Genomic DNA, 115,343 nt, shown 5'->3' with positions numbered 1-115,343 from the left:
GCCCGAGCTCAGGAAAGCCCTGTTGCAGGTACCTGGGGTGAGCAATGCCACCGTAAGTGGTTACCTGCCGGTAGAAGGTACCCGCCGCGATCAGAACGGATTCTGGAATGAAGGTAAACGGGAACTGGAAAGTGAGCTGCCTACACAAATATGGATAGTAGACCAGGACTATGTGAAAACCCTGGGCATAAAAATAATAGCGGGGCGCAATTTCTCTGCTACCATGCCTACCGACTCCCAGGCCGTGGTGATTAACCAGGAGATGGCTAAAAAACTGTCGCTTAAAGATCCCATCGGGAAACGCGTATCGAATGCCTGGACCACCTATACGATTATTGGCATGGTAGAAAACTTCCATTTTGAGTCCATGAAACAATCCATTGGGCCACTTTGCCTGAGACTGGGCAACAGCCCCGATATCGTGGCCGTGAAAACCCATACCGCCGACTTTCCCAAATTGATTACTGCCATCACCGGCGTCTGGAAAGAATTTGCGCCGCATCAGCCTATCCGTTATACCTTCCTGGATGAAAACTTTGCCAGGATGTATGCAGATGTACAACGTACCGGCAGTATCATTACCACCTTTTCCATACTGGCGGTTATAGTGGCTTGCCTTGGATTACTGGGACTATCGGCCTTTACAGCAGAGCAACGTACCAAAGAAATAGGTATACGCAAAATATTGGGCGCCAGCGTACAAAACGTGGTGATATTGTTATCAAAAGATTTCCTGAAACTGGTGCTGATCGCCATTATCCTGGCTATTCCGCTGGTATGGTATGGCATGCATCGCTGGCTGGAAAATTTTGCCTACCAAACCGATATCAATTGGTCTTTGTTCGTAATAGCAGGCCTGATCGCGCTATTCATCGCGCTTTTCACCGTTTCGTTCCAGTCCGTCAAAGCTGCTTTGATGAACCCTGTGAAAGCGCTCAAAACAGAATAATACGTATAGCCGGGGTAGTTATCCCGGCAAATTGAGTAAGTCAGGCCATACCCGCCATCCACTCAATAATACGGGCCCCGATCCGGTGGCGCAACCACTGCACCTTATCCGCCTCCAGGTCTGCCAGGAGATTATCGTGATCGATGTTGAAATCGGCGAAGATATCGTCCAGGAACTCCTGCCGGATATCACTCACCCGCTGCGTATTGGTGAAATCGAGGCGACCGGTTTTTGAAATGGCGCTGTTCAGCCTGTTTTCCGTGATATAGGCGGCCATTTCTGTTACCAGGAAGGACAGCTCTTCCGACCGGGAGCTGACGCCGGGAATAAAGGACCATTTCTCTGCTTCGTGAAACTTCTTTTCTTCGTCGAACTCGGGATTCTTGAGCTTAATGATAGGACGAATGCCCGGCTCCATGATATCACTATGGCGCAAAGGCTTGATCACCACACCCTCCATCAGGTTGGTACTTAGCTCCGGCAACTGCAATTGCCGGGGAATGGTGGAGTCGATCCGGGTATTGAAGTTGAGTACTTCGTTTATTTTACCGGAGAATAATACCCTGGCGTGAAAGATGCCAAAGCGCTCAAAATAGGCCAGGGCCACCTCATAATCGAGGTAGGTTTTCAGGCCCGTTCCGGCTGTTTCCAGCGCAATATCGAAGGCGCAGAAACGTATCGCAGGACTATAATACACACCGGTTTGGATGGCCTGTACATTCGGATCAGGCGCCACCTCCGGGTGAGGATATTTGCCCCCAAACAATTCACCATACAGAATATATCGGCCGGCCGGCCTATCCTGCTTCAGCTGCTCAAACAGGGCCAGTACCCGGTCTTCCATTTCAGCGGCAACGGCCTGGAAACTGAAAAAATCGTCTGTCCATTTCAGGTAATCTTTTCTTTTGGCATATAGTAGCTGGTGGTTCTCATACACAAAGCTGAAATTAGCGCCATGTATTTTTTCCGTGACTACCCACTTTAATTTATTCAGATCCTGTTGCGCTTTCTCTGATAGGTGAAGGCCTTTCAGGTTTTTGGGCATTTTCTCGTACTCAGCATTTGGGTTCATATTGGTTACTCACATCTGGCTGACAGGCAATATAAAGCTTTCGGGAAAATTTCAATCGCATATTTCTCAAATCACTTCAACGGCTGTACGTACAGTAATGTAGTCTTAATGGCAGTTGCTGATAGCAAAATAATGTTGCATTTTTTGAATTTATTAGTGTATCTTCCAGTATATCAGGCTCCTGCCTTTGCATTTTCTGATCTAGTCTGGATTATTTCTTTTCTTCCTCAGTCCCGCTTTTCCAGCTGCCTTATTTTTCACTTCACAACTTTTGTAATATGGACATTCGCGATAATAATTCATTTATCAAACTAACAAACAATTATTCATTCATCAGTTGTACGGGGTAGAAAAGCTGTACTGTATTACCATATAGCCGCCAGGCTTATATAACAACTCTCAATTTAAAGTGAATACGAATATGTTTCAATCTGTTATTACCGGATCGGGCGCCTATATACCGACTGAAATAAAAAGAAATAATGATTTCCTGGATCAGCAGTTCTATGCCGACAATAAGCCTTTAACACAACCAGCCCAACAAATCATTAAAAAGTTTCAACAGATAACCGGGATTGAAGAACGCCGGTACGTTGTACCCAATATCAACACATCAGATATTGGCTTTCTCGCTGCAGAAGCTGCCATATTGGATGCCGGCATAAACCCGGAAGAAATAGACCAAATCATCGTGGCACATAACTTTGGGGATGTCCAGGAAAATGGCAGACAATCAGTCATGGTACCGGCTATTGCCTGTAACATTAAACAAAAACTGGGTATCTTAAATCCTAACTGCATTGCCTATGACCTTATCTTCGGCTGCCCCGGCTGGCTCCAGGGAGTTATCCAGATGGACGGTCTTTTCAAGGCTGGCATGGCAAAAAAGGCGTTGGTAATTGGCGCTGAAACCCTCTCCCGGGTTATCGATAAATACGACCGGGACAGCATGATTTTCAGTGATGGCGCCGGCGCCATCATCATGGAATCAATAGAAATGCCGGAAAAACAGCAAGGAATCCTTTCCTCCTGTGCCCAGACTTATTCTTATTCGGAAGCAGATTATATCAATATGGGCATATCATTCAGCCCTGTTCCGGATCCCGAAAAGATGTATATCAAAATGCTTGGCAGGAAAGTGTATGAATTTGCATTGCTGCATGTTCCACAGGCCATGAAACTATGCCTGGACAAGAGTGGCATGGCTATCACAGATGTAAAGAAAATCTTCATTCACCAGGCTAATGAAAAAATGGATGAAGCCATTATTGAACGTTTTTATGCTTTATACGGTATCAGCACGTACCCGGAAGATGTACTGCCTATGTGTATTCAATGGCTGGGAAACAGTTCAGTAGCCACTATTCCCACGCTATATGACCTGGTGCTTAAACATCAGATACCGGAACATGCGCTGGAACCGGGCGACCTGATTATGTTTGCTTCTGTGGGTGCGGGGATGAATATTAACGCGGTGTGTTACCGGTATTAACATTCCTACTCAACAAAATAAAAACCGGGACCACTTCACAATGGTCCCGGTTTTTTTATTCCCCAGGGAGGCATTGCTAAAATCTCGCTGCCACGCCTGCGTAAAAACTCCTTCCATCGGAAGGGATAATACCAGGGCCTGGATATTCATCAGTACGACGGGTAAAATAGGCCTTGTTGGCGAGGTTATTAACACCGGCTTTTAATGTATACCGACTGATTTTATAGGTGGCACTTATATCCATAACGGTATAGGCAGGAATATAGCCTGCAATGGGATCTTCACTGAATTTTGCATTGGTGGCATCCCCATAGGCATCCCCTACATTATTCAGCTGGAAGGTAGCGGAGAAATGAGGGTCGCTGTAAATGAGCCCAACACGATTGATATATTTGGCAGCGGCCTCCACACGATTGTTCTTAAACTCGCCTGATGTATATTTTGCATCTGTATAACCGAAAGCGTCAAAAATGCTGATACCCTTCCTGGAAGCAGGATGCAGCCATTTCAATATATTCAGTTCTACATAGCTTTCCACCCCCTTATGTACGCTGTTGGCTACATTAGTGCGGAGTGTATAGGGATTTCCCCGTTCATCGTTGAGTAGCACCGTGCCAATCCTGTTGTTATAGGCGAGATAAAACAAACCGATATCGAAGTTCAGGAAATTTTTCACGGTGCCCCGGTATCCCAGGTCAGCATTGAATCCGGACGCATCTTTCATATGCGGATCTATCTTCGATGTAATACCTATTGGTGTGAGCTGCGAATAATCTACCGGGCGGTAGGCCTGGCTGATATTTGCATATACATTGGTGTAGCTGCTGGTTTTATACTCAACCCCCAGACCGAACAGCGGGAAACTGCGCGATTTGCTATCGTTTGTAAAAACCTTTTCACCATCGGTGATATAGCCTTTGGCCGTGTTTTTCAGGTACTCCAGCCGGAAGCCGGGCGTAACAGATAACTTTTTCCCGATCCGGAAAATATTTTCAATGAATGGCGCCACATTGGTGGTGGTAAAGTCCAGTGCATATTCATATTCGCCATTCACATGCAGATCGAAATCACTGGCGGTAGTACCTTCACCGCCACCCTGTCTTTTAAACCATGCGTAGCTGTAACGCATACCTCCGGCCAGTGTATTATTCATTCCTCCCAACTGGTAGTGATGTAACAGGCGCACTTCCGTGGTGGTGTTATGCATTACTTCGTTTTGTACTTCCCGGGGAATGTATTGTCCCGTTGCCGGGTCTATGGTATCCAGCACCCCAGGGCCGCCATCTTCATTTCTCCATACCAGCGCCCTGCTGCTGAACAGGTAGGTAGTTTTTACATGTAGTGCTGTGGCCGGAGAGATGTCGTAGTTAAGATACCCCGTGATCACATTCCAGGGGCTTTTCAGCCAGTTACGCGCACGGAAGGAAGAACGCGGATCAGCATGAAACATACTGTCGTTAAGCCCTCCGGGCATTTTAATACGATTGCGCAACAGTGAATATTCCACTCCCACATTCAGCTTATCGGAAGCATTATATTGCAATCTGCCATAGCCGGTAAACTGCTGCTGATGGCTATTAGGGCGATAACCATCCAATGTGCGGTATTGCAGGAAGCTATAGTAGCTCCATTTTTTGATGGTGCCTGAAAAAGCGTGAAAGGAGTTAAACAGCCCAAAGCTGCCTGCCGTTTGTGATGTGTAGTATTCAAATGGCTTATCGGCTGGAGGGGTATGTAAAACATAATTTACCAGTCCCCCGAACTGTGATCCAAACTGAAGCGACGCAGCGCCTCTTACCATTTCTACACGGCTCACGGCTTCCATGGGCGGCAGATAATATGCTTCGTTATAGCCGTAAATATCTGAGGAGATGTTATAGCCATTTTGCCGGGTGTTCATCTCAATGCTTTGGGTAGGATTGAGTCCACGCGTAGCAATACCATTGGCGGTAAAGCCGCCGGTTTCCGTTTCAGTGATATTCAATCCGGGTATACGTCCCAATATCTGGCGGGTATTGTTAATGGCTTTATTGGCATCCAGGCTGTCCACTTCTATCACCTCATTCTTTTTGCCGGCATAAATAACTCCGTCACTTTCTTCCGGCAGGTGGCCGGTTCCCCGTACCGTGCGAATACCTTTTACCCTGATATCTTTCAGGTAATAAATCCTGGTTGAATCTGTATGCCGCTGTGCGGAGACCAGCACCGGCAATAAAATAAAGGGAAGCCCCGACAATAATTTGCGCATAAATATCTGATGTAATACAAAGGTCGATCAGCTATCAGCGGGCAAATGATCAAATCGGGAAATTGATTTGCGCAATCAGGAAAATTATCAAGCAACATTAAAACCAGCTTAAAATTTGCTTAAAAATAAGGACAAAACAGGTCTATTTACCTATTCTCCATCCACTGCAAAAACTGCGTGATCTTCTCCTTCCCTATCACCAATGGCTCCGGCGTAACAACATTGAGCTGCAAGGCCAGTTTTCGTGCCGAGTAATGTTCCACCTCTTTGATGGCATCGAAATTCACCAGGTACTGGCGATTGAGCCGGTAAAACTGCCGGGGCGACAATTGCGACTGCAGCTGCTCCATGGTTTGTGAAATAATGTATTTCTGGTCCTGGAAGGTGACGATATACGGCGCATCGTATTTGATGTAGATGTAGGCGATGTTGTCGGTACGCACGGTGATGTACCGGTTATTATGAAAGACCAGGAAACTGGTTTTGCCTTCATTTTTGTCGAGCCGTTTAATCAGCTCCTGCCAATCGGGCTGGGCAGATTTTTGCTGGAAGAAGTTCCGGAAGTTATCTGTTTTTTCGAAGGCAGCCTCCAGGTCGGCCACTGCGTATGGTTTCAACAGGTAGTCGACCCCATTTGATTTGATGGCATCCATGGAATATTCTCCGAAGGCGGTACAGAATACTACCGGGGAAGATATTTTTACCTGTTTAAATATTTCAAAGCAGAGGCCATCGGCCAGCTGCACGTCCATAAATACCAGGTCGGGCGGCTCGTGGGCCGACAAATAAGCCACGGCGCTTTCCACGCTGTGCAACATAGTTTCCACGGTGGCAGCAGGCCTTACTTTGGCGATCATGCCGGCCAGCGACTTAGCGGCTTTTATCTCATCTTCTATTATGACTATCCTCATGGATGATGGGTAATTTTACTTCAAATAGGTCTGTACCAGGGGTGATAATAATATTCTTATTGAGCAGGTGCTGATACCGTTCATTGATATTATCCAACCCAATCCCGGTAGATGCTTCTTTCGTGATCTTTGGCTGCACATTATTCGTCACCACAATATACTCGCCTTCTGAATAAATGCTGATCTGCAGCGGCTTGTCCGGCGCTACAATATTATGCTTAATACAGTTTTCCATCAACAGCTGCAGCGTAAACGGCGGTATCATGGACTGCTGGTGCTGCTCGGTGACTTGTATATCTACTTCAATGCCTTCTTCAAAGCGGGCCTTCAGCAAAAAGAGATAGGCCTGCACAATCTTCATTTCTTCTGAAAACCTGATGAGATCCAACTGCCTGTTTTCCAGCGTAAACCGGTAAAAATCGGATAGCTTGAGGATGAAGTCCACGCTGTTTTCATCCTGGTTTTCTACCATGTATTTCAGCGTATTTAAAGTATTAAAGAGAAAATGTGGGTTTACCTGTTGCCGTAACAGCTCAAATTGTGCCGCGAGGTTATCCATCCTGGTACGTTCCAGCTCAATGCTCACCCGCTGGTTCTGGTAGGTTTGGTACAGGAGATGGATAAACATATAGAAGGTGAGATTGATGAGCACCCCTCTCACTTCAAACATGAGCATCACCGGGCCAAAGTTCAGGTGTGTTAAGATCAGCTGTTGTACATAAGACAACAGAAACATCACCACAATACCTACCACCAGGTTTTTCACGAGGGGATACATAGAAAATCCCCGGTTGATTTCCTGGGAAGTATATACCGGCAGCGTGAAGATATTATAATACCAGACAAATACGGAGAATATAAAGGTGATCGCCGAGTTCGCGATGGTTTCATAAACGTTGAAGGTATGCTGGATCAGGCTGGGCAATGATACAATGACTCCCAGGAACAGGGAACTAAACCATATGACCCGGCCGGAAATGTTGAATGTATTTTTTTGCTTCATAACGCCTCAAAGATATACGGATTTAGGGGGTGTAGGACAAAAAAGGATGGCCAACCCGGCATTTTTGGTCCTGACGACGGCATTCCCCAGGTTTAACAGGACCTGCCACCGCGCCTGGCGTGACTGACCGTAAAACAAGGATGTTTTTCCAGGTGCGTTTTTGTCCGGTACAACCGCTTAATTGCCGGGTATAGGGTATTGTGTTTCCCCGGGGAGCCTGATTGCTGTCTCTTTGTGATGTAATACTTCGACACATGAAAACATCCAGGCTTCTTAAAATTGCGCTGCTTACTACGGGCGCACTGAGCATAGCGGTAGCAGCTATTTCCTTTACCACGCAGGTAGTGGAAAATCCGCCGGTAACCGGCGAAATCAATGCACCTGAAGAAGTGAAACAGCTGTTCAGACATGCGTGTTATGATTGTCATTCTAACCACACCCAGCTGGCCTGGTATGATAAACTACCTGTAGTGTCGGGTCTTGTCAGGAAAGATGTGATAGCTGCCCGGGAGCACCTCAACTTCTCAGAATGGGACCGGCTGAGTCCTGCCCAGCAGCAATCGGCCCTATGGGAAGCCTATAATATGATCAATTCGGGTACCATGCCGCTTCCCTCCTATGCCGCCCTGCACAGCAATGCCAAGGTAACGCCGGCGGAGCTTTCCGGGCTCCGTAATTACCTTAATACCAAACGGGTAAAAGTGGTACCGGATAGCGTAAAAACAGCCCAGGCGCGGCAACAATGGGAAAAAGCGACGCCTGTCCAACTCCCCGTATCGGTAAATGGTATCCGCCATATGCCTGAATTCCGCCAGTGGCAGGTGATGAGCACCACCTCCCGCTTTGATAATACCACGATGCGGGTCATGTTTGCCAATCCGGTTGCCATGCAGGCTATTAAAGAGAAAAAGATCAATCCATGGCCTGATGGAGCGGTGATTGTGAAAGTAGTATGGGAAAAATCCATAGACGTCAACGGCAATATTCATCCGGGTAAATTTCTGAACATACAGTATATGGTGAGAGATGCAAAACGCTACCAGGACACCGATGGCTGGGGATATGCCAAATTTGAAACACCCGCTTTAAAACCTTATGGCGCCACGCCCATGACTTTCCGGGAATGCAGCTCTTGCCATCGTGCTGCCAACAAAACAGGCGGCATCTTCGATCTTTCCACTTTAAACTAATTCGTATATGCGTTACTTATATTTTATTCTCCTCGCTGCCGCTTTGATGAGCTGTTCCCAGGCGAAACAACACATACCCGCTATCAGACCTTATGCATTCAACGACAGCGGCTACCAGGTGATTACCACCGTTATCAATGAAAAGGCCAATTCGGTAGCCATGCTGTATGGCAATAAAGCCGCCATGCACTTACCATCCACTGGCGCCATATACAAACTGGTTACCTACCGCGAACAGGATAATCAATCCTGGTATGGCAGCTACATCAACGGGGAACTGTTAAGCGTGGAAACAGTAGATATGACGCCTGTTACCAACGGACAACCACCCGCTTACCAGTTCAGGCCGTACAACGGCGCCACTGCCGCCAGCGACGCCGCTGCCAGAACCGCCTTCATACAATCCTTACAACCAGCCTGGTATCCTTGTGATCCACAATAATTCACTACTAAAATATTCATCTCATGAAATCACTGATCATCACTGCCATCTTTTCGCTTAGCAGCCTGCTGGGCGCCTGCACCAATGTACTGGGCAACAACAACGGACCGTTGGTAACTAACACCGATAGCACCAAAGGATTTGCCGTAGTAGAGCTGTTTACTTCCGAAGGCTGCTCCAGCTGTCCGCCTGCCGATGAACTGCTGGCCAGGCTGGAACAGGAAAGCAACGGCCAGCCATTATACCTGCTAGCCTTCCACGTAGACTACTGGGATCACCAGGGCTGGCGCGACTCCTACAGTCAACATGCCTTTTCTGAAAGGCAGCAACAATATGCTTCCTGGCTGGGACTGTCCACCGTGTATACGCCACAAATGGTGATCAACGGCAGTCGTGAAATGATAGGCTCCGATGTAACTGCCGTAAAGCGGGCAGTCAACACCGCGCTGGATCAACCCGCAGGCGCCAGCCTGACATTGCAGGCGCGTTCCGCAGCGCGCCAACTGGAAGTAAACTGGCAGTTATCATCTCCCCGGAAAAATACCCACCTGCTGCTGGCACTGGTACAAAAAAACGGGCAAAGCCAGGTGAGGGCCGGCGAAAATGCCGGCAGAAAATTATCACATGTACAAATTGTACAACAGCTCACGACGGTGAATACTAAGGAAAGCAATCACGCCACACTCCCGCTTCCTGCCGGGTTTAACAACGCTGACTGGGAACTGATTGGCTTTGTGCAAAACGATACAAACGGGAAAATTATCGCGGCCACCAAAGCAGACCTTCACTAATTGCCGAAACACCAGGAATATTTACCAACGCTATTATCGAAGCAGCCGGCCTGGCTGATTAATCCACTAATAAAACAGCACAAAAAATGAAAAAAATGTCTTTACAGCGTATCCAGGAAAGTTTACGATTCACCGCTTTCCTCCTGCTATGTCTTCCTGCGCTAGCTACCATGGCAGCTTCCGATGGCAACGATCCACATACAAAGGATATCAGGAATATTGTTTTAGTACATGGTGCCTTCGCAGATGGTTCCGGTTACAAAGCATTATTCAACATTCTCACTGCCAAAGGGTATCATGTAACAGTGGTGCAAAATCCGCTTACGTCATTGAAAGATGATGTGGCCGCTACCCAGAATATCCTCGACAAACAAGACGGCCCCTGTGTGCTGGTAGGACATTCCTGGGGCGGTACCGTAATCACCGAAGCAGGCACACATCCCAAGGTAGCAGCCCTGGTATATATTGCCGCCTTTCAGCCCGACAAAGGTGAAAACACCGCGCAGCTGGCCGGTTCAGGACCTGCCACAGAACCTTCAGGCATCCTTCCTCCCGACGACAAAGGCGTGATTTATTTTGATGCAGCACAGTTTCACAACGGCTTTTCAGCAGACCTGCCCATCGAAACCTCCAACTTCATGGCTGCCTCACAGGTACCTATTTTTGCAGCATGCTTTGGCGCTCCCGTATCGCAGGTAGCCTGGAAAAATAAGCCCAGCTATGGGATTGTAGCAACCGATGATCATGCCCTGCACCCAGATATACAACGCCGCATGTATAAAAGAGCGGGCGATCATATTACCGAAATCAAAGGCAGTCACGTCGTTTTTATCTCCCAACCAGAAGCGGTGGCCAATGTTATCATCGCCGCTGCACATACACAACAATAACTTCACAAAAAAACATTTTATATGCAAACAATCAACACGCAAGCAAGAACATTGTACACCGGCAAAACACATACTACCGGCGGCCGCGAAGGAAAGGCTATCAGCACCGATGGGCAACTGGATATTTCATTGGGAGCACCTGGCAGCGGCAAAGGTACCAACCCCGAACAGCTGTTTGCTGCCGGATGGTCGGCCTGCTTTATTGGCGCTATGGGATTGGCCGCTCATGCGTTGAAAATTAAACTGCCGGAACAAACCGCCGTTAATGCGGAAATAGACCTGGTGCTGAACGACGGACAATACAGCTTACAGGCACGGTTATACGTAGCGCTACCCGGATTGGAAGCATCGCTGGCACAGCAGCTGATTGATAGCGCGCATGCCAATTGCCCTTACTCCAAGGCCACGCGAAATAATATACCGGTGAGCATTTCATTGGTGTAAACGATATAAATATGATAAAAGCCTCCCCCGGGCGGGGAGGCTTTTATCATATTTATATCATCAATCAATTTTTACCGGGCGCTTGTCGTTGTCAATGGCCACGAAGGTAAATTCTCCTGTGATGGCCTTCTCCCGCACTGTTGAGTACATTTGCTCGATAAACACCTCTACTCTTACTTTGAGGCTGGTATTACCAACAAACGATACGATACCTACCAACTCGATAATGGTACCTGCGGGAATAGGTTTGGTAAAGTCGATACGATCGCTGCTCACCGTCACCATTTTCTGGCGGCTGTAGCGGGTGGCGGTGATAAAGGCTACTTCGTCCATCAGGGCCATGGCAGTACCGCCAAACAACGTATCATAGTGATTGATACTATCGGGGAATACGGCTTTAAATATCCGGGTAACAGATTGATCTATCTTGTCCTGGTTCATGTTATTATTTTTTTATAAGAATAATTCCACAGGCTGCCTATCCGCGGGTAGCCAGGATGGAGTGTTTGCATGCTGCATCTTTTAATTTGATAAAAAATCAGTTAAAAGCTCTTTGATACATCAGCAATGCTGCAAGAAAAAAGTAGTGTGAGTGATACGCATAATGATTCATTCCGGCCCCTGCGGGGGCGGGCTAAAGCGTATATCAGTTCAACAGCTGCTTCATTCCACGAAAGCATTGTCAATTGCATAAAGGCAGGTCTCCTGGCTTGTAACATTTTTACCGTCCTTCCCATCTCTATTCAACAGAGACAGTGGACAACAAGGGTAAAAATTTTCTGGTTACTTACAGTTGCGGGACAGCTTGCGATTTACACGCAATTCCCTATTAATCCCACGTGATGTGGGAACCTTTGCTGCTTGATAAAAGGTGAAGAAAGAACTTAAGGGCGCAAATTAGGATATTTTGAAGGATTTAAAAATAACGCTGATCGAAATGGCAGGGTGGCCCCATTTTCCCCCGTTTGTAATTATTTCATACGCGCCGTTCAAAAAAAATTTGTGCAAGTGAATACTTGCATATAAATTTGCAAGCAAATACTTGCATATCATGGAAGCACGCAGAGATGTTTTTCAGGCCATTGCCGATCCAACACGACGGGCCATCATCGGGATGATAGCCCGGCAACCCGTCAACGTCAACACCATTGCGGAGCAATTTGACGTGAGCCGCCAGGCTATTTCCCTGCATCTTAAAGTCCTCTCTGAATGCGGACTGCTACATATAAAACAATCGGGCAGGGAACGCTTCTGCGAAGCCAAACTGGAAAGGCTCAATGAAGTACATGAATGGGTAGCCCAATACCATAAACTATGGACAGGCAGGATGAAAGCCCTGAAAGACTTTATTGAACAGGATGAAATACCGGCACCTTCGAAAAAAAACAAACGTACCACCTCTAAAAAATAGTATCATGGAAAATCGCGTCAACAATAACGAAGTATTCATCGAAGAAACGTTCAATGCCAGTGCTGAAAAAGTTTTCAGCGCATGGACAGATCCTGATAAATTAATGAAATGGTATGCCCCGGAAGGCTGTACTATCTTCTTCAAAAAACTGGATATAGCACCGGGTGGGCAATTTCATTCCTGCATCAGGAACCCGCAATACGGCGACTGCTGGGCCATTGGTGAATACAAGGAGATCCTGCCCCATACAAAAATTGTATTTACGCTAGTCAATGCAGATGAAAACGGTCAGCCTATCAACCCCGTAGACGTCGGTATGGACGCCGACTGGCCCGGCGCTACGCTGGTAACCGTCACCTTTACTACGGAAGATGGGAAAACTAAATTGCAACTGCATCAAACTGTTTCCCAGGAACTGGCAAAGAAAACCGGCGCCTATCCCAGCTGGCTGCAAATGCTGGATAAAATGCGGACATTACTTCATCAAAACTAATGACATCAGATGAAAACATTCACTATATACATCGCTGCGGCATGGCTGCTGCTGTCGTCGTTCAACAATATCCGACAGGTAAGCACTACCCCGCCATCAACGAAAGATAGCCTTCCCAACAAATATGGTTATGCGGATGTGAACGGGATTAAAATGTATTATGAAATTTATGGAGAAGGAAAGCCGCTGGTACTGCTCCATGGCGGCGGTTCTACCATTCAAACTACCTTCGGAAGGGTAATTCCCCTGCTGGCGCAGCACCGGCAACTCATTGCCGTGGAACTACAGGCACATGGCAGAACCAGCGACCGGGCAAAAGACCTCACCTTTGAACAGGATGCCGACGATGTAGCTGCGCTGCTGCAACAGCTGCATATCAATAAAGCCGACTTCTTTGGATTCAGCAATGGTGGCACCACCACCCTGCAAGTAGCCATCCGCCACCCGGAAATCGTCGATAAAATGGTGCTGGGTTCTGCGTTGTACAAACGCAATGGCATGCCTCCAGGGTTCTGGGATTTCATGAAACAGGCACAGCTGAGTAATATGCCCGCCGAACTTAAAACCGCTTATTTGCAAGTGGCGCCTAATGCTGCCGGGTTGCAGAACATGCACGACAAAGATGTAAAAAGAGTGCTCAACTTCAGGGATATACCAGATGAACAACTCAAGGCTATTCTTGCCCCCGCGCTGATTATCGTTGCCGACCAGGATGCTATACAGCCCGAGCATGCGATAGCCATGCACCGGCTACTGTCTCATTCCGCACTCGCCATTATACCAGGCGTACACGGGGAATATATTGAAGAAATAACGACCCTGAAATCCGGCTCCCATGAAGCCGATTACGTGATTCCCATGGTTGAACGATTCCTGGACAAAGAAACAGCGAAGCAATAATATTTACAAAAAAGTGCGCCTGTACAACCGTACAGACGCACTCACCCCCTATTAAACAATTTATTTTTCTGCGGAATTCCGTTGTAAGGATTTCAGCAACTTGTTGTATGTAGAGAAATCTCTCTCCGGCTGATTCTCCAACCAGCCATAGGTAAGCCCCTGTATCCTCCCCTGGTAGAAATCTGCATCTTCCGGATACATATTCAGTCCTTCATAATATTTTGCCAGGAACCATTCGTAATTAGCACGGTCTTTCCTGCTGGCAAACCCTTCACCTTCCTGGTAGCCGTAGTTATACTCCCGTTCAAACGTTGTCAGCACCGGTGCGGTCTGAGGAGGGTTAGGCGGAGGAAGCGTCTGGGCGCTTACAGCTAAAGTACCGAATACGCCTATTAACAGCATCGCAGCTATTTTAGTAACTGCATTCCATTTGCTGCACAGCTTTTCTTCTCGTGTTTTACTTTCCATAAAATAGTGTTTTAAGGAATAAATTTAGCACTCCTTACTATGAGGGAATAGTACAAAAACGACAATCCGATTGACCATCTATTCAAACCGCAACAGCTTCCTCAACTGGTAAAAGAATCGTTCTATCAGCCGCAGATCCTGCGTCACAACGTCTGCATTGCCTTTTAATCAGTGCAAGATCAGAATTTGGAAATCGCTTTATAAAAACTAAATAGCTCGAAGCCATCTGCATTGATCTTCCGGGCTTTCTCAAATTTAAGAATGGGCCCTGCCGGCTGTGGGCGGCTTTTATCGAGGAAGTACAGCGATAAGGGTAATCCTTTTTTATCTTTGAGGTTACTGGTAAATTTCTTCTTCATATATGCTATTTTTATGGAGCGCCTGGGCTAATTTCTTCTCCAGGAAATAATTACAGGGATAAGACACCATGCCGAACTGACCTGCGGGGTTGATCTCCAGGAAGTAGTAGTTCCCGTGCATATCTACCATCAGGTCGATAGAACCGGTACGGAAACCTAATGATTGCATCAGTTGGTGCAACTGCTGTTCCAGCTCCGCCGGCAATTGATACGGCACTGTTCTGTTGGGGCGTTGCGTATCATAATCACGGAAATCATCTTTTGTACGTTTATTGTTTTGGGAGAAGATGGCCATAGAATAACAGGTTCCTTCCAGGTACACGGTACGGATTTCAAATTTCTTATTAATTTTTTCCTGTACCAGGGAGGGAAAAAATTGCTCAGGTACTGCCTGTAGGTTAGCAGGACTGATCGTTTTTGTCAGCATCTTATATTGCCCACCACTGGCATCTTCCAGGAAAATGCATTCACTCAGCGGCTTTACAATCAGTTCGGGGTAGGTATCCAACCATTGAACGATCATTGCTTTAGTAGTAACTACTTCTGTGAAAGGCGTTTTAATCCCGTATTTACAGGCCAGGGCCAGCACGTGCAATTTATTGAGGTTATCTTCTGAGATGGGGTCATTCAACCATTTCTGCCGGTCGATGGTATGAAACAGGTAAGCGTACAGCCCGTTAAATTCATCTACCAGGAAGCGTTTGATGGTGTATTGCGTTTGGAAGTCGGGTTGTTTGAAACTATATTTCACCGGAAAGCTGTTGATCTTTCTCCGGTACTAGACCGCTGCTATGCTGGCGTTGTCCGGCAAATCGGCCAGGCTTTGAAAATGGAAAAAATCCTCTCCATTCACCCGCAGATAAGGTATCTGCAAATGGTTCATCCACTGGCAAACAGCGTCTGTAGCCCCTTCCAGGTGCGACTGACTTAATATGAGGATCTGTTGTGACATAAAAATATGGTGTTGAGGAGTAAGAACTGCCGGCATCACCGGCAGTCCTGTAATTTCCGTTCCTTATAATAACGGAAGAAGGAATTTGCTATTTATCACGTTTGTGATCGCACAGATAAACGTCTGGTCCTGAATAGTGGGTAGGTGAGTGAACAGTGGTTCCGCCAGATTCACCGCTATCTTCCAGTGATTCTTCCATTAAAGCCAATCTACCACCTTTGATGGTTTCCAGGGATTCTACTTTCTTAGCATTCAGTTTCTGTAACTTGTCCATTTTTTTAAATTTTAATGGGTGTACGGTTTTGGGTTACAATTTGGGGTGATTACTTCTTGGGATCCTGGCGGGTATCGGTTACATAATGCTGACCGTTCCAGGAAGGACAATTTTCTGTGGTTCTTTCACCACCATCGTCGAGAAATTGTTCCAATTACATTAATCTACCGCCTTTAACTGTTTCGGGGGAGCTTACCTTTTTGGTAGCGAGTTTTTCTAACTTTTTCATGTGATTAAATTATTATTATCTGTCGTAAAAGTAGGCAGGTGCTATGACTCTGTGGAGGTTAACACATATTTGGCTGAGGGTAAATCTATATTTGGGATGCTTTGGGGAATATTTGCAATGTGGGGGTTAACAAACTTGTATAAAGTACTATATACCAATTAGCTATCGCCTCCACCAAACCATATATGGATAGGATCCCCGATTACCTATGGCGTAGAAAATGGTGTAGGATCTCTTTATGGTCTTGATAAGGCGGTTTGCACCTCGAACTCTTCCATCAACCCATAATCATACAAATCAAACTCATTGCCCGGCGGCTGTACTTTGATATTGTACCATTTGCCAGGGTCCACTAACCCTGGCGCTGGGTTATTGTAAAAGGGTCCTAACAGGTTTTTAAGGCTGCCAATTACGGTGATTTCCACTTTATTATCCCCGGTTTTCACGAAGGGGCTTATTTCCAGGCGATTGGGTTCGGCTATAATAGTACCGGCCAACCGGCCATTTACTTTTACCGCTGCCACGGTGCCTTTCCATTGTCCCAGCGCAATGGCGTAGGATGCGCCCCGTGTAGCCGTAAACGTTTTAGTGTAAGTTACCCCCTGCCCATATAACGGCAAGCCCTGGCTACGCCAGGAGCCGAGTTGCAGTGGCTGCGACGCCACGATGTTCCAGCCTTGCGCGGCAGCTTCCAGGTTAAAATCTCCCAAAATATATACCGGCTCAATCTCCGCATATACCCGCATTGGTGATACTGTTACGGCTAACTCATTATCCCCGGCTTTTACATACCGGCCAATCGGGTACACGCCAAAAGAGCGATCCAGCCACCACTGCCCGGGTTCCTGCCGGATAGTAATGCCGTTAATTTTCACCTGCTGCCAAAGCTCCGGATGTTCTATCACGGCCCTGAAGTCCTGGGGATCCACGCCCGCCTGCATCTTAAAATGATAGGTAGCCGTATAGCCGGTACCGGTAGAAAACGTATCACGCCGTACAATTGCATCCCTGTATTGGGTACGGTTGTTCCAGGGATTGCCTACCCCATCTGTAAAACCGAAGTATTTAAACGCCGTATTGGAGGCCATTCCTACATGCAGGTGGTTATAACTGGAGTCTGGCCGATGTAATTGCAGGTCACAAAAGTCTATGGTGAGCGTATTGCTGGCAGGCCGGATCACCGTGGTGGACGAAGCCGTTATCGTAGTCCATTGCGCAGGCGTTATTTCTTTCTTATAACCGGGTAGTTTTTTATCCGCCACAAACAGCATCATGCTTCCGGCAGGTGGGATGTTGAAGGAAATACCCACCCCGTTAGGCTGCGGCGTATAGTCGTACTGGTGAATACTCCCTGTATACAGGTCCAGCGCCAGCACATCATTGCCGGGCATATTAATTTTGCCGGCAGCGGCATCCGTCATGCTGGCATTGGTTAACAACAGCAATTCGCCATCGGCCAGCCGGCGACGCTGATGATAAATGTTGCCACCAATTGTGTCACCGCGTAGTGCAGCGATGCTAAAACCGTTGTTGTGTAATTGGTTCAGTAAAGCAGACCGGCTCACCTCATTCACCGTTTGGTGGATAGCATTCAGTTCCTTGTTTGGCGCCCCGTCTATTAATTGTACCTGCTCAAAATACGCCACCTTGCCACCGGCAGCGATATATTTTTGCAGCAAGCGAAACGTAGCACCGTCCATATTCTCCATCCCCGGTGGGATGACTACATATTGGTACGCCCGCTTACCAATTACAAAGCGTTTTCCTGCCACACTTCCCTGATCTTTGATGATGTTTTCTGAACCCAGGTCGTATTCCAGGTGCGCCCGCTGCATCATGGTCACAAAATCATTAAAGGCTTTCGTGATATCGAAGAAACGCTTATTTTCTCCGTTCCTGGCATAGTACATCCAGGCGGAAGTGGTAGGCTCCAGTACCAAGATATCGTTGTACTGCTGTCCTTTAGATAGCAGGTAAGACAAGCGCGTATAATAGTGATTCATGGAACGGTAGTATGGCCACCAGGGCTCATGGTAAGAGAAACTCGGCGGATAGTCATATTTACGTGCACCCGTTAACGTAGAAAATGATAAATGCTGATTTAAGAAATTTACCCCTAACACGAATTCCCAGTCGGCCAGGCGTTTCATATCTTTAAAGGTCAGCTCCCAGCCTCCTCCGCCATACGTTTCAGACAGGGTACGGGTTTTACCCAATTGATTGGCCACACTCCCCAATTCACGCACTGCGCGGATATTACCAAACTGCACCGGTTTATCTTCGTTGTATTGGTTGAAGAGCATGTCGATGCCCGGCATTTGCTGCCAAGCATACATGGCCATGTTATCCGGCCCGTGGTACGGGCTGGGCCAACCATGTTCCCAATAATGCCCGGTGCCGGTTAACTGATGCGCCGCCATGTAATGATAGGTAGGCTTGGCCCACCGGTCGACAAACAGCGTTAACAGTACCTGGTAATAGTTATGCCGTACCCGTTTCCAGTCGCCCACCTCTTTAAACAACGACGGCAGATGTAAACGGAGATCATAGCCCCAGGTATGGGAAAAACGATCAAATAAATCGGGCGTCCAACGCACTGAATGCAGCCCTTCATTGATAATAGTAGGTTCATCGGAAAACACGCCTTTCACTGTTTTGCCAAATTCATGGCCCACTATTTTTTCATAAGGCTTATAGGTAACGGCTATAAATTTATCGGTAACACCCCTGGCCATCAAATCTACATACGACACGCCGATAGGGCCTGCCACAGAGCCGCGGTTGGATTTCTGGTAATTCACTTTCCGGAATAACTGGTAGTGTCCCTGCTTGCCGGATTCATCGTTGACATGAGTGGTGATATCTATATAAACACCATCCTGTTCTTTCAGGAACAGGAAAAAGGGCGATAGATCAACGGGAAGCTGTGTTGCTTCTTCCATATACAACATCTGTCCCTGGTTATAGGCCTCCGGCATCTCATCCGCTACCAATCCGCCGGCAAAGCCTGTTGGGTAGGAGTTTTCATCGTATATCCAGATGTTGAGTCCCAGCTTTTTTGCCTGCTGTACAGCGTAGTCGAACAAGTCGAACCACTCTTTTGACAGGTACTCCGTAATCAATCCCGGCCGCGCATGGATGATCACGCCGCCGAAATCATTCTTCCGGTAATCGTTCAGCATGGAGTCGACCAACGTTTTAGTAATCTTCGTATTCCATACCCAGAATGGTACCGTACCATAATCGCGACCGGGTTTTTTAAATCCCGCTGCCACCTTATCGAAACGTTCCTGTTGGGCATTTGCATGCATAGTCACCAACACCAGGGCGGCTATCAGCGTGCGAAAAAGAAAGAGGCGTATGTGCTGCATAAAAAGAAACTTAATTTCCAGATGGCTTAGTATTATCCAGCAAGGTGCGCGTGACGATGCTTCTGCGCCCTGCCGGGGTAATCACAATGGCTTTAAGCGTGATGGCTTTCCCTTTAGGAATGCGGATGGTAACGGGTTCCGTATACAGGTGATCGTAATCGCCCGGCGGCCGGTTGTTCAACGTATAATAAATTTTAGCGCCGGGCACCGGTGGTTGGTCAATTGCCAATTTAAAAGTACCGGTAACGATGGTGGTATCTGCATCATCAAAAACAGCCGGCACACGGTAATTGATGCCTGTTTTGTCGAAGCGTGACAAGTGCACCGGGAGTGCCGTACCGGCAAAGCGCGGATAACTTTTCACTGCTTCGGCCGACCAGCCCGTTTCCGCGAGGGCCAGCATACGTGGCAGCAGCATGTATTGCAGTTTGGATACATCCGGGATATGTTCGGTCCATACACAGGCCTCTACGCCCAGGATATGTTGTTTATCCGCCTGTGATAGGGCCGGGTACTCCGGGTTATACTGGTAGGTTTTACATACCGGTGCATTGCCGCCATGACTGGCAGGCTCCTGGTCGGAAAGGCTTTGGGCATAGTCGAAATAAAAACCATTGCCGCCGGGCGCCAGTATAATATCCAGGCCTCTCCTCGTTTGTGTAATGGCGCCCTTCTCTCCAAAGCGGTTCATCACCGTAAAATTTCCGTCCGGGTTGCTGGCTGCCACTTCATCCCAGGCAATCATTTTTTTGTGCTTAGAGAGAATGATCTTATTCAATCGCGAAATGAAGTAACCTTGCAGCGCATGCGCATCGCGCAGCTGATGTTGTTTCATAAAATGCAATACGGCGGTATCTTTCTCCCAAAAGCCTTTGTAGCATTCATCACCGCCGATATGGATATAGGGATAAGGGAACAGTACCGCTACTTCTTCAAATACATTGTTGAGGAACTCATAAACTTTTTCATCTGTAGGGTTCAGGGAATTATCGACATACATTTCAAAACCTCCGGTAGAGAACCATTTGGCGAAGCTGCTACCCGGATTCACTTTAATGTGCGGATTGCGCGTTACACATAGTTCCGGGTAGGCAGCGATAGCGGCCATGGCATGTCCGGGTACATCAATTTCGGGAAGGATGTCGATGTGCCTGTCGGCTGCGTAGCGGATAATTTCCTTCACTTGCTCCTGCGTGTAAAAACCGCCATCGGTGGCCGCTTCGCCGGGTTGCGGTGGTAATGTTTTATCGCCAAACTCAAGGCGGGGTACACGCCAGGCCCCTACCTCGGTCAACTTAGGATAACGCTTTATTTCGAGTCGCCATCCCTGGTCATCGGTGAGGTGCCAGTGAAAACGATTCAACTTATAAGCTGCCATCAGGTCGAGCAGGTCTTTGATCTCTTCTATTGTAAAAAAATGCCGGGATACGTCCAGCATCAATCCGCGGTAACCAAAGCGGGGCGCGTCTTCTATGCGCATGCACGGAATAGCAATAGTATCTTTCGTTTGTACCGGCAGCAGTTGCAATAAGGTTTGCATACCATAAAACAAGCCGGCGCCTTTGCTGGTGAGGGTAATACGGGTGGGCGTTACCTCGAGCCGGTATTCTTCCTCCGGTAGTTGTGCGGCGCCCTTGTTGGTAATCACTAACGCCGGCTGGCCGCTGTTATCTGTATGCGTTGCTACCTTGTTATCCAACCCGGTGCTACGCCGCAAATGGTTCGTAAAAAACTGTACGGTACGCACTTCCGCGACATCCGCGCATATCAGTGTTTGTGCACTGAAAACAAAATTGCCCGTATCCAAATGTACAGTACGGGGCGCCGGGATCAGCGCTGATGCCATATTCTGGGCCATGCCGTTATTAACCCAAAAGCCCAGCAAGGCCACTCCTATCGTTATATATTTCTTCCAATACATTACTGGTAATTATCGTAAACCATCTTTATTTTATAGAAGCAGGCGCCATTTACTATGCGTGATCCTTGCCATTGTCCGCCGGCGGTATAAAAATCAATCGTGCTGGTAGACCAGCCATTCAGGTTGCAACTCACTTCCGGGCGGGGATTTTTATTGGCATCGGGCCGCACCAGCACAATCTGGCCGCTGGGTTGATTCACGATCCCTTTTACAAAAGTGAGATTGTTGGTAGGCGAGGCGCTAAAGGTTTTAGTAGTTTTATTAAACACATATTCGCCGCCGTTGGTCGTCACCCACAATAAATTTTTATTGCCGTAATACGCGCCTACTTCATGGCCCCACGCAGTAGGTAAGGTAACGCGGTATTGTGTCAGCTCTGTTAGTTCAGGCAAAGCATCTGTTCCGCCCACCACCAGCGCGGTGAGGATATGCGCATTGTTGGACAAGTCCTGCCCGGTCACCCATAATCCGTTAATACCGGGATCCCATAACACCGCATGTGCAGCGCCCAGGGTAAACTCTGCATAGGTATTGTTATCTGCTCCCTGGGAAGAGGCGTATACCCGGATCCAGTTACCGTCGGAGGCTGCCAGGGCTACGTTTCCATTGGGCAGCAGTTCTGCGGAATGCAGGTTACCACTAATTACTTTCGACCATACCCGTTTCCCGGAAGGATAGGCGATCACCGCAGCCATGCCATTGTCGCTGATGGCCACATAATCTGCCTCCTGCCAGGCTTTCATTCTCCTCACTTTAAAATCGGTACCGCCTCCAAATGCTTTGATTTCGGCGGTGCTAAATCCCTGCGTGGTGGTGGGCGACCAACTCCATTTCTTTGCCTCGCTGGTATTCCAGTTGATCACTGTGGGATCGTAAATCTCCACCTGCTTGCTGTTATCGTTGGTGAGCGCCAACAGCAGCCCCGGATAAGACACCGGGGGCTGCACTGTTGGCGGGTTATTATCTGGACCATCGGAAGAGCCCGACTTTTTACTGCAGGCCATCTGAAAAAACACGAGGCCAAGCAGGGCGCCTGCAAAAATTATTCTCCTCATCGTATCAATAGTAGTTTGGATCAAATGTTTTTCCTTTATAGATGGCGGCGCCACCCACGGTACGGGAGCCTGTAGCCGCGCCGGTAGTGGCGTCGTAAAAATTGACTACAGAAGTGCACCAGGTATTGGCGGGATATAGTGGACAAGCATTGCTGGGCACTGTTTCCACCAGGGTGTTCTGACCCGGTTGACTGCTGATACCTTTTACCATGGCTTGTTGTGCAGCACCCGGCAGGCGGCTGAAAGTGCCGGTAGAGATATGGAATACATAAGTGCTGTCATTGGTGGATAGCAACAGCTGATCGGGGTTATTTACATCGGCCGACAGGTCATGTCCCCAGGGAGAAGGCAACACGGTATAGGAAGTGAGTAAGTCTAATTTCGGATTGGCGAGGGTACCTCCCGATCTGGCTGTATTGTAACCGTATTTTCTCAACTCATTGCCCAGCGCCCACAATACCTGGTGGGTGTTGTCCCACAGCACGGCATGTACAGAAGTAAAAAAGTACTGGGTGTTAACGCCATGATTGGGCGATGGCTGTGAAGAAGAATAGATGCGTATCCATCCCTGCGGCCACGCGGCGCCGGCACTGGCTACCACGCAGTTGCCATCAGGCAGTATTTCCATGGCATGGAGCCGCGTAGTATCATTGAAGCCCATTACCCACAATTTCTGACCACGTGTACCCGTGCCCGTATACCGGGCAATGGTAGCCAGCCGGTAAGAGGTAGCCGTGATCACCTGCGCCGTGCCGGCAAATACGGTGTTATTTCTCACCTTAATATCTGTAGGGGATTCCCACAGGGGTATTTCGCTGGTGGCGTTGTACGACAGTGCGGTGGTGGGCATCCAGCTCCACTTGGGCGTAGTCCAGGAAGCATCTGCCGGGTCATATACTTCAATTTTGCTGTTGGCCTGGTTGGTGATGGCTACCCAACAACAGGTGGGGGCAGTGGTAGCGGAGGTAGTTGTTTTTACCGTCCCATTTCCGGGTGTACCGGCTAAAGTGGGTAGTTGTTCTGCCCGTTGTGTACAGGAGGCAGCAAACAAGCTACATGCAAAAACTATTAACTGAATGCGGGTTGACCGTAAGCGGGCAATACCTGCCCTCATCACGACATTTTTCATGATAGTACGTTTTAGTTATGGATGCAGTTTTTTGTAAAAACAAGGGGGGACTTGCCTATCCCCCACTTGGTGTAAATCATTGCTTCATCTTGTTATGTAAAGCGAGTTTAAAGGATTTAGTATCCTGGGTTTTGTGTGAGTTTATCGTTCAGCAGCACTTCGGCATTGGGTATCGGAAACAATAGTTTGTCCTGGGTTACGTTGTAGCTGCCTGGGCGCAGGTAACTATACTGCGCCTTCTGCTTCACGCCAAAGGCATTCATTACCGTAATAGCATTGCCGGTGCGCACCAGGTCGAGCCAGCGCTTATTTTCAAAGGCCAGTTCCACCCTTCTTTCTTTCAGCAACACGGCTTGCAGGTTGGTCTTGTCGGTGGTAGTGATATCATGCAAAGCATTACCAAAGGCGCGTTCCCTCACCGCATTGAGGTAAGGCAGGGCTTCGCCTGCCTTACCTTGCTGGTTGAGGCTTTCCGCGAGCAACAACAACACTTCCGAATAGCGGTACACGGGCCAGTTGTCGTTCGTTTGGTTACCGATGGTATGGGTGTGGAGGAATTTTTTGGGAAACGGGCGGCCGACTTTGCCTGGCGCCGGCGTGTAATTCACCGCTGACTTTACTGCAGTAGCGGTGAAATCGTCGGTGGCATTAAAGGAGCCTTCCGCTATGGCGATGGAGGCATCGAGGCGCTGATCGCCTGCTTCATAGGCATCGATCAGGTCTTGTGTGGGCGTGTTATAGCCTCCAACGGTGGTTACGCTGTTGAAGTTGACGCCCGTGACTACCGTGGTGTTGACCATGCGCGGCAGGAAATTATAGATCGATGCATCCGTATTTGCCTGCGGGGTGGCAAGCCCGCTATTGAACTGGATTTCAAACACGGATTCGAGGCCGTTTTTATTAGAGAGCTGAAAGGCATCGCCATAGTTTTGGTACAGCGAATACCCCATGGCGGTAACTTGTTTCAGGGCAGCTTCTGCCAGGTCATATTTTTTTAGCGTCAGGTACACATCACCCAGCAGGGTTAAAGCGGCGCCTTTGGTAGCACGGCCGGTTTGCGGGAATACAGGCGCACCCAGCTTTGCTGCTGCATCGGTGGCATCTGCAATGATCAGGTCATACACCTGTTGGGCAGTGGAACGCGGAATATAGGTTTGTTCGCGGCCCAGCGGTGCATGCTCATAAATGGGTACGCCTCCGTAAAAACGTACCAGGTCGAAATAAGCCAGGGCGCGGATAAATTTCACCTGTCCCAGGATGGCGTTGCGACTGGCATCCGATAACTTAATATCGTTGATATGATCTACGATAATATTCACCGCGGAAATCGCATTATAAGCGGAATTCCACTTGGGTGGCGTCTGGTTGTTATATTTATCATCCAGGAAATCGGCTACTGCATAACGGTTCACCGTAGCTACCGCCTGGTCGGAAGATTTATAATCATAGTGTGTATTATCTGAGCGCATTTCGCCCATGGTCCAGGCGCTCTTGTTGTTATAAAGCCCCCGTAACTGGTTGTAGGCGCCATTGACAGCCAGGTTAAAATCATTTTCCGTTTTGAAATAGTCTCCCAGCGTTACATTATTGGGATCATTTTCGGTAAGGAACTTTTTGCAGGACGTTGCTGCGAGGCTTAGTACCACTAATATGGAATAGATAATCTTTTTCATTTTTGCTGATTTTAAAGGCCAAGGTTCAAGCCAAACGTAAAGGTTCTTTGCAGTGGGTAAGCGCCCAGGTCTTGTCCCTGCTGCGCTACAAATGCCAGTCCTCCGGCGCTCACCTCCGGATTACCCGGATAGCTGGTAAAGATGTACACGTTCTGTGCGGAAGCATACAACCGGAGGTTCTTGATATAAGGCGTCCTGAACTTTCTCAGCATATACCCCAGCGTGATATTGTTGATGGTGATATGCGATGCGTCGTGGATGAACAAGGTATTATCTGTACGGTAAGCGGCCGTGGTATTGGCTAATGTGCGCGCCACTTTTCCATCTCCCGGATCTGACTCAGAGCGCCAGCGGTTCAGCAATTCCGGCGGGCCATTGAATACGCCATCCAGGTTGTAGGTACTTTCCTGCATACCATTCTTTAATTTGTTGCCGTAAGTGCCTGATATGGCAATACTCAAATCGAAATTTTTGTATTGAAAGCTGTTGCTCAAACCAAAAATAAATTTAGGATTAGGATCACCTATCACCGTTTGATCTTCAGGGAATGTGATCTTACCATCGCCGTTTAAATCTTTGAACCGCACGGTGCCTGCCTGGGAAAGCGTGGTGGTACCTGTGCCATAGTATTTAGGCCCGGCGTCGGCTTCTGCCTGGTTTTTGAAAATGCCATCAAACACATATCCATAAAACTGACCAACAGGCTTGCCTACCAGCGTTCTGTAGTCGGTGAATTCGGAGAGTGTTGTTGTAGGCGCATCTGCAAAAGAAATATTATTCAGGCCAATCCTTTTCACGATGTTCCTGTTAAAGGAGATGTTGAAATCGGTATTCCATTTGAATGTACCGACCAGGTTTTTCGTGCTCACAGTAATTTCATGTCCCCACTGGCGGATATCACCCAGGTTATCCTGTACAGTAGTAAAACCGGAAGATTGCGGCACTGGTACGATAAACAACAGGCCGTCGGTGAGCTTATCGTAGTAGTCGTATGCCAGCGTGATGCGGTTGTCGAAAAGGCCCAGGTCGAAACCTATATCCAATTGTTTATTACGTTCCCAGGCTAATCCTTGATTACCTAAACTATTCTGTACTTTTCCGGGAGCCAGTCCGCCTGAAAATACATAGTTGGCGGGGCCTACGCCGGCTGCGAACCTGTAATTCCCTCCCATTTCATTCATACCGGTTAAACCATAAGATGCTCTTACTTTCAATAAACTCAGTTGAGATATATTTTTGAGGAAGGCTTCATCGCTCACCATCCAGCTGGCGCCAACGGAAGGGAAAGTCCCCCACCTATGATCAGCGCCAAAACGGGACGAGCCATCCCTTCGCATGGTAGCCTGTAAAAAGTAACGGTCTTTATAGCTATAGTTAACACGCGCCAACAGCGACGCCATCGTCCACGCATCAAACCTGGAAGTATTAGTAGTAAAACGGGTGGCGGCCGATAACTGGGATACGCTGTTATCGGGATAATCGCGACCTACCACATCGCTGGCAAAACCGGTGGAACGTTGTACGGTAAAACCGCCCATTACATTCAGCGAGTGGTTTTCACCAAAGCGGTTCTGATAAGTCAGCGTGTTTTCGTTCAGCCAGGAATAATCGTTATTAACCAGCGACTCTCCCAGGGCCGTATTATTTCCTGGTGGCGGGTTTTCGATCGGCAGCGCATTGAACCCACCCATGGAGGTAGACGGGATAAACCGGTTACGGGTATTGTTGCCTACATCGGCACTACCAGAAGCGCGGAAGGTGAGGTGTTCCAGCAGTTTTATTTCGGTAAACAGGTTAGCCAGTACACGTAAGCGATTCGCATCGTCCTGTACTTCCAGCAGCTGCCGGAGTGGGTTGGCCCATACAAACTGGTTGGTAAATCCTGAAATGCCCAGGGCCAGCGAACCATCGGGATTATAAGGTGAGCCCATGGTAGGCATCATGGAGGCTGATGCAAAAATGGCGCGTTGACCGTCTACGTTAAAGCCCGTACCCTGGCGGTTATTATGCTCCAGCTGCACAGAAGGCGCTACGCCGAAGCCCAGCTTCACGCGCTTGCCCAGGTTAAAGTCGCCGTTCACACGCAGCGAAAAGCGTTTATAACCGGTATTCTTCAGGATGCCCTGCTGGTTAAAATAGCCACCTACCATGCTGAAGGCCGACTTATCATTACCGGTATTGATAGCAATGCTATAATTCTGTACAGGTGCTGTCCGCGTTAATACGCTGAACCAATCGGTTCCTCTACCGTATTGCTCCGGGTTCTGGTATACGGCGGGGATGCCGCCAGTATAGCCTTCGTACTTGATCTTATCTTCATAAAATCCTTTCATGTAAGTAGCCAGCTGTGTGGCATCCATCACCGGCGGAATCAGTTCCCGCATGAGGGAAGCGGCGCCGTAGTAGGAATTAAAATTGATTTGTGTTGCGCCGGACTTTCCTCTTTTGGTAGTGATCAGGATCACGCCGTTGGCCGCCCGTGAGCCATACAGGGCAGTGGAGGAAGCATCCTTCAAAATGGTAAAGGATTCAATTTCATCGGGGTTGATGTTATTGATATTGTCGGGGTTGCCAAGCATCGGTTGTCCATCTACTACCACCAGGGGGCGTACGTTGGAGGTTAAAGATGCCGCGCCGCGTATACGCAGGTCCATACTTTGTCCGGGCCGGCCGGTGGTTTGCGCTACCTGTGCGCCCGGCAGTTTGCCCTGTAATCTTTCGGCAAAAGTACCGGTCGACTGATCCTTGATATCGGTAGCCGACAGCGTAGCTACGGCGCCCACGATTTCGCGGGTATGCTGTCTGCCGTAGGCCACTACTACTTCTCCCAGTTGGGAAGAGGTTTGTTCCATTTGCACGTTGATCACAGTCTGACCATTAATCGGTACTTCTTTAGGCGTATATCCCAGGTATTTGAAGGATAATACACCTGCTCCATCGGGTACGTTGATGGAGTAGGAACCATCCGACTGGGTAGCCGTGCCGGTTTGGGTTCCTTTCAATCGCACCGCCACGCCGGGCAATGGATGATTACTCATATCCGTTACCCGCCCTTTAATGGTAATGGCTGCCGGTGCTTCCTCGCGCTTACGTGTTACCACGATGGTGTTTTCCTGGATGGTATAAAGAAAGGGCTGGTTCACGAAACTTTTCTGCAATACTTCTTCTACGGTGGCGTTGGTGACGCGTATATCCACCCGTTTGGCGTCTCTTAGCGTTTCCACATCCCATAAAACATTATAGGCCGTTTGTTTCCGTATCTGGCGGAATACATCTTCGAGTGAGATCTGTTTAGCTGATAGCGTTATCTTCTGCGCATAGCTGGAAGCGCTTACCTCCATAAGAACTGCGATCATTAAAACGAAGGTCAGTTTCATAATCAACAGGAGTTTTTTGTGCGTACAACCGCCTTTTTCATGGCATACGTCAGGTATGTAAAATTTCATTACATTTGGATGTTTGAGTTCTATAATCAGATGACTGTGACTACAATTGCGAGAAAAATTTGTCTTCCACAGGGATAAGCGCTCAAACTGGCCGTTTCCGCGGTCATTCTTCCGGGGGCGTTGGCGCGCTCCCGGTTGTTTTTATAGCCTCCCTGCGGGTTGCAGATAGTTTTATGGCATAACGGTGATCCTCCTTCCTTCAGTTTTAAAGTGAACGGCGCCGGTGAGTTCCAGCATTCTTAATATTTCAGATACATTTTTATAGCGTGACAAACTCCCGCCGATGGCCTTTTTCGACACATCGCCCTGGTAAGTAATTTCTACATTATACCAGCGGCTGATTTGCCGCATGATATTTTCTATTTTATCATTATTAAATAAGAAGTAGCCATTTTTCCAGGCTACGGCCTCTTCAGTATCAGCCTCTTTGATATCCATTTTTCCGGATACCTTATGCAAGACAGCCTCTTTGCCTGGTACCAGCAAGCCGTTGGCCTCACCATAGTTTATCTTTACAGCTCCCTCCAGGAGTGTGGTGATATGATGTTGTTCGTCGGGATAAGCATTGATATTAAAATGGGTACCCAGTACCTGCACCGTCATGGATTTATCGGCGGTAGTATTTACGGTCACGAGGAAAGGTTTCGCTTTATCTTTAGCTACTTCAAAATAGGCTTCGCCGGACAATTGCACCTGGCGCTCATTTCCCGGGAAAGTAGTAGGAAAGCGCAGGGAAGATCCGGCATTCAGCCACACTTTAGTACCATCCTGCAACGTTACCTGGTATTGTCCTCCATAGGGCGTGCTTACGGTGTTGTAAACAACTGCCGTAGTTCCTTCTGTTGCTATATTATTATATAACAGGTTAGCGCTGTCTGTTTTATTCACTGCCGCATTACCCTGTTGAGAAATCATCCCATTCTTCGCATCTTCCAGTACTACCTTGTCGCCGTTATCCAGCGTTAATATGGCTTTATTACCACCGGGACCAATATCACCGGTAACCTGTGCAATAGCTGCTGGTTTAGGAGCCGGATGAAGCCGCGGATAAATAAAATACGCGGCGATACCCAATAGAACGATCACGGAAGCGGCGGCCGACAGGTAATACACTATCCGCCGGGACGTTTTGGGCGCGGCTATGGGCACCTCCATTTGTTGGTGCAGGCGCACCAGCATACGCAAACGTACCGTTTCTTCCTCGTCAACGGTATCAGATGGCCATTCTGCATCGGTTTGATTGCGATGCTGGTACCAGTCCATCAGCGTTTTTTCCTCAGCCGGCGTAATGGTGCCGTCCAGGTATTTTTCAATGAGTTGAGATATATTGTCCTTCAACGTATGGTTTTTATAGTTACAGCAATATGTACCGCGGAAATAAGGTTACCCCTTAGTGTCTGAAATAATTTTTTTTGAGAGAGAAAAAATGAATGGTATCAGTAAGGATGATTCAATTTAAGCTTCAGTACTTTCAGCGCCCTGGTAAGGTGCGATTCTGCCGTTTTCTCCGCAATGCCCATTCGCCGCGCTACTTCAGGAATCGTGAGACCATCAATCCTGCTTAGCTTGAATACCAGGCGGCATTTTTCAGGCAATACTTCTATAATCCCGTTGATATATTGCTGCAAAAACCGGGTGTAGATCTTTTCTTCATCCCAGGTACTTGTAACAAGTCCTGTTGTTTGTGCAATAATTGCTGCTCTGCGCTTTTGGCGCAGGTAACGTTTAAAAACAGACAGCCTTACGGCCGTGGCCAGGTAGGCATTTAGCTGATCGACACGCAGTTCATGGCGCCGGTTCCAGAGACTGATAAAGACTTCCTGTACAATCTCCTCCGCTGCTGCCTTATTCCTGTTATGGATATAGGCGATGGCCAACAGCTTTTTCCAATAGCGTTGGTAAATTTCGGTAAAAGCATGCCGGTCGCCCTTCGCCAGGGACGTCATTAAGTCTGCATCCGTTTGTTGCTGGTACCCCTTCATACAATTGGCCAATTTCCGCCCCGTTCCAGGCGAAATACATTATTTTCCGATAACATGGAATTACAGTTACAGGGATATGTACCCTAAGTGGCATACTTTCCCTTAGTGTACGTGTTATTTTTTTTGTGAAGTGAAAAAAGTTATGGGATCAGTACTTTCAGGAGCATTATCAATCCCCATATATAAGGGCGATTCAATTTGAGCTTCAGTACCTTCAGGGCTTTGGTCAGGTGCGCTTCTGCCGTTTTTTCGGCAATGCCCATGCGCTGGGCCACTTCGGGAATGCTTAGGCCCTCTACCCTGCTTAGTTTAAATACCAGGCGGCATTTTTCGGGTAAAACTTCCACGATCCCATTGATCTGTTGTTGCAGGAACCGGGTGTAGATCTTTTCCTCATCCCAGCCGGATATCACCGGGTCGGCAGTTGTGGCGATGATCTGCTCCCGGCGTTGCTGCCGGGCGTACTGTTTAAAAACAGATAGCCGTACGGCCGTGGCCAGGTAAGCATTTACTTTGTCAACAGCAAGTTCGTGCCGCCTGTTCCACAGGCTGATAAAGACTTCCTGTACAATTTCTTCCGCCACCATTTTATCCCTGCAATGGATATATGCGATGGCCAGTAATTTCTTCCAGTAACGGTTGTAGATTTCGGTAAAGGCATGCGCATCGTCCTGTTGCAAGGACAACATTAGGTCTGCATCCGTTTGTTGCTGGTACCGGTTCATATAAGTGATGTGGTACGCAAGATTATAAAAATAAATCCAGCTTTTGCACGAGGAAACAGAAATATAATATTATATAAAACAGGTATACTTCAATCAACCATGTCACTCGTTGCCCTCACAACTTCACTAACTCATTTTTAACGGCATAGATAACCAGTCCTACCCTGGTAGCCACATTCAGCTTCTTGAACAAAGCTTCCCGGTAGCCGTCTACTGTACGTTCGCTGACGAACATTTCCCTGGCAATCTGCTGATAGCTTTTCTCACTACAGGCGAGCCGGATAAAATCGAGCTCTCTTTCAGATAATTTCACCAGGGAAGACAGCGGCGAGTGATCATCCAGCAAATTATTAATAGACGATATCACTTTACGGGTAATAAGTTCGTTGTAGAAGTAGCCAAAAGCAGCTACTTCATCGAAAGCCCGCTTCAGCTCTGCGGGCTCGGCATCTTTCAGGATAAATCCTTTGGCCCCATGGCGGATCATTTTGATAATTGCGACTTCCGCATCCATGGTACTTAACGCCAGTACTTTTACACCCGGATGGTGGTCGCGTAGCCAGGAAGCGGTGGAATAGCCGTCCATTTCCGGCATGGAAATATCGAGCAATACAATATCCGGCACGGGGTGGCTGTCCATTTGTGCGATCAGTTCCTTACCGTTACCGGCATCAAACAGTACTTCATAGCCGGGAAACAAATTGACCAACGCCGCCAACCCTCTGCGGAACATCGTATGATCATCAACAATAACAACGTGCTTATTCTGGGACATGTGGAATAATTATAGTGATATGTGTACCGCATTCCGGTCGGCTGGTGATGTTGACAGTTCCGCTCATAACGGCTGTCCTGCTCATAATATGCTGTAAACCTAAACCCCTGTTTTCCTTCAGGGTTTCCGCAACGTTAAACCCCGTTCCATTATCATGGATGCTCAGCAGCACCTGCGATGTCGTGCACTTACACTCCACCTGCACCTGGGTGGCATTAGCGTGCTTTATCACATTTTGCAATACTTCCTGCACCATCCGGAACAAGATCAGTTTCTTATTATCTCTTACACCATTTTCTGATTCCTCATACGTTAGCTGTACTTCCAATACGCCGCTCCGGTTGATACGTTTTACCAGCTGATCGATATTTTCCGTTAAGCTCAGGGATTGTACCCGTTCAGTACTCAGGCCTTTGGCAATATCCCGTAACTCTGTGAGCGCCATGCCCACGGTACTCCTGGCTTCCCGGATGCTGCCGTGATTAAAGATCCCCGTTTCCTCAATAATACTTAGTTGTACTTTGGCAAGACTCAGTAACTGACCTACATGATCATGTATTTCCTGGCTGATATGGTTAAACGTTTCTTCCTGTATTTCCAGCCGGGATTGCAGCAACTGCCTGTCGAAATCATACTTCATCTGTTGCTTGTCGGCTTCCATCTGTAACCGCCTGTTATTATAGGCCCAGGTCATGATAAGAAACAGGATGCCAAAGAAAAGCAACACCGCGATAATAGCTATGATGACAATGACGATTTGTTGGTTAGGGTCCTGCATAATACAAAAGCGTAGCTGTAACTGGAATACAAAATAATATTTGCCACCGGCAACACCACCCGATACAAGCTGGTTTGACCTATCTCTATATGCCGGCTCCGGATATACTGCTGGAGCCCCAGCAATACCAACGTAAGGAGGCTAAAAAGTAAGATAGGTGCACAAACCCAAAAATATGGTTCACGGGATAACCCCCGCTTGATTTCTCTCTGGAATGCCAGTCTTAACAATACAAAACAAGAGAAAACAATATTAAGGATTTCAAGCAAGATCAGGGAAATATTATTGAAGAACAGGCGTCCCTGCAGAAAAAAGAAATTGACCAGTACGAAACTCATTGAAAGTATAGCAATGACGATCAATATATTTCTTTCATTCCGCCGGATAGCCAACATATTGGCGTATAGGGAAAAGTAAATCGGTATGGATATAATAATAAATATATTATATATGAGATAATTATTTGTCCAGCCAAAATACCGGAAGTTGCTTCCTATCATTTCTACAATATTGGTTAACAGCAACAGCGGGATAAACATGACGATACGGAAATGGCTAAGCCCTTTGTAGCAAAAGATGGCTACAAAGAGGCTTAGCATTTCAAAATATTGATAACCTTCTATCATAAAATGGGTTAGGGTTGGAGTCCTCCGAAGTCGTATACTTTACCGCCGTCCGTCATCTTGGTAATGCCTTCCGGATACATTAATATAAAGATTCCCAGGCGTCCTATTTTTGAGGTTTTGTAATCAGGTGGATATTTCACCGGTATCTTATCCAACTCATTAAAAAAATCCTCGGTATAGATGCCAAGTTTCAATTGAGTAACCGTAGTTGCGTCCCAACCATGGTTTTTAGTAATCCACTTAAGCACCTCAATACCTGCAAAGCTTTCAGATTCGGTGATCTGCCGGGAACCAGGGGACTGAACTGGGGTCGGGGGTACTGGCGTTGGGGCCGGGGTCTTCAAATTAATGAAACCATGCTGATTCATCACGCGCGTGTATTCATCAAAGCATATTTGCGCAATTTTCTCATCCATCTCAAGACCTTCTTGGGGCGGCTCATAAAGGTCATATCCGTAATCCTTAAAATAGTTTTCCAACGTTTGCTGAAGATGATGATGTTTTTCCATTTGTGGGGTATTTAGGGAGTGATTAATGGTTGCAAGATAAAGGGCAATTTCACATTTCCCATCAAGGCATTGCAAATACGGGAAAAATCCCCTCCTCCCCGGGAAATACACCCTGGCAAAAATGGGGAGGTTTCCCATTTCCCAGCTACAGCTCTGATAATACCTTTGTATTGGATAAATCAGCCATTCTCCGTCGGTTGTAATGTTTATCCATACATTCATTAAACTCTACACTATATGAAACAGTTCCCCTATTTACTGCTAATGGTGCTGCTATACCCCTTTTTCCTATCCGCACAATCAGTTGGTGGCTCAAAAAAGAAAAAATGCAAAGGTTGCAAGTCGATTATCAGCCTTGCTCCCATTACGATAGATTTTACAGCCAAAGAGAACGTGGTATATCAGTCTATTGTCCCTCAAAATTCCAGTGTGGACATCATTATTGAGAATGTAAATCTTAAGGTCGTGGATACAACAAAAAATATTGAAAGGCAGACTTTCAACGAGATCCCTCCCAAACTATTTGAAACCCTTTCCAAAGCAACACTTCCGGACGCCGGAGAGCCTGGTGCAGGTATGGCCAGCAGGGAAACAACTCTATTTAGTGCTTCCCAAATTCATTCAGGACGTTTGCAGAAACAGAAATTTGACTTGGAGCAAAGATATAAAAAGATAAACGGCCAAATCAATGATCGTTTGGACAATCTGAAACTCTATAGAGATGTCATTTACCAAGTTAAATTCCTTTTGCAATACCAAAACGATTTGACATACAAACAGAATGATTGTAACAAGAGATTGGACGACCTAAAATCGGAAGTTGACAAACTTACACAGGATTATTTTAAGAACGAAAAGATGGGTGTAGAATCCGGTGATAGGGGCGCAATAACAGCGCGGACGCAATATGCTGACAATAGGGGCATTATAAGCAGGCATATTGCATCACTGATTGCAAAGGAACAGGAGACATATGACAAATTGGTTGTATTATTTGCTCCCGGCAATATGTCAAAACTGGAAGAAGATATCAACGCGCTCGGCGCAGAGATACAAAAAGTCAATGTAAATAGAGCTCCAGAAACCCAAGCGCTTGCAAAAGAACTGAGGGACAATCCGCAAGTTTTGGAATTGGAACCAGCGTTTACAGATCTCAAACATTATTACGAACTGGCTGCAGTCCCCAAGCTGCATGCCGATTTCTCAAACTTCTCGACAACGGGTAAAGATGAACTACTGAAAACATATGATTATTTTGAAAGAGGACATTTTGTCCATGTTGTTTCTGTTCCTCTGATTAAGGAAGATGAAGTTAATGTCTCCATCGACATTACGCCGAAAACAGGTGCTCCCTGCGCAGTTGTGCCCAGACATTATACTCTTACTTTCCGCCCTAAGGGGAAAATAAAGATCGATTTCAGTTCAGGATTGTTTGTCAACTTTGGAGGAAATGATTTTAAAGACCAATCCTACCGTTATGAGGATATTGAAGGCAATGGGGATTCCAGTGTGATCAGGAAAAACAAGGGGAAAAATTCTGTCTTTCCATCAATAGGTGCCTTGATGCATATTTACTGGAGAAATGGAAAAGATTTTCACCCGGCTTTTACCTTCGGACTGAGTACCAAAGACCTGGACAGAATCAATTATCACCTTGGCGGCTCTCTAATTTTCGGGTATTCACAACGTTATATCATCAGTGCGGGAGGTACGCTTACTAAAGCCAGACTCATAGATGACAAGTACGAAGAGGGCCAAAAAGTACGCAAGCCAGATGTTACCGCTACTGTACCTACTGCAAATTTCAATCGTTTCGGTTTTTTTCTATCATTCACCTATAACGTTTCTGCAAAATAGTTACTATGAAAAAGTACTTATTTTTCCTACTGCTTACAGTCATTTGCAAAGCGGCTGCTCAAGACACTATTTCTCCCTTTGTGTGTTCTTATAAATGTGAAACTACATTTTCAGGCTTAAAAGCGAACTGCGTTAATACACAGTCTATTCTTAATGCCTTGTCACTGGAATCCGGGAGCGTGGATCCCTATGCGGAGTTTCAAGGTGTCATCGATTTGCTCACTAGCATGGACAAATCCAAGCCATTCCCTTTGCTATATTCTTTTAAGCCTTGCGCAAGTGTATGCAATGCCGCATCGATCACCATCGATTCACTTCAATACATCTATTATAATCAGGATTTTCTAAACAAGATCAAGGGGACGGAAGAAAAGCAAAAATGGGCGATTCGTTGTATTATCGCCCATGAGATCGGACACCACGTACTAGGACATACCTATCCTGGATATAAACCTTCCTCCATGGAAGAACAAAGAAAAAATGAACTGCGCGCAGACCACTTCAGCGCGTTCGTAATTAAACATTTTCCCGGAGCTACTTTAGAGAATGCTTTTGAAGGACTGAATACCCTGGACCCAGCAAATTACGAACCTCAAACTTCCTCACAAGAACCACTGAAAATATATCCTCTGCTCTCTAGACGGTATCAAGCAGTCCGTGAGGGGTTTGATTCTCTAAGAGCACCTGTCACGCTTTCAATGTATAAAAACATTATCGACTCGGTAGCTGTAAAATACTTCAACGAAAGAGGACAAAGTCTGATTTTCAATATACTGAGCATGTCACTATTGACTGACAAAATTGATCAAGCAGAAAAAATACTCAAGGAAATCAAGCAAACGGACCCGGAATTCTTTAACCACTATAATCTGCAAGATTCAGAAAATTTAGTAAGAAAAAAGATAGAAGCTGTTAAAAAAGAAAAGGAGATAAACATACACCAATTATCACCTAAACAACAAAAACAGCTGAAAAAAGTAGAAATCCAAATATTGCAGGATAATCTCAAACAATTGAAAAATGAGAGCCCTTCAGAAAAGATGGAAGTGGAAAAAATACGGAATCAGCTTGAAGAGATGAACAAAGAACAACAATGAACGTTAACGAACTAAAGGACAGCTATAAAAATATGAATGTATTATACAACGCAGCACCCAGCGGTAGCATTTACAACCAGCAGATTAAATTCGGTGGATTCCTGTCGCTGAGCTATACTATTTTCAATATCAAATCCACCGGCAATCCCAACAAGATTGGCGCCACCACCAGCACCAGCAATATCACCGCCAATTAAAGAAGAGCACTGACCCCACCCCGATACCTGGCCCAGGAGGCGTGATACAATCGAAAGGTTGCTATCGCGCCTTTATTTTTATTCAATCAACCCTCTTTTCATCGCTTCTTTCACCAGGCCTACCGTATTCTTTACATCCAGTTTTTGGTTAATGTTCATGCGGTGTGTTTCCACGGTGCGCTGGTTAATAAATAATTTATCGGCAATTTCCTGGCTGGTTAACCCATCCGCTACCAGCTTCAGTATCTCTTTCTCTCTTTTGGTAAGTGGTACATCAAAGATAGATCTGCGTTGGCCGGTAATGCTTTCCTGCAATAAAATCTTCTTGATGGTTTCATCGATGTATTCGCCACCGGCCATTACGGTTTCAATAGCTTTTACAATCACGTGTTTATCGCTGTTCTTGATGAGATACCCTTTGGCGCCGTTGCGAAACACCTGTTTCACATAGTTGGAATCATCGAAGCTGCTGAAGGCGACCACTTTGATTGATGTATGTTTCCGCACGACCTGCCGGCATAAGTCAATGCCATCGATACCCGGCATCTGGATATCCATGAGTATAACATCCGGTACGGCTGTTTCGAGGTAGTCGAGCAATCCGGCGCCCGATTGCGCGGTATGGATAATTTCCAGGTGAGGAAAGGTTGCCAGCATCGTTTTCAATCCATCCAACACGACCGCATGGTCGTCTACAATCGCTAACTTACATGTATTCATACCGTAGCATTTTCTGTTTTTAATGCGGTGATTTCAAACTCAAGGTACGCACAAACGCCGTTTTGCTCGGAGGTCTGTATATCAATTTTTCCATTCAATGCGCTAACGCGGGCACGCAGGCTCCTCAGCCCCATGCCGTCGGTGGCCTCGTCTTCCCGGAAGCCTACGCCATTGTCTTCAATAGAAACAGAGAGCAGGTGATCCTGTTCTGATACCTGTACCATGGCCTGGGTGGCCTGTGAATGTTTGATAATATTATTCACCAGTTCCTGGACAATACGGTATACCGACAGTTCAAATCCATCTGTATACCGGTTAATATCTCCCCAGGAATCGTAAATGATCTGTAGCGACTTCCTGTTGTTAACGCTATGGCAGTAACGCCGCAAGGCCTCATCCAGCCCATGTTGCAAAAGTACTTCCGGCATCAGGTTATGGGAGGTTTTACGGATCTCTTTGGTCGCTTCATTGAGCAGTTTCATACCTTGCTGATATCCTTCTGCATTTACCAGCTCATCGTCGTCAGAGATGCTGCTGAAATGCATTTTGGTGGCGGCCAGCATACCGGCTACGCCATCGTGTAAATCTTTGGCAATACGACTACGCTCTCTTTCTTCCCCCTGCATCAATGCCTGTAGCAACTGCAGTTCCTTCTGCTGCTGAATGGCTTCCAGGTTGCTTTCATGGAGTTTTCTCTTAGCCCGGCGCTGGATCACCAACAGCGCCACTATCAATAATGTTACTATTAAAGCAGCTATCGCGAAATACATATAGTTACGGTTCTTCTCTAGTTGAAAATCTTTCTGTGCCAGCTCTTTCTCCTTCTGCACTGTTTTATACTGCGTTTCCAGTTTGGCGACGATATCCCTGTTTTCCTTGCTCAACAGGGAATCTTTATAGACGTTGGCTTTCCCGAGATAGTCAAAGGCCGTTTTGTAATCCCCCTGCGCATATTTGGCATTGGCCAGCTTTTCATAAATATACCGGCCGTAAAATGCCAGGTTGTTGATCACCTTCAGCTCCTTTACACCTTCCTGCAGGATCGCTTCTTCCTGTTGGTACTCCTTTTTGGAATGATAGGCATCGGCTATATCCAGGAAGGCCGACATATACCCCTGCGGGTCCACTCCCTTCGCATAATACAATACCTTCCTGCCGGCCAGGATAGCGGAATCCGGCAAGTTCAGTCCTGTATAGCACACCGATAATAAATGGAATACTTTTGAAGTGACCATCGGCTCGTTCACCGACGTGGCGAGCGACAAAGCTGTTCTTGCATACTTCATTCCTTCCGGGTATTCTTTCTTTACCTCATAAATATGCCCGGTAGTTACCAGTGCCACTATCAGCCTGGGCGTATCCTTCACTTCCCGGGCAACGCGAATCCCTTTCTCACCATATTCTATCGCCTTGGGAAGGTCTTGCATGTTACAGTACAGGGAAGCTATATTGGTATTCAACACAGCATAAATAGACAGCACCTTTGCTTGCTTTGCTTCTTCATTATTTTCCAGCATTGCATTTTCCACCGCCTGGATACCCAGGAGATAATAAGCAATGGTGCTATCTACCTTTTCCATCTGCCGGAAGGCCTGGGCTATATTGTTATAAGCCGCTATAATATTGATCAGGCTTTTCTTCTTTTTGTAATATGCCAGGGCAATCTTATTGGCGTCGATAGCTTCGTTAAAAGCGCCCAGGTTGGTTTTCACATAGCCAAAACGCCGGTAAGCCAGTATCTCACCTTCCTCGTAATGCAGGCGCTGACTGATCTTTAAGCCCTGTTCAAACAAACGCAATGCAGTGGTATCCTGTTTGTCCAGCAAGGTAGTGCCATAAGCGATCAGCCGGTTTACCTTGGCGGTGTCGTCCGGCATCCGCTGGATAACGGACAAGGTAGTATCCTGGGCATGGGAAAAAAGACCGGCACATAACAAGCCTGTCATCACTACTATCTTCCGTAACATTCCCGGATAATTCCTGGTATCATCTGCAAAGCAAGTCATTATCTGATTGAATTTTTATTATCAACGTCATTGGGTAGGCACCCTGAAATACCCTTCTATCCTGGCATTTGCCACTTTATCTCCCGCTGCCGTCATCTTCACGCCTTTTTCAATGAGAAAGGAACCAGTCAGAAATTTCTCGCCATTCACCGGGAAATGGTTGAATTCCAGGTAACCCGGGCTGGCGACTTCTTCCTGGCTATCACCCACTAAATCCACACAGGTATAGAAATGGGCTCCTCCCTCCGGGGTATATACAAATCCAGGAATGGACGCATCGATACTACTTCCCCACGATAAGCGCGGTTTGTTGTCTTCCTCCCAAAGGATGGATACACCAGCGCCATTACTGTTTTCTCCCAATATCTTAAACGGCTGCGTATCGTAGCTACAGTCCTCTTTGGTAAAGTGAATCCAATCGCCGCCATTGATGCGAAACACGATCCCTTCATAGATCACCGTAATATTGGAAATAAGCAATATTTTCCACTGTGGGGTATTCAGCTCTATCGACACGGCGGCTCCTCCTTTCCCGGTATTCATTGTTTTGGGCGCTTCATAGGTAGCGGATGATCCATCGGGGCTCAGCGTTCCAATACCTGATAACCGCCAGTTCTTAAACTTATCCGATGGCAGGTCATGCGGCGATCCCAGGGGAGCATCTTTTCCTTGCTGACCATCTAATGGCACCAGCAGATCATCATCTTCCAGGTATTGCACCGCCTTTATTTTCACCGCGTCTCCTACCAGTACTATAGGATTTTCGGGGATTAAGCGCATCGCTTCAAACTGGCTCCAGTCACTAAAATGATTGGTCAGGACGGTTGCCTTTTTTGCTACGGTATCTACACTCCCGGTTCTCACCGACTGCCACACGCCGCGGTCATCCTGGTAAGCGATACCCTGTACCTGGGGCACTTTGGGTCCCTCTTCGCCATAAATATACGAAAATGAAATACTCACCGGTTTCTGAAAAATTTTGCCATGGGGAGTTAACCGGTAGGCGAGACCATTGCCCGCGGGGTTGGTGTTGGTGATAGGTTGTATTTCGATGGTGGTGTCGCCGGGCAATGCACCCGCCGGAATAACAATAGCAATGCGGCCATCCGCAGTGGCAACAGTGCCGCCATTTGCCCCGATGCGTTTGCGGGTGATGTCGCCGGTGGCGGTACCTTTTCCGTATACTACACCGCCTTTTGCCGGCGTTACGTCGTTACCGTCGTGATGCGGGCGGCAATAAGCGCCCAATATCCACATCAATACCAGTAAGCAGGAGAAATAGCGTTTGTTATAATTGTTCATATATCCTTTTCTTAATTGTTAGAAAAAGGGCGATGGCAGGACCCTTGCGCATCCTGCCATATACCGCCCAGGTTAAAAGACCAGTGTAAGTCCAAGTTGCAGGGGAGAAATACCATAGCCCACTTCTGCGTAGGCGCCTATGTGTTCATTAAAGAGATAACGTCCGCCGGCATGCAGTTCCGCATCCACGTTGCCGCCGGAAGTTTTGTAGTCGGTTGTATAAGCGGCCTGCCCTTCATCGCCAGGGAATAACACGGTATACTTGTAGCTGTAACGCCGGTAAACAAGTCCCGCACCTGCGTATACATCCAATTTAGGATTGGCGAGTTGCAGCAGTTCATTAAAATGATAAGAGCCCCTGGCTTCAAATATCAGGTAAGTGTATTTGTCGTCGGTGGCAAACTTTCTTTTTACATAGCCCAGCCCCACGCCGGCGCTGATATTTTTTGCTACGCCATACTCATACGAAGCGGTAAAGGGGAATCCGCCGGTGCCGGCAAGGCCATAACTTCCAATGCCCACGCCCACGTTCAGGTAGCTGTTACCTTTTACTGCGGCAATGCCGCTGCTTTTTTTACTTTGGGCGCTAACATTGTTCAGGAAAAAAGCAGCGATAAATACGCCTGCAAGCAGTAATTTTTTGTTTTGCATAATTTTGTTGATAATTGATTACAGTTACAAAATTACCTGCATCGGGAACGGGAAATATTTGTACCGTTACTGAAATTGAAATCTCCGTATATATACTTAGATCCATTACCAGCGCAAATAAAAAAGGTACAGCAAACTGCTGTACCTAACGGTAAAGTACAAACGTACCTGTACTTACTTTGTATCCGGCATGCCCGCTCCTTCCATCTTTCTGTAGGTTTCCAATGTTTCTTCTACCATTTTACGACTGCCTATAGCTGCCTGCGCATTGGCCACTGTCATGGTGGTTACGCCATTCAGCGCTACCACGCCATGCCATATCCGCTCCTGGCAATCGGCAATCATCGCAATGAGCTGCCGGTCGGCGCCGGTCAAATTACTTCCGTTGCCGGTAGCTTCCAGCAAGGTATCCAGGCGATAAGCACATTGCCGGAGCATGACTTCGTTGGCCTTCCACCAGCGATAATAATCGTTGTGCCGTTGTATGTACAGCAGCTGTCGCTTATCATCCGCCGCTTTCAGCACTTTCACCAACTGTACCGGGTCTGGCACTTCTGAAGTAACATCACTGTTCTCAAACACCTTTATTTTTTTCAACGGCACCTTTGCCTGCGCTGCCAGCATTTGCTGATCAATGGCCTCCATCTCCGGGTCTGCCGAACGCACGCGCTGCAACAGGTTCCGTTCAGCCGCTTCTTTGAAAAAGACCGGCCAGTTTATCAACCGCTCCACATTCAGCAACTGCTGGTAGTAGTTCTTCCCCTGGGCGCTTAAAGGAGCGGCCACCTTTGTCCATGAAAGCTTAGCGGCGGCCAGCAGCGGTCGTTCTTCCATCAGCAAAGCAAAAATAGCCAGCTGCCCTTCCGCATCCAATCCATTCGATGCCTGCCGGAAACGCTGCATCATCTTTTGTTCTTCTGCTTCGTACTTGCCCGGAGCAGCGCTGGCCATATCTTCCCGGAACCGTTCAAAAAATGATTGCAGGATCATGGTCCGTTGCGCATTAGGCACTACCAAGGCGGCCGATAATGTTGCATCCGGGTTATTTCCCATCGACCGCAAAGTGAGGTCCATGGAAGAAGATACAAAGGGCATCGTTGCCAGGTAATCGTCAAACCGTGCATCACCAGGCCGTTGGGCAAAAATCTGCTGTGGAGCAAAGAGACATAATACCGCTAAAAAACGTTGATATATTTTTATATACATCGTACTGCCTGTTTATTGTTTAATAAATTCTACTCTCCGGTTCTTCGCCTTTCCTTCTTTGGTACTATTATCTGCAACGGGCTGCCCCTCTCCTTTTCCATCAGTTTGCATGCGGCCTTCACTGATGCTAAACTGGGTGCTTAATGCCGTTTTTACCGCGGCCGCCCGGCGTTTCGACAAATCAAGGTTCTTTGCATCATCGCCATCACTGTCGGTGTGACCCACAATCGTTACTTTCAGAGAGCTGTTTTCTTTCAGCGTCCTGGCAATTTCCTGTAGTACGCCTGTACTCTCCGGCCGGATATGATCTGAGTTCACATCAAACAAAATACCCGTGGTGACTAATTTCCCTTCGGTGAGCAGTTTACTGCGCATATCGGGCGTTCCCTGGGCAACACGGATATTGCTGACATAATAACCTACATCGTAGCTGCTGCCACCAGTCTGAAACTCGAGCCGGTTGAACGTTGCGCCTGTTGGCACAGCCTGCGGCAGATCGTATACTTTCTCTCCGTTTATCCAAAGACGGAAACGTTCTTTTTGTACCCAGATGGCGAAATGGATCGTTTTTTCCAGGTAGGCGGCAAACTTCGGCTGTTCCTTATTCTCCGACCTGAAATAGCCACCCTGGTTACCACCGGAAGTACTTTCGAGGTTGATAGTGCTATGCTCATCGGTATAGGGCTGAATAGTAAATCGTATATCCGCTTTGCTATCAAAGGCATTATTAAAAAACTGGCGGGCTTTTTCGTCGCCAGGTTGCACGCTCATCAGTCGCACCACAAAATCGGCGTACGAAGTATTGTTCACATTTTCGGGCAAATGCAATACCGCATCAAACTCGGCGGTGAAATTTTCGGGTAGTGTTTTGATGTATGGTGAAACAAAATGTCCGTCCTGCATTAAACGCAGCCATTGCCCGGGCTGTTCTTTGATCGTAACGGTTTGGCCCTGGTTGTTGGTACTCCATTTCAGCGGAAACTCTCCCACTACATCCTGTGAAAAGTCTTCTGCATACATGATATTTTCACCGGGAATAAAATCATAGTGCGAATAACTTTCGAAGGTGCTCCCCGGCTTTTGCGATTGTATTGCTTTTCTTTCCTGGTCGCTACTTTTCTTTTTTGGGGTATTTGCTTCCTTCTTCACGCCCTGCTCTGCTTTATCGATGGCTTTATCCATTCCTTCGTCTGTACGTTGCTCCACCCGGTCTTTTACTTTACGGGAGAATTTATCCAATAAATTTTCCTGGCAAAACCCTGTGACGGTGGGGAAAAACAACAGTAATAAAAACAACTTTTTCATGGTAAAATATTAAATGATCAACACTGCAAAACTACCGGGGTGCGTGCCGTCATTTCTACGTATAGATACTTAGTTTTAAAAACTAGTAGGGATTACATTCCGGGGAGAACGTAAATAGGGCCAACAAACAAGTGAAACAACAAGAACTAGTGACAGGGGGCTCGCTATAGCATAAAACAGACACTATCTGCTTCTATAGCAAACAAAAAGTGGGCAGGGTTGGGTAACAGAGGGGAGTAACTTAATCTTTCATTTCTACCATTATCAGTTTAATGGTGGTTTTTCCGATATTTTTAGCCATATGCGTTACTGCAGGCACATAAATAGCGGTTCCGGCTTTGATATCCTGGTCCTGGGCAGGTTTATCCTTCTCGGTAAGCCGAACCTTCCCGGAAGTTTCCGCATATACCACATGGTTAGGGTGACTATGCCAGGGTACTTCCACACCTGGTTTCATTTCCACTTTTAGTACACGAACATGTTCGTTGTCCAGCAGTACTTTATTGTAGTTCGCGGGAGCTACTTTTACAACATCCTGGGCCAGTACGGTTTGAGGCATGCAAAGGAATAATGCTGCTGCTATCCCCAGCAGGAATGTACATTTAGAGATTGATTTCATAACCAGGGGTTTAAGTGAAGAATTTCTGGCGAAGTTAGCCCCTGGGGCATGATGCGCGAAGCACCGGTTAGTATCTGGTGTGCTATAACGGAAATCTGGCGACAGACCATCGATAAATGGTAAACTGCCGCCAGATGTTTCTCTATATAACAGTTGTTAGAAAGAATACCTGAGCCCTAATTGTCCCTGTGCCCTTGAATTAAAGTAATCGATGGCATAAGGTTTCCCCGGGTCGGCGAACCTGAATACCGGGTAGTTACCCGCATTTTGCTTCTGCGGGAATAATACCGGCGCCAGCCCCACGCTGGCGGTAGAATTGAAGGTATTGGGTGAAAAGTATACCCGTCCCCAATTCGCATTGATCAGGTTGGTAAAGTTCATGATATCTATCGTGAGGGTAATAAACCTGCTGCTCTTCGAAAAATGGAATTCCTGCGCAAAGTGTAAGTCTGCCGTAGTGTTCCAGGGAGTACGCCCGGCGTTCCGTTCCGTAAATCCGCCACGCCGGCCACTGAGGTATTTGTTACCATCGATATAGGTATTAAAGGCATCGGCCTGTTGTGCCGCCGTAACAACAGCACCACCGGCATCGGTGTAATCCTGGAAGAAACGGACCGCTTCATCGCGCTGTGGAATATAAGCCAGGCTCAGTTGCTGTGGCAATCCCTGCAAGCTGTTATTCACGATACCATAGGTAAAGGGACTGCCGGATTGCGCACTTACAAACAGGTTCAGGGTGGTGGTCCATTTTTCGTTCCAGGCATGCTGATAGCCCAGGTTGATAATTATCCGGTGACGAATATCGAAGTTAGACCAGGCCAGGCCGGCATTATTCGGATTCAGGGCCTGGTTGAGCTGCCAGTTACTTTCCATGGAGTTACGGATGCCATTGAAGGCGTCTTTAGAGCCACCGTATGTATAAGCCACCGACGCGTTGATCCCTATGTTAAACCGCTTGCTCACGGTACCAGTTACCGAATACCGGTAGCCCAGGCTGGTGTTGCTCAATTCATAGGCATTCGCAAAACGAGGGTCAACGGAACCGCTGTATACTGGTTGTTCATGCTTGGTGTCATAGCCAAAGTAGCGGGGATTATCTTTGATGTTTACCTGCTGGAAATACACATCCTTGATCGTTTTGGTATACAATCCTTCCAGGCCCAGTTTATAGCCACTGAGGGTGGTATAGTCCAGCGCGAGACTGGTACGCAATACCTTCGGCATCGCAAAGTTATTATCGACCAGGTCTACCTGGGTTTTCCCCGCCTGTGGACTGTTCACAGCCGTGCCGTTCTTCGCAATAAAGTCGGCGATGCCGTTGGCGCCAGGCTTAACAGGATCGGTTCCGGCAGCAAAGGGTTGCTGGTCGGCCTTCTGGTCGTAAGAGCCGTAATGGATGCCAGTGTTGTAGAAGGCATATCCCAGCCAGGCCAATGGAATACGACCGGTGAATAACCCGGCGCCTCCTCTCAATACCAGGCGGCCATCGGTGCTTACATCATAACGGAAACCAATACGTGGTGATACCTGTATATGATTCAGATAGTTGTTCGTAATGCGCGACAGGGGCGTATAGGTATAGGTATTTCCGAAGTAGCTATCTGTATACGCAGTTTTCACCTGGTCGCTCAGCGGCTGCTTACCGGGCACGAGGCTATAGTCGGCCCGCACCCCGGGGGTAATACGAAACCGGTCTGTAATCCTGATCTCATCCTGGAAATAGGCGCTCAGCATATCTACATCAAATACGGCTTCGGGATGCAACAGGATATAATCCCGGCTATTGTTGGTGTAATTATAGTTGCCCCGCACCCGGTAAGGATTACCATGCAGGTAGTCTTCTATGCTCAGGTAGTCGACCCTTCCATTCCAGGAATTGACAAAGCCATAGCTGATATGATATAATTCGTTGTGGGTACCCAGCAACATGGTATGTTTTCCTTTGTGCCAGGTGAGGTTGTTGGTAATTTCCCAGGTGCTTTGTTTCATGTTAAAGATAGCGGCTTCCCGGTCGGTACCCATATAAATAGTGGTTCCCGGCGTACGGCCCATGATCTGTATCTGTGGTAACGAGGGATCTGACAAGGGATCGCGGTAATCGTGTATAGACGTATAGCCCACGATGAGGCTATTGGAGAAGCCATTGTGGAATTTCGTTTTTAGCTCCGCTACCGTCGACGTTTGATTATTGGTTTGCCGGTAGGCCATGGAGCTGAAACGGAAATCCATCTGATCGCGATCCATATTTACCGAACGGGAAAAGATGGTATTGTTGCGGATAGACAGCTGGTTGTTGTCGTTGATGTTCCAGTCGAGCCGGTTGAAGTATTTTTCCGACCGCGCCTCGCTGCTGTAGGCGCCGGCTGTTCCAGGATCGAAGATGGCGCCATAATGCCCGATGGTGAAGTTGCGGATATCGTCGGCATCTTTCGCACTGAGTATCTGCGCGGTTTCCGGCTGGCCGGCCATCAGTTGGGCAGGATCCTGGCGGCGCGTAATTTCTTCGTTGGTAAAAAAGAACAGCTTATTCTTGATAATAGGAAAGCCTACACGAACACCGGCCTGGTAATCATAAAAATCGCTGTTCATTTTGCCTAATGAGCCTATTTTATCTTTCCCGGTGATGGAAGCATTGCGTCCGAAAACATAGGCGGAACCGGTAACAGTGTTGGTTCCGCTGCGGGTAACTGCGTTGATACTCCCCCCGGTGAAGTTACCGATCTTCACATCGTAGGGCGCCAGGTATACCTGCATGTCTTCAATGGCATCGAGCGAAATAGCGTTGGAGCGCGTACTGGCGCCGGGTGCGCCGGAGGTGCCGGTAATCCCGCCTGCAGAGGGACTGAAGCCAATAGCATCGTTGTTGATGGCGCCGTCTACGGTGATATTATTGTAGCGAAAGTTGGTGCCTGCAAAGCTGTTATCTTTCGATCCCTGTGGTACCAGCCGGGTAATATCCTGTAAGCTGCGGTTAATCGTAGGCAGGCTATTTAACTGGGTACGGGTAATATTTTGTGCGGTGCCATACGTATTAGCTTTGGCGGTTCGTGGCGAGGACTGAATCACAATTTCCGCCAGTTGTTTTTGTTCTCCCGCCAACATAAAATTCAGTTGCTGTGGCTCACCCAGGCGAACCGTTACCTGTTGCATGCTGGTAGTCTTTTTACCTACCATGCTCACCGTTACCTTATAAGGCCCGCCTATACGTAAGCCTGGCAGGAAGAAAGCCCCGGTTTTGTCGGCCGTACCGCTGTAAGTAGTACCGGAGGGTTGATGTATGGCCACGATGGTGGCGCCGGCCAGGGGCAGCCGGCTGCTGTCGGTGACCTTCCCTATCAGGCTGCCATCCGTTTGCTGGGCGGTTGCACTGGCTATGCAGCACAGGAAAAGCGCCAGCGTTATCCACCCCTGTTTTATTCTTTTATTCATTTGTTATCGTTTATTGGGTAAGTATGCTGGAGATGTTGTGTACCACGCCATTTCCTGCGATGACATTTTTCCGGGAAAGGTTGGCCATGACCGTTCCCCGTATATTGATATTAGCGAAGCGACCGGATTGCGTAGCATCCCTCACCAGGGTAATATTGGTGGTACTGCCGTCGAGCATTTGCTCGGTGTAGCTGTTGGTAGTGACGTCGGCCTTCAGAATATAATCGTATACAAAATTTCTCCCTTTGGTAATATGCGCTTTCACGATGCCCTGCAACTTAACCGGGTCCATGTTATAGATACTATCGGTAGTAGGGATGCCGATGGCCTGGAAGGCGGCATTTACCGGCGCAAACACCGTATAGGGACCACCAGACTGGTAAGTGGCTGCCAGGTCGCTTTGAATGATGGCGGCGTTGAAAAGCGACAGGGCCGGATCGCCGGAAACGGCCTGTTGTACATTGCTGTAGGTAATGGGACTCAGCAAGCCATCGCATACATTTACGAGGCCGTTGGCCGCGGACTTGTCACGGGTGCTCACGCGAACGCCATTCACCACTACGGCGGTATCCCGTGCGTTGATCCAATGGGTTATGTACACGGGTTGTCCGGTCAGCGTTGTGAACGCCTGGTTAAAAGCCAGTGGCAATGAATCCAGCCGAACATTGCCGCGTATCACATGATAGGGTATCAAACCCTTTATGGAGTCGACCGCGCGCATCGCCGCAGCACCGGTAGGCAGGCCAGCGGCTATAAAGGCATCATTGGAAGGGCCCAGTAAGGTATAGGGACCGGGCATGCTCAATGTATCATTGTAGGCAGTAGTTACCAGGGCATATTTGAACAAAGAGAGACTGAAGTTGCTGTTTACCACAGCGGCAATCCCATTCTTAGCATACACATTTTCCGGTTGTACTTTATCTTTTGAGCAAGCGGTGAATAACAGGGTTCCCGCCAGCAGCCATCTCCACAAAAAAAATCGGTTATATTTCATACATACTTTCTTTTAGGGTGTAGGTAAAAGCAGGTTATCTACACGGTGTATCACGCCCGTGAGCGTAGTGATATCAGATGCAGGCATAATTGTGGCGCCACGTCCTGATGGTGCATCCTGCCGGTGTACGGTAATCTTCCCGTTGCCGGATTGCACCTGTAAAGCGCCTGTTATCGGTGCATTGCTGAGGTCTACATTATAGAAATGATTCAGCAGGTCGGTAGTATACAGGTAGCCGTAGTTTTCATTCACATCGCCATATATGCTTACTATTCTATGGTAAGCCAAAATGGAGTCCATATTGGTGAGCATCGGCGTGTAAGGGTCTGCCGCTACGAGGGCCGACTGATCAATGTATTGATTGATCGCTGCAACAGAATTAAAACCGGCTTTCCGGAAGGCATTATTATCCGGTGCAAATGTGATGGAAAAGGGATCTTTGCCGGGTACAAATCCTCCCACTTTCAGTACCAGCGAGATCGTATCGTTATATTCAACCACTTCCGGCCCCAGCAAACCTTTCTCCAGGTATAGGTCATTGCTTTTCTTCAATGCCGCCATATAAAAGCTAAAGCTGGTATCGGCATTCAATACCTGGTAGCTTTCATAAAACGGTTTGGTGATCAGGCTGTCGATCATAAAAATGGCGCCGTTGGTAGCAGGGATGGCTGGGGTATGCCCAACCGGCAAACCATTCAGGCGCAGCGTACCTTTTGTCATACCCACAATGAGCCGGTAGTAATAATACACACCTCCCCAAAGCTGAAAAGGAGAAGGTACCTGCGAGCGGGTGATGTCGCGGTCCTGATACGTTAAAGGATAACAGGTCGTTTCTCCAAACAGATCGGTAGCTCCAGCCGGCAGGCCGCCCGGCACGGCCAGGTAGCGGATAATGGTATCCAGTTCGGCTACCGGCACGGTGTTGATGTTATTCATCGTATACCCGGCTGCTGCCCAGGCCTTGTTGGTAGGCACAAACAGGGTATAGTAAGCCTTGCTGTTGCCAGCTGCCAGGCTATCCATGTAATGTTGTACCTGCGTTCTGCCCAGCGCCGCGCGGTAAACAGATGCCTCGGGAATACTGTCCAGCAGTGCTGCCAGGTTCTTAGTAGTGGTATTGCTATATGGTATTTTATCCCCCACGGGTTTCGGCGGTTCTTCGGTTTTACTGCAGGCGGCGGCAAATGCGAGCAGCAGTATACAGAGAACGGATAAGCGATATTGCTTCATAAAAAATATCATCTGTTGTAGTTGTTTATGATTTACCTGCTCACTTTATCCGGCATTACCAGCAGGTCGGATAGCAAATGAACCACCCCATTTGTACAGGTGTAGTTGGTATAAATGCCATTTAGGTCTGCTACGAAAATGGTGTTAGTGGTTTCACCCAGGAAAAGCGTTCCTTGTTCGCCATAAGGCTTGCTGGCATTGGGGCCTACAGGCTCCAGATCGGGCCTGGCGGTGGAAGCTGCTGTTACAATACCCACGCCGGAACCAAAAGACTGTTGCAGCATGATTAGTTTGTATTTGGTATCGGGGCATTGAAATGCCAGGTAAATAACCCCATTAGGCGGTGGCAGTTGTTTCACATCCAGTACAAACAGGTGGTTAGGCTGCAGGAAATACCCTCCAAACACAACTCGATCGTAATGCGCAACATCCATACGGCTGATACTATCCAGCGTGATCCCGCGGCGTTCAAAGCAGGAATCCATGGGAGCATAGAGGGTAAATGGTCCATCGGTGGCCAGCTGGTCCCAATAGCCAAATTTCTTCAATCCCGCTACCAGGTGAGAAAAATAAGGCCTGGCTAACAGGAATGCCTGTACGGTACCGGGCAGTACTTTTACCGTATTGGGCAATGCATACACGACGCCGTTCAATTGCGTAATGCTGTAGCTGGCTTGCGATGCAGTGCCCAGGGAAGGTTGTTTTTGTACGTTCACCCCATTTACCGTCAACGCCACCTGTGCGTCGTTGGCACGGGAAATATACAAGCGGGTGTTGTTCAGGTTATCATACCGGTTGTCGGACGACAACGGGATGGTATTGTAAAACAGCTTAACGGGCAGTATATGTGTTTTAACAAAGTAGCGGAGGCTGTCGGCCGGCCATTTGTCAAAATCAGCGGCATTGTAAATACCATCTTTATTCAATGCGCTGTTGGTAGGCGCCATCACCGTAAAAGCAGCAGTAGTTTGATTCAGGGTATCCATTAGCCCTGCCTTACCTATCGCTGCCGCGAAGAGAGAAAAGTCAAAGTTGTTTTTCAGGTAGTCGCTCACGGTACCTGATGCCATCGCTTGCTGCTGCGCCTCAAAATCGGGCTTTTTACAGGCCACCGCTGTCAGCAATGCGATGAAGAGCCAGGAAGTATATATACGTTTAATCATTTGCACAGAGTTATTTTAGTTGAACCATAGAAGTATGCGGGATCATTTGGCTGGCGGCGGATAAGCACGCTGCACGCTCATCATATATACCTGGTTGTTGATGATTTCTATGGTACTGATGGTGGCGAAAGAACGTTGTGCATAATTGCCGGAAGCGGTATACCGGATTAGGTTGGGTAGCCAGCTACTGGCCAGGTAAGTAGTATTTGCTATCCGGGGAATACTTCTTCTGGCTAGTGCAGAGGTAGTGCCTTTGCCATCACTGCTGCCGTTACTGCAACCAATAGCGCCAAACCTGGGATTGGCCTGTGCCATTCCCCCGGGTCCGCTCACCGGCGCTGCACCGGGAAGCGGGAACATACCGGGTTTCATTAGTATAAGGAGTTCCCATTGCCTGCTGAGTATACCACCGGTAGTGTCGGTAGCGGCAAACACGGGCATACTGTAATAAGGTGCTACGCCTGCCGTATGAGAACGGATGATCGTACCGAGCCAAATGTTGTTATACCCCGGAATAAGATTGGGGCCAATAGGCGCCCCATCTACATAAGGATACGGACAATCATCTTTATACAGCGAGTAATACAGGTTCAGCGTATCACCAAATGCTACGGTTTTATTGGTGGCGTTATAGTAGGCTTGTTGCCCGCGACTGGCTACTTCCGGGTGGGCGGCGGCATAGCCTTCTGCACTCATGTTATAACAGTTCACATACAACAGGGAGTCAGAAAAAGGCATTTTGGTAAACTGCTCCTGCCGCAGGTATAAGGTGATGGGTAGCGGATATTGCGTAGCCACGGTTTTCTGCAACACCTCCATAGTATAAATCTCTCCCGGTTTAAAATCAATGGTACTATCTACCAGCAGGCTTTTACGATCGCGTTCGAGCAGGTCGAAAAAAGGCTGTTCGCTGATCGGGCGGCTGTAGAATACCACGCGGTGTTTCCCGGAAGGAATCTGGGCCCAGCTCGACAAATTAATGCCGCTGATAATGGGACCTACCAACACTTTTTTACTACCGGGATATTCAGTATTCCTGAAGGAAGTATTACCGGCATTGGCGGGATAAGGGCCCGCATAAGCGCTGCGCTGGTCCAGGTGATCACCGATTATTTTTCCTCCCGTGATCAAACCGGCGCCGTCATACTCCGGGTCGATGATCATGGCCAGGAATGGTGGCGGTTGATCTTTGGTGGTTACATTCACATCGTAGTTGAGGCTATTGAACACCCGCAGGTAGGCTGCTTCCGGAATAACGTTGTAGGCTGTTTTCCGGCAACCACCCGCCACGAGGAGCAGCCCGCAACATAACAGGATCAGGCTCCATCGGCTGCGTATCATGCTAAAAAAATGTGTCATCGTATAATTGCTTGTCTTTTTACTGGTTATGTTTTATCACGATCAGGCGCGGATGCTCCCCTGCTGTATTATGCCCTACTAACGCTACCGTATACACGCCGGCCTCTGCACCGGAATTGCCATCCGGGAAAAAGGTAGCCGGCATCTTCACAAAATCTGCTTTCGTTAATGCGGGTACTCCGGTGATCCGGTCGCCCGGTAATACACCCGGCTGCGAGCGATATACTTGTACGGCCCCGCCGGTAACAGTACCCAGATCCACGTATGGATAAGGAACACTAACCGGTGAAGGAGGTTGCCCTGGCAACAAATGCTGCGCAGCTGCAGCCGATGAAAACATGCCTTCTTTAAACAGCGCGCCATTCACACCGGTGAAAGTAACTTCCGGCAGTTCCGGGCATAGATTGAGGAAGCGGGTTTGCACCAACATCTTAAACTTAAGCGGGTTGTAGCTATTATTCAGGGCATCGGAGCCGTCGCTGTTGGTTCCCCCTATCCGGGTACCACCCATATTGTTGGTCACCACCGTGAGCGCTGTGCCGCTATTGGCAGGATAAGCCCATACCGTAAGGTTATCGCCTCCATTCACCTGGATGTTTTTTTCTACGAGTGATTTGCCGGAAGCATCTGTTATACGGATAGCGTGTGCCCCAGTCACCAGCGTTACGTAATCGCCCGCTTTCCCATAGGCTACTGCGGGTGCGTCGTGGCCGTCTATCTGCATATGTATGCCCTTTTCGCCTTCCACCGCCGCATTCACCAGCTGTATGCGTCCATAGGCTATATTGACGGGTGGATCTATGTCGGTGATAATGGAAAAAGTATTGGGAAACAACGGGTATTCGTTGTACTGGTAAATACCCGACATACGGGCCACCACCACGGTATAAACGCCGCCGGGCTGGAAAGTTTGTACCGGGCAGTAATACACCTGTGTACCATTGAGTGAGTAATTATCCTGCGAAATGGTGCCGATCAGCGCAGGTGGTTTACCTGGTATCTGTAGCCCGGCACCATCGATCAACACCTTGAACTGGTAAGTACCAGAGGGCAGCTCTACATAGTCGGACCAGGTATGATTAACGATATGCGAGGTAACGCCACTCACTGGCGTACCGTCTGCCAGTGCCAGCGTAAGCCCTTTGTCACCGCCATTGCCTCCTGCCGCACAAAGATTCACCAGGCGAATACGTATATGCGTGGGATCAGCAGGAATAGCCGTGGTGCGTGGCACACGGGTGGCACTATAAGCACCCAGATGATCCACAGCACTGGTGTACAGGTAATAGTCTGAAGGTTGGTAATAATCGTCTTTTACGGTAAAGGAATCAACCAGGTAACTGGCCTGTGAACCGCCTTGTGCAAGGCCGACCTTAATAGTCGCCTCGCCCTTGCTATCGAGGAATTGCTGGGGCAGATACCAGCTATCTTTCAGCTTGCCCGTAGTTGGAAAATACGGTGTTGGAAATGGTACTCCTGCCAAAGGGCTGTTGCTGGGTGCAAAGAACCAGTTGGTGACTTTGGTGCCATTTACCATCAGATCCCAGGTATTGAAGGTGAGCAGCCTCACCGACGACTTTGCCGAATTACTGTAATCCGGCTCATTGCCGGTGCGCACATCTTCCTTGCTTTTGCTGCACGCTGCCGTCAATAGCAATACACCAGCCAACAGGGTATGATAAAAAGTTTTTGTAATTGTAATGCTCATATGTTACTGGTAATTTTTTCAGAAGAGATTATAAGTAAGACCCAACATATACTCCGTACCGCGGCGATAACTTCTCCTGACGTACTTTGTTCCATAATATTTACCCCCCGTACCAGGGTTGCTGTATACTTCCTCAAAGGCACTATTCAGTAAATTTTTGGCGAATCCTTTTATCACCAACCGCTTCGCCAGCTTTTGGCTAAACACCAGGTCCAGCACCGGCGTGGGCCGGCTGTAGAGATCAGGCGCACCGTCCATGTTCACCTGTATGAGGCGCTCTCCTACCATGTTGAAAGTAGCGGTGAGGTCGGTGCCCCATTGCTCGTTAGCGTAGTTCAGGAAACCATTCACAGAATAAGGCGCCTGTTCAAACAGCGGGCTTTTTTCGGGCGACTGCCGGTCAATGATCCTTGCGGCATCCAGGCGCTCGTTGTTTTTGCGTACATTACTGGAAGCTACCATCAGGTTAGATCCCAGGAAGAAATGTTGCAGCGGGCGCCAGAGCAATCCCAGGTTCTTCACCACTTCCAGCTCTATTCCCCATACATGGCCGGTATTGGGGTTATTCTGGTAAGCAATGGTGGGGAATTCAGGGTAAGTAGCTTTTATGCCATCAGAATTTTGTATAAATACTTTCTCCAGCTGGTTATTGATTTCCTTTGCAAAAAATGAGGCGGCCAGCACTTCTCCTTTGTTGGGAAACCACTCCCAACGGAAATCATAGCTTTTTGTTTGCTGGTTCACCAGGTGAGGATTACCAACTACCAATGCCTGCTGGAAAGGATCGAATTCAAAAACATTCGTCAGCTCCCGGATCTCCGGGCGCGCCAGTGATGTACTATAGGCCAGGCGAAAATTCATGGCATCGTGCAGGGAGTAAGTGAGGTTAGCAGAATAATAAGGTTTGTAGCCCGAAATATATTTAGATACCGGGTCGGTATACACCAGGTTGATCCCTCCTTCAGAAAGCGAGGGATCTATATAAATTCCCGCCGTATCTATCTTACTTTGAATATTCGTTTTCTCAAAACGTACGCCACCGGCTAAACGCAGGTCCTTCATCAAATGCAGGTCCAGCATGCCATAAAAGGCATTCGTTTCATAAAAACCGGTGTAGTTGTTCGGCGATTTCCTGATATTATATAAAAACCCACTGGCCAGCGGTGTTCCTTCCGGTGAAGTAGCCGTAGGCAGATGGATGCCTACCTGGTCGTATCCTACCAGCCGGTCCAGGTTACCATATACCTGGTACATGGGATATTGCTTCAGCGTAGAAAAGTTAGACCCTGGCAGCGACAATACATTTTCGCTGAAATTCCGCTCGCGGTACAGGTAGTTCACGCCTGCTTTAAACACCTGGTCCAGTCCACGGATGCCGAATGGCAGGCTTACATCGGCCTTGTAATTGTAGTTGGTTTCCGTCATCCCGCGGAAGCGGCGTCCATTAGGGTCTGCCTGTATCTTACCGTAGGGACCGAAGCCGTTTACATAGCCGGATACCTGTGCATAATAGTCAGTGACGCCGATGTAACTGGTACCGTTAATATCCGGAACAGGCGACTGGTAGTATCCCCCGCCGGCGGGGCGGTAATCGGCCAGGTTGATGAAGCGGTAGTCGGGGTCGTCTTGCGTTGACTTCGACGAAGCGCCATTATAACTCAGGCGGGGCGCATATTTGCCATCGCCGAATTTATGCTCTCCCTGGAGATTATACGTATTGAAGGTGCGATAGGTTTGTTTCAGCGAATAGATGTTGCTGTAAACAGGGCCATTGAGTCCTGTTACATATGCATACTGACCACTCAGGCTGGTGGCCTGTGTTTCTCCCCCGCGACTACCCATGTATTGAAAACTGATTTCATGATTGGGATTGAAGCGGTAGGCCAATCCCCCGAGTAATCCGTAGCTGAGTGTTTGCGTGCCGGTATTTTCTTTATACCCCACATACTTTCCCAGGTTGGGGGTATTGGGCGTGATATATGCCGGTATGTTGCGGGATTCATCTATCACCGGGTTGCCGGTCATCACGCCCTGGTAAATACTGTACTGGTTCAGTTTTCCATCTACCACATCGGTGGTGCGGTTATAGTAGCTACCACTGAGAATTAATCCCAGCTTATGCTGTTTAAAAACGGAAAAAGAGTTGCCATAGGTAATGTTATAGATGCCGTTTAGCGGCGCTCTTTTATAGCGGGTAGTCAGCACCGGGTCAAAGTGATGCATGATACCATTGATACGATCGATTTCGGTGAGCAATGCCGGGTCATTTTTCGCACCGGCAGCCAGCTGTTGAATCTGAGGCAGCCCGCCAGGGTATTGCTTATTCAGGTCCATAAACGCGGGTTGCAGATCATGTTCCCTGATCTTATTACCCCAAAAGCCCATATCGCTGTTATAGAAGCTGTTCACTTTGCCTCCCAGTCCCACGTTGGAGTTGAGCCCCGTTTGTGCAGTAAAGCTCAGTGTTTGTTTGGTGGGAATCGACAGTGTTTTCAGTTCCACGATACCCCCGGAGGCATCTGCGGGTTTATCGGGCGTCATCGTTTTGTATACCACGATATTATCCAATAAGTTGGCCGGCACCAGGTCGAGTGGAATGGTACTCCTGTCGGGATCTGAGGAGGCCAGGCGGATGCCGTTCAGTTGCCCGATTACGCTGCGGTCGCCGAGCCCGCGTACGGCTACGTATTTATCGTCGGTCACTGTAACGCCCGACACCCGTTGCAGGGCTTGCGTGGTGGTGATGCTGGCTGTTTTCTCGATGTTTTCTGCAGAGATACCATCGGATACCGTGGCGGCATGTTGTCTTTCATTGAGCAATGCTGCTTCGCTGTTCATCCGGCGGCGGGAGGAAACGGTGACACCAGATAACGTGCGGTTATCAGGCATCATTTTCAGGTCCATTGCCGTGTGGGTGTTGGCAGTGATTACCTGGCTGGCGTAGCCTGCGTGGGAAAAGATGAGCAGGTCGTGCACCGCTTTTGCTTGTAGCGTAAAGTCGCCGTTGCCATCTGTGGTGGCGGATACATGGCTTTCCTGCGCATATACTTCCACATGGGCTACCGGCTTGTGGGTGTGGGCATCTGTAATATGTCCTTTAAAGAGATACAACGCGGTAGTGTCGCCATTCACCGGCGGAGGCGCTGTGGTTACCTGTACGGAAATATTGTTTCCTGATACCTTGAAGTCCAGCGGCGCGAGGGCCTTGAGTTGCTGTAAAGCCGTACCGAGCGGACCTTTGGACTGGAAAGCACTTACTTTTATCCTTCCCAGTTCTGCCGCAGTATAGTAGAAGGAGCATCCGGACTGTTGCCCCAGGGAGGTGATGATCACGAGGGCGGTGGTATGTTCCAGCCGGAGATCCACTTTTTGTTTAAGGCCGCCCCATTGTGCCTGGCTGGTATATACCCGCGGCAGGAACAATATAGTCAATAGCATAGCCTTAAGGAACCGGCGCTGTGCCGGTTTCTTTCTAATCTTATGATCCATTTTTAAACTAGTTGAATAAGGGTGTAGTTACCGCTTGTTTATATATACAATTCCGTTTTTAGTGGTATACTTCAGTTTGTGTATGAAAAGGATGTTATCCAGTACTGTTTGCCATTTATCGGGACTGAAATCACCGGTTACTCTTTTATGTTTTACCAGCTCCTTGTCATACTGCAGGGTAACGCCGTACTTATAGGCAAAGCGGTCGAGTACATCTGCCAGCGGCAATTCTTCAAATATCAGGTGCCCGTTCAGCCAGTTGCGTACCATGTTGGAAGAGAAGGATACTACGCCCCATTTCTTATTTCCTTTCGAATAGCGCAGCATTTCATTGGGATGCAACAGGGTGTAGTTGTTGGTATGCATATCTTTCACAGCTACAGCGCCATTTACCAGGGCTACCCTGATTTCTGCTTCACCGGGATAAGTTTCTATATTAAAACTGGTACCCAATACCTGGGTGGCTATATTTTCTGAGATGACAATAAAAGGGCGTGTATCATCTTTGGTAATTTCAAAATACCCTTCCCCTGTAAGGCGTACCTGCCGGTGCACTTTGTTAAACTCAGCGGCTATGTATTCCAGTTTGGAACGGGCATTCAGCCATACGGCCGATCCGTCCGGGAGCTGTATATGTTTGGCATCCTTCCCGGTAGTAGCGATAGTAACGTATACCGGTTCCTTGCGGCCTTTACGGATACCGGTTAACAAAAACCACGACAAAAAGGCGAATACCACTGCTGCTGCCGCTACTTTCCAGATGGTCAATAATTTTACGGTCGTTTTAGCCGGCAGGGGACTTACGGTAACAGGTGGCGTGGCCATCACGCGGTGCAGCATTTCTTGCTTTGCGGCCTGCAACTTTTCTTCCGACACCGCCGTGTCGGAAATGTCCATCGTCATCATCCAGCGGCGAACGAGTTCCTGCTCGGCTTCGCTGGCCGTTCCTTTAAAAACGCGGTCGAGTATATCTCCTGGTATTTGTTGATCATGCGCCATACATACAGTTAGAGCACAGCGTTGAAAAAGTCCCGGGTAGTTTGGGTTAAGGAATTGTTACCAGATTTAATCCTCCAGGAACAGCAGGATAACAGGTAATAAAGCGGTAGCAGGATAAGAGCCGGCAAAATCTTTCAGGCGGCGCATGGCATCGCTCAACTGATTTTTAACCGTCTTGGGTGCAATGGCGTATAAGTGGGCTATTTCTTCGATCGATTTATTTTCATAGCGGCTCATGACAAATATCTGCTTCATGCGTTCCGGCATCCGGTCGAGTTCGGCCATGATCGCGATATTGATGGCCTCCAGTTCTGCTTCCATCTCCCCGGCATTAAAATGCGGATCGGGGCTTTCCTCATTTTCCAGGTAGGTCCTGAAATGGAGCAGGTGTTTTTCATTCAATCCCCGGGATCGTAAAAAGTTGAATATGCGGTAATACAAACAGGTGATCAAAAAAGGTTTCGCAGTAGGAGTATCCAGTTGCAGCGTGGGAAACTGCTGCCATACATAAGTAAACGTATCCTGCACAATGTCCATCGCATCGGGGGCATAGCCTATCTTCTTATTGGCAATTCCGAAAAGGGTATCCCAATATGTCAGGTAAATGTCCTTAAATAAATCGTGTGATACTGAAGATTCCATGGGCTGATAGTACGGCAAAAGTAAAATAGTTGCGGTAACAGGGGTAGCCCGGGTATGTTATCAATTTATTAAGTGGGGAGCAGCGGTATTGATGGGGCGTGATACCCTCCTATCGATGAGCATCACGCCATTGAATTAAATTATCCTTACCAGCTTAAAGTAGCCAGCACATCCTCATCGGTATCATCGTTAGGATCGCTTGGGTTAGGCTGAATGCTGGCGGTTAAGCGGTATTGATCGCCTGCTTGTAAAGTAACCGTAATAGTTCTGTAAGCGGCTTCACCGGGCCAGGTAGTAAAGCGCTGGTAAGTTCCCTTTGTCAGGTTTTCAAAAGTAACATAGGGTTGCTTTACGCTGTGCCACAGGGGGATGTTCAGGGTCAGGTTAGCGGTTCCACCGGTGGTAGCGGTAAATACCTGGCTTCTGTAAGGATCGTTCGGTTGGTCGTCTTTTTTGGCAGCAACAAATACATAGCCCCTGGCTTTTTCTTTACCTTCTTTGCCATCCAGTGCTGTAGATGCTGTGGAAGGGTTTCCAGCGCTGGATTGTGCCTGTAAGTTAAAAGATGCGAACAGTACGACGCACAGGGAAAGGATTTTTACGGTGTTTTGCATGTGGTTTGGGTTTTATATTCAGGTAATCAAATGATAGGTGTTCACTTACAAGGTTTTCCGGACATCAGCACAAACGGTTTGGGATATGCTACCACTACGCAGGTAAATATAATGTGAAATTCAATCAGGCGTACCTGTTATAGGATGGGATAATGATTTGTTAATACGTGTGTTGCAGTAGCTGGAAATACCCCTGGGGTACAAAAAAGCCGCATACATTCCCTGTATGCGGCTCCATTTAATATTTCTATGTGATTAAGCACGTGTTTTCTTGAGCTTCACATCTACCTTCTCTCCTGGCTTGTTTACCGTTACTACCTTTTTCACCACGGCATTGACACCGGTACTGTAATCCCTGTTCACCGTATTGGCGGTGGTTCCCTGGAACATGCCATTGATATAATGATCAGTGTAACCGGTTACTTCTGTTTGGGTATAACTATGATCGTAGCCAAATTCGGTATATAACAGGTAGTCGCCGGGCATCAGGTTTACGAATTCGAAATGGCCTTCCTCATCATACACGCGGGTACTTTTGATACATTGTGCGGCTTCATCCAGCAGGGCAATCCCTTCCCGGCCTTTTTTGCGTTGAGATTCGTTTACCTTGACCCATTCCTTGAAATAATCGTTGTAAGGGATGAGAATCACCTGGGTGCCACGCGGCGCCACCTGCTTGGCCTGGATGTTCATCACCTGCACCCTGGACCGCTCGTTGAAATCGCGGGCAAATACCTGCCCGGAAATGATAGAGTTACCCCCCTTTACCATTTTCATGGTGAGATCTTTATCGAAGGGCGCTTTCACAGAGTTGAAATCTGTTTCCGTATCCACCATCCTGATCTGCTGACCGTTGGACCACATGTCTACCTGCCATAAGCGGCGGGTTTGTTTATCGATGTAGGAAACCGATCTTTCGTCGGTAGCCGGTTCCACTACTGTCACTTCCCACACATCGTGTTTGCCGGTGTATTTGCTCACCCAGGTGCTGTTTTTCACTTCTTCCACCACGGCCTTTTTCAGGTTCTCTTTATTCTCCGGTTTGTATTCATACACGGGCAAATCGGTGCTGTAGCCGGAAGTCAGCGGCAACAGTGACAAGAGGAAGGGATAAGTATAGCTGTCGATGAAGTACTGGTTGCCCGGCTCCTTGATCTGGGTTTTCGCCTTCGTTTTCTTATCTACATAATACCCGGTAACATCGTTCCCGAAGTGTAGCACCATATCTTTGAGGGTGCTGTGAGAGGCGCGGTAAACGGGCTTAAAGTTGTTCATGTTGGAGATGGCAGTATCTTTCCATTCTTCCAGTCCTGCCAAAGCGGTATTGGTGGTTAAGGTCAGCTTATCGCCGGTCGTATTGATACCAATAGTAAAAGTACCTATGGCCGATGCATCGCTGCCGTTAACGGAATAACAGGCAAGGGTATATTTTCCATTCTTCAGCAGTTTACTATCAAATTTATCCTGTGCCCGAGCAGGTGCAGCTATGGCGGTAAGGAGCAGCGAAGCCGCGGCTGCCAGGATGGGTTTACGAAATTGAAAAAGCATAGTTCTGATCTTTTATCTGACGACACAAAAATAGGTGATTCTGCGAGTACGGCATATACCGGATTAACGTGAAGCAAATCTACTGGTTTTTCAGTAGATAAGATGGGGAACAATAACGTTACCGGGTAATCTAAAATATTTAAATTGTAACTTATCACTGCTATAAATCGCTCTTTTTCATGTCAAAGAAAATATTTCTATCCGTTCTCTTTCTCTGGTGTATCAAAGTTGGGTATGCCCAACAAAAGGTGAACGAAAAACTATATTCCACCTACCTGGCAGACACGGTATATTATGCTGTGTATACACCACAGGGATGGGATGTTAAAGAGCCATCACCCGTCATGTATTCCTTTAACTACGGTATGGTTACCGGTGACTACCTCGCAGCGCAGGCAGATTATTTCTCAAAGGCAAATTATACATTCCCCGGTACCATCATCGTCAATATCCAGGCAGACATGGACCGCATTGGCTATGCCTATCGTACGGGGGAATTAACAGCTACCGGCCAGAAATTCGTGAACTGTCTTAAACAGGAGATCATCCCGGCTGTTGCACAAAAATACCATACCACGTTCCGGAGCTATATTGGCCACTCCTATGCCGCCAGCTATGCCAACTACCTGTTTCTGCACGACTGGCACCTTTTTAATGGCTATATACTATTAGCACCCGAAAAAGTAGACCGGGAACAACCTCCATTTCATATCAGTAACGAAGCAAAAGATTTCTATAATAAAAATATAACGTTTTATTATGTGGCGGTGGGAGAAGCAGATATGTCGCGCCGGCAGGATTATGCCCGGGAAATAGCAGTTAACGTGACAGCACTCGACAGTACGCGGTTTTTCTTCCGGAGAGACAGCCTGCCGGAGGCCACTCACAGCAATATTGTTACCCTGGCTATACAGTCTGCCTTCGAACATCTCTATCAACTTTACAGTCCTTATCTCGAAGCCGGCCATACACAAAACACCGCGCAAGAGCTACAGGCAGTGAACAACCGGGTAGCCGATGCCTATAAAATTCCCATGGGTAAAACGGGCCCCTTTTATCAACGCTTTGCTATGTTGGCTATTCTCAATAAAGATACCGCCGGGTTGGAACACGTCATGAACTTCTTCCTGAACAACAAAATGAAAGGCTGGAACATTATGCAGCTGGGGATGTACGGCGACGCCTTGGGATTAAAAGCCAAATCGAAGGCATACCTTGAACAGGCTATCGAAAAAATTCAAAAAAGTGAAATGGATACAGAGCTCGGTCCTCCCAACCTGGCCGCCTGTTATAGCTTCCTGGCTGCCCACCTGCTAACGGACGACAAGGCGAAGGCATGGGAATACCTGGAAAAGAGCAGGCTGCTTAGCGCGCTACCCAATAAGAATGGGTACAAAAACATAGACATCTACTACGACATGGGCGTGTTTGCTGCTGATAACAACCACCGCGTAAAAGATGGCCTTACCTATTTAGAACAATTTATTTCATTATCGAAAGACGTGAGTGAAGATGCCCATTGGCTGGCCTATCGAAAAACAGATTACTATATCGGCAAATGCTATCTTCTCCTGCACGATAAACCGAATGCACGCCGCTACCTGGAGAAAGCGCTCAAAACCAATCCGGAGAATAAACAGGCAAAAGCATTGCTCTTACAGTTGTAACAGCGCCGCTGGCAGGTTACCCCGGTTGCTATAACTTTATAGCAACCGGGATGTGAACACTCATTTATTTTACTGCATTCACCGGGTTAGCACGCACCTCACCCCCGCCGGGAAGCTTTACAAAATAACTGGTGCCGTATGCATTACCAGGACGGAAAAAGTCGGTGGAAATAATTTGTGCACCGCTTTCAAACGCTGCTTTGGCCCGGCTATAGTCGTTTACTTTAGCCTCATAGGTTTCAATGTCAGACCGGGTTCTCACCATGTAACCCTCTTTCACGTACTGCCGGATGTCTTGCTGTCTTACAATAGCATTGTCTAACAGGAAAAAAGCGGCAAAGCTATCTTTAGCGGTCGACTGCACAAACATCATTCTCTTTTCAAGATTAGGTCTGTTCTGGGCATAAGGTGTATTCATGTCCATGCCGGCGGTAGAAGGCAACAGGAGGAAAATAAACTTGCCCCTGGCGGCCTTCACGGTGGGCCAGTTTTGGGCGGTTACCGCTTCTTTCAGTGTAGGGTAACTTCCACGCACATCATCAGGCGTAATCAATTTATCTCTTCCGATGATGCTGGCCACCTCTTCATCCAATTCATCAAAAGCAGCGGCCGTAAAGGGCAGTACTTCCGCCGACTGAGGGAACATGGGTATGCCCTTGTCTTTAGCTTCTACCATAATAGATATGGGCAGGTGATCCGGATGTTTGTCAGACCAATCTTTTAAGGCCATCAATGCGGCTTTCAGCGTGGTATAGTGCGTGCGGAAATCAAAATCGGCCATGTGCAGCACTTTAAATCCCGGCTTATCCAGGCCGGTACTATCGAAAGGCAACAGGTTGGTGATGCCTTTCGCTGCCAATGCGCGATAAGCAGCCGGATGGTTAAAACGGTTGCCGGTAGGGTCATAGTAAATATCTATTTCGAGACTGCGAATACCGGCATCCAACTGCACGTCGAAGGAAGGGTGGTTATAATTCAGCCCCTCACTAAGTTTCATGCCATTCGGATGGTACTCTTTAAATGCGGCCGCCTGCTCTTTAGAGCTATTCTTTGTTAACTGGCCCATCATTTTTTCTACGATCGGATCGGCCAGCGCCAGCAACTTCGGATCTACCGGGCGGGCGTAGCTGTTGTGCGTACCTAATACCTGGATCTGGTTTATTTTAAGTGCATCGATAGATTGGGCAGTGTGCTTTCCCTGCTGGGCATAAACAGCGCTCACGGCAAAGGTAGCCAGCGCTGCGGCGGCTAATGTGGTGATCTTCTTTTTCATCTGGTTTGTTCTTAAAAATTAGAAAAGTTTTATACTGGCGCCTATTTGTCCGCGGATGGAAAACCAACTGGCTTCTTCAGGTCTTTTGTAGGTACCATGGTAATATCTTACAGGCGCATTGGTGAGGTTGTTGAGTTCTGCAAACAACCTCACCTTCGGCGTAACCGACCAGGAGGAAGAAAAGTCGACCGTGAAGTTTTCGGCATACCAGCGATAATGATCAGGGCCCGCTGCCTGCCGGATTACATCGAGATATTTTCCTTTATAGTTACCCGCCACTCTTGCGGTAAACTTGCCATATTCATACATCACGGAGGCGTTAAAAACATGTTTTGCCTGCTTGGGAATCACGCTGGCATCTTCTATTTTCTGCCCGGCAACAAAGCGTGGTATCTTTACTTTAGAATCCGTGAAGGTGTAGTTTACATCGATGCCGAAGCCCTTCCAGAAGCCAGGCAGGCTGGTAAACCTTTTGGAAAATCCGGCTTCCAGGCCGCCCAGCCATGCCTGCTGCATGTTTACCGGTTGGCTCACGCGGTATATCACCCCGTTGATGTCCTGTGAAGACTCGTTGGTGTAGATAAGGTCCGTAAGTCTTTTATAAAATGCACCGAAGGTGACCGATCCAACGCCGCCAAAATAATGCTCTGCCATCAGGTCGAAGTTGCTGGCAAACGTAGGCTTCAGGTCTGCATTGCCGCGGCTAATGGTACGGTTAATGTCATCCTGGGTGGTAGCGGGATTAAGGTTGTTGAAATCAGCCCTGGCAAAAGTCCGCGTATAGGCCAGCCTGATAATATCATTTGCGGTGGCATTCAACTTAACATGCAACATCGGCAGGAAGGCATTGTAGCTATTATCCTGTGTGAGCGGCTCCACGCGGCTGCTGCCGGCTTTGGTAGTCACCTTATTCCCGTTAAAGGTTACCTTGTTGTACTCATTACGGATACCGCCTATGATCGTTATTTTATCGGATAATTTATATTCTCCCATTACATATACCGCATACACATTTTCTTTACCGGTGAAGTATTTGGCGGCGCCGGAGGCATTGGTGGCAGAATCCACTTCCACCGCAAACAGGTTATATTTCCTGATCCCGTTGGGGGTAGTGAGGCTTTTCACCTGGTTAATAGGCATCTGGTCGATCATCACATTCTTGTAGGGCGCATTGATTTCAGAAAGGAATCCGCCGTTATATGGGTATGGCTCCGTACCTATTTGCGCCAGCGTGGGCGCTTTCCCGGCAATGCCAGCCATGTATATATTCAGGGGCGATTCCACCAGCTTGTCTTTATGAACTAGCTTACCACCAAATTTTATTTTCAGTTTTTCGCTGGGATGATAATTCATATTAATACCAACACGTTTGTTGGCTTCCCAGTTAGTACTTCTCAGCATGATCACCTGCGACAGTGTCATGGCTTCCGGGCTGATGGTAGTGTTGGCAGACAGGTGTGGCAATACGGCGTCAATCTTGTCGCCCGTGCCATTTGGTGCATCCATGGCCAGGTATTTCTTACCATCGGGGGCTAAGCCATCGTAGGTTGTTTTTTGGGAGAAGATGGCCATGGGATAATACCCCGGATCCGCAAACTTAAACCTCGATTTATCAATACTGGTAGCCCAGTCAAGATCCAGTTTACCGGATAAAGTGGATTGCCCGCTAAGTTCGGCCGAATACAGGTTGGTATTGTATTTGGCAGAACGGGTGGTAATCGTTGAAACACCGGTATTAAAGTAGAAGTAGTTTTCCCGCACCATCTGTACATCCTGGTATTCCGTATAAATTCCTTTGGCCTGTATTTTATGACGATCGTTAAATTTATACTCAATGCCTCCATTCAATCCCGTAGTTCTGCGTCCGGCCAGGTAATCGCGGAGTTGTAAATCTGTGATGGAATAAGACTGGGCGGTCTTGGGGTTGGAAAAATCGTAGTTAACATTATACCGGTCGGTTCCTGCTGTGCGGTTCCAAACTACGGCAGAAAAAATATAGCCTAATTTCCCTTTGGCGAGCCTGTCGCCATACACCAATGACGCATTGTAAGATCCTTTGTTAGCCTGGGCATTATATCCGCCGGCAGCGTTGATATTCAGCAACCGGTGTTGTGGGGCTGCTTTTGTAATAAAGTTAATGGAGCCACCGATGGCATCTCCTTCTATATCTGGCGTCAGCGCTTTCGAAAGCTGTACATATTCAATCAGCTCAGAAGGGAAAATATCCATTTGAATCCGCCGGTCGGTATAATCGAGACTGGCAGAAGGCAAGCGGTTTCCATTAAGTAAGGTAGCACTCCATTGGATGGGTGTTCCTCTTACAGAAACATAGCGTCCTTCTCCCCCGTCGCGTTCAATAGATACCGCCTGGATCCTTTGCACTGCCTCTGCTGCGTTACGGTCGGGCAATTTTCCGATGGCATCAGCCGCCAATACTTCCATGATACCAGTAGCATTTTTCTTAATGCTGATGGCCTTTACCTGGGATCCGGCGGTGGCGCCGCTGACAATCACTTCTCCCAAAACACCCGCTGCAGGGGCTAATTCAATATTCCCGATGTTGTTCAGGCCTCCCTTCACATCCACTTCCAGTGTTTTGTTTGCGTATCCCAGGTAGCGGAAGGTAAGCGTAGTTTTCCCGGTATGTTTGAGTACCAGGGTAAATCTTCCGTTAAGATCCGTTTGGGTACCCAGGCCGCCTGCACTAACCGTGGCGCCGGGAAGCAACTCGCCTTTCGACATGGTGATCCCGGTTATTTGTTGTGCCCAGCCCGTTACCGGCACAAGTAATAACACTAGTAAAAAAACCTTCTTCATGGTGCATTTTAAATTTTGCACAAAGATGAAGGTGGGAAAACGCGGTGTCGTCCTTGTCGATAGCGCAGTACGTATGTTTACGTCGGGGGTGTAGGAGTTTATTGCATATAATTGAAAATCAATTTATTGTACAATATTAAGGATTTATTAAGCCCCATTTTTCAGGTAGGCAGAAGGGGTAAGACCGGTTGTTTTCTTGAAATATTGGTTAAAGGAAGACTTGGAATGAAACCCTGCTTCGAAAGCTACAGACAGTATATTGGGTACCTTATTATTTTGCCGGGCTCTTTCCATCTCTTCCACTACCTGGTTAATCCGGTATTCATTTATGTACTGGTAAAAAGATTTTCCCAGGTATTTATTGAGCGATTCCGACAGATGATGGCGGGGCACTTTAATCAATACCGCCAGCCTGTCTAATGATAAATCAGGATCTGTATATAGCTTTTCCACGACCATTTGATGGTTTACTTTTTCTATGATGTCGGCCTGGAGTTCATCAGTTAACCCGGATTTCTTTTGCCTGTTTTGTAAAACCGTTTCTGCTGAAGGTATTTCGATCGAAGCTATTTCTGCATTTTCTACGCACTGCTCCGCATCTTTTACCACGGGGTTGGGGGAACGCTTATATTCCATTAACACAGGAACGATAAAGTCTTTTTCTTCCTGGATTAAATGGGCCAGGGATGGACCAGACAATACCAGGCTCCCGCTGGCAGCCGTTTCCATATGGTGATCGTAAATAGAAAGTATTTTCACCCTGCCAATAGCCAGGCAGATAATTAATAGCGTGGTATAACTAACAATGCGGACCCAGAGATGTACATCCGTGTGTGAAATTTCCCGGGGAAACATCCCACTTCCCACAGATAATATTAACGCCAGCGCAACAACGCCCATGAATATGATAGCCATCAGCCGGATTAACTGCTTTTCGGAGAGGGACAATCCCGGAAGTCGCTGTGATATGTTTAGTGATTTGATACCGTAAAAAATATAGGAGACCAGGCTGCAATAGCCAACTGCGTTGTTATACACCGTAATGAAAGTGGGGGTTTTACCGCCGTGGGTAATCACATAGCCGCCAATGATAAAATATGCAATGGCGGCTATCCCGGCGGGAACAAACAGGAGGGAAACCTTTATCCCAGGCAGTTTCCGGCCCTGTTGCAGCTTCAATGCGTACAACCACAATAGGGGTGCATACAGCAACGAAATAAAAGTAACATACCCATTGTGTATTTCCGCATCGGGAAATGCTTTATTCATGATAAAGCTGCCCGTCAGGTGCGTAAATATACAAGCCACCAGCCAGTTTAATATACGATCGCTATCAATGGGTTTGGGCGCGGAAAAAACGCCAAAAATGCCGAGTATAATCAGTGCCTGGAAAGCACCTAACAGACTAATATAGTTCACACCAAATTCTTTAATGACTTCTAATTCCTGTTTCCTGCCGGTAACGTATTGCGCAAAGCTAAGGTTCTTACATTAAGGAATTATTAAGCTTCATCATTATGGGCGAAGTCGCAATTAACCCTTTAAATTGTCGCATACCCCCACTGTACAAATCCCGTTTTCCTTTCATCTTTGTGTTGTCAAAAGTTAGCTAGCATACCTGATAAATGGAGCAGCCACCATTTCAAAAAACGGGCGGAACCGAAAAGCCAGATGAGTAGGAACCAAAAGAATACGATATGTCAAACAATACTGTTTCATTGCACAGAATGCTTAAAACCTCTCCGGAAAAAGTTTACCGCGCATTTACCGATGCCGTGGCGATTGCTTCCTGGCTACCTCCTTATGGATTCCTTTGTACCGTTCACGAAATGGAGGTGAAGGTTGGTGGTACCTTTAAGATGTCGTTCCATAACTTCTCTACCGGCAACGGCCATTCATTCGGCGGCAGTTACCTGGAACTCAAACCCAATGAGTTTTTGAAGTATACCGATAAATTTGATGATCCTAACCTTCCGGGAGAAATGATCACATCGGTATCACTCCGGAAAACGATCGCGGGTACGGAAATAAAGATTACGCAGGAAGGCATCCCCACTGCCATACCCGTGGAAATGTGCTACCTCGGCTGGCAGGAATCCCTGGAAAAGCTAACCAAACTGGTAGAACCAGAAATACCAGATGCCTGATTCCATATTATTAACCCGGTTAAAGCCGCATAAAGCGGGCGATTTAAGCGGCTTTAACCAGGTATAAATTATCTTCCGACTAACGCCTCACTCTTCATAAACCAGCGTGCTGTTGCCTGCTGAAGTTCACTCACATCCGGGAGGCTGTCTGTCGCCCACACTATTATTCCATCTGGACGTGCTAACGCTGCACTGATGCCTAACCGGTTTTTTACCGGCCCGGTGATATACCTGATCCCTTCTTCCTGTGCCCAGGTGCTGAGCGCAGCATTATCATCGAAATCGAGCAGTATCCATTGGCCATCGTGCATGAGTGCGCCCATGCGGGTACTATCTTCAAATTCGAAATCAGGAACACTGTGTCCGGCAAGCGGGTGCCCTTCCAGCGGGTAATGTGTGAAAACGCCCCATATTCTGCCGGCGATATAAGTGGCCCCATCACGGGTATTGACCAGGTCCTGCATAATGGCGTACATGGCGCGTGCTCCCCGTTCCGGTTTCATAATGGCCACCTGGGCTCTCGACCAATCCAGTACCTGGGCGCCAATAGGATGGCGTTCGTTATAATAGGTATCCAGCACGCTTTCGGGCGCTCTTTCCTGGATAGTGGCTGCGAGCTTCCAGCCCAGGTTCATGGCATCGCCCAGCCCCAGATTTAGTCCCTGTCCACCTAAAGGCGAATGAATATGTGCAGCGTCGCCGGCCAACAACACGCGGCCGTTGCGATAAGCCGTTGCCTGCCGCGCCCGGTCGGTCCAGGTGGTAGCCATATGCAGGGCGGTAAGTGTAACATCAGTGCCCGAAATGCGGCGCAATACGGTCTGCACATGCTCCAGCGTAACTGGCTCCCCCGATTGATGGAATGCGCCTCCATCAAAATCCTGTATACCAAAATAGCCTGGCTGGGATTGCAGGTATAAGCCGGTAGGCGTTAAGTTGCGGCCCGGGCGGAGCTTCTCCGGATCAGCCATATCTACCTGGACAGAGTAGCCCGTAAACTCCGGCTCTGTACCGGCGAAATCAAAGCCACCGGCCTTGCGCACCACGCTGCGGCTTCCATCGCAGCCTACCAGCCATTTGCTGTAGAAGGATTGATCGCCTGCCTGAACCGTTACGCCATCGGTAGTTTGGTGAAAGCCGGTAACCGCCTCCCCCCGCCGGATCTCTACGCCCAGGGCGAGTGCGCGGCGGGTCAATACTGTTTCCAGCTCCCTCATTTCAGTCAATAGATGTGTTCCTGGTGAGCCAGGCAGCACATGCTGCCATTGTGCCGTATCAATATTATTTTCGTAAAACGAGATGCCGGCAAAATGTCCAGCCTGCCGCGGAGGCGGTGGGCCTTGCGTAACAGCCGGAATAGCATGCGGATTTTTCACCCGTTTATGGAGTTCCAGTTCTTCCAGCAACCCACGGCGGTAAAGTGCTTCAATAGTGGGCGCCGAGAGGCCCCGTATGCCGAAAGGAAATTGTTTTAGAGGAGAGTGCGGGTCTTCCGCCTTTTCCAATATCAGCACTGTGCATTTAGCCAGGGCCAGTTCACCCGCGAGGAATAGCCCTACAGGGCCTCCACCGGAAATGATGACATCGTAGATAACAGGTGGTTGTGCGGATTCCCGGTTTTCAAGTGTTATGTTCATATAGCATGATTGAAACACAAAATTCCGGAAAGCGCAAATGTCAGGATTGTATAAACGCGACAAAATCGTCGCTTACCTCCCGCTTCCTTTTCCTGGCCTTCCGCGCAAATGCGGCAGGCGTAACGCCGCTGTAGCGTTTAAACTCCCGGCTCAGGTGCGATTGGTCTGTATAACCCATCTCCGCTGCCAGGGCGGCGATATTCGAATCGGGGTAATGCCATAACTGGTTGCGCACCTGCTCAAAGCGCATCAGGCCGGATACATCTTTTACTGTATAGCCGGAAGACTGCTTAAACTTCCTTTCCAGCGTACGTACCGTGGCATGCGCGGCCGAGGCCACCTGGCTCACCGGCAGTGTGCCGTTAGCTTTGCTCATCGCCACGCCTGCTTTATATAGCATACTGTCTACCGCAATATGCGACCGTGCCTCCAGGAAATACTGCTTCACCAGGGCAATCGCATCGACGATCTTACCTGCACGGATACACGCACTCAGGGGTGATTGCAGCCGGGCAACCGGATGCTCAAACACATGTAGCCCATATTTGCCGGAAGGCAGACCGAGCAAATCGAACACCGTCCATGGAAAACACCGGATCGCAATAATTTCCAGGCAGTTTTTCGCGTAAAATTGAACAGGCTGATTGAGCAGCCCCATCATAAACGGCGAAGGCAATGGTTGCAGGTTGTCGTCATGAACAACGCTGCAGTCGCCTCCAAAATGAAAAATGATTTCTGCATAGCCATCAGGGACGACATCGAAACTGGTGGGTTGCATGCCAAAGTCCTCGCGGTTGTACCAGAAGCACTTAATGGTATCTGATAGTTCTCCGGGTGGGGGAAATTCCTGGTGGTACATGTTATTAAAGCATATGCTCAGCTGTATAAAAATGCTGCGTCATATTGCAAAGATTAGGTATTCTGCCGGAATAACCATCACCTGGCATCAGCTAAATTTCACTATCATGGTCGTCGTAAACCACCTTCATATTGGCGTAAATCCCCCCGACACAAACGCTCCATTCATTTTAACTTTGTTGCAAAGCAATTAACATGAATACTATCAACGATACCATCAGTGGGCTGGAACTGGCACAAATAGGTTGGGTAGTTCCCGACATCCATGCTGCGGTGAAATTCCTGGAAGGTGCCCTGGGCATTACCGGCTTTCCTGCCCCGCAACATGTCCGTGCCCAGGACCTGAATATGACTTACCACGGTAAGGTAGTAGCCGCTGATTGGCTCACCACGCAAACTTATAATGGAGGGACCTTCATAGAACTCGTTCAACCGCTTTCCGGTCAAAGCATGTTCCATGATTACTTAGCCCAACATCCTGCCGGCGGCACACAGCACCTGGCTTTCCGTTTGCCGGTAAGTGGTTTCGAGCAGATCACAAACGATTTACGTCAACAAGGTTATGCTGTGATCAGTGAAGTAGATCATCCTATTGCCCGAATGGCTTTCTTTGATACTTACCGGACGTTGGGCGTTGTGACTGAAATTATGGGTATTACGCCGGAAGGATGGAAGGCAATTGAGCAAATGAAAGGGTAAAATAACGTTGAGATTTGTGCCACAGGTTGTGGCACAGTGGCACAGTTACAGCGTCAAAAGCGGGTAGCCGTTATTCAAATACTATCTCAAAGAATAATTCTTCCGGTCGTTTTTCCAAAGAGGCGAGTGCGTATTCATAAATATCTCCCTCAAAAAAAGAGGATGAAAAATCAACGCTATCATTCATGCTGGGTTGGATAGTATCCGCAGTAAGTCTAAAGCCATCTATTCCTAACAAATGGATTTTCTCTGCCTGACAAGCCAGGATACATTCCATAGCATCATTCCTGGAATAGAGATATAATCCCCCTCTTTCTAATGCTCTTTCTGCAAATATTTTTGCTACCTTATTCATGAAATTATTTTTATAGAGAAGGCCCTACCCTACTTACCAGGTAACTTCAACCTGCTCAACGTTTCCCTCAACACACCAATATAGGACGCCAGTAACGCCTTCGGTACCAGTTTACGGCAAAGATTTCCCTCCTTTCATGTAATAAAAGCAAAAGAAATTAATATTTTTAGATAATCCGGTACAAAACAGCAAACAAAAGCTGGGAAAAGCTGGGAAAATCTGTCAATAGTAAAAATATGAAGGCTGAACTATGAAATTGAACCTTACGCTTCCCATCTGGACGATCATAAGCCCGGTGCTGGCCTGGATCGCTTACTTTACCGCAGGCAATCAATCAGGCGTCCTTGCTTTTACTATCCTGGCTGTTATACTCATAGCCAGTGTACTCGCGGCCGTTCACCATGCGGAGGTAGTTGCGCATCGGGTAGGCGAACCTTTAGGCACGCTTATTCTGGCGCTGGCAGTTACTGTTATTGAAGTAGCATTGATTGTTTCTCTCATGTCTTCAGGTGGGCCCAAAACTGCTGCACTGGCCAGGGATACTGTTTTTGCCGCCATCATGATCATCCTTACCTTCATTATAGGCATCTGTATCCTGGTAGGAGGCGTAAAGTACCGGGAGCAATTTGTTACCAAACATGCTGCCACCTCCGCTTTGATGACACTAACTGCTATCCTGGTACTCACCCTGGTATTACCCAACTTTACCATCAGTAAACCCGGCCCGGAATATACCCAGGCCCAGTTGGTTTTCGTGGCCGTAGTAAGTTTAATCCTCTATTCGAGCTTTATCATGATACAGTCGGTGCGCCATCGTGATTATTTCCTTCCCAAAGATGAAGACGGAAACCTGAGCGATGAAGACACCCATGCCCAACCTCCTACCCTCACCACTACGATGACGAGCTTTATCTTGCTGGTAGTATGTTTAGGCGCAGTAGTACTATTAGCGAAAAAACTTTCGCCTTCCATTGAAACAGCCGTGGAATCTATCGGAGCTCCCAACTCCCTCGTGGGCGTGGTGATTGCGCTGGTAGTCTTATTACCGGAATGCCTGGCAGCCGTGCGGGCTGCGCGGAAAAATCGTTTGCAGACCAGCATGAACCTCGCATTAGGCTCTGCCCTGGCAAGTATAGGGCTCACTATTCCTTCTATCGCTATTTTCACGATGTTTAGTCATACGCCGGTGTTATTGGGTATCGATACCACCTCTATCGTTTTGCTGATACTTTCCATTTTCACGGTGTTACTTTCGTTTATCACCGGCAAAACGAATATGTTGTATGGGATTGTGTTGTTGACGGTTTTTGCGGCTTATTTATTTTTGACGATTTTTCCGTAGCGCTGTTTTTTGGAGGACGAGGGAAGTCATTAAAATCGATGTAGCCAATTCGATTTTTAAATTTGATTTTTCGCGTTCAGCTTTTCCTTAACAGTCTAAAATCTGAAACCATCAAATATTTGATCTTCAGTCAAGTTGTTTAATACAACACAAGTTGTGATCTATCCCAACAGAACAATAATGGTTTGAGGTAACTTTGCGAAGGGTTACTGGCCTGTGAAGGCAAGCTATCACATATGGGATTTGATAAGGCTCCTGCCAGGAGTAAACTTTCAGATGCAAATGCTATGTCGGTTTCATATCCTGCATCAAATAAAATAGCAAATTCGTTTTATAAATCTTTAGATTTTATGCTTATTACACCAAAGGGGGCTATGGCTCTAGTCTTCAAGTCAAGCTTGGACGGTTGAATATAGGATATATCTTGAATACTGGATTTGGTCTGACTATTCATTGCGATGCTCTTTATTCTGGCTCCTGATATTAAAATACCATTTATCATTATGGGCTTTTTTGTATAATATGATTTTCCATTTACCTTATTATATAAAAAATCGTAATTGAACGCATCATAGATATAATCTTCAAAAGGTGTATTAGATGTATTAATAATAAATACTGGTTTGGTAGCAGGCTCTAAATTCAGTTCTTTATTAAAATCTTCATCGCGAATCTTTTTCCAGTCATTTACCTTTCCCGCAAATTCAGATGAATCTACAAGTCCATCGATCAGACGAATAAAATTCCTATCATTAAAATTAACAGTCTTCACGACTCTTCCGCCAGTGTCAATCAAATCAACAATAGGAAGCGAATCCTTTGATTGCGCTGTAATTGTTATTGGTATAAGGAAAAAAAATACTAAGAAAGTATGCAATGTTTTCATATTTAAAAAATTAAAGCGACTAATAAATTTTCATATGCTAACTACTCAATATTGTAGCCTATTCCAAGTGAATGGCTTCATATGGGTCATACCGACATTTAACTGGTTTTGAATACATGGAATCTTCATCCAAATAAGCCCTACAGTCACTACAAACGTATCTGTATTCACAATCTTTACAACCTGAAATATCATCTTTCTTAATGTGCCATAGATCTTTAAATCCATTTGCAGAAAGAGCAACTTCCAACAGAGATTTTTCAACTATTGACCCATAGGATCTCTTCATCGACGGACAATTTTTGATAAGGCCATGTTTGTCAATTGAAATTTTTCTGTTTAGGCAAGAGTTCCAATTTTGAGATTCAGTGAATGCTTTTATATTAAATGAAAAAAAGTCTTTCGAAATAGCTCCACAATGTGTCTCGTCATCGATCTGCTGAGTAGAATACACAATTAGACAGTTCCCTGTCCCTGATAAATATTGATTATTAAGCGGTGCGTTGAATAGGACTATCCTACTTAACAGGGGATACTTATTAGTTAAATACTCAATTGGTATGTCAATGATATCTGCCGAGTAAGCTATTATAAGTTCAATGGCATCCAGATTATTACTATCAGTGTTTTCAAGGGCATCGTCAAAGAATGATAAGCTTTTTATACTGTAGCACCTGATTTGTAGTTGCCTGCAGCCAAGAACATTTAAATCATGTAAAATGTCCTTAAAATTATAAGCTATATCTTCTCCAATATCTATAATCGCATTTGTAATGACAGATGATTCGTCCCAGTCTCCGATATCCAGTTTCGGAAATGAAGAAGGAAAAGGAGTGTAGAATAAATACTTTTGCTCCCATAAATAGCGGAAATACAATTCGATTATTTCAATATCCTCATCCACATATTTCATTTTCAATTGCCCAATACTGTATTTTCCTATATCCATAGTTATCTCATACAGCGTGGACGGAATTGAAATATATGATTGTCGCTGAATATCACATATAATACTATTCTTATAGCCTTTAACAGGTAGGCAACAAGAGTAAAGCATTGGATAATTATCGTCATTTGTGAACATCTTTAAAGCATAAATTTTGAAATTGGCTTATAGAATTTTAAACACTTTTTCATTTTGGTAGTAACTATTTTTAATTCTTTTTTAAAAAGAATATTTTTTGTTCCATTATTCTCAACCTCCCACATTTCATAAATTAAAAAGGGTAGTTCACCTCCTGTAAATATGCTTTTAGATCTAATTTTTCCCATTTGACAACATTTTTGCAATTCTTCTTTCTATATAATAATTACAATTGTAAGATAGCCAGTCAAATTGCCCACACGGATTCACCTCCAAAAAAACAAATTCGTTATGAGTGGTATAAATCAGATCTAATGAACCGGTATCCAGATCCAATGCTCTCATTAGTTTAAGTATTCTTTGTTTGACTATTGTTGGCAGTTTAAATGGGACAATTCTATTTGCTTGTTCATGGTCATAATTTCTGTAATCTATTTTTGTTTTCTCGCTATCCTGAGAGAATATGGCCATTGCATAGCAGTCCCCCTTAATATAGAAAACACGTACCTCCAACACCTTGTCAATATATTTTTGTGCCAGTATAGGGAAGAATCTATCTGGTAGTTTATTTATCCCTTCTGCGGTTAATATAGCTGTTCCTCTAGTTGAATAATTTGAATTCTCAAAATGAAAGGTCGGTGTATTTGAGATTGCTTTTGTGACAATAATGCCATATAAATTGATGAATTTCTCTAATTCAGACTTCCTGGACGTTATTATTGTTGGAGGTATTTTAATACCTACTGTATGCGCTATATTTAAGTTGTGTAGCTTGTTACAATATTCTTCCTTGCTAAGATCTCCTAATACAAACACACTTGAATCAATTCTTTTTACACCCAACAAAAAATCCCTTACTACACGCCATTCTTCCAATAAAAACCTATTTACCTGACTTTCTATCGCCTCTGTACCATATGCATTGAATTTGCCACAAAGAAGATCCCCTCTTCGATACCATATGGATTTCATTTCATCATATACAATTTCTCTATTAAGATACGAAATGGAAACGCTGGATTTATCTGTACCTAAATCAATTCCATTTAAATTAATAACATCCTCCGCGTTAATCCTAATAACTTTTTTTTCACCATGATGGTGAAGATATTCCATAACCTTATTTGTTGAAACATCAGAGTACTCACTAATTATCAGAATCGTATCTCTCATATACTTAAATACAGCATAATAATTTAAAATATGACTTCTGCACGCTTCTAATAAATTATCATCGCTCTACAGAAGCCATATTACCAACACTCTTTAGCTTATGTCCACCCGCATGGCTGTTGCGACGTTGGCGGCTGATAACTATTAACACAAACTCCGGTCTTATCACTATATATATAGGAATCTGTCCCACATCCTGAAGGGTCACTATAAAAAGTTCCTGTTCCAACAGGGCAATCACCGCTGCTGCCGTCACTTCCAGTACCCCCCATTACGTTCCTCAGTTGGACCCTTGTGAGGACATCATTCTTACTTAAGTTTAGCTGTTTAAGCCTTAGTTTTTTCATAACATTCTTTTATGACTATATACATTGCTCTCGATTATAGCCTGTGACGCAGTAACGGCTGAACAACAAAACTGGAAATCATAGATATACGCGATTCCCTATCATGTCAATAAGTCCTTTTCTCTGATTCGCGTCTTTGTTACTATGCAGAAAGAGAATAATTTTAAAATCAGCCGCATTATATTTCAGGATTACTGACGCTATATGGAATGAATAGTAGTTTCATAAGGTTAAGAAATTAAAGGGCAACTGCGCTTAACATAATATCGTTGATGCTAAACACTACATCATTAACAATCAGGGTAACGGGTATCTGGTGAAGTGTCTGAGATAAAAATAAACACAAGCAATGTCTTAAATAACCGCTAATATGACTTTTTATGATGTTTTTTTGACAGGAGCGCTGATTTCAGTATCCCGAAAACCACCATGCGATTATACTAATCCGTTATTATACATCATTCCCATCAAACAATATCCCTATTACTCATTAACTTTACCCCGAATCTTACACCGGAAAGGAAACATAACAAATGACCCACTGGACCAGTGCCATCTGCGAAGCAAACAACATTAACATCCACTACACAAGAACCGGCGGCAACAAACCACCTTTAATTTTACTGCATGGCTTAATGACGAATGGCCTGTGCTGGACAAACCACGCCCGTATACTGGAGCAAGACTATGATGTGATCATGCCCGACGCCAGGGGGCATGGCCAGTCAAGTGTACCTGATGAGGGATACAGCTATGAAGACCATGCTAATGACATCGCCGGATTAATTGGCGCCCTCAAACTTCCGCCTCCTATTTTGCTCGGACATTCTATGGGCGGTATGACTGCCGCCGTGGTGGCAAGCCGTAAACCCAATCTGCTCCGTGGCCTTATCTTAGCCGATCCTACCTTTCTAAGCCCGCAAGTTCAACAGGAAGTACGCGATAGCGACGTGGCCGAACAGCATCGGAAAATGCTGACATTGTCATTGGAAGAAGTGATGACAGCTGCAAGAGCCAGGCATCCAAACCGGTCGGCGGAAACGATTGAGTTATTTGCCAAAGCCAGACTTCAAACCAGCATGGCTGCATTTGATGTGCTCACACCACCCAACCCCGACTATGGACGGTTAGTGCAGCAGATCGACGTTCCATGTCTGCTTATATTTGGCGATAAAGGGGTGGTAACAACTGCTGTTGCAGAAACGTTGCAACGGCTGAATGCCGGACTTCGCGTGGAAGAAATACAGGGAGCCGGTCACAGCCTCCATATGGACCAGCCGGAGCGTTTTGCTGCTGCTGTCAATATCTTCCTACAATCAATTCCCTGCTAAATATAACACAATAACTACACCATTGAATTTACTATATTTGCACTATTCCAACAATCTCTTTAAAAATCCAATTGTTTGTACGCTATATTAGTGTAACTATTCTTGATTAAATAGGTTATTATAGTTATGTCCACGTCTGAAGATTCAGCCACTTTTTTAGCCAATGGTGATAGAGATCTATTTAACGATTTATATATACGGTATTGGGAAAAATTGTTCCTTGTTGCCAACAAGCACCTGAAAGATGCCGGGGCAGCGGAAGATGTGGTACATGACGTATTCCTGAGTTTATGGAATAACAGGAAGAAAGTCGCCATCCAGCAGTTAGAGAACTACCTTGTTACTGCCGTCAAATACCAGGTGCTCACTCAAATCAGGAAAAAGGCTTATGCCCGGAAATATACCAGGGAGGCCGCTATGGATAGTGCTGCTGAGTTAGTACCGGAAATCAGCCATGTGGTACACAACAAAAAAATATTGGAACTACTGTATAAGGAAATAGACCTGCTCCCCGAAAAATGCAGACTTATTTTTCAATATAGCCGGGAAGAGGGCATGACCTCCAAAGAGATAGCACAAACGCTGAAGATCAGCAAAAAAACGGTGGATAACCAGATACACAAAGCATTGGAGCGTTTAAAGTTCAGACTTAAACATATGCTTTTTATGTTTTTGGGATAAGAGAAAAGTGCCGGTGCGTATACTTCGCACCGGCACTTTTCTTTGGGCTTTACCAGCCTAAATTCTGCACCAGTTTCCCTCCTCCCTTGTCTATCTCTGACTGAGGGATCGGCATGAGGTAGTGCCGGTCCATAAACACACGGGTTTGTATGGTGGTGAGCTTGTAAAATACGGCAACGCCCGCGGCCTCGCTGTTAGGATCTAGTCCTGTAGCCTGCAATTCTGCGGAAGTGGGCCTCGCATTCATACCATGTACACTTCCATTATCCACATTTTTGGCGATCAGCCAGCGGCGTACATTCCAAAATCGTTTTCCCTCAAAAGCGAATTCTACCCGCCATTCATTTTGAATCCGTTTCCGCATGCCCACTTTTGTATTGTCGTTTGTGCCGTTCACCGGTAATGCAGGCATCGATACACGGGCCCTTACTTTATTGATGGCGTCATATACGTCCTGGCTGGGAGCGTCCAGGTATTCATTCATTGCTTCTGCATAAATAAGATAAATTTCCGCCAGCCGGATGATCGGAAAATTTCGGTTGCCGTTTCCTGCTCCGCGCAGATTCACGCCTGGATCGCACCATTTTCTCATGTTATACCCGGTCTCGCAATTGGTACCCGATTTGGGCCAACCGTCAGAGGCTCCGCCATTGTTACCGAAATAAGCATATCGCAACGGCCGCCGGTGATTAGCAGAATCCCATAAAGCATATTGAAAATTGATACTGGCATAAAATCGGGGATCCCGGTCTTTATACATATTGGAAATGTTTGCAGCCTGCCGGAAAGTTTTCCCATCCCATAATGGGCCATTCCAAAATCCGTCTTTAGTGTAGCCTGAGCCAGGATCTGTAATAGGCAGCCCATTTTTCATTTCGTAAGCATCCACCATTTCCTGGAGCACACTAAATTTACCGTATCCTCCGGCAGACTGGGCATCCTGTCCATTCGGTTGTACATTCTGATCCAGATCCCTGGTAGAGCCCAGTAACAGGGGTAAGATAGTTTCTTTGTACTCCCGTGAGAAGAACAGGCGGGCGTAGTTGTCGATAGGATTCGCTGGATTGGGATTATTCAAGGCATATACATTCATATCCAATACCGCTTTGGCCGCGTCGGCCGCTTTCTTCCACTTTTCTTTATCATATGCCTGCGGGAAAAGCTGCGTTCCATCCGTGTTTTTTATACCCGCATACATTGTATTACCGTTCAACAAGGGACTGGCCGCATATAGTAAAGTAATCGCTTTCAATGCCATAGCCCCACCGCGGGTAATTCGCCCTGTTTCTCCGGGATTATCAGTGTAGTCAATAGGCAAAATGGGTGCTACCTGGTCCAGTTCCGTTACTATATAATTTACCACATTATCAATCGGCTTCCTGATGTTCAGCTCATCAGGCACTTTCGCACTTACATCTGTAACATCATCTCCGAGCAAGGGCACCGCGCCATAGGCCCTGAGCAACTCAAAATATAATTTGGCCCTGAGAAAACGGACCTCCGCCTTATACTGAGGAATACGCGTACTATAGTAATCTGCCCTATCCTGGGGAATAGGAGTCTTATCAATATTTTTCAGGAAAATATTAGCCCTCCGGATAAACTGCCAGGCAGTTCCCCAATTATCGAGGGAGTTGTCTGTTGGTCCCCAGGCCCCGGAATTAAACTTTAGTTCCGGAACATTTTCCCAGTGGTTCTTGCATTCATCGGTACATGCAGCAAGGGTGGTGTTGGTATAAATATTTGTGGAACTTGTACTTAATGAGGTATACATATTCGCCCAGGCCCGTTCTGCCGTGTTAATATTGTCGTAAATGTCTTTCTCCGTAACCACTTCCTTGGGAACGACATCGAGATATTTTTTACAGGATATTGTTGTTATGCAAAGCAACATTAGTCCGTAGTATAATAATTTGCGCATCATTTGTTGCTGATTTTAAGTTAAGCAAATAATCGGTGCAGGAATGGTATAATTATCCAATCGCATTAATGTTATTAAAATGAAAAAGTCAGTCCTGCATTGATTACACGCTGCTGAGGATAACTACCTGTACCTCTGTCTGATATTTCAGGATCAAAAATTTTAAGTTTGTCCCAGGTGATGAGGTTAATACCATTTACAAAGACCCTGGCATTGCTAAATCCTATACGGTTCAGCCAATACCGGGGAATATTGTATCCGATTTCAACTGTTTTCAGACGGACATAATTACTGGAGTAGGTCCAAAAAGTGGAAAACTGCTGATTATTGGTATTATCTTGTGAAGACAAACGCGGATACTTGTAGTTTCCGTCGGGATTGGAGGCTACCCAGTGGTTGTCTTTAACTTCCGCCAATACACCTGCAAATCTTGAAAAAGGGAAGATACCCGATCCGTTAACCATTACAGATCCACCGTAAGCGCCCTGGAATAATACACTGACATCGAAGCTGGCGTAATGGTAAGTAAGACTTACCCCCAAAATAGAATTGGGCTGATTGCGCTTTCCTGGCAGATAACCGGCATCAAGTGAGTTAATGATGCCATCGCCATTGATATCCTTGTACTTGATATCTCCCGGCTGTACCGTTCCAAACACCGATTGGGAAGGACTCTTCGCTATATCATCCGCATTCTTGAAGAAGCCAACGGCAGTATAGCCATACATAGATCCGACTTCTGTACCAGCCCTCGCCTGCCATTCCCGGCCTTTATAGTCTGGTTGCGCATAGTAGGCAATCTGGTTAGTGGAATACGAATAGTTGACACGAACAGCATAGCCCTGCTTCCTGAATTCCTGCCGGTGCTCTATAGATAAATCAATCCCATGTTTATTCACAATGGCGGCATTCAACGCAGGCTGATTCAACAGGCCCACGGTGGCAGGCACCAGTTCTGAGTTAATCAGGATATCCTTGCGTTTCTCCCTGAAATATTCCACTGTCAGGTTCAATCCCCCTTTCCACAAACCGAGGTCTAATCCCAGGTCCGTTTTGTTTCCCTTCTCCCAGGTAAGATTAGGATTGGGAATACGCTGTTCATAGGCGCCGCCATAACTGGTACCATCCCGGTTTACGCCAAACTGGTATCCTGCATCGTTAGGATTCCACTGGCTCAGATAGGAGAACCTGCCTGATGGCAACGCATACGTACCGGTAATACCGTAAGACCCTCTTAATTTCAACTGGTCGATAAATGACAAGCCGGGACTGGACTTCACAAACTGCTCTTTTGCGATATCCCAGCCAGCGGAGATAGCAGGGAAAAAGCCAAAGCGTTTGCCTGCCGGGAAATTTTCCGCGCCGTTGTAGGCGCCCGAGAACTGTACCGTATAACGGTTATCATAGTTATACATGACCCTTCCAACCACCCCCTGGTTCTTATATGGCAGCCCGGGAATAGCGTTAGACACCCCTCCATCCACTGCGTCAAAAAATGAGGACTGCGTATAAAGCACCATCGCCTGTATAGTATGACGTCCAAAAGTGTTGTCATAATTGAGGTAGGTCTCCAAAGTCGTACGCCTGTTACCGTTAGCAGTAACACCATATCCCAGGGTACCATCCCCGTTTTCCACCACCTGGTAGGTGCCGCTTTTAGTCAGGTCGGTAACCGTATCTGCTATTACGCCCGGCAACAGCTTGTACAGGAAAGTACGCCTGGAAAGATCCCGTCTCGCGTTACGATAGTTGGTGTTATCAAAAGAGAGGCGTACCCTTGAGCTAAGTCCTTTCAGGAAATAACGCATATCCCATTTGAAGCCTGCGGTCGACTGCAGGTTTGTTTCAAAATTCCGCTGGTAACCGGATTGGGTTAACTGCACATAGGGAGAGGCCGGCACGTTATTAAATGCCGCCGGGCTGCCATCAGGATTGGTGACAGGATACCACCAGGCAGGTGTTGATTTAATGGCGCCGAAAATATCACTCGCATTGGCGCCGGGATAGTTACGGTCCCGCACAATAGCTCCCAGCCCCAGCTCCATGCTAAGGTCTTTCGACACCTGGAGATCGATATTGGAACGGAAGTTATACTTGTTGGTAATAGCCTGCATATTGTATCCCTTAATCTGATCTTCATACCGGTACAATCCGTTTTGCCGCAGATACCCCATGGATACAAAGTATTTGGCAAATTCATTACCGCCGGTCACGTTGATATTTCCCTGTTGCATGAGGGAGTAGGGCTTCAGCATCGCTTCCATCCAGTCTACGTTTGGATAGATGTATTGATAAGCGGGTTTACTTCTATCCCGGTAATATTGCAATACAGAATCCGTATACTGTATGGCCACTGGTAAACCGTCGTTAATTAATCCCTCGCGGTACATGCTAAGGCCATCGTATGAGTCGGCATACTTCGGCAACCTCGTAGGACTTTGCCACCCGTTTTGTAAGGTTACATTGATACGGGGTTTGGAAGAAGTGCCTCTTTTGGTGGTTACCAGGATCACGCCATTAGCGCCATTGATACCATAGATAGCAGTAGAACCGGCATCTTTCAGGATGCTGATGTCTGAAATTTCGTTGGGGTCAATGTCGCCAAAGGAACGCTGGATACCGTCCACCAGGATAATCGGGCTGTTGTTGCCGGTAGTACTTAATCCCCGGATAAAGAGATTAGATCCGTCGGCGCCGGGCTCTCCGCTGTTTTGTACGGTGATCAGGCCCGGTAACCGCCCTGCCAGCGCATTACTGATATTGGCCACAGGACTCTGTCTTAGTTCCCTCGGACCAATAGACGCAATGGATCCGGTGAGATACTTTCGTTTCTGGGTACCATATCCCACTACGACTACTTCCTCGATGCTCTTGGCATTCAGTTGCAGTATCACATCGACCGGGAAACGGGTGGTATTGAGCACGCTGACTTCCTGGGAAACATAAGTGGTATAGCTGATCACCAGCGTCCCGCCAATATCAGGCACCTTCATCGAGAACTTACCGGCGTTGTTGGTAATCGTGGAAAGTTGCGTTCCCTTGAGCATAATAGTGGCGCCCACCAACGGTTCGCCGATGTTGTTATAAACAGTACCGCTGGCCTGGAAATACTGACCCTGCCTGGTTGTTGGTGGAACGGGTTTCCCCCGGATAATAATGGTTTTGTACTTTAATTCATATACCAGCGGCTGGTTCCTGAAAACCTGTAACAGTACTTCTTCCAGCGGTTTATTGACTTCGTCTACCGTAACCGGTACTGCTTTTTTGAGCAGGTCGTCCTGGTATACAAACGCATAACCCGTTTGTGACTTGATTTTTTCAAATATGGTCAGCAGCGGGAGGTTCGCACCTTTTATTGTCACGGTTTGCGCCATAGTGGTGGCATTCACCTGGAAGGTAGCAACAAGTAGAAAACAGATCATTAACTTCATGAGTAGAAAAAAACGGGCATGAAAGGGCCACAGATATTTAAATCTGCCCCAAATGGGAATAAGATTCATTATCTTTAGAATGTTTGGGTGATAAATTGGTTGTAAAGCGATTTAATTACAGACGGTTTAGGGCCCAAATGTATCCATCCGGAAGTGTGTCCGCACTTCCGGATTTATTTTTTAGGACCTGCGTGTTCGTGGAATTTTATGTACTATTCATTGGGCAGCGATTTTGGGAATATGCTTATTTGGTTGATACGATAATTTTATTGCCTGTTAGTTGAAAATGCACCGTACCGGTGGCTTCCAGGATATCCAGCATTTGCCGGATGTCGTTCTGCCTGGAAAAGACACCCGAGAGGTAAATATGATCTACATTCCCCTGGTATTCGACCGACACATCATACCAGCGCGTTACTTGTCGCATGATACCCTTAATATCCATCCGGCTAAACCGGAACTCTCCATTCTTCCAGGCGAGCGCCCGTTGCAGGTCGGCCCTGGAAACTTTAAATCCTAAAGTGGTTTTCTCCAGTGTGGATTGTAACCCGGGCGATAGCAAAGCATTGTTACTAGAGTAGGCCGTTTCCACCTTTCCTTCCACCAACGAGGTTTCTATGGTTCCTTCGTCGCTATAGGCCATCACGTTAAACTTGGTGCCCAGCACCTTTACCTTCATGTCGTTGGGCAAACCTGCATGGCGAACGGATACGATAAATGGAATTTTACTGCCTTCTGCAGACATCGCCGTGGCGACTTCAAAATATCCCTCACCAGATAATTCCACTTCCCGCAGGCTGCCGCTAAACGGTACCGGGTACCGGAGCGATGATGCGGCATTGAGCCACACCTTTGTGCCATCTGATAAGGTAACACTGTATTGTCCACTTTTGGGAGTGATAATAGTATTATACACCACCGCGGACGAGGGAGAAGATTGCTGGATAGGCACATAGGTCACCTTTCCATCTTCCGGCTTGATGATCTGCATGCCATTCTTGCTGTCAATAGGTCCATCTGCCGTGCTGTCCAGCGCAATGGCCTTACCATTGGCCAGGATAAGCGTTGCTTTGCTGTTGCCCACTGCGTTTCCCTTTTCTGCCACTTTAGCGATCAATGGTGCCTGCCGGCTCCGCTGCACCAGGAAATACCATCCAACACCCAACAGGATAGCAGCTGCCGCAGCGAATTGCAACACCCTCGTGTGTCGTTCCTGCTGCCGTTTGATAGTCAGATCAATACTTTGGTTCAGGCGATGTTGTATCTTTTTCCCTATCTCCTCTCTCAACGCCGCCAGTGCTTCATCCGCAGGTTCCACACTGGCATCGAATGAATAGAACCAGTCGTTTACCAGCCGGGTTTCTTCTTCGTTGGCTTCTCCACGCAAATATTTCTCTATGATATGAATTGGTAAGTCCATGATAATAGAAGTATACTGAAGGAGATGAGATACCTATGCCGGACAAAAAAAAAGTGGCTTTTTTTTTAAACAGGAGGGATAACCATGTTAACAGGTATACATAATGATACAACTATTTCATAATTTTGACCATCAACCAAATACTACAGCCAGGAGATTGTCTAATCCAATTCAATATAGTGAATCAGCATTGCTTTCGCGGATAGCGGAAGGCGACGAACGGGCCTTTGCCACTTTTTATCACCATTACTACCAGCTTATTTTTCCATTTATCTTGAAGCACCTACCCACCCGGGAAGATGCCGAAGAAGTAGTACAGCAGACTTTTTTGCGGGCCTGGCTGCACCGTGATAAGCTCGCAGACATGGCGTTTGTAAAGGCATGGTTGTTCAAGGTAGCTACGCGGGAATACATGAATCATGTTCGCAACCGCCTGTCGGGGAAACTGGCACTGGTGCAGCTGGAAGAACGTGGGGAGCCAGCCGACAACAACACAGTATTAGATATAAAAGAGATTAACCACCTCATTTCGCGGGCCATGGACACACTTTCGCCACAACGGCGCCAGGTATTTTATCTCAGCCGCCGGGAACATCTTTCTATCGACGAAATTGCCGCCCGCATGGGCATCTCTCCTAAAACCGTTAAAAATACCCTGACAGCGGCACTGGTACAGGTACGGGAATATCTCGCTGCCGCCGGCTATGCTATCAGCATCCTGTTATTACTTCGGTTCTGAAATTTTTTTTCCCCGGGATTGGGACTTCTGCCTGTTTCCCGGTTTATAGTACGCAGACATGGACACATCACGACTCACATACCTGCTGGAAGGATATGCCGCCCGGTCGCTTACCGGGGCGGAAGAAGCAGAGCTGCTGGCATTACTGGACGATGACTCATCCCGGGTTGCCGAAGAAATTGTGGCCAGGATGGACGCCTACAGTCAACAGCCATATGTAGTAGCCCCCGCTACGCTGCAGCCCATGATTAACCAGGTACTGGCTGTTGACAAGCCGGTAGCTATTGTACGGCCACTCCGCTCCTGGCGTTGGGCCGCTGCGGCTGTTACCTTGCTGATGGCGGCAACGGCCGGGTATTTCTTCCTGCACCGCCCAGCCACCCCGCCCAAAGCCACTTATGCGGATATTGCTCCGGGCGGCAGCAAAGCCACGCTAACGCTGGCAGATGGCTCCACAATACCGCTGGATAGCAACGGTAACCAGGTGATCAGCCAGGGTAATACCCGCGTACAACAATCTCCGGGTAGACTTAGCTATACTTCCGGTAATACGACGGATGCCACCACCTACAACATCTTACGGACACCACGCGGCGGGAAATTTCAGCTCAGATTGCCCGATGGTACAGCGGTATGGATAAATGCAGCCAGCTCCTTGAAGTACCCCGTGGCCTTCAATAAAAAAGAACGTATGGTAGAAGTCAGCGGTGAAGCCTATTTCGAGATCGCGCCCGATATGAATGCACCCTTTATCGTGAAAGTCAGCGATGGCAGCAGCGTGGAGGTATTAGGCACACAATTCAATATCACAGCGTATCCCGATGATCATCACAGCGCCACTACCTTGCTGGAAGGAGCGGTACGGGTACGGCACGGACAAAACAATACCGTGCTCCAACCGGGGCAACAAGCCAGCATTACAGCATCCGGAGACATTAACATCAACCGGCAAATAAATACAGATAGAGTCATTGCCTGGAAAAATGGCCTGTTCAATTTTGAAGGCGCCAGCTTACAAGAAGTGATGAAAGAACTGGAACGATGGTATGATATAGAAGTAGTGTACGAAAAAGGAATTCCCGATTTGCATTTTGGCGGAGAAATGAGCCGAAACCTGCAATTGTCTGAAGTACTAAGAGGACTACAAGACGCCAACGTGCATTTCAGACTGGAACAAGGGAAAAGACTGGTCATTATGCCCTGACACGGGGCCATTCCCCTTGCTATGCTATGATATTGGAATAGTGGCTTTATGCCGCCAGGGAATGTATTGCATCAAAAAAATCAATCTATATAAATATCAAAAACCAACCATCCATTGTAGTCATCCCAAAACAGTCCGTAATTAAAAACCGGAAGTGATTGGACCCACTTCCGGCATATAGTTCCGGCTGTAAAAATTCAATGCTGACAGCTTCAAATTTCATCAACCAAACCATTGCAATTTATGAAAAAATTTCCTTGTATCTCCCGATCCCGGGGCTGGAGCCCGGGCGCGACCAAAATCCTGCTAATGATGAAGATGACATTTTTCCTGCTGACGATGGCCTTTTGCTCACTTTACGCTACCTCCTTCTCACAAACCATCACGCTCAACGGTAAGCACGTAGAGCTGAAGCAAATCTTTTCCTCCATCAAGCAGCAAACGGGCTATGTGGTCTTTTACAACCAGGACGATATCAGGGGAACCAAACCGGTAAACGTTAGCGCCAACGCATTACCCCTGGCTGATTTCCTTCAACTCGTACTCAAAGACCAACCTTTAAATTACCGGGTAGAGCGTAATACCATCATCCTGTCGAGAAAATCACTGCTACAACAGCTCCCTGCTCCTCCACAACCCATTCCACCTGTAAAGGGAATAGTGCGCGACCAAAGCGGCGCGCCGCTGCCAGGGGTGTCGATACGCATCCAGGGCTCCAACTACGGCACCGTCACAGACCCTAACGGTACTTTTACACTGAGCGTGAACGAGAACGACATACTGATTATTTCCTGCGTTGGTTTCACCGGTATTTCTACCCGTGTAAATGCCAATGGTACACTCACCTTATTACCAGGTAACGGGAAAACAGATGACAACAGTTCGTCGTTATCCACTACACCCGCGGGACAGACCCTGATTATCCTGGCCCATGGCCTCAGCCAGCTACAGAGCGTTACCGTGAATACCGGCTACCAGCAGATATCAAAGGAACGAAGCGCCGGCGCTTTCGCCAATCCCGAGATGAGTATTGTAAAGAATCGAAGCACCAGCATGAATGTATTGCAACGCATCGAAGGACTGGTGCCCGGCCTGGTGGTAAATAATTCTCCTACCCCCAACGCCACCACATTTCAGATACGCGGACTGACTACCGTTAATGCCGACAGGAATCCATTGATTATCGTGGACGGAATGCCCATCAGTGATATCAGTGCAGTAAATCCACAGGATGTAGCGGATATCAGCGTACTGAAAGATGCCACTGCGGCCTCTATCTGGGGAGCCAGGGCCTCAAATGGCGTAATAGTGATCACCACGAAGAAAGGATATGCCCGACAAAGAATAAAAGTAGATTATGATGGTTTTATCAACTTACAGGGAAAGCCGGATATCGACTACTATCCCACCCTCAACAGCGCGCAATATATACAGGCTTCCCGTGAAACATTCGATCCGGTGGGGCAGACTTATGCCACTGCCACCCGGTACAACCCATCCAGCTCCCATGTGGGCCTTTCACCAGACAGGCAAATTCTGTACGACATGTACAGGGGCGTACTGACTACAGAGCAGGGAAACGCCAAACTGGACAGCCTTTCTAAGATCAGCAACCTGCAACAGATAAAAGATATCTGGTACCGGCCGGCAAGTCTGATGAATCACACCGTATCCGTATCCGGCGGTACAGAGAAATATACCTTCTATGGTTCACTGGCCTATACTAACGCGAACGACAATACGCCGGGTAACCGTAACAATACTTACAAAGTGAATACCCGCCAGGAGTTTAATTTCAACAAATACCTGAAAGTGTCCTTCCTGGCAGATATCACCAATCAGCTCACAACATCTCACCGTTCCATATCCCCTGATTCACGTTTCCTGCCATACCAGCTATTCAGGGATGCAGCAGGCAATAACCTGTCGATGCCCTACATGGGATATCTCAGCAATGAATCCCGGGCAGACTTCGAAACAAGAAGCCGGATCAACCTGGATTACAACCCGCTCAATAATGTGAACACCGGTGCTACGAAAAGCAATGGGTTACTCGCGCGTCTTAACAGTGGCGTTTCCATCCAATTGTACAAGGGGCTACATTTTGAGGGCATGTACGGATATGTGAAAGGGAGCAGTCGCACCACTGCTTACGATGATAATACCAATTATGCACAGCGGGTGCAGATCGTTAACTTCACAGTAGCTCCGGATGCCACTTCCATACCGGTCTACTATCTGCCCACCAGCGGCGGCCTGTACCAGGTATCTACCAACAACCAGGACAACTGGATCATCAGGAACCAGCTGGTATACGACCGTAACTGGAGAAATGAGCAACACCAGCTGACTATGTTGGCCGGCCAGGAGGCGCAGGAACAAAAATCTGTTGGCAACAACAGTAGGGTATATGGCTATGACCAGCGCCTACAGACCTATGGACTGGTAGATTATAAGACATTGGCCAGTACCGGGATTAAAAGCCCCGTAATGCCCGCCAGCGCCACTGGCTCCGTATTGGACGCCAGCACGTTTTTTGGAGAGTCAGAAATTGTTTCCCGTTTCACCTCCTATTACCTCAATGCCGCCTATACGTATAACCGCCGCTACTCCCTCAACGCCTCCTGGCGTAATGACAAGAGTAACCTGTTTGGAAAAAATAAAGCCGCCCAGGGCAAACCGGTGTGGAGCACTGGTGTGAAATGGGATATCAGCAACGAGCCTTTCATGGAAAATGTAAAAGGCGTGAACTACCTGGCATTGAGGGCCACCTATGGTATAACAGGCATCTCTCCTACTCCCGGCAGCGCCTCTTCCTATGATATATTATCCGGCACCAATGCACCCAATGCACCAGGCGGGACGTCCATGTACATCTCTTCTGTGGCAAATCCTAACCTCACCTGGGAAAGCACCCGTACTACCAACCTGGGACTGGACTTCTCCCTGCTTGGAAGACGCCTGACCGGCGCGGTGGATGTATACCAAAAGAAAACGTCCAACCTGCTGGGCAGCATGCCCGTAAATCCATTAACCGGCTACGCCACTATTTACGGTAATGCCGGTAACCTAACCAACAAAGGTGTTGAGCTAACACTTAGCTCCGGGAATATTTTACACAAGGATTTCCGCTGGGTTTCTATGTTTACCTTGTCGTACAACAAGAATGTGATCGATAAAATAACGACCGGCGATCTTAAAACAACCGGTTACCAGGTGATCAACACCCCTACCTACCTGCCGGGATACTCAGGATATTCATTATGGGCCTACAACTTTGCAGGGCTGGATACCCTCGGCGATCCGCTGGTGCGACTGGCCGATAAAAGCACTACCAAAAGTCCGAATGGGGTGAAAGCTGCAGATGTAGTATACATGGGCGTTTACCAACAACCCTGGAGTGGCGGCCTGTCAAATATCTTCAACTATAAATCTTTCACGTTGAACATCAACATCATTTACAATATGGGGCATATCATGATGCGCAATGTGAACAGGACTTACAGCGGCTACGGCTTTATTAGTGCGCTGAATTTCACCTCCGGCAACCTCGCCGCTGAATTTGCCGATCGCTGGAAAAAACCGGGAGATGAAGCCCATACCAATATTCCATCCTTCGTGACGGGCAGCGCAAGCACCACAAGAAGAAATACCGACTACTATACCTATGGTAATATTAACGTAACAGATGCCTCTTATATAAAGATCAGGGACATCATGTTGTCGTATGAAATGCCGCATAGCATCATAAAAAAGATAGGTGCTGAGCAATTATCCTTTCGCCTGATAGTTTCCAACCTGATGCTGTGGAAAGCCAATCCGTATCACATTGATCCTGAGTTCCAGGACACCAAGTATGGATATTACAGCACCATCCCTGCTAACCAGGGCACTATCACCTTTGGCGCTCATCTAACCCTCTAAAACAAAAATCATGATATACCTGGATAAGAAAATATTGCTTGCTTTATCACTGGTGGCCACATTGGTACTGCCGGCCTGCCGGAAGGATTTCCTGGAAGTTGTTCCCAAAGGGAAACTGGTGGCCACAAATACCAGCGACTACGACCAGCTGCTGAATTCTATGACGCTTACATTACTGTATCCCCATATTGAGTCCGGGGATGAGGCCGCGTGTGTTGAGCCTTACTTCTCGGGCAACGCAGCCGCTTTCCAGCAGAATGCTTTTCATTGGGCAGATGATATATGGCTGGCATCAGATCAGCAAACAGAATGGACGTTGCTGATGCGGTGGGTATACCAATGCAATAAGATCATCAATGAAGTAGCGAATTCGGCAGGTGGTAGCGAAACACAGAAAAAAAGCATCCTGGCAGAGGCGCTGGTGAGCAGGGCCTGGTGCTATTTCATGATGATCAATTACTATGGACAACCGTACAATGCCGCCACCGCCGCTACAGATGCGGGCGTACCCAAAATACTAACAGCAGATGTTACCGAAACAAAGTTTAGCAGGGCAACGGTTAAAGAGATATATGATCTTATTGTGAGCGATCTCACGCTCGCCATACCCGATTTGCCGGTAACGCTGACCAACCGCACCAGGAGCACCCGGGCAGCAGCCGAGGCCATGCTGGGAAAGACTTATGTATTCATGGGGCAATTCGATAAAGCACTACCACAACTAAATGCCGCCATAACACATATAAGCAACAGCAGCATCCCGGTAGGCTTATATGATTTCCAGAAAGAGCTGGCGCCCGGTGGATCATTTACACCTGTCAATCCTTATACAGGCCCGGCAAGAGGTAACCTGAACATTGACCAGGAAGTGCTGTTCCTCAAACGCATTCTCAACCTGGATACCTATTACGGTTCATTCATCGTACTAACCCCGGCAACGGTAGCCCTATACACTACCGGTGATTACAGAAGGCAGTTCCTTACCGGTAACCCGCTGGGCGAATTCACCAAACCGTATCCTAACGGCATGATGGCCGTATGGGGAAGCGGTGGCGCTACCAACGTTGGTGTGAGCGTACCAGATGTTTACCTCCTACAGGCAGAATGCAAATCCCGCCTGAATGATCTCCCCGGGGCGGTGGCAGACCTCGAAGCATTCCGGCGCATGCGAATGCCGGTGGCAGAAGCCAGCATACCAGCCAACATAGCAGGCGACCAGGTTGCGCTCACCAAATTTGTTCTAGACGAACGTATCAGGGAATTCCCTTTACAGGGATACCGCTGGTTTGATATGAGAAGACTGAGCGTTGATCCGGTATACAAATCAACGGTTAACTACACGCATACCTTGTATGATATGAGTGGCGCAGTGGTGAAAACCTTTACCCTGCGGTCACAGCGGCTTACATTCCGGATCCCGCTGTATATCGCGCAACAAAATCCTGATTTACCACAAATACCCTGATAAAATTTAATCCAATCATTAAATAACAACACATGAAAACATGGTTAGCATGCCTGCTTTGCACAGTAGCAATCACTACGCAGGCGCAGAAGAGAACCGTTATTATTCTTGACGTAAAAGGGCACACCGGTGATACCATTACAAGTGGGATCTTTGTTGAAGGCGCTAAGCAAAAAGCTGATTCAGAGTCTGATGGCCGCTTCAAATACGTTATTGATTTGAAAAAAGCGCTTGATGTACTGGTTTGGGCGGAACCCAATAAAACCAGGCAACAGCTATTCGTAGAACCTGGCGATAGCCTCGTTGTTTCCTACGATCTCTACCACCAGGACTCCACCATCGTGTTCCAGGGAAAAGGAGCGGCGAATAACCAGGTGTACAAGGAATATCAATCAATCGCCGTTCAGGGGTTCAAGGATCTCAACTTCTCCATAAATACTACCGCAAACGACTATACTAAAATGCTGAGAAGCAATCACGATCAGGATCAGGCGCTGCTGAAGGTGAAGGGTAGCCAGGTAAGCGCTGCCACGAAGAAATACCTCACCGCAATGTCTTACGTCAGTTACACCTGCGGCATTTACCAGACACCGATGTTTATGCAGGGCTACCTCGGAAAAAAAATGCCGGAAAGTATTCCCGATGGTTATTGGGAAAGTGATAAGCTCATGAATGAAGACCTGAATATGGATACCGGTACCTTTGACTATGAGCGGCTGCTGGTACATGGCTATCCTTACTACCTGTTCCTGAAAAGTCAAAAGGGAAAAAATCAATTGGATGTAAAAGTTCCTACTACCGACCGTTATAAGCAAATGTATGAAATATCAAAAACGGCGTATAAAAATCCAATTATCAGATCACGCGCTATGGGAGGCATCCTCAAAACATTGCTGGATGGCGCCTCCACCGCATCCGATTACAAAGGTCTGCTGGACGAATACATGAAGCAGTATTGCAAGGATGAAAGTTCAAAGAAATCGCTTCTCGAACTGTACGCCAAGAAGTCTGCTATATCTATTGGACAGGTCCCGCCTGTGTTCACGCTGAAGGACCAGCAGGGACACGACGTTACCCTGGCCGATTTCAAAGGAAAAGTAGTATACATGGACTTTTGGGCCAGTTGGTGTAGCCCTTGTCGTTATGAAATGAAAAACGGTTCTCCGGGGTTGCATAAACAATTCGAAGGCAACAAAGATGTAGTATTCCTTTACATCAGCATCGATGATGCTGCGGATAAATGGAAACAGGCCATTGCAGAAGACAAAATCGAGGGCGTACACCTGTTGTCGACAGGAGGCACAGAAAGTAAAGTAGCAAAAACATTCAACATCAGTGGCGTTCCTCACTACATGATCATTGACAAGGAAGGCAAGCTTTTCAGCAACGACGCTACCCGTCCGAGTCAGCCAGAAACAGCGGAAACGCTGAGGAAATTGCTGGCTAAATAAGCGTTAGGCCAAATAAAAAGCAGTTATTAAAAAAGAACGGAAATGCACCTGGATGCATTTCCGTTCTTTTTTAATAGCTAACCCATTTCTAGGAATTTCCACATTTATTTATTTAAATTGCTGTGGTAAATTGCCACGTTTTGAATACGATTGCTGCTTTGAAACAAGGTAACCTTTTGGTATTTAATGAAGTCTATTATTCCTGGCACAAAAGGGTCTACTATTTTATTCTCCAAAAAACCAAGTCATCCTTCATTGCTGAAGAGGTGACGCAGCTCACTTTCATCAAATGCTGGAACTACCGGGAAAATCTCGCCGATGACCTCAATATACAGTTACAGCTGTTCCGTATTGCCCGTACCACCCTGATCGACTTCCTCCGCAAGGAAACTGTTTACAAGGAAAAGGTGATCCATGTAATAGATAAATATACCCTGCCGGTAGATGATCTCTGGGGGAAGCTGGCGGAGAAGGAATTGCAGGTGAAGCTGGCCAATGCATTGAAAAAAATGCCGCCGATGCGTCGTAAGGTGTTCGAAATGAGTCGTTTTAAAGGGATGAGCTATCAGCAGATCGCACACGAACTTTCCTTGTCGTCCAGAACGGTGGAAACACATATTTTCCAGGCCATCAAGCAGATAAAACATTATCTCGGGTTCCTGCTCTCGCTCCTGGCCTGGCTCAGCCGGTTTTAATTTTTTTTTGAATCAGACTACGTAGTTCAGTCTTTACAAACGTATTACTTATCTATCAGCCTATTTAATATGATCAATGATGAATTACTGAAACGGTTCTTCAGCAATCAGTGTACAACGGAAGAAGCCCGCATGGTAGCCAATTACCTGCAGGAACACCCTGACATGCTCGAGAAATACCTGCCGGAAGCCGAATTCCTGCAATTACAGGAAGAAGGTCATTTCCCGGAAACCGTTTCCCAACAGTGGCTGAAAAATATTCATCAACAAACGGTATCGGGTGATAACCGGAAGAAATGGGCTAAACGACTGGCCATTGCCGCCGTTACAGCCGGCGTGCTGGTGGGCGGAACCATGCTATTGTTCCACCGCAACCAGCAAAAAATAGCTGCTGTCAACCCGGGACTGACTATAAACACCCCTTCCGAACAACAGCAGCTGACCACCAATACCAGCCAAAAAGCCATGGCCATCCTATTACCAGATGGTTCTATAGTACAGCTGTTGCCGGCAGCCTCCATGGTATATGACAAAGAATTCCGGGAAAACAGGAACATTTACCTGACAGGAGAAGCCGACTTTACAGTAGCCGCCGACAAATTACATCCCTTCATAGTATATAGCGGGGAATTATATACCACCGCCCTGGGCACCTTTTTTCATGTGAAAGCCATCCCCGGGGAAGATATGATCAGCGTAAGACTGAACAACGGGAAAGTAATGGTGCAAGGATCCATCAACAAAAAGAAAATCATCAACGATGTTGTCCTTACTCCCGGGAAAGAACTCAAGTACTACCGCAAAACAGGAAAAGCTTTTGTATCCGACTTCAATACCAGGGGGACAGACGTATTAGTAAAAGCCGGTAACAACGGTACAGGTTATACGAAACCGGACTGGTATAAGTTTAACAACCAACCAATGTCACAAGTATTGGATCAGCTGAGTAATTACTATGGAATAGCCATCTACTATTATCCTTCAGACGTGATGGAGATTTATTTTGATGGTAAATTTGAAAAAACAGACTCACTGGAAAAGATCCTGACTGATTTAACGCTTCCTAATAATCTGAAGCTGATCCGGAATGATAGCGGATTTATAATCAAAAGAAAATAATTCACCAATATAGTTCTATTCCATTTGCGACGCCTTGAGCGTTAAGGGCTTGCTTTGCCCTATACATTTAAAACACGTTCCAGTTATGAAGATGTTCTATCGACCAAAATGGCGCCTGTTCCTGTTACTTGTCATGCTGATACCAGGAATTTCAATGACCGCCCAGGCGCAGGGCCGCATGCAGGTGACCGGCACCGTGCGCACAGATCAGGGTGACCTCCTCCCCAATGCCTCTGTTGTAGCGCTGAATGAAAAAACAAAGTATACCGCCGGTGTGGTAACTGACAGCAATGGCGTATTCCGCTTCTCCGGATTACCCCCTGAAGGAAAATACGCTTTCAGCGTTTCTTACATGGGCTTTGAAACACAGCGGCTGAACAACGTAGCCCTGAAATCAGGCGCCACCCTCACGTTTTCCATACGCCTTGTTAAAACAGTGGCAGCACTGAACGATATCGTCGTTATCGGTTATGGTACTGCCCGAAAGAAGGATGTGGTAGGCGCCTTCAACGTAGTAACGGTGAAAGAAGCCGGTGCCGTAAATGCCACCAATCCTTCACAGTTACTCATCGGTAAAGCTGCCGGCGTACAGGTGCTGCAAAGCAGTGGCGTATTAGGCGCCGATGCCCAGATCATCATCAGGGGCACGGGTAGCTTTACCGACGTCAATCCCCTGTATGTCATAGACGGTATCCAGGGCACCAAAAACCTGTTTAACACACTCAATCCGCAGGACATCGAAAATATCACTGTCCTGAAAGATGCCTCTTCTACCGCCATTTATGGTTCCGCAGCCGCCAACGGCGTGGTAATCATCACCACCAGGAAAGGGAAAACGGGTCCACCCCGCGTTAGCTTTACTTCTCAATGGGGTATGGCTAAAGCCTGGAAACAACTGCACCTGCTCAATACCGCACAATATGTGGAAGCGCTGAAAGATCTCGCCGCTACCAAGAATACTGTACTGCCGGCCAAGTTCAACACACCAGGAGGCTTGCAGGACAGTACCAACTGGCAGGACGCCATTTTCCGTAACGCCATGGTGTCTGAAAATGACCTGAACCTCAGCGGTGGCGGTGAAAAAGTAAATTATAGCGTATCTGCCACCTACATTGATCAGCAGTCCATCTTAACCGATGCTACCAACAAAAGATTCCAGGCACGTGTAGGCCTGGAGGAAACACTGGGCCGGTTCCGGTTTACACAAAACGTGATCGTGCGCCAATATGTAGGTAAAGGTAACTATGCCAATATCATCAACGCAATACAGTATGCTCCCTATAAACCAATGCTCGATCCATCTATCCAGGGTGGATACTCTATCGTTTCCAATATCGATGACTACAGCAATGCAGTGAACCCGTTGCAGGAAATTGCGATGAAAAGTCAGACTGCCAAATCACTGGCTTTCTTCCCGCAACTATCCGGTGAAGTACGTATCATCGATGGATTAAAATTCCGCTCTCAGTTTGCAGCAGAAGTAAACTCCAGCCGCACCAGCAGCTACCAGAAACAGTACCAGGCATCTAACTTCCTGAACCAGGCACGCCAGTCGATGCTGGTATTTTCAGAAAACTCCTACTACATGCTGGAGAACTACCTGTCGTACGACAAATTAATTGGCAAACACCAACTGGCTTTAATCGCAGGACAAAGCTATATTGATCCGGGACGCACCAACGGCTCCTCTATCAGGGGTACCGGTCAACCCAATGATAACCTCACAGATGTGGTGGTGGCCTCTTCCCAATCCGTTACCAATACCTATTCAAACTATTCACGTCCTTCTGTGATCTCTTATTATGCCCGGGCCAACTATACTTATGACGATAAATATATCATGACCGCCAGCTACCGGAGAGACGGCGCCTCCAACTTCGGCCCTAATAACCGCTATGGTAATTTCGCCGCCGGAGGTTTATCCTGGCGCTTTTCAGAAGAAAACGTCATGAAAAGTAATTTCCCCGTTTTGTCAGATGGAAAGCTGAGTTTCAGCTGGGGACAAACCGGTAACAATAATATCCCTAACTTCCTGAACACGGCTAAAACCTACCAGGGTACGCCAGGAGGCGCACTAGTATATTCTTTCGGCAGTACAGAAACATTTGTATCCGGTACCACGCTGACCACATTAAGCAATCCTGATTTAAAATGGGAACAAACCAACCAGGCTGATATCGGTATCGACCTGGCCTTCTTAAATAACCGCCTCACCGTGGAAGCCGACTGGTACAATCGTAAGAGTACCGGCTTGCTGGTAACCACCCTGCTGCCCGCGAGTATTGGTGTAAGCCCTACCGGTACCCAGCCCAAGAAAACCGTGAATGCTGCCAATGCCCGGAACAAAGGTCTTGAGCTAACCATCGGATACCGCGATAAAATCAACAACAACCTTAGCTTCAACGTAAGCGTAAACGGATCTGTTAACCACAACGAAGTATTATCATTAGGCGACCAGTTTTCTGCACCTATACAGGCGGGCGCCTTTACGCCGGTACCTACCACTACCTATACAGCAGCCGGCTATGCGATCGGCTCTTTCTATGGCTACCGCATGGATCATGTGGCCAGGGATGCCGACGAAATAACTGCTCTCAACCAGGAAGCAGCTAAAAAAACAGGCAACCCCAACGCCAAATACCAGGATGGTTTGTTACCAGGAGATTTTATTTATAAAGATATCGATGGCGACGGCGTAGTAACTGCAAAAGACCAGGAAATATTAGGCAATGCCATCCCTAAATATGTGTATGGTATCAACGCTGGCATCACCTACAAAAACTTTGACCTGAACCTGGTATTATCCGGTGTCAGCGGTTCCAAACTCCTGAATGGGCTAAAATTAAATACCAGCTTCATGTCTACCGGGCATAATGCTACCACCGACATCCTCGACAGATGGCGTAAACCCGGCGACGTAGCTGCGCTGCCCAGGATAGGCCAGAATGTAACCGGCAACGGTAACCTCCGTCCATCTGACTGGTGGCTGGAAGATGGCAGCTACCTGCGTTTGCGCAACATTACCATTGGATACAATGCTCCGGCTGCTATGTTGAGCAATGTAACCAAAGGCACCCTGAGATCCCTGCGCATTTACATCGCAGCGCAAAACTTACTGACGCTCACTCGCTATACCGGCTACGATCCGGAAGTGGCGGGCGACTATATTTTTGCACGCGGTATTGATCAGGGACAAGTGCCACAGCCAAGAACTTTCCTGGCAGGTATTCAATTAGGGTTTTAATTTTTAAAAGTGATTTTATGAAGAAGTATATACGTCAACTGCTGCTGATAACCGGTCTGATAGCCATTTCCACCGGATGTAAAAAGTCGCGCCTCGACCTGGTAGATCAGAGCGCCTACGCATACGACACCTATTTCACCAACATATCTGCGCTGAACCAGGCTACCATCGCCAGTTACGCCACGCTGCTGCATCCGGGATTATGGGCCAGGGAGTATTATTTCATTTTCGACCTGATGGGCCATGACGCCAAGCGCGCCAGCTTTTTGCTTGGACCGGAACAGGAATTGGGCGACTATACCTTCGGCACCAACAATGCAGACCTGGGCAGCTTATGGGGTTCTCTTTACCGGATGATTTTCAGATGTAACCTGGTGATTGACCGCGCTGCCGCCTGGAATCCAACCGCCACCGCAGATCGCGCAAAGCTGAATCAATACCTGGCCGAGGTAAAGTTCCTTCGTGCCTATGCTTACCTGCATTTAGTAACGTTATGGGGAGATGTGCCACTGTATACCGACTATCAAACCACCCTTCATAACAACTATTTATCCCGCAGCCCGGCTGCCGATGTATGGAAACAGATAGAAAAGGACCTGACAGAAGCACAAGGCACTACAGAATTACCTACCGTATATCCTGCCGCAGAATTGGGCCGCGTTACCAAAGGCGCTGTGATAGCCCTGCTCGGCAAAGTATATTTATACGAGAAAAAATGGGCGCAGGCACAAGCTTCCTTTGAAAAGCTGATGGGAGCACCGTATGCGTACAAACTCGACCCTTCCTTTGATAATGTTTTCAGCACTACCAACCAGAACACGCCGGAAAACATCTTCCAGATCATGGACCAGCAGTGGACCGACTGGGGTATTGGCTCCCCCTACTATATGTTTGGCAATGGTGCAGAACAGGTAGGCAAACAAACACATACCGGTCGCGCGATGGAGTATGGCTGGAACGATTGGAAAAACGTATATATCAGCAACGCCGCCGTAAAAGCATTCACCTATCCAAATCCCACCACAGGTTTACCCTATACCGACCCTCGTGCTAATTCCACGTTCTATGGCACTCCGGCTTCCGGCGGAGATACCGTGTACTGCCAGCAATGCGCCACAGGCGCCAAACCCTATCCATTTGATGCTACCGATCCACAGGGTGATTATCGCTGGAAAAAATATGAATATTACAACCTGGTGGAAAAGTATGGCGATCCCAAAAGCCCGATTAACGGGCAGGTGATCCGCCTGGCCGACGTAATGCTGATGCTGGCCGAAGCGCACATCCAGCAAGGTAATACCGGCGATGCACCGCTGGCATTGATCGACAGCGTACGCTCCCGCTCTCATGCCGTTTTGTACACCACTTTGGGCGACAAAAATAACGCGATGAAAATATTGATGCGGGAACGCCAGCTGGAACTCTGCGGAGAACAATGCCGGTATTTCGACCTGCTGAGATGGGGCATCCTTAAACAAACCATCAACGCAGAAAAGGCCATAGAACCAGGCACTGGTACACAACCTTTCCAGGATAAAAACCTATTGCTCCCTATACCTGATGTTGAGAAAAACTATAATCCAAATGTTGCCAAAGACATCAAAAACGGTTGGAATTAATTTTCTTCCCTGTTGTTAACGCCAAAAGATTTACCACGAAGCCTCCGCTGTAGCGGGGGCTTTTTGCATGTAAACAACTATAAGTAGTGCTGTTACCACTAATAGTTTTCATTTTTTGTTGATTCCGGGAATGAAGCAGCCTATCTTCGTTCTATCGAAAAATAAAATATATCATGTATGGATACTAAGATAATCGGCGGCAAAATTGCCAAAGCGCGAAAGGCAATGGGAATGTCCCAGGCAAAGCTTGCCCAACAGCTGTTTATTAGTCCCCAGGCGGTTGGAAAATGGGAACGTGGAGAATCTATGCCTGATATCACTACTTTTAACCGTCTTACAGAGATACTAGGCGTAGACCTCAACCATTTCTCAGCAGGCGCACGCACTACGGATAATGAAATATCACCACTGGTTAGGCAACCGGCAGTGGAGACCAGTGAGCCTTCGCCCGCGCAGCAAGTACAAATTGACCTCACCGCCATCGATCTGCAGAAAGGCGACTTTGCAGGCGTTACTTTACATAAAGGGAAATTCGACACAAGCTCACTTCGCGGGGCCAACTTTGCAGGTGCTGACCTCACCGGGACTTCATTTGACGTAGTGGATGCCCGCGAAGCCAATTTCGATGGCGCCCGCCTGACAGACTGCCGTTTTTCCACCACTGATCTCACCCGCGCCAGCTTCCGTACATCCATCCTGGTACGTACCACGCTGCATATCTCGGGGCAAGGCGCCCAATTCATAGGCGCTACCCTCACAGATGTTCATCTCACCAAAACCGACCTTAGAAAAACGATCTTCGAGCAATGCATTTTTAACGGCGTCGACTTTAATCACTGCGATTTACAAGGGATGTGTTTCGACGGGCAGACGTTCACCGGTGTACAGTTTAACAAGTCTGCCTTGAAAGATGCCTCATTCAGAGGCGCCACACTCCGGAATGTATCCTTTACACTGCCTTTTTCACTCACCAACAAATCATACCTCGCTATTAAAACTACCTGCTTCGACGGCGCCACCATGGATAAACTGACCTATGCGGCGCTGAAAGGACTGCGCGTGATCGATCTGTCAAAAGTTATTGTTATATAAAATCTCCGCGCTCCCTTCACTCATAAACCCCGATAAACTAACCACCTTCTTTACCAAATACCTGCAATAAACAGGTATTAAATATTTGAATCATGGAAATTACGAGAATAGGGTCAAGACCCTCTGGCAAAGGTCCGGACGACTGGTTTACAGGAGCCGTAAGAATAGATCCACTTTTTGATGCCAATGAAGCACGCCGCGGCGTAGCCGCCAGCGTAACCTTTGAGCCGGGGGCCAGAACTGCGTGGCACACACACCCGCTCGGACAAACGTTGATCGTAACAGCAGGCTGTGGATGGGTGCAACGGGAAGGCGGCCCGGTAGAAACGATACACCCCGGCGATGTGGTTTGGTTTGCACCCAATGAAAAGCACTGGCATGGCGCTACTGCCACTACAGGCATGACCCATATTGCCATCCAGGAGAACCTCAACGGTAAAGTGGTGGATTGGATGGAAAAGGTGACTGATCAACAGTATAAAGGTTAATGGCATGATGAAAGATGTTAAACAGGATGTTCTTTCCAGGCTGAAAGCCGGGGAGCCTATCCGCCTGGATGATCCGGAATATCGTAAAGTACAGGCGATTGTTGACCGTACCATACAGCTTTCGCCCGCACTCAACACGGCCACAGATATTGAGCAAATACGTACCCGGCTGGATTGAAGACCATGTGTTGATCGGGCCGAAAGTAAACCTGGTAACAGAAAACCATCCTTTAGATCCTGCCGACAGAAGAGCCCTGGTGACGAAACCCATCCTGGTAAAACGCAATGCCTGGATCGGCGCAGGCGCCACTATCCTACCCGGTGTAACTATTGGAGAAAATGCAGTAGTGGCGGCGGGGGCCATTGTTTCAAAGGATGTTCCGGATAATGTGGTGGTAGCGGGAGTGCCGGCGAGGGTCATCAAGCAATTATGAATGCGTCTTTTGATAATATTTTTACCAGGGGAATTACTCTCAGCAGTGCTGAGAGTTTTTAATTAAGCACCGGTCTATGTAGGTGAGTATAGGCCTCCAACCCAATAAATCGCTCAAAATACCCGCCCAATTTGTACTTTTGCCGAAATCATCATGTATGCTCAAGGAAAAGTTACATCGGCCAGGGTCCAATTTGGTCTTTTATAGTTTAACGCCGCCGAAGGCTACCACGCAGCCTGAACAGGTAAAAATTATTGCCGGCAAACAAATTGAAAGACTTCAGGGGCTTCCCATCGATGGACTGTTGCTCTACGATATCCAGGATGAATCTACCCGGACAGAAAAAGAAAGAACTTTTGCTTTTCAATCCACCATTACGCCGGAGGAGTATAGCAAAAACTATTTAGCGCCGCTGCAAGTCCCCAAAGTGATTTATAAAAGCATTGGCAACCTGGATAAAGAACAGTTTATCAACTGGCTCCAGGCTAATCAACATATCGGGTACGCCGTTTTTGTAGGCGCCTCTTCTCACCAACAGGTAGAAGCCACCAACTTTTCGCTACAGGATGCCTACGACCTGCGAAACCAGTATGCTAAGTCGCTCGTATTGGGTGGAGTTACCATTCCTGAGCGACATACCAAAAAGGGCGACGAACATCTGCGCATCTTCAATAAAATAAATAAAGGATGCAGCTTCTTTGTTTCTCAATGCGTTTATAGCCTGAATGATACTAAAGATCTTCTCTCAGACTATTATTACGCGGGGTTGGATAACGACAAATCACTCTCGCCCTTAATTTTCACCCTGGCTCCTTGTGGATCGCTCAAAACATTGCAGTTTATGGAATGGTTGGGCATAGAGGTACCGAAGTGGCTTTATAACGATCTAAAACACTCGAAAGATATTTTGTCTTCCTCCATCGAAACCTGTAAGAATATTGCGATAGAAATTTTGAACTATACACAGGCCAAAAACATTCCCATTGGTTTTAATATTGAAAGCATCTCTATTAAAAAAGAAGAAATAGAAGCGGCTAACGAGCTGTTAAAAGATGTGTTACAATTAACGAAGGGTGCAGGCATTCCGGCTGAAAACCGGTTAATACCTGCCTGACCGTTTCCGCTCCGGGCGCGTTGATTGTTCCTCCGGCATTTTTTCCTCCTTGCTTTTAGGGACTTTACCAAACCTCCAGTTAAACGCGATCGCCACAGATCTATTATAATAATAGGTCGTCGACTGTTGATGAAAGACAGGAGCAGTTGCCATACTGCGCTGCCGGAGGTTACGTTGAAAAGGATTCACTAATGACACCGTAATGCTGCCCCGCTTCTGCAATACTTCCTTTTGAACGGCCATACGGTAGGTATAGTCCGATGTATTTTTGCCTTGCAGTGTTATAAAACCATTGTTATAGTCGCCGGATAACTCAAACGTATACCCGCTGGGAATGGTATAGGAAGTGTTGATATTAAAAGCGTGAAAGAAGCCGCTGTTACCAATCTGCAAGGCGTTACTCTTAAACCATACCTGGTATAGCTCCAGGCCTCCGTTGATTGTCCAGTTGTCATTGAGCTGGGTATATCCATTGATATTTGCTCCCAATCGTTTGTTAGCGGCAATATTCTGGGGCAACGTCCGCGAAATAGCATTGCTGTCAACGGTTAAAAGTGATTCTATTGAATTGGAACTGAAGTTAAAGTAAACGCTGCTGACCAGGTTAAGGCCGGAAGGCGCATTGTAAATGTGGGAAGCCTCCAGCATCCGTGTAAGCTCCGGGCGTAAACGGGGATTACCCATGGTCAGGTTACGGGGATCGCTGGCATCTATATAGGGATTGAGGTCCCAGATAAAAGGCCGGTGAATGCGTTCGGTATAGCTGAACTTAAATTCATGTGCTTCATTTACTTTTTTAGCAATTAACAGGTTAGGAACCAGGTTACTGAAATCTGTTCCAAACGAAGGTTTGGTGCCTTTGAAGACAGCGTTTATCCGTGTATACTCATAGCGGGCGCCCAGGCGGAAACGCCAGTTGTTCTTCGTTTCGAACTCCGTGCTGACGTAGGAAGCAAAAACATCCTGGAAGTAAGCCATCGAGTCGCTACGCTCCTGGTCCTGCTTCAAATCCCCGCTACCGCCGTTATTCATATTATTGTAGACAGCAAAATTACTGGCCGCATCATTTTTACTCCAACGCATCCCAATTTCAACAAAACTGCTCCCCGCTTTATTAAAAGGATGGGTATAGTCAGCCTGGAAACTATAATCCTTACTCCTTCCCGCGTTAGGGCTTACCTCCCGGAAGAAATGCGTACCGTCAGGCGTAAATTGATCTGTAAGGTAACGGGAATGATCTACAGAACGGCTAAGATTTCCCAACAACTGTAACGATTGCTTTTTGCGCTTAAACCGTTTCTGGTAATTCAATGAAAGGTCTATGTAATGATAACTTCCCCGTTGATCAGCGCTTTGATTGTAGACCAACGGATTGTTCGCATCTCTGTAATCATTATACAAATTACTATGTACCGGCCATTGTTCATGCCAATAGGAAAGCGTAGCACCGAGCTTCTGCGTTGAATCAGGCCGGTATTCTACGCCCGTTTCCAGGCTGGCTCCTTTTGTCTGCTGCCTGCTATCAACACGTTGCATCAGGCTGCCAGCGGGCAGCCCTTTGTGAAATGATGCCCTGTTTAGCTCACTCTCTTTTCGCGTTTGCTCAAAAATACCGCTGCCCATGAAGTTAAAGTCCAACTTAGCGCCCGACATGTTCAGGCCAAGACTGGCAGACTGTTCCCGGCTTCCCACGCTTACATCAACCGTACCGGAGGTACTCTTTATCTTTTCCTTCGTAATGATATTAATCACCCCTGCCGCCCCTTCTGCTTCATACCTCGCCGAAGGGGCCGTAATTACCTCAATAGATAATATAGAACTGGCGGGAATCATCTTCAAAGCTTCCTTCAGGTTTTTGGCAAGAATGCCAGACGGCATACCATTCAGCAAAATTTTAATATTTGAATTTCCCCGAAGATTAACGACGCCATCAGAGCTGACTGTTACCATAGGCGCCTTCCGCAGTACATCTGCGGCCGACCCGCTTTTATTGCCAATATCTGCGGCCGCATCGTATACTAACTTATCTCCTTTAGGCTGTACCAAAGGCTTACGCTTTTTCACTTCAATTACCTGCAACTGTTGGCTTTGCCTTACCAGCGTAAATTTAACGATGTCTCCTGTGACCGCCTTCACATCTATCGTTCCTGAATAGGGTTCATAACCAGTATGTGAAATCGTCAAAAGATAAATACCTTTTTCCGGCACTGCTAAATTAAACGCGCCTGCAGCATCTGTCAACGTAGTTTTAATAACGGCTTTATCTTTATCCTTCAGAAGGATGGTAGCCAGTTCAAGTGGCTTTTTGTCAAATGCATCTGAGACTACTCCTTTTATTTTGAAAGAAGCCTTACCACCGGGGATAACGGATTGTGAACGCACCGGCAAAGAAGCGATGATTAAAAGTAAAAGGGCGGCAAATTTACCTGGCATCTGGTATATCAATTTTAGTACTGACGTATATAATTTTAGTCGGCACAAAAGAAAATGTTTATTTTCCCACCGGGAAATGAGAATGAGCAAAGCCTATATTTTAATGACGAACGTCCTTCATCATTTAAATTTTCTGCATACCTGCAAAAATGGGACATTGGTGGTACTGGAAATACAATAGAAGATGATAGCTATGACAAATTGGTTCAAAAAGCGTTACCTACAGGAGATTGGGATATTTATCGCCATGTTTATCCTGACGATGGTGAATCAATTTTTTCAGCTGGATTCATTCACCGCGATTTTTAAGGGACTCGTTTTTTTTATCATTATATATGCGCTGGCACAGCTGCACTGGCATTTTATTTTTCCTTTATTCTGGAACAGGAAGTACAAAAAATATGCGCTGATCTCCTTTGGCGCCCTACTCCTGGGGACATTCATACTCTTCCCCATAGATTTCTTTTGGGTAGAACCCGGCATACTACCACAGGAGAATATGCTGTATGTCTTGCTATACTATTTCGTTATCAATATTGCCAGCGTCAGCACGATCATGTTTTTATTCCTGGTGAGGCAGCATGCGTCGCAGATCAGGAAAGGGACGGAAGACAAGCTGCTGCTGGCTGAAATGAATATAAGGCTATTGCATGCGCAACTGAATCCTCACTTTCTTTTCAACATGTTCAACAATCTTTATGGTGTGAGCCTGACCGAACCCGATCGGGTTCCCCAACTAATCTTGAAGTTATCCCAGCTTATGCGATACCAGCTGGAAGACGGTAGAAAGCCGCAGGTGAAGCTCCAGGAAGAGATTTCCTTCATAGAAAATTATATCGCCATAGAAAAAGAGCGGGTGGGAAAACGTTGTGACATTTCATTTGCGGTGCATGCGCAGCAGCCGGAAACCGCAAAGATATCCATCGCGCCCTTAATCCTTATTACGCTCATAGAAAATGCTTTTAAACATAGTACTACGGCCTCCGGGCAATCGTTTGTGCATATCGGTATACAGTTAAATGGCTCTACATTAACAGTGGCCATTGTAAACTCATTGGGGGATCTACCATTGAAGAGCGGTTCCACCGGTATCGGTCTTGCCACCATCCGGGAGCGCCTGGAACTATTGTATGCAGGAAAGTATCATTTGGATATTTCCGGGGATGAAAATGAATTCAGGGTCGTTTTAAAAATGCAATTAAATTACCGGTAGTCTATGGAATCATTACGCTGTATCGTAGTAGACGATGAAGAAGGAGCGCACCGCGTGCTTGATCATTATATTAAAGGAACCAGCAGCCTGGTATTGGTCGGCAGCTTCTATAACGCCGTGAGTGCAATGGACTTTATGTTTAAGCATCCCGTTGATTTACTCTTCCTGGATATTAATATGCCGGGCATCTCCGGACTGGATATGCTGGAAGCCATGTCCAATCCACCTTTGGTAGTATTAACTACGGCTTATACCCAGTATGCGCTCACCGGGTATAAATACCGGGTAGTCGATTACCTGGTGAAGCCCTTTGAAATAGCCAAATTCATGGCCGCAGTAGATAATGTGTTCGCCCGTTTCAAACCTCCTGTTGTCCGTCACGCAGACATTCCCCTACAACAAACATCAGATCTCTCCATAATATTAAAGGTAGATACAGGTATCGTCAGGATAATGACCAGTGATATTACCCATATTCAAAGTTATGGTAACTACGTGAAGGTATTTACAAAGGATAAAATGTACCTGAGCGCCTCCACTACCGGCGAGATAGAACAACAACTAGATAAGCGTCATTTCAAGCGCATACACCGTTCGTATATTGTAGCGCTTTCAAAAATACAGTCCCTCGAAGGAGCACAGGTACTGCTGGAAAACGGTTTAACGTTACCTGTTGGCAAGACTTACAAACGTGAAATCTGGGAGTACTTTACCAATAAAGGCTAAGCTCATTATATTACCTATCCCTACTTTACCATCTCCCTACCCTCATCTTCATTTAAAATAGAATAGAGGGAAATCAACCGCGGCGCGTTTATAGATTACCGGGGGGAATTTTCTGAATAAAATTCCATATACCTGTAGCGGGAAACACATGCGTATTAAGTATCATATTTATAAAATTCATTTGTGAGTACAGATGACCTATACAGACAGTTCCAACTAGTATTCGAACAGTATTATAACCCGCTTTGCAAATACGCCTCCAGCTTCATAAAGGAAAAGGAGGTGTGTGAAGATATCGTGCAAGATGTTTTCGTGAAGATATGGGAAAACCGCAGAGACATCTTAGTGGTCGAAGGTGTAAAATTCTATCTTTTCACCGCTGTTCGCAATAACTGCCTGACCCACCTGCATCGTGGGCAGCGCCGCCCTGTGTACAGTTTGACCGACATGAATATAGAAGAAGATGCCTGGCCGGTAGGCACAGAGCCTGGTGAAGGCGAGCTGGTAAATTATAAAGCATTGTTAGGAAAAGGAATTGACCAGCTTCCCGCCAAATGCAGGGAAATATTTCTATTAAGCCGCCTGGGGAATTTCAGCAACCAGGAGGTAGCCGACAACCTGGGCATTTCCATTAAAACGGTGAATAACCAGCTTTGGAAAGCGCTGAAATTCCTGAGGAATTTCGTTAAAGGCACGCTATAGGTTCTCTTGAATTATTTTTTTCTATCCGTAGGAATTTCACAAATAATTATGTTTTAGTAAATGGGAGAAGAAAACAAATGGAACAATTACCTGATCATATAAAGAAAATACTGCTCAGAAAGCTGCAGGGGGCATCCGCCAAAGCAGACGACAAAATCATTGCCGACTGGGCATCGCAGGACCCTGCCTATGAAGAAGAAATCGCGCAGCTGACTACCACCTGGCGCATGGCAGACGAATGGCTGGAAGAAAAAGAATTCGATACGAGTAGCGCATGGTCAAAAATAGACCAACGAATTGCACTGGCCACGGAGAAAAAAAATGATACCACCAACACCGTTTTCTGGATGAATACGCTCCTGAAAACATTAGTGGCTGCGGCTATTGTAGCAGGCTTCCTTTTCGGCGGCTGGTGGTGGTACAATAAACGGCAGGAATCCTTTACCATCATCACCGCTGCTGCTGATCAGCATGTAACATTATCTGAAGGCACATCGGTATGGCTACGAAAAGGAGCTACCATCCGGTTGCCCAAAACATTCAAGGCTGATGAGCGGAAAATATATCTTTCCGGTGAAGCGTATTTTGATGTAAAAACAATCATACAGCAGCCATTCCGTATCGAAACCGGGAAAGGACTGATCACGGTACTGGGCACCTCCTTCCTGGTAAATGCAGGGCAGCAGCAGGAACGAGTGGCCGTCGTTACCGGCAAAGTGTTGTTTGCAGATAAAGATCATCCACAAAAAAGGTGTACGTTATCTGCCAATGAAGAAGCCATCTTCACAGGAGAAACATTTGAAAGAAAAACATTTACCAGTTCCCCGCTGCAATGGCAACAGGAAGAATTAAGTTTCAGGAGTACCCCGTTAAAAGAGGTGATCCAAACATTGACTATTTTTTATAATCATCCTGTTAAAGTGGATAGCGCACAGACGCCGGGAGCCGGCGAAATATCTATCACCGCCAGCTTTGGAAAGGAATCGTTATCACAGGCAGTAGATGAAATAGCGAAATTAACAGGACTTCATTACCGGCAACAACAAGACACCCTTATTCTGTACTAACTTTTTATTTGACTTATTGTAAGGAATTTTCAGCATAGCAAATACACGCACATTTACGGCCGGCGGTCGTTATGGCATTGCCATTTCAACAGCTACCATGCCGTCGGCCTTCTTATGTCCGTGGTATTGCTTTGCACTGCATTGAGCGCTCATGCCCAGCAATCCCTTACAAAGAAAACATTTGCGTGCCATGCTGCCACCGGTAGCATTCCTTCCTTATTATCGAAAATAAGCAGCTATAGCGGTACGGTAATCGAGTATTCTACCAACTACCTCACCACAGACAGTACCTATGCTATTACCGATGGCAACATCATGCTGGGAACTGTACTTCATAAGTTACTGAGCGGACAGCCAATAACGATAGCAGAAATAAACAACAAGATCATCCTGCTGCCTGAAAAAAAATTACCTGAGCGGTATCCTCTCTATGGCTTTACAATGGAAGAAGGCAGCCTGGAACCGTTGGCTTACGCCACCGTACAGGACCTGGCATCCGGTCAGATCTGCCAGGCCAACAGGTTTGGGTATTACAACATGATGTTACCGCCGGGCAAACATTACCTGGAAGTAAAACACAACAGCCTGCCTCCTAAAATAATTACCGTCCTGCTTGAGGCATCTACCAAAAAAAACCTGGTGATCTCCCCCGTTAAACTGCCGGAGGTAAAAATTGATGCAGGCAATATCCTCCAACCCGATGGCGGCTCCCGGATGGATAAATACCAAACAGACGCCTATAACAATTTCCTGGGAGAAACGGATCCTGTCAGATCCCTGTACCTGTTGCCGGGCAATGTGGAAACGCAGGAAACTACCGGGAAACTGGTGGTCAGGGGAGGCGATCCGGATCAGAGCATGTTCCTGCTGGATGGCAACCAGGTATATAATCCCAGTCACCTGCTGGGTGAAATTTCCATTGTCAACAGCACCCTGGTTAAATCGATCCGGCAGTATAAAAATGATTTCCCCAGCCGTTTCGATGGCGCTATCTCTTCTATCACGGAAGTTAATACCCGGGATGGCAACATGGACAAATGGACGGGCGAAGCCAATGCAGGGTTGCTGGCCGGCGCCATGTCCATAGAAGGGCCGTTACGCAGGAAATCGACCGCTATGATGTTCTCCATGCGCCATAGCTGGTCCAATCCCCTGCTGAATATCGTGGATGATAACTACCGGCTGCGGTTTTATGACATCCATTTTAAGTTAACACATCTCCTGGATGCAAATAATAAGTTGATGTTTACCGGTTACCTGGGTAAAGACCACCTGAACCTCAACCGCCCGGACTATCAGCGCCTGCAGGCCTGGGGCAACCGGCTGGGAACGCTTAACTGGATTCATCTACTCGGCGCCCGCTCATTTGTAAGCACTACTATAAACGCCAGCAACTATCGCAATCTCGCCGGGATTAAGTTCGCATTATTCAATGACTCTACCCAGCAAGCCGAAGACAGTAAAGCGTTTAACAACTATGCCTCCATTGACAAGCTGGAAGCAAAAACCCAGTTTGAATACAACGCATTACCCAATGCCCGGTTCCGGTTTGGCGCCAGGTACGCCCATACTACTATCAGTCCTTTCAATACCAATATCTCCCCGGAATTCCTGGAGCAGGTGGATTACTATCAGCCTATGCAACCGCTTCGTTTCGGCGAGTTTGCCCTGTATGCTGAAAATGAATGGCGCATTGGGTCCAACCTATTAATCCGCCCAGGGCTGAATTATGCCACGTACAAATTCCGTGACTACACCCACCGTTCCCTGCAACCCCGGCTATTTGCCGCATGGCGGATCAATAAAGACCAACAATTTACTTTTTCGTACGCCCGCATGGTACAATACCTCCACCAGGTAACCACGCCATTTTTGGGCATCAACAGCGAGTTTTGGGTGCCCAGTACCAGGTTACTGCGTCCGGTGGAGAGCCATATGGTCAACCTGGGATATAATTTCAATGATAAAAAAGGGCTGTTCCTGTCGGCAGATGCCTATTATAAGGTGATGAGAAATAATACCAACTTCGCAGAAAAGGGAAATATTTTCTATGATGAAGATACCTGGGAAACGGATATCCTTGCAGGAAAAGGCTGGAGCTATGGACTGGAGCTACTGTCGAGGAAGCAAATCAACAAATGGCAGTTCCAGCTCTCTTATGCCCTTACGTGGAGCGAAAGACAATTTCCGGGTATTAACGAAGGAAAGAAATATCCATTCCGCTATGACCGGCGACATAATTTAAATGCCACCATCAACTATAGCCCGCTTAAAAACTGGGAGCTGGGCCTGGTATGGTATTTCAGCTCCGGCGATGCTGAATTCCTGCCCCCGGGCACCAATGAGGATTTCAATACTCCTACGCCCGTGAATCCTGGCAATAAAGAACCCGACAATAATAATCCTTTTGTCTTTGACAGGAACGGCTACCAGTTCAAGCGACTCCCCCCCTATCATCGTCTGAATTTTAACACCAGCTTCTCCTTCCAGACTGGTCAACACCTTACGCACAAAGTATCTGCCGGCCTTTACAATGCCTACCAGGCGCGTAACAAATATATCCCCGATGCCTGGAACCTGGAAAATAGTAGCTATAATACCACTTTGTCGGGAAACCGTTTATTCGATCTCACCTTCTATTTATCCTATACCATCAAATTTTAATTTTTTTTGCCCTCCGCGTAGGAAGTTTCCACTTTTTGCTGTTTTCGTTACAGATATGGTTGTGTTGACCCCAAATGCACTTTTGGCTCATATCATACCTACAATTAACCCGAGGGTGTCTCAAAAATAATTGAGGCGCCCTTTTCAAATTTGAGATAAAATGGGCGAGTTATCCAGATAGTGAGGTTGAAAAAAAGAGTTTTCAGTGCTGTTATAGTGCGGTAAATTTGAGAATGGC

At 47.1% G+C, this 115,343-nt stretch carries 92 protein-coding genes and 1 riboswitch (1 of these 93 running past the window's edge); of the genes, 38 read left to right on the top strand and 54 right to left on the bottom strand.

What is annotated here, in order from left to right:
• Positions 1-949, top strand: partial view of an ABC transporter permease gene (locus HGH91_RS28255; protein WP_168742611.1) — the 3' end only. It extends 1,484 nt beyond the left edge of the window; the window shows 949 of its 2,433 coding nt (coding positions 1,485-2,433); the start codon falls outside the window, past its left edge; its stop codon occupies positions 947-949.
• 40 nt (positions 950-989) lie between these two features.
• Here HGH91_RS28255 and HGH91_RS28250 read toward each other — a convergent pair whose 3' ends face one another.
• Entirely contained in the window at positions 990-2,021 is a 1,032-nt protein-coding gene (locus HGH91_RS28250; protein ID WP_168742610.1) for an RNA ligase family protein, read from the bottom strand.
• Positions 2,022-2,442: 421 nt separating this feature from the next.
• Between HGH91_RS28250 and HGH91_RS28245 the strand changes: the two genes are divergently transcribed.
• Positions 2,443-3,513: a 3-oxoacyl-ACP synthase III family protein gene (locus HGH91_RS28245; RefSeq protein WP_168742609.1), complete on the top strand. Its 1,071-nt coding sequence runs from the start codon at positions 2,443-2,445 to the stop codon at positions 3,511-3,513.
• A gap of 76 nt (positions 3,514-3,589) precedes the next feature.
• Here the strand turns inward: HGH91_RS28245 and HGH91_RS28240 are convergent, their stop codons facing one another.
• From HGH91_RS28240 to HGH91_RS28230, 3 genes are all read right to left on the bottom strand, one after another.
• A complete protein-coding gene (locus tag HGH91_RS28240; protein ID WP_168742608.1) occupies positions 3,590-5,761 on the bottom strand; it encodes a TonB-dependent receptor family protein in 2,172 nt (723 codons plus the stop codon).
• Positions 5,762-5,907: 146 nt separating this feature from the next.
• Positions 5,908-6,672 (bottom strand): LytR/AlgR family response regulator transcription factor, encoded by a 765-nt coding sequence (locus HGH91_RS28235; protein WP_168742607.1) that lies wholly within the window; start codon positions 6,670-6,672, stop codon positions 5,908-5,910.
• On the bottom strand, positions 6,647-7,675 hold the full coding sequence (locus tag HGH91_RS28230; RefSeq protein ID WP_168742606.1) for a sensor histidine kinase: 1,029 nt from the start codon (positions 7,673-7,675) through the stop codon (positions 6,647-6,649). Before HGH91_RS28230 ends, HGH91_RS28235 begins: the two co-directional genes overlap by 26 nt.
• A 254-nt stretch (positions 7,676-7,929) precedes the next feature.
• Here HGH91_RS28230 and HGH91_RS28225 point away from each other — a divergent pair, with 254 nt between their 5' ends.
• From HGH91_RS28225 to HGH91_RS28205, 5 genes are all read left to right on the top strand, one after another.
• The gene (locus HGH91_RS28225) at positions 7,930-8,865 is read left to right on the top strand and encodes a heme-binding domain-containing protein (protein WP_168742605.1); all 936 of its coding nucleotides are present in this window, start codon (positions 7,930-7,932) and stop codon (positions 8,863-8,865) included.
• Positions 8,866-8,872: 7 nt separating this feature from the next.
• The gene (locus HGH91_RS28220) at positions 8,873-9,307 is read left to right on the top strand and encodes a hypothetical protein (RefSeq protein WP_168742604.1); all 435 of its coding nucleotides are present in this window, start codon (positions 8,873-8,875) and stop codon (positions 9,305-9,307) included.
• A 23-nt stretch (positions 9,308-9,330) separates the two neighbouring features.
• Positions 9,331-10,098, top strand: coding sequence for a DUF1223 domain-containing protein (locus HGH91_RS28215; RefSeq protein WP_168742603.1), 768 nt, complete (start codon positions 9,331-9,333; stop codon positions 10,096-10,098).
• An 86-nt stretch (positions 10,099-10,184) separates the two neighbouring features.
• Positions 10,185-10,988, top strand: coding sequence for an alpha/beta hydrolase (locus HGH91_RS28210; RefSeq protein WP_168742602.1), 804 nt, complete (start codon positions 10,185-10,187; stop codon positions 10,986-10,988).
• Positions 10,989-11,009: 21 nt separating this feature from the next.
• A complete protein-coding gene (locus HGH91_RS28205; protein WP_168742601.1) occupies positions 11,010-11,432 on the top strand; it encodes an organic hydroperoxide resistance protein in 423 nt (140 codons plus the stop codon).
• A 60-nt stretch (positions 11,433-11,492) separates the two neighbouring features.
• Here the strand turns inward: HGH91_RS28205 and HGH91_RS28200 are convergent, their stop codons facing one another.
• Positions 11,493-11,873 carry an acyl-CoA thioesterase gene (locus HGH91_RS28200; protein WP_168742600.1) on the bottom strand — a complete coding sequence of 127 codons (381 nt, stop codon included), beginning with the start codon at positions 11,871-11,873 and terminating at the stop codon, positions 11,493-11,495.
• Positions 11,874-12,109: 236 nt separating this feature from the next.
• Positions 12,110-12,303: riboswitch (cobalamin riboswitch) on the bottom strand.
• 180 nt (positions 12,304-12,483) lie between these two features.
• Here HGH91_RS28200 and HGH91_RS28195 point away from each other — a divergent pair.
• Genes HGH91_RS28195 through HGH91_RS28185 form a run of 3 tightly spaced genes read left to right on the top strand, consistent with a single transcriptional unit; the run spans position 12,484 to position 14,236 of the window.
• Positions 12,484-12,843 (top strand): ArsR/SmtB family transcription factor, encoded by a 360-nt coding sequence (locus HGH91_RS28195; RefSeq protein ID WP_168742599.1) that lies wholly within the window; start codon positions 12,484-12,486, stop codon positions 12,841-12,843.
• Between the two features lie 4 nt (positions 12,844-12,847).
• Positions 12,848-13,336, top strand: a complete 489-nt coding sequence (locus tag HGH91_RS28190) for an SRPBCC domain-containing protein (protein ID WP_168742598.1) — start codon at positions 12,848-12,850, stop codon at positions 13,334-13,336.
• A 9-nt stretch (positions 13,337-13,345) separates the two neighbouring features.
• The gene (locus HGH91_RS28185; RefSeq protein ID WP_168742597.1) at positions 13,346-14,236 is read left to right on the top strand and encodes an alpha/beta fold hydrolase; all 891 of its coding nucleotides are present in this window, start codon (positions 13,346-13,348) and stop codon (positions 14,234-14,236) included.
• 60 nt (positions 14,237-14,296) lie between these two features.
• Here HGH91_RS28185 and HGH91_RS28180 read toward each other — a convergent pair whose 3' ends face one another.
• The 18 genes from HGH91_RS28180 to HGH91_RS28095 form a co-directional block, all read right to left on the bottom strand.
• Positions 14,297-14,704, bottom strand: coding sequence for a hypothetical protein (locus tag HGH91_RS28180; protein ID WP_168742596.1), 408 nt, complete (start codon positions 14,702-14,704; stop codon positions 14,297-14,299).
• A gap of 179 nt (positions 14,705-14,883) precedes the next feature.
• Entirely contained in the window at positions 14,884-15,063 is a 180-nt protein-coding gene (locus HGH91_RS28175) for a hypothetical protein (protein ID WP_168742595.1), read from the bottom strand.
• The gene (gene gwsG, locus HGH91_RS28170; RefSeq protein WP_168742594.1) at positions 15,041-15,814 is read right to left on the bottom strand and encodes a grasp-with-spasm system ATP-grasp peptide maturase; all 774 of its coding nucleotides are present in this window, start codon (positions 15,812-15,814) and stop codon (positions 15,041-15,043) included. Before gwsG (HGH91_RS28170) ends, HGH91_RS28175 begins: the two co-directional genes overlap by 23 nt.
• 27 nt (positions 15,815-15,841) lie before the next feature.
• Positions 15,842-16,015, bottom strand: coding sequence for a hypothetical protein (locus HGH91_RS28165; RefSeq protein ID WP_168742593.1), 174 nt, complete (start codon positions 16,013-16,015; stop codon positions 15,842-15,844).
• Positions 16,016-16,103: 88 nt separating this feature from the next.
• Positions 16,104-16,289 (bottom strand): hypothetical protein, encoded by a 186-nt coding sequence (locus HGH91_RS28160; RefSeq protein WP_168742592.1) that lies wholly within the window; start codon positions 16,287-16,289, stop codon positions 16,104-16,106.
• Positions 16,290-16,754: 465 nt separating this feature from the next.
• Positions 16,755-19,889 carry a glycosyl hydrolase gene (locus HGH91_RS28155; protein ID WP_168742591.1) on the bottom strand — a complete coding sequence of 1,045 codons (3,135 nt, stop codon included), beginning with the start codon at positions 19,887-19,889 and terminating at the stop codon, positions 16,755-16,757.
• A 10-nt stretch (positions 19,890-19,899) separates the two neighbouring features.
• Positions 19,900-21,810 (bottom strand): beta-N-acetylhexosaminidase, encoded by a 1,911-nt coding sequence (locus tag HGH91_RS28150; RefSeq protein WP_168742590.1) that lies wholly within the window; start codon positions 21,808-21,810, stop codon positions 19,900-19,902.
• Positions 21,810-22,865 carry a DUF6528 family protein gene (locus HGH91_RS28145; protein WP_168742589.1) on the bottom strand — a complete coding sequence of 352 codons (1,056 nt, stop codon included), beginning with the start codon at positions 22,863-22,865 and terminating at the stop codon, positions 21,810-21,812. The genes HGH91_RS28150 and HGH91_RS28145 overlap by 1 nt, the downstream gene beginning before the upstream one ends.
• A gap of 4 nt (positions 22,866-22,869) precedes the next feature.
• A complete protein-coding gene (locus HGH91_RS28140; RefSeq protein WP_168742588.1) occupies positions 22,870-23,994 on the bottom strand; it encodes a DUF6528 family protein in 1,125 nt (374 codons plus the stop codon).
• 116 nt (positions 23,995-24,110) lie between these two features.
• On the bottom strand, positions 24,111-25,667 hold the full coding sequence (locus HGH91_RS28135) for a RagB/SusD family nutrient uptake outer membrane protein (protein ID WP_168742587.1): 1,557 nt from the start codon (positions 25,665-25,667) through the stop codon (positions 24,111-24,113).
• 11 nt (positions 25,668-25,678) lie between these two features.
• Entirely contained in the window at positions 25,679-29,044 is a 3,366-nt protein-coding gene (locus HGH91_RS28130; RefSeq protein ID WP_168742586.1) for a TonB-dependent receptor, read from the bottom strand.
• A 240-nt stretch (positions 29,045-29,284) separates the two neighbouring features.
• Entirely contained in the window at positions 29,285-30,451 is a 1,167-nt protein-coding gene (locus tag HGH91_RS28125; RefSeq protein ID WP_168742585.1) for a FecR family protein, read from the bottom strand.
• A gap of 98 nt (positions 30,452-30,549) precedes the next feature.
• A complete protein-coding gene (locus HGH91_RS28120) occupies positions 30,550-31,095 on the bottom strand; it encodes an RNA polymerase sigma-70 factor (RefSeq protein ID WP_168742584.1) in 546 nt (181 codons plus the stop codon).
• Between the two features lie 140 nt (positions 31,096-31,235).
• Positions 31,236-31,820 (bottom strand): RNA polymerase sigma-70 factor, encoded by a 585-nt coding sequence (locus tag HGH91_RS28115; RefSeq protein WP_168742583.1) that lies wholly within the window; start codon positions 31,818-31,820, stop codon positions 31,236-31,238.
• 115 nt (positions 31,821-31,935) lie between these two features.
• Entirely contained in the window at positions 31,936-32,595 is a 660-nt protein-coding gene (locus tag HGH91_RS28110) for a response regulator transcription factor (protein WP_168742582.1), read from the bottom strand.
• The gene (locus HGH91_RS28105; protein WP_168742581.1) at positions 32,582-33,373 is read right to left on the bottom strand and encodes a sensor histidine kinase; all 792 of its coding nucleotides are present in this window, start codon (positions 33,371-33,373) and stop codon (positions 32,582-32,584) included. The genes HGH91_RS28110 and HGH91_RS28105 overlap by 14 nt, the downstream gene beginning before the upstream one ends.
• Entirely contained in the window at positions 33,334-33,999 is a 666-nt protein-coding gene (locus HGH91_RS28100; RefSeq protein ID WP_168742580.1) for a hypothetical protein, read from the bottom strand. Before HGH91_RS28100 ends, HGH91_RS28105 begins: the two co-directional genes overlap by 40 nt.
• Before the next feature lie 8 nt (positions 34,000-34,007).
• Positions 34,008-34,508, bottom strand: coding sequence for a hypothetical protein (locus tag HGH91_RS28095; protein WP_168742579.1), 501 nt, complete (start codon positions 34,506-34,508; stop codon positions 34,008-34,010).
• Positions 34,509-34,745: 237 nt separating this feature from the next.
• Between HGH91_RS28095 and HGH91_RS28090 the strand changes: the two genes are divergently transcribed.
• The 3 genes from HGH91_RS28090 to HGH91_RS28080 are packed head-to-tail and all read left to right on the top strand — an operon-like array spanning position 34,746 to position 37,659.
• Positions 34,746-36,365, top strand: a complete 1,620-nt coding sequence (locus tag HGH91_RS28090; protein WP_168742578.1) for a hypothetical protein — start codon at positions 34,746-34,748, stop codon at positions 36,363-36,365.
• A 5-nt stretch (positions 36,366-36,370) separates the two neighbouring features.
• Positions 36,371-37,462 carry an ImmA/IrrE family metallo-endopeptidase gene (locus HGH91_RS28085; protein ID WP_168742577.1) on the top strand — a complete coding sequence of 364 codons (1,092 nt, stop codon included), beginning with the start codon at positions 36,371-36,373 and terminating at the stop codon, positions 37,460-37,462.
• Entirely contained in the window at positions 37,459-37,659 is a 201-nt protein-coding gene (locus tag HGH91_RS28080; protein ID WP_168742576.1) for a hypothetical protein, read from the top strand. The genes HGH91_RS28085 and HGH91_RS28080 overlap by 4 nt, the downstream gene beginning before the upstream one ends.
• A 78-nt stretch (positions 37,660-37,737) precedes the next feature.
• On the opposite strand, the gene HGH91_RS28075 is transcribed toward HGH91_RS28080, so the two are convergent.
• The 18 genes from HGH91_RS28075 to HGH91_RS27990 all read right to left on the bottom strand — a co-directional run bounded on the left by HGH91_RS28075 (position 37,738) and on the right by HGH91_RS27990 (position 62,643).
• On the bottom strand, positions 37,738-38,379 hold the full coding sequence (locus HGH91_RS28075) for a response regulator (protein WP_168742575.1): 642 nt from the start codon (positions 38,377-38,379) through the stop codon (positions 37,738-37,740).
• A complete protein-coding gene (locus HGH91_RS28070; protein ID WP_168742574.1) occupies positions 38,376-40,385 on the bottom strand; it encodes a sensor histidine kinase in 2,010 nt (669 codons plus the stop codon). Before HGH91_RS28070 ends, HGH91_RS28075 begins: the two co-directional genes overlap by 4 nt.
• Before the next feature lie 27 nt (positions 40,386-40,412).
• Positions 40,413-41,687 (bottom strand): hypothetical protein, encoded by a 1,275-nt coding sequence (locus HGH91_RS28065; protein ID WP_168742573.1) that lies wholly within the window; start codon positions 41,685-41,687, stop codon positions 40,413-40,415.
• Positions 41,688-41,759: 72 nt separating this feature from the next.
• A complete protein-coding gene (locus HGH91_RS28060) occupies positions 41,760-42,338 on the bottom strand; it encodes a hypothetical protein (protein ID WP_168742572.1) in 579 nt (192 codons plus the stop codon).
• A gap of 174 nt (positions 42,339-42,512) precedes the next feature.
• Positions 42,513-43,544, bottom strand: coding sequence for a hypothetical protein (locus HGH91_RS28055; protein WP_168742571.1), 1,032 nt, complete (start codon positions 43,542-43,544; stop codon positions 42,513-42,515).
• A gap of 12 nt (positions 43,545-43,556) precedes the next feature.
• Entirely contained in the window at positions 43,557-44,849 is a 1,293-nt protein-coding gene (locus tag HGH91_RS28050; RefSeq protein WP_168742570.1) for an OmpA family protein, read from the bottom strand.
• A gap of 241 nt (positions 44,850-45,090) precedes the next feature.
• Positions 45,091-45,468 carry a cupin domain-containing protein gene (locus HGH91_RS28045; RefSeq protein WP_168742569.1) on the bottom strand — a complete coding sequence of 126 codons (378 nt, stop codon included), beginning with the start codon at positions 45,466-45,468 and terminating at the stop codon, positions 45,091-45,093.
• Positions 45,469-45,624: 156 nt separating this feature from the next.
• On the bottom strand, positions 45,625-48,897 hold the full coding sequence (locus HGH91_RS28040; RefSeq protein WP_168742568.1) for a TonB-dependent receptor: 3,273 nt from the start codon (positions 48,895-48,897) through the stop codon (positions 45,625-45,627).
• Positions 48,898-48,907: 10 nt separating this feature from the next.
• A complete protein-coding gene (locus tag HGH91_RS28035; RefSeq protein WP_168742567.1) occupies positions 48,908-49,891 on the bottom strand; it encodes a fasciclin domain-containing protein in 984 nt (327 codons plus the stop codon).
• Between the two features lie 12 nt (positions 49,892-49,903).
• Complete coding sequence (locus HGH91_RS28030; RefSeq protein ID WP_168742566.1) at positions 49,904-51,121, bottom strand: fasciclin domain-containing protein; 1,218 nt, start codon at positions 51,119-51,121, stop codon at positions 49,904-49,906.
• 32 nt (positions 51,122-51,153) lie between these two features.
• The gene (locus HGH91_RS28025) at positions 51,154-52,284 is read right to left on the bottom strand and encodes a fasciclin domain-containing protein (RefSeq protein WP_168742565.1); all 1,131 of its coding nucleotides are present in this window, start codon (positions 52,282-52,284) and stop codon (positions 51,154-51,156) included.
• A 42-nt stretch (positions 52,285-52,326) separates the two neighbouring features.
• On the bottom strand, positions 52,327-53,625 hold the full coding sequence (locus HGH91_RS28020) for a hypothetical protein (RefSeq protein ID WP_168742564.1): 1,299 nt from the start codon (positions 53,623-53,625) through the stop codon (positions 52,327-52,329).
• A 37-nt stretch (positions 53,626-53,662) separates the two neighbouring features.
• Complete coding sequence (locus HGH91_RS28015) at positions 53,663-55,351, bottom strand: DUF4397 domain-containing protein (protein ID WP_168742563.1); 1,689 nt, start codon at positions 55,349-55,351, stop codon at positions 53,663-53,665.
• 18 nt (positions 55,352-55,369) lie between these two features.
• Positions 55,370-58,840: a TonB-dependent receptor domain-containing protein gene (locus HGH91_RS28010; RefSeq protein ID WP_211092459.1), complete on the bottom strand. Its 3,471-nt coding sequence runs from the start codon at positions 58,838-58,840 to the stop codon at positions 55,370-55,372.
• 27 nt (positions 58,841-58,867) lie between these two features.
• Positions 58,868-59,839 carry a FecR family protein gene (locus HGH91_RS28005; protein ID WP_168742562.1) on the bottom strand — a complete coding sequence of 324 codons (972 nt, stop codon included), beginning with the start codon at positions 59,837-59,839 and terminating at the stop codon, positions 58,868-58,870.
• Positions 59,840-59,905: 66 nt separating this feature from the next.
• The gene (locus HGH91_RS28000; RefSeq protein ID WP_168742561.1) at positions 59,906-60,481 is read right to left on the bottom strand and encodes a sigma-70 family RNA polymerase sigma factor; all 576 of its coding nucleotides are present in this window, start codon (positions 60,479-60,481) and stop codon (positions 59,906-59,908) included.
• Positions 60,482-60,627: 146 nt separating this feature from the next.
• Complete coding sequence (locus tag HGH91_RS27995) at positions 60,628-61,095, bottom strand: hypothetical protein (RefSeq protein ID WP_168742560.1); 468 nt, start codon at positions 61,093-61,095, stop codon at positions 60,628-60,630.
• Positions 61,096-61,350: 255 nt separating this feature from the next.
• Entirely contained in the window at positions 61,351-62,643 is a 1,293-nt protein-coding gene (locus tag HGH91_RS27990) for a hypothetical protein (RefSeq protein ID WP_168742559.1), read from the bottom strand.
• 179 nt (positions 62,644-62,822) lie between these two features.
• On the opposite strand from HGH91_RS27990, the gene HGH91_RS27985 reads away from it, so the two are divergent.
• On the top strand, positions 62,823-64,310 hold the full coding sequence (locus HGH91_RS27985; protein WP_168742558.1) for a hypothetical protein: 1,488 nt from the start codon (positions 62,823-62,825) through the stop codon (positions 64,308-64,310).
• A 64-nt stretch (positions 64,311-64,374) separates the two neighbouring features.
• Here HGH91_RS27985 and HGH91_RS27980 read toward each other — a convergent pair whose 3' ends face one another.
• The 3 genes from HGH91_RS27980 to HGH91_RS31565 form a co-directional block, all read right to left on the bottom strand.
• Entirely contained in the window at positions 64,375-65,583 is a 1,209-nt protein-coding gene (locus HGH91_RS27980) for a Ca2+-dependent phosphoinositide-specific phospholipase C (protein ID WP_168742557.1), read from the bottom strand.
• Positions 65,584-65,601: 18 nt separating this feature from the next.
• Complete coding sequence (locus tag HGH91_RS27975) at positions 65,602-68,400, bottom strand: TonB-dependent receptor (protein WP_168742556.1); 2,799 nt, start codon at positions 68,398-68,400, stop codon at positions 65,602-65,604.
• Between the two features lie 147 nt (positions 68,401-68,547).
• Complete coding sequence (locus tag HGH91_RS31565; protein WP_168742555.1) at positions 68,548-69,819, bottom strand: helix-turn-helix domain-containing protein; 1,272 nt, start codon at positions 69,817-69,819, stop codon at positions 68,548-68,550.
• Positions 69,820-70,097: 278 nt separating this feature from the next.
• Between HGH91_RS31565 and HGH91_RS27965 the strand changes: the two genes are divergently transcribed.
• Positions 70,098-70,547: an SRPBCC family protein gene (locus tag HGH91_RS27965; RefSeq protein ID WP_168742554.1), complete on the top strand. Its 450-nt coding sequence runs from the start codon at positions 70,098-70,100 to the stop codon at positions 70,545-70,547.
• Between the two features lie 68 nt (positions 70,548-70,615).
• On the opposite strand, the gene HGH91_RS27960 is transcribed toward HGH91_RS27965, so the two are convergent.
• Together HGH91_RS27960 and HGH91_RS27955 are read right to left on the bottom strand one after the other, a co-directional pair.
• Entirely contained in the window at positions 70,616-72,184 is a 1,569-nt protein-coding gene (locus HGH91_RS27960) for an FAD-dependent monooxygenase (protein ID WP_168742553.1), read from the bottom strand.
• Positions 72,185-72,224: 40 nt separating this feature from the next.
• Positions 72,225-73,043 (bottom strand): helix-turn-helix domain-containing protein, encoded by an 819-nt coding sequence (locus HGH91_RS27955; RefSeq protein ID WP_168742552.1) that lies wholly within the window; start codon positions 73,041-73,043, stop codon positions 72,225-72,227.
• A 194-nt stretch (positions 73,044-73,237) separates the two neighbouring features.
• On the opposite strand from HGH91_RS27955, the gene HGH91_RS27950 reads away from it, so the two are divergent.
• Positions 73,238-73,741 carry a VOC family protein gene (locus tag HGH91_RS27950; protein WP_168742551.1) on the top strand — a complete coding sequence of 168 codons (504 nt, stop codon included), beginning with the start codon at positions 73,238-73,240 and terminating at the stop codon, positions 73,739-73,741.
• 70 nt (positions 73,742-73,811) lie between these two features.
• Here HGH91_RS27950 and HGH91_RS27945 read toward each other — a convergent pair whose 3' ends face one another.
• On the bottom strand, positions 73,812-74,096 hold the full coding sequence (locus HGH91_RS27945) for a hypothetical protein (RefSeq protein ID WP_168742550.1): 285 nt from the start codon (positions 74,094-74,096) through the stop codon (positions 73,812-73,814).
• Positions 74,097-74,346: 250 nt separating this feature from the next.
• Here HGH91_RS27945 and HGH91_RS27940 point away from each other — a divergent pair, with 250 nt between their 5' ends.
• The gene (locus HGH91_RS27940; RefSeq protein WP_168742549.1) at positions 74,347-75,438 is read left to right on the top strand and encodes a calcium:proton antiporter; all 1,092 of its coding nucleotides are present in this window, start codon (positions 74,347-74,349) and stop codon (positions 75,436-75,438) included.
• A gap of 331 nt (positions 75,439-75,769) precedes the next feature.
• Here HGH91_RS27940 and HGH91_RS27935 read toward each other — a convergent pair whose 3' ends face one another.
• From HGH91_RS27935 to gwsG (HGH91_RS27925), 3 genes are all read right to left on the bottom strand, one after another.
• Positions 75,770-76,324 (bottom strand): hypothetical protein, encoded by a 555-nt coding sequence (locus tag HGH91_RS27935; protein WP_168742548.1) that lies wholly within the window; start codon positions 76,322-76,324, stop codon positions 75,770-75,772.
• A gap of 58 nt (positions 76,325-76,382) precedes the next feature.
• Complete coding sequence (gene gwsS, locus HGH91_RS27930; protein ID WP_247651869.1) at positions 76,383-77,381, bottom strand: grasp-with-spasm system SPASM domain peptide maturase; 999 nt, start codon at positions 77,379-77,381, stop codon at positions 76,383-76,385.
• 201 nt (positions 77,382-77,582) lie between these two features.
• Positions 77,583-78,581 (bottom strand): grasp-with-spasm system ATP-grasp peptide maturase, encoded by a 999-nt coding sequence (gene gwsG, locus HGH91_RS27925; RefSeq protein ID WP_168742546.1) that lies wholly within the window; start codon positions 78,579-78,581, stop codon positions 77,583-77,585.
• An 880-nt stretch (positions 78,582-79,461) separates the two neighbouring features.
• On the opposite strand from gwsG (HGH91_RS27925), the gene HGH91_RS27920 reads away from it, so the two are divergent.
• Positions 79,462-80,259 (top strand): alpha/beta fold hydrolase, encoded by a 798-nt coding sequence (locus tag HGH91_RS27920; RefSeq protein ID WP_168742545.1) that lies wholly within the window; start codon positions 79,462-79,464, stop codon positions 80,257-80,259.
• 126 nt (positions 80,260-80,385) lie between these two features.
• Positions 80,386-80,940: an RNA polymerase sigma factor gene (locus tag HGH91_RS27915; RefSeq protein WP_168742544.1), complete on the top strand. Its 555-nt coding sequence runs from the start codon at positions 80,386-80,388 to the stop codon at positions 80,938-80,940.
• A gap of 49 nt (positions 80,941-80,989) precedes the next feature.
• On the opposite strand, the gene HGH91_RS27910 is transcribed toward HGH91_RS27915, so the two are convergent.
• The 3 genes from HGH91_RS27910 to HGH91_RS27900 form a co-directional block, all read right to left on the bottom strand.
• Complete coding sequence (locus tag HGH91_RS27910; protein ID WP_168742543.1) at positions 80,990-82,864, bottom strand: RagB/SusD family nutrient uptake outer membrane protein; 1,875 nt, start codon at positions 82,862-82,864, stop codon at positions 80,990-80,992.
• A gap of 71 nt (positions 82,865-82,935) precedes the next feature.
• Positions 82,936-86,292 carry a TonB-dependent receptor gene (locus HGH91_RS27905; protein ID WP_168742542.1) on the bottom strand — a complete coding sequence of 1,119 codons (3,357 nt, stop codon included), beginning with the start codon at positions 86,290-86,292 and terminating at the stop codon, positions 82,936-82,938.
• A 244-nt stretch (positions 86,293-86,536) separates the two neighbouring features.
• Positions 86,537-87,712 (bottom strand): FecR family protein, encoded by a 1,176-nt coding sequence (locus HGH91_RS27900; protein ID WP_168742541.1) that lies wholly within the window; start codon positions 87,710-87,712, stop codon positions 86,537-86,539.
• A 103-nt stretch (positions 87,713-87,815) separates the two neighbouring features.
• Here HGH91_RS27900 and HGH91_RS27895 point away from each other — a divergent pair, with 103 nt between their 5' ends.
• From HGH91_RS27895 to HGH91_RS27835, 14 genes are all read left to right on the top strand, one after another.
• Entirely contained in the window at positions 87,816-88,451 is a 636-nt protein-coding gene (locus HGH91_RS27895) for an RNA polymerase sigma factor (RefSeq protein ID WP_168742540.1), read from the top strand.
• A gap of 58 nt (positions 88,452-88,509) precedes the next feature.
• On the top strand, positions 88,510-89,655 hold the full coding sequence (locus HGH91_RS27890; RefSeq protein WP_168742539.1) for a FecR family protein: 1,146 nt from the start codon (positions 88,510-88,512) through the stop codon (positions 89,653-89,655).
• A 312-nt stretch (positions 89,656-89,967) separates the two neighbouring features.
• Positions 89,968-93,579, top strand: coding sequence for a SusC/RagA family TonB-linked outer membrane protein (locus tag HGH91_RS27885; protein ID WP_211092458.1), 3,612 nt, complete (start codon positions 89,968-89,970; stop codon positions 93,577-93,579).
• Between the two features lie 10 nt (positions 93,580-93,589).
• Positions 93,590-95,044 carry a RagB/SusD family nutrient uptake outer membrane protein gene (locus tag HGH91_RS27880; RefSeq protein ID WP_168742537.1) on the top strand — a complete coding sequence of 485 codons (1,455 nt, stop codon included), beginning with the start codon at positions 93,590-93,592 and terminating at the stop codon, positions 95,042-95,044.
• A 32-nt stretch (positions 95,045-95,076) separates the two neighbouring features.
• Positions 95,077-96,495: a TlpA family protein disulfide reductase gene (locus tag HGH91_RS27875; RefSeq protein ID WP_168742536.1), complete on the top strand. Its 1,419-nt coding sequence runs from the start codon at positions 95,077-95,079 to the stop codon at positions 96,493-96,495.
• A gap of 140 nt (positions 96,496-96,635) precedes the next feature.
• Positions 96,636-97,190: a sigma-70 family RNA polymerase sigma factor gene (locus HGH91_RS27870; protein WP_168742535.1), complete on the top strand. Its 555-nt coding sequence runs from the start codon at positions 96,636-96,638 to the stop codon at positions 97,188-97,190.
• Between the two features lie 69 nt (positions 97,191-97,259).
• Positions 97,260-98,309: a FecR family protein gene (locus HGH91_RS27865; protein WP_168742534.1), complete on the top strand. Its 1,050-nt coding sequence runs from the start codon at positions 97,260-97,262 to the stop codon at positions 98,307-98,309.
• Positions 98,310-98,394: 85 nt separating this feature from the next.
• Complete coding sequence (locus HGH91_RS27860) at positions 98,395-101,553, top strand: SusC/RagA family TonB-linked outer membrane protein (protein WP_168742533.1); 3,159 nt, start codon at positions 98,395-98,397, stop codon at positions 101,551-101,553.
• A gap of 17 nt (positions 101,554-101,570) precedes the next feature.
• A complete protein-coding gene (locus tag HGH91_RS27855; protein ID WP_168742532.1) occupies positions 101,571-103,172 on the top strand; it encodes a RagB/SusD family nutrient uptake outer membrane protein in 1,602 nt (533 codons plus the stop codon).
• A 177-nt stretch (positions 103,173-103,349) separates the two neighbouring features.
• Positions 103,350-104,264, top strand: coding sequence for a pentapeptide repeat-containing protein (locus HGH91_RS27850; protein WP_168742531.1), 915 nt, complete (start codon positions 103,350-103,352; stop codon positions 104,262-104,264).
• 92 nt (positions 104,265-104,356) lie between these two features.
• The gene (locus HGH91_RS27845) at positions 104,357-104,752 is read left to right on the top strand and encodes a cupin domain-containing protein (protein ID WP_168742530.1); all 396 of its coding nucleotides are present in this window, start codon (positions 104,357-104,359) and stop codon (positions 104,750-104,752) included.
• A 4-nt stretch (positions 104,753-104,756) separates the two neighbouring features.
• Positions 104,757-104,930, top strand: a complete 174-nt coding sequence (locus HGH91_RS31335; protein ID WP_247651867.1) for a hypothetical protein — start codon at positions 104,757-104,759, stop codon at positions 104,928-104,930.
• A complete protein-coding gene (locus HGH91_RS27840; RefSeq protein ID WP_247651866.1) occupies positions 104,902-105,186 on the top strand; it encodes a DapH/DapD/GlmU-related protein in 285 nt (94 codons plus the stop codon). The genes HGH91_RS31335 and HGH91_RS27840 overlap by 29 nt, the downstream gene beginning before the upstream one ends.
• A 157-nt stretch (positions 105,187-105,343) precedes the next feature.
• Complete coding sequence (locus HGH91_RS27835) at positions 105,344-106,300, top strand: methylenetetrahydrofolate reductase (RefSeq protein ID WP_168742529.1); 957 nt, start codon at positions 105,344-105,346, stop codon at positions 106,298-106,300.
• Here the strand turns inward: HGH91_RS27835 and HGH91_RS27830 are convergent.
• Positions 106,286-108,733 (bottom strand): TonB-dependent receptor domain-containing protein, encoded by a 2,448-nt coding sequence (locus HGH91_RS27830; RefSeq protein ID WP_168742528.1) that lies wholly within the window; start codon positions 108,731-108,733, stop codon positions 106,286-106,288. The genes HGH91_RS27835 and HGH91_RS27830 overlap by 15 nt on opposite strands.
• Positions 108,734-108,926: 193 nt before the next feature.
• Between HGH91_RS27830 and HGH91_RS27820 the strand changes: the two genes are divergently transcribed.
• The 5 genes from HGH91_RS27820 to HGH91_RS27800 all read left to right on the top strand — a co-directional run bounded on the left by HGH91_RS27820 (position 108,927) and on the right by HGH91_RS27800 (position 115,105).
• Complete coding sequence (locus HGH91_RS27820) at positions 108,927-109,946, top strand: sensor histidine kinase (protein ID WP_211092456.1); 1,020 nt, start codon at positions 108,927-108,929, stop codon at positions 109,944-109,946.
• A gap of 3 nt (positions 109,947-109,949) precedes the next feature.
• A complete protein-coding gene (locus HGH91_RS27815; protein ID WP_168742525.1) occupies positions 109,950-110,672 on the top strand; it encodes a LytR/AlgR family response regulator transcription factor in 723 nt (240 codons plus the stop codon).
• A gap of 183 nt (positions 110,673-110,855) precedes the next feature.
• Positions 110,856-111,374, top strand: a complete 519-nt coding sequence (locus tag HGH91_RS27810) for an RNA polymerase sigma-70 factor (protein ID WP_168742524.1) — start codon at positions 110,856-110,858, stop codon at positions 111,372-111,374.
• Between the two features lie 77 nt (positions 111,375-111,451).
• Positions 111,452-112,441, top strand: a complete 990-nt coding sequence (locus HGH91_RS27805) for a FecR family protein (RefSeq protein ID WP_168742523.1) — start codon at positions 111,452-111,454, stop codon at positions 112,439-112,441.
• Between the two features lie 114 nt (positions 112,442-112,555).
• Positions 112,556-115,105, top strand: a complete 2,550-nt coding sequence (locus tag HGH91_RS27800; protein ID WP_168742522.1) for a TonB-dependent receptor plug domain-containing protein — start codon at positions 112,556-112,558, stop codon at positions 115,103-115,105.
• Positions 115,106-115,343 lie beyond the last annotated feature (238 nt).

The sequence above is a fragment of the Chitinophaga eiseniae genome, from assembly GCF_012641265.1.
In the GTDB taxonomy this organism is placed as follows: Bacteria; Bacteroidota; Bacteroidia; order Chitinophagales; family Chitinophagaceae; genus Chitinophaga; species Chitinophaga eiseniae_A.
This window is presented reverse-complemented; position numbering and strand designations above follow the sequence as displayed.

Bases quoted from the DNA above. Each gene is read 5' to 3' on its own strand.
- HGH91_RS28250 (WP_168742610.1), bottom strand. From the start codon at position 2,021: ATGAACCCAAATGCTGAGTACGAGAAAATGCCCAAAAACCTGAAAGGC.
- HGH91_RS28245 (WP_168742609.1), top strand. From the start codon at position 2,443: ATGTTTCAATCTGTTATTACCGGATCGGGCGCCTATATACCGACTGAA.
- HGH91_RS28240 (WP_168742608.1), bottom strand. From the start codon at position 5,761: ATGCGCAAATTATTGTCGGGGCTTCCCTTTATTTTATTGCCGGTGCTG.
- HGH91_RS28235 (WP_168742607.1), bottom strand. From the start codon at position 6,672: ATGAGGATAGTCATAATAGAAGATGAGATAAAAGCCGCTAAGTCGCTG.
- HGH91_RS28230 (WP_168742606.1), bottom strand. From the start codon at position 7,675: ATGAAGCAAAAAAATACATTCAACATTTCCGGCCGGGTCATATGGTTT.
- HGH91_RS28225 (WP_168742605.1), top strand. From the start codon at position 7,930: ATGAAAACATCCAGGCTTCTTAAAATTGCGCTGCTTACTACGGGCGCA.
- HGH91_RS28220 (WP_168742604.1), top strand. From the start codon at position 8,873: ATGCGTTACTTATATTTTATTCTCCTCGCTGCCGCTTTGATGAGCTGT.
- HGH91_RS28215 (WP_168742603.1), top strand. From the start codon at position 9,331: ATGAAATCACTGATCATCACTGCCATCTTTTCGCTTAGCAGCCTGCTG.
- HGH91_RS28210 (WP_168742602.1), top strand. From the start codon at position 10,185: ATGAAAAAAATGTCTTTACAGCGTATCCAGGAAAGTTTACGATTCACC.
- HGH91_RS28205 (WP_168742601.1), top strand. From the start codon at position 11,010: ATGCAAACAATCAACACGCAAGCAAGAACATTGTACACCGGCAAAACA.
- HGH91_RS28200 (WP_168742600.1), bottom strand. From the start codon at position 11,873: ATGAACCAGGACAAGATAGATCAATCTGTTACCCGGATATTTAAAGCC.
- HGH91_RS28195 (WP_168742599.1), top strand. From the start codon at position 12,484: ATGGAAGCACGCAGAGATGTTTTTCAGGCCATTGCCGATCCAACACGA.
- HGH91_RS28190 (WP_168742598.1), top strand. From the start codon at position 12,848: ATGGAAAATCGCGTCAACAATAACGAAGTATTCATCGAAGAAACGTTC.
- HGH91_RS28185 (WP_168742597.1), top strand. From the start codon at position 13,346: ATGAAAACATTCACTATATACATCGCTGCGGCATGGCTGCTGCTGTCG.
- HGH91_RS28180 (WP_168742596.1), bottom strand. From the start codon at position 14,704: ATGGAAAGTAAAACACGAGAAGAAAAGCTGTGCAGCAAATGGAATGCA.
- HGH91_RS28175 (WP_168742595.1), bottom strand. From the start codon at position 15,063: ATGAAGAAGAAATTTACCAGTAACCTCAAAGATAAAAAAGGATTACCC.
- HGH91_RS28165 (WP_168742593.1), bottom strand. From the start codon at position 16,015: ATGTCACAACAGATCCTCATATTAAGTCAGTCGCACCTGGAAGGGGCT.
- HGH91_RS28160 (WP_168742592.1), bottom strand. From the start codon at position 16,289: ATGGACAAGTTACAGAAACTGAATGCTAAGAAAGTAGAATCCCTGGAA.
- HGH91_RS28155 (WP_168742591.1), bottom strand. From the start codon at position 19,889: ATGCAGCACATACGCCTCTTTCTTTTTCGCACGCTGATAGCCGCCCTG.
- HGH91_RS28150 (WP_168742590.1), bottom strand. From the start codon at position 21,810: ATGTATTGGAAGAAATATATAACGATAGGAGTGGCCTTGCTGGGCTTT.
- HGH91_RS28145 (WP_168742589.1), bottom strand. From the start codon at position 22,865: ATGAGGAGAATAATTTTTGCAGGCGCCCTGCTTGGCCTCGTGTTTTTT.
- HGH91_RS28140 (WP_168742588.1), bottom strand. From the start codon at position 23,994: ATGAAAAATGTCGTGATGAGGGCAGGTATTGCCCGCTTACGGTCAACC.
- HGH91_RS28135 (WP_168742587.1), bottom strand. From the start codon at position 25,667: ATGAAAAAGATTATCTATTCCATATTAGTGGTACTAAGCCTCGCAGCA.
- HGH91_RS28130 (WP_168742586.1), bottom strand. From the start codon at position 29,044: ATGAAACTGACCTTCGTTTTAATGATCGCAGTTCTTATGGAGGTAAGC.
- HGH91_RS28120 (WP_168742584.1), bottom strand. From the start codon at position 31,095: ATGAAGGGGTACCAGCAACAAACGGATGCAGACTTAATGACGTCCCTG.
- HGH91_RS28115 (WP_168742583.1), bottom strand. From the start codon at position 31,820: ATGAACCGGTACCAGCAACAAACGGATGCAGACCTAATGTTGTCCTTG.
- HGH91_RS28110 (WP_168742582.1), bottom strand. From the start codon at position 32,595: ATGTCCCAGAATAAGCACGTTGTTATTGTTGATGATCATACGATGTTC.
- HGH91_RS28105 (WP_168742581.1), bottom strand. From the start codon at position 33,373: ATGCAGGACCCTAACCAACAAATCGTCATTGTCATCATAGCTATTATC.
- HGH91_RS28100 (WP_168742580.1), bottom strand. From the start codon at position 33,999: ATGATAGAAGGTTATCAATATTTTGAAATGCTAAGCCTCTTTGTAGCC.
- HGH91_RS28095 (WP_168742579.1), bottom strand. From the start codon at position 34,508: ATGGAAAAACATCATCATCTTCAGCAAACGTTGGAAAACTATTTTAAG.
- HGH91_RS28090 (WP_168742578.1), top strand. From the start codon at position 34,746: ATGAAACAGTTCCCCTATTTACTGCTAATGGTGCTGCTATACCCCTTT.
- HGH91_RS28085 (WP_168742577.1), top strand. From the start codon at position 36,371: ATGAAAAAGTACTTATTTTTCCTACTGCTTACAGTCATTTGCAAAGCG.
- HGH91_RS28080 (WP_168742576.1), top strand. From the start codon at position 37,459: ATGAACGTTAACGAACTAAAGGACAGCTATAAAAATATGAATGTATTA.
- HGH91_RS28075 (WP_168742575.1), bottom strand. From the start codon at position 38,379: ATGAATACATGTAAGTTAGCGATTGTAGACGACCATGCGGTCGTGTTG.
- HGH91_RS28070 (WP_168742574.1), bottom strand. From the start codon at position 40,385: ATGACTTGCTTTGCAGATGATACCAGGAATTATCCGGGAATGTTACGG.
- HGH91_RS28065 (WP_168742573.1), bottom strand. From the start codon at position 41,687: ATGAACAATTATAACAAACGCTATTTCTCCTGCTTACTGGTATTGATG.
- HGH91_RS28060 (WP_168742572.1), bottom strand. From the start codon at position 42,338: ATGCAAAACAAAAAATTACTGCTTGCAGGCGTATTTATCGCTGCTTTT.
- HGH91_RS28055 (WP_168742571.1), bottom strand. From the start codon at position 43,544: ATGTATATAAAAATATATCAACGTTTTTTAGCGGTATTATGTCTCTTT.
- HGH91_RS28050 (WP_168742570.1), bottom strand. From the start codon at position 44,849: ATGAAAAAGTTGTTTTTATTACTGTTGTTTTTCCCCACCGTCACAGGG.
- HGH91_RS28045 (WP_168742569.1), bottom strand. From the start codon at position 45,468: ATGAAATCAATCTCTAAATGTACATTCCTGCTGGGGATAGCAGCAGCA.
- HGH91_RS28040 (WP_168742568.1), bottom strand. From the start codon at position 48,897: ATGAATAAAAGAATAAAACAGGGGTGGATAACGCTGGCGCTTTTCCTG.
- HGH91_RS28035 (WP_168742567.1), bottom strand. From the start codon at position 49,891: ATGAAATATAACCGATTTTTTTTGTGGAGATGGCTGCTGGCGGGAACC.
- HGH91_RS28030 (WP_168742566.1), bottom strand. From the start codon at position 51,121: ATGAAGCAATATCGCTTATCCGTTCTCTGTATACTGCTGCTCGCATTT.
- HGH91_RS28025 (WP_168742565.1), bottom strand. From the start codon at position 52,284: ATGATTAAACGTATATATACTTCCTGGCTCTTCATCGCATTGCTGACA.
- HGH91_RS28020 (WP_168742564.1), bottom strand. From the start codon at position 53,625: ATGATACGCAGCCGATGGAGCCTGATCCTGTTATGTTGCGGGCTGCTC.
- HGH91_RS28015 (WP_168742563.1), bottom strand. From the start codon at position 55,351: ATGAGCATTACAATTACAAAAACTTTTTATCATACCCTGTTGGCTGGT.
- HGH91_RS28010 (WP_211092459.1), bottom strand. From the start codon at position 58,840: ATGGATCATAAGATTAGAAAGAAACCGGCACAGCGCCGGTTCCTTAAG.
- HGH91_RS28005 (WP_168742562.1), bottom strand. From the start codon at position 59,839: ATGGCGCATGATCAACAAATACCAGGAGATATACTCGACCGCGTTTTT.
- HGH91_RS28000 (WP_168742561.1), bottom strand. From the start codon at position 60,481: ATGGAATCTTCAGTATCACACGATTTATTTAAGGACATTTACCTGACA.
- HGH91_RS27995 (WP_168742560.1), bottom strand. From the start codon at position 61,095: ATGCAAAACACCGTAAAAATCCTTTCCCTGTGCGTCGTACTGTTCGCA.
- HGH91_RS27990 (WP_168742559.1), bottom strand. From the start codon at position 62,643: ATGCTTTTTCAATTTCGTAAACCCATCCTGGCAGCCGCGGCTTCGCTG.
- HGH91_RS27985 (WP_168742558.1), top strand. From the start codon at position 62,823: ATGTCAAAGAAAATATTTCTATCCGTTCTCTTTCTCTGGTGTATCAAA.
- HGH91_RS27980 (WP_168742557.1), bottom strand. From the start codon at position 65,583: ATGAAAAAGAAGATCACCACATTAGCCGCCGCAGCGCTGGCTACCTTT.
- HGH91_RS27975 (WP_168742556.1), bottom strand. From the start codon at position 68,400: ATGAAGAAGGTTTTTTTACTAGTGTTATTACTTGTGCCGGTAACGGGC.
- HGH91_RS27965 (WP_168742554.1), top strand. From the start codon at position 70,098: ATGTCAAACAATACTGTTTCATTGCACAGAATGCTTAAAACCTCTCCG.
- HGH91_RS27960 (WP_168742553.1), bottom strand. From the start codon at position 72,184: ATGAACATAACACTTGAAAACCGGGAATCCGCACAACCACCTGTTATC.
- HGH91_RS27955 (WP_168742552.1), bottom strand. From the start codon at position 73,043: ATGTACCACCAGGAATTTCCCCCACCCGGAGAACTATCAGATACCATT.
- HGH91_RS27950 (WP_168742551.1), top strand. From the start codon at position 73,238: ATGAATACTATCAACGATACCATCAGTGGGCTGGAACTGGCACAAATA.
- HGH91_RS27945 (WP_168742550.1), bottom strand. From the start codon at position 74,096: ATGAATAAGGTAGCAAAAATATTTGCAGAAAGAGCATTAGAAAGAGGG.
- HGH91_RS27940 (WP_168742549.1), top strand. From the start codon at position 74,347: ATGAAATTGAACCTTACGCTTCCCATCTGGACGATCATAAGCCCGGTG.
- HGH91_RS27935 (WP_168742548.1), bottom strand. From the start codon at position 76,324: ATGAAAACATTGCATACTTTCTTAGTATTTTTTTTCCTTATACCAATA.
- gwsS (WP_247651869.1), bottom strand. From the start codon at position 77,381: ATGCTTTACTCTTGTTGCCTACCTGTTAAAGGCTATAAGAATAGTATT.
- gwsG (WP_168742546.1), bottom strand. From the start codon at position 78,581: ATGAGAGATACGATTCTGATAATTAGTGAGTACTCTGATGTTTCAACA.
- HGH91_RS27920 (WP_168742545.1), top strand. From the start codon at position 79,462: ATGACCCACTGGACCAGTGCCATCTGCGAAGCAAACAACATTAACATC.
- HGH91_RS27915 (WP_168742544.1), top strand. From the start codon at position 80,386: ATGTCCACGTCTGAAGATTCAGCCACTTTTTTAGCCAATGGTGATAGA.
- HGH91_RS27910 (WP_168742543.1), bottom strand. From the start codon at position 82,864: ATGATGCGCAAATTATTATACTACGGACTAATGTTGCTTTGCATAACA.
- HGH91_RS27905 (WP_168742542.1), bottom strand. From the start codon at position 86,292: ATGAAGTTAATGATCTGTTTTCTACTTGTTGCTACCTTCCAGGTGAAT.
- HGH91_RS27900 (WP_168742541.1), bottom strand. From the start codon at position 87,712: ATGGACTTACCAATTCATATCATAGAGAAATATTTGCGTGGAGAAGCC.
- HGH91_RS27895 (WP_168742540.1), top strand. From the start codon at position 87,816: ATGATACAACTATTTCATAATTTTGACCATCAACCAAATACTACAGCC.
- HGH91_RS27890 (WP_168742539.1), top strand. From the start codon at position 88,510: ATGGACACATCACGACTCACATACCTGCTGGAAGGATATGCCGCCCGG.
- HGH91_RS27885 (WP_211092458.1), top strand. From the start codon at position 89,968: ATGAAGATGACATTTTTCCTGCTGACGATGGCCTTTTGCTCACTTTAC.
- HGH91_RS27880 (WP_168742537.1), top strand. From the start codon at position 93,590: ATGATATACCTGGATAAGAAAATATTGCTTGCTTTATCACTGGTGGCC.
- HGH91_RS27875 (WP_168742536.1), top strand. From the start codon at position 95,077: ATGAAAACATGGTTAGCATGCCTGCTTTGCACAGTAGCAATCACTACG.
- HGH91_RS27865 (WP_168742534.1), top strand. From the start codon at position 97,260: ATGATCAATGATGAATTACTGAAACGGTTCTTCAGCAATCAGTGTACA.
- HGH91_RS27860 (WP_168742533.1), top strand. From the start codon at position 98,395: ATGAAGATGTTCTATCGACCAAAATGGCGCCTGTTCCTGTTACTTGTC.
- HGH91_RS27855 (WP_168742532.1), top strand. From the start codon at position 101,571: ATGAAGAAGTATATACGTCAACTGCTGCTGATAACCGGTCTGATAGCC.
- HGH91_RS27850 (WP_168742531.1), top strand. From the start codon at position 103,350: ATGGATACTAAGATAATCGGCGGCAAAATTGCCAAAGCGCGAAAGGCA.
- HGH91_RS27845 (WP_168742530.1), top strand. From the start codon at position 104,357: ATGGAAATTACGAGAATAGGGTCAAGACCCTCTGGCAAAGGTCCGGAC.
- HGH91_RS31335 (WP_247651867.1), top strand. From the start codon at position 104,757: ATGATGAAAGATGTTAAACAGGATGTTCTTTCCAGGCTGAAAGCCGGG.
- HGH91_RS27835 (WP_168742529.1), top strand. From the start codon at position 105,344: ATGCTCAAGGAAAAGTTACATCGGCCAGGGTCCAATTTGGTCTTTTAT.
- HGH91_RS27830 (WP_168742528.1), bottom strand. From the start codon at position 108,733: ATGCCAGGTAAATTTGCCGCCCTTTTACTTTTAATCATCGCTTCTTTG.
- HGH91_RS27820 (WP_211092456.1), top strand. From the start codon at position 108,927: ATGACAAATTGGTTCAAAAAGCGTTACCTACAGGAGATTGGGATATTT.
- HGH91_RS27815 (WP_168742525.1), top strand. From the start codon at position 109,950: ATGGAATCATTACGCTGTATCGTAGTAGACGATGAAGAAGGAGCGCAC.
- HGH91_RS27805 (WP_168742523.1), top strand. From the start codon at position 111,452: ATGGAACAATTACCTGATCATATAAAGAAAATACTGCTCAGAAAGCTG.
- HGH91_RS27800 (WP_168742522.1), top strand. From the start codon at position 112,556: ATGTCCGTGGTATTGCTTTGCACTGCATTGAGCGCTCATGCCCAGCAA.